Annotated in this window: 113 protein-coding genes and 2 tRNA genes (2 of these 115 only partly in view); 69 read left to right on the top strand and 46 right to left on the bottom strand. The window is 29.7% G+C overall.

Annotated elements, in window-relative coordinates:
• On the bottom strand, positions 1-365 hold the 5' portion of the coding sequence (gene truA / locus ETU08_RS03650; RefSeq protein ID WP_146261654.1) for a tRNA pseudouridine(38-40) synthase TruA. Its footprint begins 379 nt before the window's first position; 365 of the gene's 744 nt are visible here — the first part of the coding sequence; the start codon lies at positions 363-365; the stop codon falls past the left edge of the window.
• Between the two features lie 27 nt (positions 366-392).
• Between truA and ETU08_RS03645 the strand changes: the two genes are divergently transcribed.
• The gene (locus ETU08_RS03645) at positions 393-887 is read left to right on the top strand and encodes a metallophosphoesterase family protein (RefSeq protein ID WP_146261653.1); all 495 of its coding nucleotides are present in this window, start codon (positions 393-395) and stop codon (positions 885-887) included.
• A 4-nt stretch (positions 888-891) separates the two neighbouring features.
• On the opposite strand, the gene ETU08_RS03640 is transcribed toward ETU08_RS03645, so the two are convergent.
• Both ETU08_RS03640 and ETU08_RS03635 read right to left on the bottom strand, forming a co-directional pair.
• A complete protein-coding gene (locus ETU08_RS03640) occupies positions 892-1,662 on the bottom strand; it encodes a C40 family peptidase (protein ID WP_146261652.1) in 771 nt (256 codons plus the stop codon).
• A 9-nt stretch (positions 1,663-1,671) separates the two neighbouring features.
• Complete coding sequence (locus tag ETU08_RS03635) at positions 1,672-2,304, bottom strand: O-methyltransferase (protein ID WP_146261651.1); 633 nt, start codon at positions 2,302-2,304, stop codon at positions 1,672-1,674.
• 91 nt (positions 2,305-2,395) lie between these two features.
• Here ETU08_RS03635 and ETU08_RS03630 point away from each other — a divergent pair, with 91 nt between their 5' ends.
• The 5 genes from ETU08_RS03630 to ETU08_RS12090 all read left to right on the top strand — a co-directional run bounded on the left by ETU08_RS03630 (position 2,396) and on the right by ETU08_RS12090 (position 7,086).
• Complete coding sequence (locus ETU08_RS03630; protein ID WP_146261650.1) at positions 2,396-3,127, top strand: metallophosphoesterase; 732 nt, start codon at positions 2,396-2,398, stop codon at positions 3,125-3,127.
• Between the two features lie 601 nt (positions 3,128-3,728).
• Complete coding sequence (locus ETU08_RS03625) at positions 3,729-4,922, top strand: phosphoglycerate kinase (RefSeq protein WP_146261649.1); 1,194 nt, start codon at positions 3,729-3,731, stop codon at positions 4,920-4,922.
• Between the two features lie 76 nt (positions 4,923-4,998).
• Entirely contained in the window at positions 4,999-6,087 is a 1,089-nt protein-coding gene (locus ETU08_RS03620; RefSeq protein ID WP_146261648.1) for a hypothetical protein, read from the top strand.
• 58 nt (positions 6,088-6,145) lie between these two features.
• The gene (locus ETU08_RS03615; protein WP_146261647.1) at positions 6,146-6,883 is read left to right on the top strand and encodes a zinc-binding dehydrogenase; all 738 of its coding nucleotides are present in this window, start codon (positions 6,146-6,148) and stop codon (positions 6,881-6,883) included.
• Positions 6,859-7,086 (top strand): zinc-binding dehydrogenase, encoded by a 228-nt coding sequence (locus ETU08_RS12090; RefSeq protein ID WP_375762807.1) that lies wholly within the window; start codon positions 6,859-6,861, stop codon positions 7,084-7,086. Before ETU08_RS03615 ends, ETU08_RS12090 begins: the two co-directional genes overlap by 25 nt.
• Before the next feature lie 192 nt (positions 7,087-7,278).
• Here the strand turns inward: ETU08_RS12090 and ETU08_RS03610 are convergent, their stop codons facing one another.
• The 4 genes from ETU08_RS03610 to ETU08_RS03595 are packed head-to-tail and all read right to left on the bottom strand — an operon-like array spanning position 7,279 to position 12,696.
• Positions 7,279-8,097, bottom strand: coding sequence for a class I SAM-dependent methyltransferase (locus tag ETU08_RS03610; protein ID WP_146261646.1), 819 nt, complete (start codon positions 8,095-8,097; stop codon positions 7,279-7,281).
• Between the two features lie 52 nt (positions 8,098-8,149).
• A complete protein-coding gene (gene mnmG, locus ETU08_RS03605; protein WP_146261645.1) occupies positions 8,150-10,018 on the bottom strand; it encodes a tRNA uridine-5-carboxymethylaminomethyl(34) synthesis enzyme MnmG in 1,869 nt (622 codons plus the stop codon).
• 37 nt (positions 10,019-10,055) lie between these two features.
• Positions 10,056-10,469: an rRNA maturation RNase YbeY gene (gene ybeY / locus ETU08_RS03600; protein WP_146261644.1), complete on the bottom strand. Its 414-nt coding sequence runs from the start codon at positions 10,467-10,469 to the stop codon at positions 10,056-10,058.
• A gap of 10 nt (positions 10,470-10,479) precedes the next feature.
• Positions 10,480-12,696: a patatin-like phospholipase family protein gene (locus ETU08_RS03595; protein ID WP_146261643.1), complete on the bottom strand. Its 2,217-nt coding sequence runs from the start codon at positions 12,694-12,696 to the stop codon at positions 10,480-10,482.
• 171 nt (positions 12,697-12,867) lie between these two features.
• Here ETU08_RS03595 and ETU08_RS03590 point away from each other — a divergent pair, with 171 nt between their 5' ends.
• The 7 genes from ETU08_RS03590 to ETU08_RS03560 are packed head-to-tail and all read left to right on the top strand — an operon-like array spanning position 12,868 to position 18,873.
• Positions 12,868-14,013 (top strand): glycosyltransferase, encoded by a 1,146-nt coding sequence (locus tag ETU08_RS03590; protein WP_146261642.1) that lies wholly within the window; start codon positions 12,868-12,870, stop codon positions 14,011-14,013.
• A gap of 21 nt (positions 14,014-14,034) precedes the next feature.
• The gene (locus tag ETU08_RS03585) at positions 14,035-14,958 is read left to right on the top strand and encodes a glycosyltransferase family 2 protein (RefSeq protein ID WP_146261641.1); all 924 of its coding nucleotides are present in this window, start codon (positions 14,035-14,037) and stop codon (positions 14,956-14,958) included.
• A gap of 1 nt (position 14,959) precedes the next feature.
• Positions 14,960-15,496, top strand: coding sequence for an LbetaH domain-containing protein (locus tag ETU08_RS03580; RefSeq protein WP_146261640.1), 537 nt, complete (start codon positions 14,960-14,962; stop codon positions 15,494-15,496).
• Between the two features lie 2 nt (positions 15,497-15,498).
• The gene (locus tag ETU08_RS03575; protein WP_146261639.1) at positions 15,499-16,041 is read left to right on the top strand and encodes a DapH/DapD/GlmU-related protein; all 543 of its coding nucleotides are present in this window, start codon (positions 15,499-15,501) and stop codon (positions 16,039-16,041) included.
• Positions 16,038-17,189, top strand: coding sequence for a glycosyltransferase (locus tag ETU08_RS03570; RefSeq protein WP_185145271.1), 1,152 nt, complete (start codon positions 16,038-16,040; stop codon positions 17,187-17,189). The genes ETU08_RS03575 and ETU08_RS03570 overlap by 4 nt, the downstream gene beginning before the upstream one ends.
• 10 nt (positions 17,190-17,199) lie before the next feature.
• On the top strand, positions 17,200-17,748 hold the full coding sequence (locus ETU08_RS03565) for a serine O-acetyltransferase (RefSeq protein WP_146261638.1): 549 nt from the start codon (positions 17,200-17,202) through the stop codon (positions 17,746-17,748).
• Positions 17,749-17,763: 15 nt separating this feature from the next.
• Positions 17,764-18,873 (top strand): glycosyltransferase, encoded by a 1,110-nt coding sequence (locus ETU08_RS03560; RefSeq protein ID WP_146261637.1) that lies wholly within the window; start codon positions 17,764-17,766, stop codon positions 18,871-18,873.
• 104 nt (positions 18,874-18,977) lie between these two features.
• Here ETU08_RS03560 and ETU08_RS03555 read toward each other — a convergent pair whose 3' ends face one another.
• The 8 genes from ETU08_RS03555 to rnpA all read right to left on the bottom strand — a co-directional run bounded on the left by ETU08_RS03555 (position 18,978) and on the right by rnpA (position 29,640).
• Entirely contained in the window at positions 18,978-21,368 is a 2,391-nt protein-coding gene (locus ETU08_RS03555; RefSeq protein ID WP_146261636.1) for a peptidase associated/transthyretin-like domain-containing protein, read from the bottom strand.
• Between the two features lie 126 nt (positions 21,369-21,494).
• Positions 21,495-22,238, bottom strand: a complete 744-nt coding sequence (locus ETU08_RS03550; RefSeq protein ID WP_146261635.1) for a hypothetical protein — start codon at positions 22,236-22,238, stop codon at positions 21,495-21,497.
• A gap of 138 nt (positions 22,239-22,376) precedes the next feature.
• Positions 22,377-23,882, bottom strand: a complete 1,506-nt coding sequence (glpK, locus tag ETU08_RS03545) for a glycerol kinase GlpK (protein WP_146261634.1) — start codon at positions 23,880-23,882, stop codon at positions 22,377-22,379.
• Positions 23,883-24,013: 131 nt separating this feature from the next.
• Positions 24,014-25,318: a hypothetical protein gene (locus ETU08_RS03540; RefSeq protein ID WP_146261633.1), complete on the bottom strand. Its 1,305-nt coding sequence runs from the start codon at positions 25,316-25,318 to the stop codon at positions 24,014-24,016.
• A 112-nt stretch (positions 25,319-25,430) separates the two neighbouring features.
• On the bottom strand, positions 25,431-26,291 hold the full coding sequence (locus tag ETU08_RS03535; RefSeq protein ID WP_185145270.1) for a hypothetical protein: 861 nt from the start codon (positions 26,289-26,291) through the stop codon (positions 25,431-25,433).
• A 27-nt stretch (positions 26,292-26,318) separates the two neighbouring features.
• Positions 26,319-27,473, bottom strand: a complete 1,155-nt coding sequence (locus tag ETU08_RS03530) for a glycerophosphodiester phosphodiesterase family protein (RefSeq protein ID WP_146261632.1) — start codon at positions 27,471-27,473, stop codon at positions 26,319-26,321.
• Positions 27,474-27,678: 205 nt separating this feature from the next.
• The gene (pgtP, locus tag ETU08_RS03525) at positions 27,679-29,055 is read right to left on the bottom strand and encodes a phosphoglycerate transporter protein PgtP (protein ID WP_146261631.1); all 1,377 of its coding nucleotides are present in this window, start codon (positions 29,053-29,055) and stop codon (positions 27,679-27,681) included.
• A gap of 210 nt (positions 29,056-29,265) precedes the next feature.
• Positions 29,266-29,640, bottom strand: coding sequence for a ribonuclease P protein component (rnpA, locus tag ETU08_RS03520; protein WP_146261630.1), 375 nt, complete (start codon positions 29,638-29,640; stop codon positions 29,266-29,268).
• 119 nt (positions 29,641-29,759) lie between these two features.
• Between rnpA and ETU08_RS03515 the strand changes: the two genes are divergently transcribed.
• Together ETU08_RS03515 and ETU08_RS03510 are read left to right on the top strand one after the other, a co-directional pair.
• Positions 29,760-30,173 carry a BrxA/BrxB family bacilliredoxin gene (locus ETU08_RS03515; RefSeq protein ID WP_146261629.1) on the top strand — a complete coding sequence of 138 codons (414 nt, stop codon included), beginning with the start codon at positions 29,760-29,762 and terminating at the stop codon, positions 30,171-30,173.
• Position 30,174: 1 nt separating this feature from the next.
• On the top strand, positions 30,175-30,501 hold the full coding sequence (locus ETU08_RS03510; RefSeq protein ID WP_146261628.1) for an SUF system Fe-S cluster assembly protein: 327 nt from the start codon (positions 30,175-30,177) through the stop codon (positions 30,499-30,501).
• Positions 30,502-30,563: 62 nt separating this feature from the next.
• On the opposite strand, the gene tsaB is transcribed toward ETU08_RS03510, so the two are convergent.
• From tsaB to ETU08_RS03415, 19 genes are all read right to left on the bottom strand, one after another.
• Positions 30,564-31,235 (bottom strand): tRNA (adenosine(37)-N6)-threonylcarbamoyltransferase complex dimerization subunit type 1 TsaB, encoded by a 672-nt coding sequence (gene tsaB / locus ETU08_RS03505; protein WP_311388695.1) that lies wholly within the window; start codon positions 31,233-31,235, stop codon positions 30,564-30,566.
• A 2-nt stretch (positions 31,236-31,237) separates the two neighbouring features.
• Positions 31,238-31,441 (bottom strand): hypothetical protein, encoded by a 204-nt coding sequence (locus ETU08_RS03500; protein WP_146261627.1) that lies wholly within the window; start codon positions 31,439-31,441, stop codon positions 31,238-31,240.
• Positions 31,442-31,447: 6 nt separating this feature from the next.
• Positions 31,448-32,548, bottom strand: a complete 1,101-nt coding sequence (locus tag ETU08_RS03495; RefSeq protein ID WP_260391016.1) for an LptF/LptG family permease — start codon at positions 32,546-32,548, stop codon at positions 31,448-31,450.
• A complete protein-coding gene (gene tgt, locus ETU08_RS03490; RefSeq protein ID WP_146261626.1) occupies positions 32,545-33,675 on the bottom strand; it encodes a tRNA guanosine(34) transglycosylase Tgt in 1,131 nt (376 codons plus the stop codon). Before tgt ends, ETU08_RS03495 begins: the two co-directional genes overlap by 4 nt.
• 137 nt (positions 33,676-33,812) lie before the next feature.
• Positions 33,813-35,387 (bottom strand): glycerol-3-phosphate dehydrogenase/oxidase, encoded by a 1,575-nt coding sequence (locus ETU08_RS03485; protein WP_146261625.1) that lies wholly within the window; start codon positions 35,385-35,387, stop codon positions 33,813-33,815.
• A 481-nt stretch (positions 35,388-35,868) separates the two neighbouring features.
• The gene (locus tag ETU08_RS03480) at positions 35,869-36,504 is read right to left on the bottom strand and encodes a hypothetical protein (RefSeq protein WP_146261624.1); all 636 of its coding nucleotides are present in this window, start codon (positions 36,502-36,504) and stop codon (positions 35,869-35,871) included.
• A gap of 82 nt (positions 36,505-36,586) precedes the next feature.
• The gene (locus ETU08_RS03475; RefSeq protein ID WP_146261623.1) at positions 36,587-37,570 is read right to left on the bottom strand and encodes a hypothetical protein; all 984 of its coding nucleotides are present in this window, start codon (positions 37,568-37,570) and stop codon (positions 36,587-36,589) included.
• Between the two features lie 4 nt (positions 37,571-37,574).
• Positions 37,575-38,639, bottom strand: a complete 1,065-nt coding sequence (locus ETU08_RS03470) for an XAC2610-related protein (protein WP_146261622.1) — start codon at positions 38,637-38,639, stop codon at positions 37,575-37,577.
• Positions 38,640-38,657: 18 nt separating this feature from the next.
• A complete protein-coding gene (locus tag ETU08_RS03465; RefSeq protein WP_146261621.1) occupies positions 38,658-39,380 on the bottom strand; it encodes a hypothetical protein in 723 nt (240 codons plus the stop codon).
• Between the two features lie 5 nt (positions 39,381-39,385).
• Entirely contained in the window at positions 39,386-40,246 is an 861-nt protein-coding gene (locus tag ETU08_RS03460; RefSeq protein ID WP_146261620.1) for a hypothetical protein, read from the bottom strand.
• A 3-nt stretch (positions 40,247-40,249) separates the two neighbouring features.
• Complete coding sequence (locus ETU08_RS03455) at positions 40,250-40,957, bottom strand: glycoside hydrolase family 108 protein (protein ID WP_221410535.1); 708 nt, start codon at positions 40,955-40,957, stop codon at positions 40,250-40,252.
• A 195-nt stretch (positions 40,958-41,152) separates the two neighbouring features.
• Complete coding sequence (locus tag ETU08_RS03450) at positions 41,153-42,025, bottom strand: hypothetical protein (RefSeq protein ID WP_146261619.1); 873 nt, start codon at positions 42,023-42,025, stop codon at positions 41,153-41,155.
• Positions 42,026-42,032: 7 nt separating this feature from the next.
• Entirely contained in the window at positions 42,033-44,717 is a 2,685-nt protein-coding gene (locus ETU08_RS03445) for a LysM peptidoglycan-binding domain-containing protein (protein ID WP_146261618.1), read from the bottom strand.
• A gap of 43 nt (positions 44,718-44,760) precedes the next feature.
• Positions 44,761-45,234: a DUF4280 domain-containing protein gene (locus ETU08_RS03440; protein ID WP_146261617.1), complete on the bottom strand. Its 474-nt coding sequence runs from the start codon at positions 45,232-45,234 to the stop codon at positions 44,761-44,763.
• 4 nt (positions 45,235-45,238) lie between these two features.
• Positions 45,239-46,051 carry a hypothetical protein gene (locus tag ETU08_RS03435; RefSeq protein WP_146261616.1) on the bottom strand — a complete coding sequence of 271 codons (813 nt, stop codon included), beginning with the start codon at positions 46,049-46,051 and terminating at the stop codon, positions 45,239-45,241.
• Between the two features lie 181 nt (positions 46,052-46,232).
• Positions 46,233-46,306 (bottom strand) — tRNA-Ala (locus ETU08_RS03430).
• 5 nt (positions 46,307-46,311) lie between these two features.
• Positions 46,312-46,749 carry an RrF2 family transcriptional regulator gene (locus ETU08_RS03425; protein ID WP_146261615.1) on the bottom strand — a complete coding sequence of 146 codons (438 nt, stop codon included), beginning with the start codon at positions 46,747-46,749 and terminating at the stop codon, positions 46,312-46,314.
• Positions 46,750-46,760: 11 nt separating this feature from the next.
• Entirely contained in the window at positions 46,761-47,432 is a 672-nt protein-coding gene (rsmI, locus tag ETU08_RS03420; RefSeq protein ID WP_146261614.1) for a 16S rRNA (cytidine(1402)-2'-O)-methyltransferase, read from the bottom strand.
• Positions 47,433-47,434: 2 nt separating this feature from the next.
• A complete protein-coding gene (locus tag ETU08_RS03415; RefSeq protein ID WP_146261613.1) occupies positions 47,435-48,154 on the bottom strand; it encodes a DUF8457 domain-containing protein in 720 nt (239 codons plus the stop codon).
• A gap of 82 nt (positions 48,155-48,236) precedes the next feature.
• On the opposite strand from ETU08_RS03415, the gene ETU08_RS03410 reads away from it, so the two are divergent.
• The 3 genes from ETU08_RS03410 to ETU08_RS03400 all read left to right on the top strand — a co-directional run bounded on the left by ETU08_RS03410 (position 48,237) and on the right by ETU08_RS03400 (position 52,008).
• Positions 48,237-48,830: a thymidine kinase gene (locus tag ETU08_RS03410; protein WP_146261612.1), complete on the top strand. Its 594-nt coding sequence runs from the start codon at positions 48,237-48,239 to the stop codon at positions 48,828-48,830.
• Between the two features lie 22 nt (positions 48,831-48,852).
• Positions 48,853-51,303 (top strand): bifunctional UDP-N-acetylmuramoyl-tripeptide:D-alanyl-D-alanine ligase/alanine racemase, encoded by a 2,451-nt coding sequence (locus ETU08_RS03405; RefSeq protein WP_146261611.1) that lies wholly within the window; start codon positions 48,853-48,855, stop codon positions 51,301-51,303.
• A gap of 63 nt (positions 51,304-51,366) precedes the next feature.
• On the top strand, positions 51,367-52,008 hold the full coding sequence (locus ETU08_RS03400) for a hypothetical protein (protein WP_146261610.1): 642 nt from the start codon (positions 51,367-51,369) through the stop codon (positions 52,006-52,008).
• A 67-nt stretch (positions 52,009-52,075) separates the two neighbouring features.
• Here the strand turns inward: ETU08_RS03400 and hemC are convergent, their stop codons facing one another.
• Both hemC and hemA read right to left on the bottom strand, forming a co-directional pair.
• Entirely contained in the window at positions 52,076-52,990 is a 915-nt protein-coding gene (gene hemC, locus ETU08_RS03395; RefSeq protein WP_146261609.1) for a hydroxymethylbilane synthase, read from the bottom strand.
• Between the two features lie 9 nt (positions 52,991-52,999).
• A complete protein-coding gene (gene hemA, locus ETU08_RS03390) occupies positions 53,000-54,253 on the bottom strand; it encodes a glutamyl-tRNA reductase (protein WP_185145269.1) in 1,254 nt (417 codons plus the stop codon).
• A gap of 176 nt (positions 54,254-54,429) precedes the next feature.
• Between hemA and ETU08_RS03385 the strand changes: the two genes are divergently transcribed.
• A complete protein-coding gene (locus ETU08_RS03385) occupies positions 54,430-55,299 on the top strand; it encodes an AraC family transcriptional regulator (protein WP_146261607.1) in 870 nt (289 codons plus the stop codon).
• A gap of 100 nt (positions 55,300-55,399) precedes the next feature.
• Here ETU08_RS03385 and ETU08_RS03380 read toward each other — a convergent pair whose 3' ends face one another.
• A complete protein-coding gene (locus tag ETU08_RS03380; RefSeq protein ID WP_146261606.1) occupies positions 55,400-56,092 on the bottom strand; it encodes a hypothetical protein in 693 nt (230 codons plus the stop codon).
• A gap of 152 nt (positions 56,093-56,244) precedes the next feature.
• On the opposite strand from ETU08_RS03380, the gene ETU08_RS03375 reads away from it, so the two are divergent.
• The 23 genes from ETU08_RS03375 to ETU08_RS03265 all read left to right on the top strand — a co-directional run bounded on the left by ETU08_RS03375 (position 56,245) and on the right by ETU08_RS03265 (position 74,673).
• Positions 56,245-57,249, top strand: a complete 1,005-nt coding sequence (locus ETU08_RS03375; protein ID WP_146261605.1) for an AAA family ATPase — start codon at positions 56,245-56,247, stop codon at positions 57,247-57,249.
• A 41-nt stretch (positions 57,250-57,290) separates the two neighbouring features.
• Positions 57,291-58,157 (top strand): DUF58 domain-containing protein, encoded by an 867-nt coding sequence (locus tag ETU08_RS03370; RefSeq protein ID WP_146261604.1) that lies wholly within the window; start codon positions 57,291-57,293, stop codon positions 58,155-58,157.
• A gap of 3 nt (positions 58,158-58,160) precedes the next feature.
• Entirely contained in the window at positions 58,161-59,093 is a 933-nt protein-coding gene (locus ETU08_RS03365) for a hypothetical protein (protein WP_146261603.1), read from the top strand.
• Positions 59,083-60,084 (top strand): vWA domain-containing protein, encoded by a 1,002-nt coding sequence (locus ETU08_RS03360; protein ID WP_146261602.1) that lies wholly within the window; start codon positions 59,083-59,085, stop codon positions 60,082-60,084. The genes ETU08_RS03365 and ETU08_RS03360 overlap by 11 nt, the downstream gene beginning before the upstream one ends.
• 11 nt (positions 60,085-60,095) lie before the next feature.
• Positions 60,096-61,109 (top strand): VWA domain-containing protein, encoded by a 1,014-nt coding sequence (locus ETU08_RS03355; RefSeq protein WP_146261601.1) that lies wholly within the window; start codon positions 60,096-60,098, stop codon positions 61,107-61,109.
• 18 nt (positions 61,110-61,127) lie between these two features.
• The gene (locus ETU08_RS03350; RefSeq protein WP_146261600.1) at positions 61,128-61,955 is read left to right on the top strand and encodes a tetratricopeptide repeat protein; all 828 of its coding nucleotides are present in this window, start codon (positions 61,128-61,130) and stop codon (positions 61,953-61,955) included.
• Positions 61,949-63,721 (top strand): BatD family protein, encoded by a 1,773-nt coding sequence (locus ETU08_RS03345; RefSeq protein WP_146261599.1) that lies wholly within the window; start codon positions 61,949-61,951, stop codon positions 63,719-63,721. The genes ETU08_RS03350 and ETU08_RS03345 overlap by 7 nt, the downstream gene beginning before the upstream one ends.
• A gap of 65 nt (positions 63,722-63,786) precedes the next feature.
• Positions 63,787-63,987: a hypothetical protein gene (locus ETU08_RS03340; protein ID WP_146261598.1), complete on the top strand. Its 201-nt coding sequence runs from the start codon at positions 63,787-63,789 to the stop codon at positions 63,985-63,987.
• Between the two features lie 171 nt (positions 63,988-64,158).
• Positions 64,159-65,301: a LysM peptidoglycan-binding domain-containing protein gene (locus ETU08_RS03335; RefSeq protein WP_146261597.1), complete on the top strand. Its 1,143-nt coding sequence runs from the start codon at positions 64,159-64,161 to the stop codon at positions 65,299-65,301.
• Between the two features lie 12 nt (positions 65,302-65,313).
• Positions 65,314-65,670, top strand: coding sequence for a hypothetical protein (locus ETU08_RS03330; protein ID WP_146261596.1), 357 nt, complete (start codon positions 65,314-65,316; stop codon positions 65,668-65,670).
• 11 nt (positions 65,671-65,681) lie between these two features.
• A complete protein-coding gene (locus tag ETU08_RS03325) occupies positions 65,682-66,173 on the top strand; it encodes a DUF4280 domain-containing protein (RefSeq protein WP_146261595.1) in 492 nt (163 codons plus the stop codon).
• Positions 66,174-66,177: 4 nt separating this feature from the next.
• Entirely contained in the window at positions 66,178-66,924 is a 747-nt protein-coding gene (locus ETU08_RS03320) for a hypothetical protein (RefSeq protein ID WP_146261594.1), read from the top strand.
• A 66-nt stretch (positions 66,925-66,990) separates the two neighbouring features.
• On the top strand, positions 66,991-67,827 hold the full coding sequence (locus ETU08_RS03315) for an OmpA family protein (RefSeq protein ID WP_311388696.1): 837 nt from the start codon (positions 66,991-66,993) through the stop codon (positions 67,825-67,827).
• Between the two features lie 123 nt (positions 67,828-67,950).
• Complete coding sequence (locus ETU08_RS03310) at positions 67,951-68,775, top strand: hypothetical protein (RefSeq protein WP_146261592.1); 825 nt, start codon at positions 67,951-67,953, stop codon at positions 68,773-68,775.
• A gap of 18 nt (positions 68,776-68,793) precedes the next feature.
• Positions 68,794-69,159 carry a hypothetical protein gene (locus ETU08_RS03305; protein WP_146261591.1) on the top strand — a complete coding sequence of 122 codons (366 nt, stop codon included), beginning with the start codon at positions 68,794-68,796 and terminating at the stop codon, positions 69,157-69,159.
• Complete coding sequence (locus ETU08_RS03300; RefSeq protein ID WP_146261590.1) at positions 69,156-69,941, top strand: hypothetical protein; 786 nt, start codon at positions 69,156-69,158, stop codon at positions 69,939-69,941. Before ETU08_RS03305 ends, ETU08_RS03300 begins: the two co-directional genes overlap by 4 nt.
• A gap of 71 nt (positions 69,942-70,012) precedes the next feature.
• Positions 70,013-70,351: a hypothetical protein gene (locus tag ETU08_RS03295; protein ID WP_185145268.1), complete on the top strand. Its 339-nt coding sequence runs from the start codon at positions 70,013-70,015 to the stop codon at positions 70,349-70,351.
• Positions 70,352-70,358: 7 nt separating this feature from the next.
• Complete coding sequence (locus ETU08_RS03290) at positions 70,359-71,027, top strand: hypothetical protein (RefSeq protein ID WP_146261588.1); 669 nt, start codon at positions 70,359-70,361, stop codon at positions 71,025-71,027.
• 9 nt (positions 71,028-71,036) lie between these two features.
• Entirely contained in the window at positions 71,037-71,642 is a 606-nt protein-coding gene (locus ETU08_RS03285; RefSeq protein ID WP_146261587.1) for a hypothetical protein, read from the top strand.
• Positions 71,639-72,307, top strand: a complete 669-nt coding sequence (locus ETU08_RS03280; protein ID WP_146261586.1) for a hypothetical protein — start codon at positions 71,639-71,641, stop codon at positions 72,305-72,307. The genes ETU08_RS03285 and ETU08_RS03280 overlap by 4 nt, the downstream gene beginning before the upstream one ends.
• Before the next feature lie 198 nt (positions 72,308-72,505).
• The gene (locus tag ETU08_RS03275; protein ID WP_146261585.1) at positions 72,506-73,213 is read left to right on the top strand and encodes a hypothetical protein; all 708 of its coding nucleotides are present in this window, start codon (positions 72,506-72,508) and stop codon (positions 73,211-73,213) included.
• Positions 73,214-73,523: 310 nt separating this feature from the next.
• Positions 73,524-73,886, top strand: coding sequence for a hypothetical protein (locus ETU08_RS03270; RefSeq protein WP_146261584.1), 363 nt, complete (start codon positions 73,524-73,526; stop codon positions 73,884-73,886).
• A gap of 130 nt (positions 73,887-74,016) precedes the next feature.
• On the top strand, positions 74,017-74,673 hold the full coding sequence (locus ETU08_RS03265) for a hypothetical protein (protein ID WP_146261583.1): 657 nt from the start codon (positions 74,017-74,019) through the stop codon (positions 74,671-74,673).
• 232 nt (positions 74,674-74,905) lie between these two features.
• Here ETU08_RS03265 and ETU08_RS03260 read toward each other — a convergent pair whose 3' ends face one another.
• Together ETU08_RS03260 and ETU08_RS03255 are read right to left on the bottom strand one after the other, a co-directional pair.
• Entirely contained in the window at positions 74,906-77,098 is a 2,193-nt protein-coding gene (locus tag ETU08_RS03260; protein WP_146261582.1) for a glutamine synthetase III family protein, read from the bottom strand.
• Between the two features lie 443 nt (positions 77,099-77,541).
• Positions 77,542-79,305 (bottom strand): ABC transporter ATP-binding protein, encoded by a 1,764-nt coding sequence (locus tag ETU08_RS03255; RefSeq protein WP_146261581.1) that lies wholly within the window; start codon positions 79,303-79,305, stop codon positions 77,542-77,544.
• 240 nt (positions 79,306-79,545) lie between these two features.
• On the opposite strand from ETU08_RS03255, the gene ETU08_RS03250 reads away from it, so the two are divergent.
• From ETU08_RS03250 to ETU08_RS03235, 4 genes are all read left to right on the top strand, one after another.
• A complete protein-coding gene (locus ETU08_RS03250; RefSeq protein WP_146261580.1) occupies positions 79,546-79,824 on the top strand; it encodes a co-chaperone GroES in 279 nt (92 codons plus the stop codon).
• Positions 79,825-79,872: 48 nt separating this feature from the next.
• Complete coding sequence (gene groL / locus ETU08_RS03245; protein ID WP_146261579.1) at positions 79,873-81,504, top strand: chaperonin GroEL; 1,632 nt, start codon at positions 79,873-79,875, stop codon at positions 81,502-81,504.
• A gap of 84 nt (positions 81,505-81,588) precedes the next feature.
• The gene (locus tag ETU08_RS03240) at positions 81,589-82,059 is read left to right on the top strand and encodes an RDD family protein (protein WP_146261578.1); all 471 of its coding nucleotides are present in this window, start codon (positions 81,589-81,591) and stop codon (positions 82,057-82,059) included.
• Positions 82,060-82,073: 14 nt separating this feature from the next.
• Entirely contained in the window at positions 82,074-82,559 is a 486-nt protein-coding gene (locus ETU08_RS03235) for an RDD family protein (protein ID WP_146261577.1), read from the top strand.
• 37 nt (positions 82,560-82,596) lie between these two features.
• Here the strand turns inward: ETU08_RS03235 and ETU08_RS03230 are convergent, their stop codons facing one another.
• Positions 82,597-83,643: an HmuY family protein gene (locus tag ETU08_RS03230; protein ID WP_146261576.1), complete on the bottom strand. Its 1,047-nt coding sequence runs from the start codon at positions 83,641-83,643 to the stop codon at positions 82,597-82,599.
• Positions 83,644-83,650: 7 nt separating this feature from the next.
• Positions 83,651-85,825 (bottom strand): TonB-dependent receptor plug domain-containing protein, encoded by a 2,175-nt coding sequence (locus ETU08_RS03225; RefSeq protein ID WP_146261575.1) that lies wholly within the window; start codon positions 85,823-85,825, stop codon positions 83,651-83,653.
• A gap of 333 nt (positions 85,826-86,158) precedes the next feature.
• Between ETU08_RS03225 and sufC the strand changes: the two genes are divergently transcribed.
• The 5 genes from sufC to ETU08_RS03200 all read left to right on the top strand — a co-directional run bounded on the left by sufC (position 86,159) and on the right by ETU08_RS03200 (position 90,244).
• The gene (gene sufC, locus ETU08_RS03220; RefSeq protein WP_146261574.1) at positions 86,159-86,893 is read left to right on the top strand and encodes a Fe-S cluster assembly ATPase SufC; all 735 of its coding nucleotides are present in this window, start codon (positions 86,159-86,161) and stop codon (positions 86,891-86,893) included.
• Between the two features lie 38 nt (positions 86,894-86,931).
• Positions 86,932-88,194 carry a Fe-S cluster assembly protein SufD gene (gene sufD, locus ETU08_RS03215; RefSeq protein ID WP_146261573.1) on the top strand — a complete coding sequence of 421 codons (1,263 nt, stop codon included), beginning with the start codon at positions 86,932-86,934 and terminating at the stop codon, positions 88,192-88,194.
• 90 nt (positions 88,195-88,284) lie between these two features.
• Positions 88,285-89,043: a peroxide stress protein YaaA gene (yaaA, locus tag ETU08_RS03210; RefSeq protein WP_146261572.1), complete on the top strand. Its 759-nt coding sequence runs from the start codon at positions 88,285-88,287 to the stop codon at positions 89,041-89,043.
• 214 nt (positions 89,044-89,257) lie between these two features.
• Positions 89,258-89,455, top strand: coding sequence for a hypothetical protein (locus ETU08_RS03205; RefSeq protein ID WP_146261571.1), 198 nt, complete (start codon positions 89,258-89,260; stop codon positions 89,453-89,455).
• Between the two features lie 30 nt (positions 89,456-89,485).
• Complete coding sequence (locus ETU08_RS03200; RefSeq protein WP_146261570.1) at positions 89,486-90,244, top strand: glycosyltransferase family 4 protein; 759 nt, start codon at positions 89,486-89,488, stop codon at positions 90,242-90,244.
• A gap of 1 nt (position 90,245) precedes the next feature.
• On the opposite strand, the gene ETU08_RS03195 is transcribed toward ETU08_RS03200, so the two are convergent.
• A complete protein-coding gene (locus ETU08_RS03195; RefSeq protein ID WP_146261569.1) occupies positions 90,246-90,785 on the bottom strand; it encodes an RNA polymerase sigma factor in 540 nt (179 codons plus the stop codon).
• Between the two features lie 141 nt (positions 90,786-90,926).
• Here ETU08_RS03195 and ETU08_RS03190 point away from each other — a divergent pair, with 141 nt between their 5' ends.
• Complete coding sequence (locus ETU08_RS03190; RefSeq protein ID WP_146261568.1) at positions 90,927-91,478, top strand: HdeD family acid-resistance protein; 552 nt, start codon at positions 90,927-90,929, stop codon at positions 91,476-91,478.
• A gap of 78 nt (positions 91,479-91,556) precedes the next feature.
• On the opposite strand, the gene ETU08_RS03185 is transcribed toward ETU08_RS03190, so the two are convergent.
• The 3 genes from ETU08_RS03185 to ETU08_RS03175 all read right to left on the bottom strand — a co-directional run bounded on the left by ETU08_RS03185 (position 91,557) and on the right by ETU08_RS03175 (position 94,141).
• On the bottom strand, positions 91,557-92,579 hold the full coding sequence (locus ETU08_RS03185) for an aliphatic amidase (protein ID WP_146261567.1): 1,023 nt from the start codon (positions 92,577-92,579) through the stop codon (positions 91,557-91,559).
• A gap of 265 nt (positions 92,580-92,844) precedes the next feature.
• On the bottom strand, positions 92,845-93,381 hold the full coding sequence (locus ETU08_RS03180) for a threonine/serine exporter family protein (RefSeq protein WP_146261566.1): 537 nt from the start codon (positions 93,379-93,381) through the stop codon (positions 92,845-92,847).
• A complete protein-coding gene (locus ETU08_RS03175; RefSeq protein WP_146261565.1) occupies positions 93,368-94,141 on the bottom strand; it encodes a threonine/serine exporter family protein in 774 nt (257 codons plus the stop codon). The genes ETU08_RS03180 and ETU08_RS03175 overlap by 14 nt, the downstream gene beginning before the upstream one ends.
• Before the next feature lie 150 nt (positions 94,142-94,291).
• Here ETU08_RS03175 and ETU08_RS03170 point away from each other — a divergent pair, with 150 nt between their 5' ends.
• The 14 genes from ETU08_RS03170 (at position 94,292) to ETU08_RS03105 (ending at position 108,711) form a co-directional block, all read left to right on the top strand.
• Positions 94,292-94,861, top strand: coding sequence for a DUF4136 domain-containing protein (locus ETU08_RS03170; protein WP_146261564.1), 570 nt, complete (start codon positions 94,292-94,294; stop codon positions 94,859-94,861).
• A 148-nt stretch (positions 94,862-95,009) separates the two neighbouring features.
• Positions 95,010-96,359 carry a sugar porter family MFS transporter gene (locus ETU08_RS03165; protein ID WP_146261563.1) on the top strand — a complete coding sequence of 450 codons (1,350 nt, stop codon included), beginning with the start codon at positions 95,010-95,012 and terminating at the stop codon, positions 96,357-96,359.
• A gap of 6 nt (positions 96,360-96,365) precedes the next feature.
• Complete coding sequence (locus tag ETU08_RS03160) at positions 96,366-97,376, top strand: LacI family DNA-binding transcriptional regulator (RefSeq protein ID WP_146261562.1); 1,011 nt, start codon at positions 96,366-96,368, stop codon at positions 97,374-97,376.
• A gap of 15 nt (positions 97,377-97,391) precedes the next feature.
• Positions 97,392-98,303, top strand: coding sequence for a carbohydrate kinase family protein (locus ETU08_RS03155; RefSeq protein WP_146261561.1), 912 nt, complete (start codon positions 97,392-97,394; stop codon positions 98,301-98,303).
• 191 nt (positions 98,304-98,494) lie between these two features.
• A complete protein-coding gene (locus ETU08_RS03150; RefSeq protein ID WP_146261560.1) occupies positions 98,495-99,412 on the top strand; it encodes a dimethylarginine dimethylaminohydrolase family protein in 918 nt (305 codons plus the stop codon).
• Positions 99,409-100,377, top strand: coding sequence for a citrulline utilization hydrolase CtlX (gene ctlX, locus ETU08_RS03145; protein ID WP_146261559.1), 969 nt, complete (start codon positions 99,409-99,411; stop codon positions 100,375-100,377). The genes ETU08_RS03150 and ctlX overlap by 4 nt, the downstream gene beginning before the upstream one ends.
• A gap of 51 nt (positions 100,378-100,428) precedes the next feature.
• Positions 100,429-100,502 (top strand) — tRNA-Met (locus tag ETU08_RS03140).
• A gap of 82 nt (positions 100,503-100,584) precedes the next feature.
• Entirely contained in the window at positions 100,585-101,007 is a 423-nt protein-coding gene (locus ETU08_RS03135; protein WP_146261558.1) for a Fur family transcriptional regulator, read from the top strand.
• A gap of 47 nt (positions 101,008-101,054) precedes the next feature.
• Positions 101,055-102,962, top strand: coding sequence for a heavy metal translocating P-type ATPase (locus ETU08_RS03130; protein WP_146261557.1), 1,908 nt, complete (start codon positions 101,055-101,057; stop codon positions 102,960-102,962).
• 204 nt (positions 102,963-103,166) lie between these two features.
• On the top strand, positions 103,167-104,504 hold the full coding sequence (locus ETU08_RS03125; RefSeq protein WP_146261556.1) for a TolC family protein: 1,338 nt from the start codon (positions 103,167-103,169) through the stop codon (positions 104,502-104,504).
• Positions 104,501-105,589 carry an efflux RND transporter periplasmic adaptor subunit gene (locus ETU08_RS03120; RefSeq protein ID WP_146261555.1) on the top strand — a complete coding sequence of 363 codons (1,089 nt, stop codon included), beginning with the start codon at positions 104,501-104,503 and terminating at the stop codon, positions 105,587-105,589. The genes ETU08_RS03125 and ETU08_RS03120 overlap by 4 nt, the downstream gene beginning before the upstream one ends.
• A gap of 3 nt (positions 105,590-105,592) precedes the next feature.
• Positions 105,593-106,828 (top strand): ABC transporter permease, encoded by a 1,236-nt coding sequence (locus ETU08_RS03115; protein ID WP_146261554.1) that lies wholly within the window; start codon positions 105,593-105,595, stop codon positions 106,826-106,828.
• Between the two features lie 18 nt (positions 106,829-106,846).
• A complete protein-coding gene (locus ETU08_RS03110; protein WP_146261553.1) occupies positions 106,847-107,515 on the top strand; it encodes an ABC transporter ATP-binding protein in 669 nt (222 codons plus the stop codon).
• Positions 107,516-107,586: 71 nt separating this feature from the next.
• Positions 107,587-108,711: a GTP cyclohydrolase gene (locus ETU08_RS03105; RefSeq protein ID WP_185145267.1), complete on the top strand. Its 1,125-nt coding sequence runs from the start codon at positions 107,587-107,589 to the stop codon at positions 108,709-108,711.
• A 9-nt stretch (positions 108,712-108,720) separates the two neighbouring features.
• Here ETU08_RS03105 and ETU08_RS03100 read toward each other — a convergent pair whose 3' ends face one another.
• Positions 108,721-109,920, bottom strand: coding sequence for an endonuclease/exonuclease/phosphatase family protein (locus tag ETU08_RS03100; protein WP_146261551.1), 1,200 nt, complete (start codon positions 109,918-109,920; stop codon positions 108,721-108,723).
• Between the two features lie 212 nt (positions 109,921-110,132).
• Between ETU08_RS03100 and ETU08_RS03095 the strand changes: the two genes are divergently transcribed.
• The 3 genes from ETU08_RS03095 to ETU08_RS03085 all read left to right on the top strand — a co-directional run.
• Positions 110,133-112,982 (top strand): TonB-dependent receptor, encoded by a 2,850-nt coding sequence (locus ETU08_RS03095; protein ID WP_146261550.1) that lies wholly within the window; start codon positions 110,133-110,135, stop codon positions 112,980-112,982.
• Between the two features lie 69 nt (positions 112,983-113,051).
• Positions 113,052-114,806, top strand: coding sequence for a DUF5689 domain-containing protein (locus ETU08_RS03090; RefSeq protein WP_146261549.1), 1,755 nt, complete (start codon positions 113,052-113,054; stop codon positions 114,804-114,806).
• A gap of 68 nt (positions 114,807-114,874) precedes the next feature.
• Positions 114,875-115,343: the 5' portion of an SDR family NAD(P)-dependent oxidoreductase gene (locus ETU08_RS03085; RefSeq protein WP_185145266.1), read on the top strand. It continues 287 nt past the right edge of the window; the window shows 469 of its 756 coding nt (coding positions 1-469); it begins with the start codon at positions 114,875-114,877; the stop codon falls past the right edge of the window.

The following is a 115,343-nucleotide window of genomic DNA, read 5'->3' as shown; positions in this document are numbered from 1 at the left end:
TCTCTTTTAAATGGGTTTTTAGTTGTTGTAATTGAGTATTTATAAGTTCTTTTTACTGCGTCAAACCTTGCATGAGCATTTTCTGCAACTTTTATGAATTTTTTTATTAGTATATCCTGAGGTAAAAATGAATTCATTTTATCAATAAATTTCTCCGTTAAATCATCTGCATAATCAAAATGCGCAAACATTTTACTTGCATGAACTCCTGTATCTGTCCGACCTGCACCAACAGTTTTAATCTCAGTTCTCAAAATTTTACTTAATCTATCTTCTAAGACTTCTTGAACCGTAATTTGATTGGGCTGTTTTTGATATCCAAAATAATTCGTGCCGTCGTATGAAAATTCTATAAAATATCGCAATTCTATCGTATTTTTGAAACAAAAATAGTGAGAAAAATCTTATTACTTTCTGATACTCATTCTTACATTGATGATAAAATTTTAGATTACGCTTCACAAGCGGATGAGGTATGGCACGCTGGTGATATTGGAGACGTTAATGTTTCTGATGCTTTAAAAAAAGTTAGTTTGTCTTTTAAAGCAGTTTACGGAAATATAGATGGCTCTGAAATAAGAAAAGAATTTCCATTAAATCATAGATTTATGTGTGAATCTATAGATGTTTGGATGACTCATATTGGTGGATATCCAGGAAAATATGCACCTGTGGTAAAAGATCAGATTAAAGAGAACCCTCCTAAACTTTTTATTTGTGGACATTCTCACATTTTAAAAGTTATGAATGATAAAAAATTTAATCTTCTTCATATGAATCCTGGAGCCATAGGAATTTATGGTTTTCATAAAGTACGAACAATGCTTCGTTTTCTCATTGATGGTGAAGATGTTAGGGACTTAGAGGTTGTTGAATTTTCTCGTTAATTTTTTATATAATTCTTCTCATTAATCTTAATTGATGGGTATATCTATTTAAATCTAAATTAAAAATTCCGGTATAATCTAGGCTATCTATTCTAACTCTTCCATGTGCATGTAAAATTTTTTGACTTGGAAGAATAATTCCTACATGAACAATTTTTCCCTCCTCATTTTCAAAAAAAGCTAAATCTCCAGGTTCAGACTCTTCTATAAAACTTAGTACTTGACCAACTTCTGCTTGTTGATAAGCATCTCTTGGCAATTGATAACCTGCAATTTTGTAAACCATTTGGGTAAGACCACTACAATCAATTCCATAAGGTGATTTTCCTCCCCATAAATAGGGAGTATTTATATATTTAAAGGCAATTTCTAATAATTTATTTTTATCTAATTTTTGATTATTAAGATTTTCTTCAACTATAAATTTATGGTTAGGGGATAATTCGAAAATATTATTCTCGCTTAAATGATGTATTTCTGCTCCTATAGTTACAGGAAAAGGTTGATTTTTATAAATTAAAAGATTAAAGGGTTCTATTATATAGGATGTCTTTTGAGAAAAAAGTGAGAATTTATCTAATTCTAAATTTAAGATTTGTTTTGAGTCTACCCAACCTTCATAATTATCATATTCTACTTTAATTTTATTCCATTGCTTATTCGTATCTAGTACTTCACACAATTCACCAAACAAAAGTTGAGTAACCATTTCAGCAGCGTCTGAAGGTTCTTTTCTAACTGGTGCTACACTAACCTGTACTACAGATTTATTCATAAGTTTTTTCTATTTTTTTCTTATAATGCTTAAACCGTCCCTTATGGGTAAAATTACAACTTCTAATTCTTTATCAGTATTAACTTTATTATTAAAATCCTTTATTATTTCAGTTTTTTTATCTCCTTTATGGTCTATCACTTTTCCTTTCCATAAAATGTTATCAGCTAGTATAATTCCTCCTTTTTTAAGTTTTGGTTTAACTAGATCTAAATAATTGGAATAGTTTTCTTTATCAGCATCTAAAAACACTAAATCAATAGTTTCAATTATTTTTGGAATATATATAAGTGCATTTTCAATTTTAAATTCTATTTGATCTTTAAATTCAGAAATTTCAAAATATTTTTTAGGAATGTAAGCGGTTTCCAAATTTTTGTCCAGTGTTAATATTTTACCAGATGAAGATAAGCCTTCTGCTAAACAAAGAGTTGAATATCCTGTAAAAGTTCCTATTTCTAATATAAATTTAGGATTTATCATTTTTGAAATCATACTTAAAATTCTTCCTTGTAATACACCGGATAGCATATGTGGTTGGGTAGTTTTTAAATGTGTTTCCTTTCGTATTTGTCTTAATATAGAATTTTCTTGTTCACTATTTTCTTCTATATATTTTTCTAATAATGGATTCAATTCCATAACCTTTTAAAATTGTAAATTTAACAAAGGTACTAACATAGCATTATTTATTAATAATACATATAATAATTAATTTGTAACTTTAATATCTATGGAAAGAATTTTAGTAGTGGGAGATATACACGGTGGTTTTAAAGCATTAACTCAAGTTTTTAAAATAGCTAATGTATCTAACAATGATCAGCTAATTTTTTTAGGTGACTATGTGGATGGATGGAGTGAATCTCCTCAAGTTTTAGACTTTTTAATTAATCTAAAACATACAAATTCATGTATTTTTATTAGAGGAAATCATGATGTTTATTTATTGAACTATTTAAAGCATGGAGATTTAGACCCGACTTGGTTAATTCATGGTGGTTCAGCTACTGTTAATAGTTATGAAAAGATCTTAAAAAAAACTATTTTTAAGCATATACAGTTTTTAGAGGAACTTGAGTCCTATTATTTGGATCATGATAATCGTTTATTTTTACATGCTGGTTTTACACATATGAGAGGTGTTGATTTTGAGCGTTATAATGAATCGTTCTATTGGGATAGAACTTTATGGGAAACAGCAGTAGCTTTAAATACCAATATTAATAAAGATTCTGATCTTTATCCTAAAAGATTTAAGTTGTATAATGAAATATACATAGGACACACACCAACCACACATATTTGCTCAACTATTCCTACTCAAAAAGCTAACATTTGGAATATAGACACGGGCGCAGCTTTTAATGGAAAATTATCTATTTTAAATATAAATAATAAAGAATTTTGGCAAAGTAATTCTCTACCAAACTTATATCCTAATGAAAAGGGGAGAAACCATTAGTTATATGTGCTACTACAATCTTGTTAATAAATTGAAGCATAAGCAGCTCTTCTAATATATCCTATCATTAACAATATCAAGGAATTAATATTTAATTAAAATATTAATTCACTGATATAATGAATCTTAATAAGTAATTAACAATTATAATTTATCTTTGTTTAAAATTTTATAAAAATAAATTTTGTTATAACTAAAAGATTTTGAATTAAAATTTTTTTAAAACTGCACAAATTTTATTTTAGAAATTTACTCATCATTTATTTTTATAGATGTAACCCATTATTAACATAATTGTTTATCCATTTTAAGTTATTAATATTATATTTATATTTGTTAATAACCTTTTAATTTACTTAAAATCAAAATTTTAATTCAATTAGTAATTGTTAATAACAATAAAATAAATCTTTATAACTAATATTTTATAAGTTATCCACATATCAACAGCCCTATTATTACAACTATTATTATTTTCTCTATTTATTAATTAAAAAAGAAGAAGAATATATAATTAAATGTGGATAAAATTAAGATTGAAAAAATTTCAATTTTATTTTTAATGAAGGTATCTTTGTATTAAATAAACAAGCAATAAATTATGAAGACAGTTAATGATTTTAATTTCAATGGAAAAAAAGCATTGATAAGAGTTGATTTTAATGTCCCTCAAGATGATAATTTAAAAGTTACTGATAATACGAGAATAGTTTCTGCTAAAGATACGATTGATAAAGTTTTAAAAGATGGAGGATCCGCAATTTTAATGACACATTTGGGTAGACCTAAAGGGGAAGCTTCTGAAAAATATTCTTTGAAATTTATAGTTGATGAAGTATCTAATGTATTAGGTTGTTCGGTTAAATTTGTGGATGAATGTGTTGGCGATAAAGCTGAGAAAGCTGTTTCAGAATTAAAATCTGGAGAAGTACTTTTATTAGAGAATCTAAGATTTCATAAAGAAGAAGAACAAGGAGATGTTAACTTTGCAAAGCAGTTAGCAAAATTAGGAGATATTTATGTAAATGATGCCTTTGGTACTGCTCACAGAGCTCATGCATCAACAGCAGTGATAGCTCAATTTTTTCCTAATAATAAATGCTTTGGTCTTTTAATGGCTAAAGAACTTGAAGCTATACAAAAAGTACTTAAAACGGGAGAAAAACCTGTTACTGCAATCTTAGGTGGATCTAAAGTTTCTTCAAAAATTACGATTATTGAAAATATTCTTCCTGTAGTTGATAATCTTATTATTGGAGGTGGTATGACCTATACTTTTGTAAAAGCAAATGGTGGAAATATAGGAATATCTATCTGCGAGGATGATAAATTAGATTTGGCCTTAGAAATATTAAGAAAGGCAGCTGAAAACAATGTTAAAGTTTACATCCCTGAAGATTCAGTAGTAGCAGATAATTTTTCTAATGATGCTAATCGTAAAGTGGTTGATACAAAAGAAATCCCTGATGGATGGGAGGGATTAGATATTGGTCCTAAAACCATAAAGACTTTCTCTGAAGTTATATTAAATTCAAAAACTATTTTATGGAACGGTCCATTGGGAGTTTTCGAAATGCCTAATTTTGCTGTTGGAACTAAGGCAATGGGCGATGCTATTGGTGAAGCTACTAAAGGAGGTGCTTTTTCATTAGTTGGAGGTGGAGATAGTGTTGCCTTTGTTAAACAAAATAACTATACTAATAAAGTAAGTTATGTATCAACCGGTGGTGGAGCCATGCTAGAATCTTTAGAAGGTAAAGAATTACCTGGTGTAGCAGCTATTTTAGAAAATTAATTTCATATTTTTTTAAAATGATATAAAAGCTTATTATTTTAATATTAAGCTTTTATTTTTTTATTTATATTTAGAAATGAAAAATATATTTAAGATTAATAATCCGGAATATTTCTTGATACTTTTTTTTGGGTTATCTTATTACATATTCATTTTATATGATAATCATATTAGTTTAAAATTTAACTATCAGTACTTCTTATATGATTATAGTTTTGGCTTTATAAAAAGAGGTTTACTAGGGCAGATATTAAATATTTTGCCAATATCTATTACTGAACAAGTATTCGTAGGAATAGCGACATTACTCATTATTATACTGGGTATTCTTTTTGTTAAAATTATTGATGAAATAAATTTTAAAAATAAATTCTTAAGTTATTTCTTAATCTGTTTATTATTAATATCTCCTTCCTTATTGAAGAACTTATGGTATGATTTGGGTAGATTAGATATTTTAGGAATTTTATATTGCCTGTTATTCTTATTACCATTTAGCCAAAAAATAATTCATATACTTTTTATTTTATCTCCAATAGTTTTATTTATTCATGAAGGATTTTTATTATTATGGCTTCCTACATATTTTATATGTTGGTTTATAATAAATGATATGAAGATTAATAAAGTATTTTTATTTTTTTGTATTACATCTATTGCTTCTATTTTTTTTAATATATATTTTGGTAAATTAGAAGTTGATTTTGAAATATTTAAAAATTATCTTATTAATAAGTCTTCAGGTGAAGTTTATATTGAAAATACTGTAATTACAGATAGTTTATATAGTCAGATTTACAATTCAATGGTTTTAAATTTTACCCATGTAAAGTTTTGGTTTTTAGGTTTTATTAATTTATTTACTTTCATCTATATTATAAAAATTTTTTTTAAAATATTAAATATTAATAAGTTATATTATAAATTTATTTTTATTCCAATACCATTTACTTTTATAATGTTTTTCCTTGGATCTGATGCCTTACGTTGGTTTTCAAATATTTGTTTTTCATTGTATATCATACTTATAGCTATTTTAGCTAAGAATAAAAATGAAATTAGAGAATATAAATTTGAAGGTGAAGATTTTAATTATTTATGTTTTATGATATTCATACTATTAATTATGTTACCCTTTACTAAATTAGGTGTTCTTTGGTGGTAAAATAAGTATCTTTAAATAAAAATTATTATGAAATTTTGGTTAGCAGACAATAATTTACTTGAAAAAAGAGATCAAGATATACTTACGGAATCTATCTATTTTTATAGATAAGATATTAATCAAAATTAAAGCTTTTGGATTAAACAGAGCAGATTTAGGTCAAATATATGGGAATTATCCATCTCCTGAAGGTATTACATCTATTCTGGGAATGGAATTTTCGGGAGTAGTTATAAATTCTTTTAAAGGATGTATTTTCCAAAGTGGTGATCGAGTAATGAGACTAGTGTCTGGTGGGGCCTATGCGGAGTATATTTACGTAAGTGAGGATGAAATTATAAATATTCCAGATTCTTTGTCGTTTATACAAGCAGCTTCTCTTCCTGAGGCATGGTGTACAGTTTTATTAAACTTAAAACTCATTGGGAATATACAAAAAGGGCAGAGGGTTTTATTGCATTCAGCTAAAGGTTCTGTAGGTTCTGTAGCTATCCAATATGCTAAGTATTGTGGTTGTTATGTAGTTGCAACTACAAGAAGTGCTGAAAAATTAGATTATTTAAGAGATCAAGGTGCGGATATTACATTTTTATTATCTGAATTAGGAAATAGCTGTAAAAAAATAATAAATGAAAGAGGTATTGATCTTGTACTTGATCCAGTAGGTAAAAATACTTTTGAATTCGATCAGAAAGTACTAAATAAAGATGGCATAATTATAATAATAGGGATTATGAGCGGTAAAGAAATTAATCTTGATTTAGGTACCTTATTAATAAAAAGACAAAAATTGTAGGATCAACACTTAGATCTCAGCCTATATCGGTTAAAAAGAATTTATTAACTGATATAGAATTTTTATTACCTGAAATAATTACTAATCCAAGATTTAAAATTCCAATTTCTAAAATTTTTAAATGGAGAGAAACTCCTAAAGCATTAAAATTTATGGAGGAAAATAAAAATACAGGTAAAATTATTGTAGAGGTAGATGTGTAATTTCTTTTTTTTAATAATTTAGAAAATATGAAATAAAATTTTATATTTTATTTTGGGTTAAATATTATAATTAATACAGTGATATTCAATATATTAATTATAATATTTTTTATTTTTAACTTAGTTTCCTTAGAGTTTTATATATTCATTAATACATCATCATAAATATGTAATTCTCATGGCAATACAATTTTATTTTTTTTCGCTTAATATATAAATTACAGAAGAAAAATTTCCATTTATCATTCCTTTTAAATTTGATAATGATGCAATAAATGGAAATCTAAAAATACCAAAAGGATTTTTTGAATAACTTTCACTAATTAAAGATATGTAAAAACTGTCAAAGGGTAGGGGATATGTATGTAATACATTAAAATTGTTTATATTGAAAAATTGAATTGCACCTTCTTTTGAGTAATGAAAAATATGTCTAGGAACATCCCAAGCAGCCCATCTTTCTTTATAGAATTTTGCATCATAAGATTTATGATTAGGTAGAGCAATAATTAAATAACCATCTTTTTTTAATTTTGTTTTTAATTTACTAAGAATTTCTTCAGGATTTGATATATGTTCTAACACATGCCAGAGTGTAATTATATCTAATGAATTTTTTTCAATACTATCTAAAGAATTTATTATATTGTCTGTACCAATTTTTGATATAGCTATTTCTGAAGCTTTTGTATTGGGTTCTAAACCAAGAATTGAAAAGTCATTATTTTTCAAAAATTTTAGAAATGAACCATCTCCACAACCATAATCTAAAATTTTCCCTGATGACTTATATTTTGAAATAATTTTTAATTTATAATATTCATTTAACTTTTGTATGAATTGATATACTTTTGATTTTAATGTGTTGTTTTTTGTATGTGATAAATATTTTTCACTATTATAGTATTTATTCAGATCAATAGGAATATTATTAGTTTTTAAAACACCATCATAGTTAGTTTTAATCAGTTCAAAGGTTTCGTGAGTTAAAAAGTAATCAATAATTTTCATTGTAATAGTTATATATATAATACAAAATGTTCCACGTGGAACATTTTGCTTTTTATCTTCCTAGGTAAATTAATAAGATATTTATATCTGAAGGAGAAACTCCACTTATCCTGTTTGCTTGACCAATAGTTTCAGGTTTAAATTTTATAAATTTTTGTTTAGCTTCTGTAGATATACTATTTAGTTTGTTGTAATCAAAATTTGATGGAATTTTAATATTTTCTAAGCGATTTAATTTTTCTACATTTTCTAATTCTTTATCTATATAACCTTTATATTTTATTTTAATTTCGGTTTGTTCTAAAACATCTTCTGAATAATTGTTTTGCTTAATAAAATCTTCAATTTGAGGGATTTGTTCAAGATCTTTTAATCTTATATTCGGTCTTAATAAAATACTTTCTGCTTTCACAGTTTGATTAATTAAGGTAGAATTATTATATTCTAAAATAGGATTTGTTTGTTCTTTATGAATGGATGTAGTTTTAATAAATTGGATTAATTCATTAGTTTCTTTTAATTTTTTCTCTAAAGATATAATTCTTTCATTAGATGCTAATCCGATGGAGTGTCCCAATGGTGTTAATCTTTCGTCTGCATTGTCTTGTCTTAGGCTCATTCTATATTCAGCTCTTGAAGTAAACATTCTATATGGTTCTTCAGTGCCTTTAGTAATAAGGTCGTCAATAAGAACTCCTATATAAGCCTGATTTCTTCTTAAAATTAATGGATCTTTGTTTTGTACTTTTAATGATGCATTTATACCTGCTATTAGCCCTTGGGCAGCTGCTTCTTCATAACCTGTAGTTCCATTTATTTGTCCGGCAAAATATAATTGTTCAATAATTTTTGTTTCTAAAGTATTTTTAAGTTGAGTAGGAGGGAAGTAGTCGTATTCTATGGCGTAACCAGGTCTAAACAATTTAGCTTCTTCAAATCCAGGAATTAAACGAAGTGCTTTTATTTGTATATCATCTGGCAAGGAGGTACTAAAACCATTAATATAATATTCTATAGTTTTCCAACCTTCAGGTTCAGCAAATATTTGGTGTCTTTCTCTTTCTGCAAATCTATTAATTTTATCCTCTATGGATGGACAATATCTTGGTCCCGTGCTTTTTATAGTTCCATTAAAAAGAGGAGATCTTTCAAATCCCTCTTTAAGCGTTTCATGTACTTGAGTATTGGTGTATGTGATATAACAGCTTCTTTGATTTATTAGTTTTGAAGTTTTTGTATAGGAAAATTTTAATGGATTTTCATCGCCTTTTTGTTCTTCCATTTTAGAAAAATCTATGCTTCTTCCATCAACTCTTGGAGGTGTACCCGTTTTCATTCTTCCTGATTCAAAACCTAACTCAACAAGATTTTCAGTTATGCCAAATGCAGATTTTTCACCCATTCTGCCTCCACCAAATTGTTTATCACCTATATGTATTAATCCATTTAAAAATGTTCCATTAGTTAATATAAGTGATTTTGTATATATGGTTGCACCCATATAAGTTTTAACTCCTATTAATTTACTTTTTTCAGTAATAATATTGGTTACCATATCTTGGAAAAAATCGAGATTTGGAATAGATTCAAGTTGTAATCTCCATTCTTCTGAAAATCTCATTCGATCAGATTGTGCTCTTGGACTCCACATAGCAGGACCTTTAGAAAGATTCAGCATTTTAAATTGAATCATGGTCTTATCAGTTACTATTCCTGATAGACCTCCTAATGCATCTATTTCCCTTACAATTTGTCCTTTGGCAATACCACCCATGGCAGGATTGCAAGACATTTGCCCTATGGTTTGTAAATTCATAGTAATTAATAAGGTTTTAGACCCTAAATTAGCTGAAGCAGCAGCAGCTTCGGATCCTGCATGTCCACCGCCTACTACTATTACATCGTATTTATCTAATATCATATTTTTTTATATGTTCCACGTGAAACAATTTTTTAAATCAATTTTTATATAAATTAATATAGAAGTTTTCTTTTGCTCTCATTAATTTAGATTCATTGGGTGATTTATCATTATAACCAATGATATGAAGAATTCCATGAATTAGAACTCTAATTATTTCCTCATCAAATGATATATTATTTAATTTAGCATTATCAATTATTCTATCTGTGGATAAATAGAGGTCTCCTGAAACTCTATTGTTCTCTTTGTAATCAAAAGTAATAATATCTGTATAATAATCATGATCAAGGTATTTAATGTTAATTTCTAAAAGTTGTTCGTCCGAACAAAATATATAATTTATATTTCCTACCACATGATTTTCCATGGAAATAGCTTTATTAAGCCAATTTCTTATCTTTTGTTTATTTTTTAGTTTAAAGTTATTATTTGAAAAATAATTTATCATAATTAGGATTTTAAAACCAATAGCCTAAACCTACACTTAATACACCTTTATTTTGATTGGCTGAATATGAGTACATAAGATTTATAGGACCAAATGGACTGTCATACCCGTAGCCAATTCCAAAACTTGTATATTTATATTTAAAATAATTTATATTGTCAAAATCATTTTCTAAATTAGCTAAGTTTATATAAGTTTTTAAATAATGGTTTTTTAATAATCTATAGTTTAAAGAAGAATATAAGGTTAAAATTTGATCATTGAATACATAACCAAAGGGTAGTCCTAAAAAGCTTTTAAAATTATTAAAATCTTGTTTAAAATACCCACCTAAATAATATTTATATTGAAGTGATGGAGATTCAAATGAAACTCCTAAAAAAAGTTGGTTTTCAATAAATAATCTCTTAGTAATTGGAATTGTAAAATTCAAGTTGCCTTTCAGCATGGTAAATCTCTCTTTTTCAGCATTTGAAAATAAATTGAATCTAGCAGAAACGTCTAATTTAAAACCTCTTGATGGAAAATTTGCATTGTCTTGGGTATCTGCCTTTAAATATAAATATGTGTTAAAAAAATAATTTTCATCTTTTTTGTAATCAATATTATTTAAATAAAATGGCAAAGTATATATGTAATTGTATTCTAGCCCAGCACCTAATGCATACTTTTCCATTAGTGTTGATTGTATATAAATTTGCTGATTGAAGTTTCGAATGCGATCAAATGGATATTCATCGTTTTTTATATCGGAATAGTTAAAGTTGAAATTGGTGTAACTGGTATTTAAACCAAAACTAGGCATTATACCATTATCAATATAATAGTTCAAATTTGTTCTAAAATTATTACTAAAAATTATATCTAAGGATAAAGTTGAATTTTTTAAAAATAATTTATTTAAGGTTATGTTAGTTAAAAATGAAGCTTTGTAAACATCGTCGTAGTGTAAGCCTAATTTTATAAAATTATTACTTTTTTCATCTAAATGTAGAGTTATTTTCTGACTATTTTTGGTAGAGTCATATTTAATTTTATAATACACCTGATTATAATTTCCTGTAGAATATAAATTAGACACTCCTTGATTTAGTTTAGTTATTGATGAATTCATAGGTATGTGTAAACCAATTTTTCTTTTAATAAAAATAGAATCATCATCTGAATTACCCTCAATGGAAAAATTAGTTATAAATAAATATTTATCCTCAGGAAGTTCATTAATTCTAGGTCTTGATAAACTATCATAATTTTGTAATTCTGCAATTTTTTTTAGTTGAGGAAAGTATTTTTCAGCTACTATTTTACCTTTGGATAAAATAGAATCCTTTTTATCAAAATCTGTAACACTAAAATCATTTAAATCAGGTTTAATTAAAAGATCAACAAAATCTCTTTCATAATCTGTTTTTAAGTTTATTCTATAACTGACAATTTGATTAATTATATTTAAAATAGAGTTTATTTCTTTTGCACTTTGTAAGCCAGAACCTAAATCTACGCCAATAACAATATCCATACCTTTGTCTTTTAATGCTTTCGCAGGAAAATTGTTCACAATTCCACCATCAACCAAAGTTTTACCATTGATTTTAACAGGTTCAATTAGGGATGGATAAGCCCCACTCGCCAATACACTTAAGGGTAAAAAACCAGATTCCATTTGTATTTCTTCTCCAGTTTCTAAATCAGTTGCAATACATAAAAAAGGAATGGGTAAGCGAGAATAATCATGTACATCGTGTACATTGTATAATAATTTAGTTAACAAAAGTAAAGGGCCTTGGCCATCACTAATAGCAGAGGGAAAAGTAAGTTTAAAATTTTTTAAAGGTAAAGAAATAATATGTTTTTCGCCATAAGATTTATTAAACAAAGGTATATAATCTCTTTGTTTATTTTGAATAAATAATTCAGTAAAATCAACACTTTCAATGGCATTTTTAATTTCACTAGGAGAGTAGCCAGCAGCATATAATGATCCAATTATTGCTCCCATGCTTGTACCACTTATATAGTCAATTTTTATACCCGCTTTTTCGATGGCTTCTAACACTTCAATATGGGCAAAACCTTTAGCTCCTCCACCGCTTAAAACTAAACCTACTTTAGGCTTTCTATTTAGTGAATCTATATTAATATTTGATATACTTTCATTAACTTGAGCAAATGATAAATGGCTAATTATTAAAACTAAAAATATAATATATTTTTTAGAATATTCCATAATAACAAATATATAAAATTATAGTTGTTAGAATTTAAAATCTTAGGTATTCATATCTAATAAATTAATATTTTTGCTTTAAGAATTTGTATGTAATGTTTATCTATCATTAAGCACAGATAATAATACAAATAGTAGAAAATAAATTTTTGTTTTTATTATTATTAATATATGAAAAAAAAGGTACTTTTTTTTATACATACTATGAGGGGTGGTGGAGTTGAAAATGTATTGTTAAATATAGTTAATAATGAACAATTTAAGGATCTTAATATTACAATTTTATTAATTAGAAAAGAAGGTGATTTTTTAGAATTTATACCTAATGGAGTTAATTTAAAATTCCTAGCTTTAGGAAATGAATTTTTATCTAAAAATTCTATTATAAATTTTTTTCAAAAAAGTTTTAGATATTTAAAATTAAATTTTTTATTGAAATTTCCTTTTTTTATTAGAAAATTTTATATCCCAGAAGTATATGATGTAGAAAACGCCTTTTTAAGTGATTTAATTCCTATTTTAGATAAAATTAAGAGGAAAAACACTTATAATATAGGTTGGATTCATGGAGATATATATGCGAATAAAGCTGAAATTACTTTAAAAAATAAAGTTTTAAAGTCATCTCTAAATTTAGATAAAGTAATTTATGTATCAAAAAAATCTTTAAAGAGTGGTATTTTATGGAATCCAAACCTAAAAAAGAATGCACAGGTAATTTACAATCCAATTAATAAAGAAGAAATTTTAAAGAAATCATTGCAACCTATTGATTTTAATTTTAAAAATTTTGTATTTGTATGTATTGGTAGACTTTCTGGGGTAAAAGGTTATGAGGATTTAATTGAAGTACATAAAAAACTAATTTCTAATAATATTATACATGATATTGTTGTTGTAGGTAAAGGAGAAGATGAAAATATATTAAAAACAAAAATATTAAATTATAAAATTGAAAATACGTTTCACTTGTTGGGGCATAAACAAAATCCATATCCTTATTTAAAAAATGCAGATGCTTATTTATTAAATTCAAAAAGTGAGGGTTATCCTTTAGCTGTAAAAGAAGCATTGTTGTTAGGAAAACCTATGATTGTAACAAATGTAGGAGGAGTAAGTGAAATTGTAAATAATTCTAATGCTATTCTAATTGATTTTAATCAAGATCAACTGTATGAAGCAATTAAAAAAATGATTGTAGATAATGATTTTAGAAATCAATTAAGAATCAATAATGAAAAGCATTATGAAAATTACAATAAAAACATTATATACAATTCTTATAGAGAATTATTTTTTTATAAGAAAAATAAATAATTTTAGATATTATTAAATTTTATGACATCAGATTCTATCCATATATCCGTAATAACTCCTACTTATAATAGGTCACATACTTTACATAGAGTATTTAATTCTTTAAAACAACAAACTTTACAAAATTTTGAATGGATAATTATTGATGATGGGTCAACGGACAACACTAAAGTTGTAGTGGATGAATTTACCAAGGAAGAAAAATTCCCGATCGTTTATTATCAACAGAAAAATAAACATAAATTTTTATCCATATTTAAAGGTATTGATTTAGCTAAAGGTAAATATATTGCATTTGTGGATTCTGATGATAAAATCTTACCCAACGCTTTTGATACTTTTTATAGAGAAATAATAAAATTGCCAGAAAATAATAAATATTATGGAGTTATTGGACTATGTACCTATGAAGATGGCAATATTGCAGGAGATAAATTTCCTATATCCCCTTTAGATACATCTATATTTGATATGAGATACAAATATAAAGTGAAAGGAGATAAATGGGGATTGTCTATAAAAAAAGCTTATCAAGAAATAAATTTTGATATTTCAGCTTATGAAAATAAAGGTTTTATACCTGAAACTGTATTATTGTATTTATTTGATAAAGAAGGATATAAAACAAGATATATTAATGTAGCATCATTAATATACGTTTCTGATGCAGAAGATAATAAATCTTTAGCTAATAATTTTTATTCTTCTAAAAATTCCTTTGGTCTTTGTGAAAATTATAAAACTTTTATTACATGTTATAGAAATAGATTTTTAAATTATCCATTAGTATATTTTAAAAATTTTATAGCATATATTTTATTTGGAATTAAAAATCATAGATCTTTAAATGATTTATTAAAAATTGATGGTATTTTAATTAAAATTTTTATAATATTTTTTTATCCACTAGTTTATTTGTTTAAAGATAAAACTATAAGAGGTTAAAATGAAAACATCAATACAAAAAGATTATTACAGACATACTTCAAAATGGATTAATCATCCTTGGATTAAAACTATATTTAATATAGATTTTAGATATACCTATTTATTTAGAAAAATATCTGAAAAAAAAACACCTATAATATTTAATTTTTTTTTAAAAAGTTATTATAAATTTCTGTCTAAGCAGATAAATTACCATATAGATCTTAAAGCAACTATTGGAGATGGATTCTACATTATACATGCTCATAGACTTTATGTAGGACCTCGGGTCATTATAGGAAAAAACTGTAATTTTTCACATTGTACAACTATTGGACAAACAAAGGGTAGAGATAATATTATTATTGGTAATAAAGTATGGATTGGTACCTATTGTGTATTGGATGGAAATATTACGATAGGAAATAATGTATTAATTGCTCCACTTACTTATGTAAATTTTAATGTTCCTGATAATTCAATAGTAATAGGTAATCCAGCAAAAATTATTAAGAGAGAGAATGCCACAGAAGATTATATTAACAATACAATTTAATTATGACTAAGATACAGGCAGATTTGTATAGATATACGGGAAATAAAAACAGTTCAATATTTTGGAATTTTTTTAAAATAAGAGCTTTTAGGTATCAATACTATTATAGAATGTCTTGCAAAAAAAATAATTTTTTTATTAAAATAATTTTAAAAATATTAAGTCATAGAATAATAAGCAAGTATGGCTTTATCCTTGAAACAACAGATCAAATTGGGCCAGGTTTAATGGTATTAAGTACTTCTCTTTTAGGAGTAAATGCAGGTTCAAAAGTGGGTAAAAATTGCACCTTGTCTCAGGGAGTATATTTAGGAGTTGCAAATAGGGGAAAACTTAAAGGATGTCCAAAATTAGGAGATAATGTTTGGATAGGACCATACAGCATGATCGTTGGTAATATTAAAATTGGAAATAATGTATGGATAGGTCCCAATAGTTACATAAATATAGATATTCCTGATAATTCAAGGGTTTTTGGAAATCCGCCACAAATTATTCCTGACGAAAGTGCAGTCAAAGATTATATAATTAATCCTATAGAATGATTAAAAAGAAAAAAATTTTAATTAGAATAGGCTCGTTGAGACATGGAGGAGCTGAAAAAGTATTAGTAACTTTTCTAAAAAATATTCCAGAGAAGAAATATGAAATTGATTTATTGCTAAATCTAAAGTCAGGTAAATATCTACCAGAAGTTCCAAATTGGATAAATATTTATCACCTTCACGAAGGGGAGATGATCACAACAAATAAGCCTTGGGAAATACCTGTGAAAGTTTATAGAAGAAGTAAAGAAGAAATATTAAAAATTTTCCCAAATTTATTATATAAATATATTTTAAAAAAGAAGGATTATGACGTTGAGATAATAGCAAATCATACATTACTAGAAGAGGTTTTAAAAAGTCCTGTAAAAGAATCAAAAAAAATTGTCTGGGTTCATAGCGATTTATTCAATATTCCAAAATATTCAAAAGATAAGTTAAATAAATTTTTTAAAGCGGATCAAATACTTGCTATTTCAGATAATATTAAAAATGGGTTTGATAATTTAGCTTGCTCTAAAGAGGAAAAAGATAAAATTATAAAAATTTATAATCCTATTGATTCTAATGAAATTTTGCAAAAGGCTGATGATAAAAAAGATCTAGATTTTAAATTTGGTCAAGAAAAAATTTTTGTAGCCATTGGTACAGTATATCCAGCCAAAGGATTTGATAGATTAATTAATGTTCACATAAAACTATTAAATGAAGGTTTAAAACATAAAATTTGCATTGTCGGAGATGGTTATGATTTTAATAATTTAAATAATTTTGTTAAACTTCATAAGCTAGAAGATACAATTCATATGATAGGATATAGAAATAATCCCTATCCTTATTTAAAAAAATCTGATTTTTTTATACTTTCTTCTCGTTATGAAGGATATCCGACAGTATTATTTGAAGCACTTGCACTTAAAAAACCTATTATTGCGACAGATGTTTCCGGAGTTAGAGAAATGCTTCAAGAAGGAGAATTAGGAAAAATAGTTGAAAATTCAGAAGAAGGAATTTATGAAGGAATGAAAGAATTTTTAAGCGATATAAAGGTTCCTGATACCTATATTCAAAAATTAGAAAAAGAAGATTTACCATTTACATTAGAAAATTCTGTGAAAAAGATGATGGATGTTATTGATAAAAATTAAAATATAAACAATGTCTGATAGTAAAATAAAAAAAGACTATTTTAGAATATATGGGAGTTATCCAAAGAAATTTATTTTTAAATCATTATTAAATCCTAATTTCAGATATTTATATATTTTAAGAAAAGCTTCATATCACAAAAAGAAATCTATATTAGGAATATTTTATCGTTTATTACTTTACAGATATCAGATTAAATATGGTTTTCAAATTTACCCAGAAACTCTGATAGATGAAGGTTTTTATTTAGGACATTGGGGAACTGTTATAATTAACCCAAAAGTTAAAATAGGTAAAAATTGTAATATAGCTGCTGGTGTAACCATTGGACAGACAAATAGAGGTAAAAATAAAGGAACTCCAATTATAGGCAATGAGGTTTGGATAGGTACTAACGCAGTTATAGTAGGAAATATTACTGTAGGAACTAATGTTTTAATAGCACCTAATGCCTACGTTACAGAAGATATACCAGATCATTCTATTGTAATAGGAAATCCTGCTAAGTATAGTTATAATATAGATGCTACCAAAGGATATATAGAAAACAAAATTTAATCGTTTAAATAACTAATGATAAAATTATTATTTGTAAATACTGATCTTAGAGGAGGAGGAGCTGAAAAAGTTTTGGTTAATCTTTTAAATCGTTTAGATTTTACTAAATATGAAGTTACACTATTTACAGTTTTTAAAGAAGGAGTAAATAGAGAAAATTTAAGACCAGAAGTAAAGCAAAAATGGTTTTTTAACAATTTATTTAAAGGATATTCTAGAATAGCACTTATTTTTCCTCCAAGAATATTATTTAAATTTTTCATTAAAGAAAAATATGATATAATTATATCTTATTTAGAAGGATTTCCTTCAAGGATAGTTTCTGGTTGTGAAGATCCAAATACAAAAATTGTTAGCTGGATACATTTAGAATTATATAAAAATACTGTTTCGTATGAATTTAGAAATTTAAAAGAAGCAGAAAAAACCTATAATAAATTTGATAAAATTGTTTGTGTAGCAGAAAGTGTAAAAAAATGTTTACAAGAAAGTATTAATATTCGCCCAAATAAATTTAAAGTTATTTATAATTCCTTGGATATAGAAGATATTATTCATAAAAGTAAAGAGAATGTGCTTCCAATAAAAAATAAATTAAGGTTATGCACGGTGGGAAGGTTAAATCCACAAAAAGGGTATGACCGATTGTTAAGAATTGTTTCGAGATTAAAAAATGAAGATAATATAGACTTTGAATTACTTATTTTAGGAACAGGACCTCTGGAGAATGAATTAAAAAAATATGTAAAGGAAAATAAACTTATAGATACGGTGCAATTTTTAGGATATAATAAGAACCCATACGCATACATAAAATCTTCAGATTTATTTGTTTGTTCGTCTTATAAAGAAGGATATAGTACAGTTGTAACAGAATCAATAGTATTAGGTACACCAGTAATCTCAACAAATTGTTCTGGTATGTCAGAAATATTAGATGAAGGAAGATGTGGAGTAATTGTTAATAACGATGAAGAATCGCTATATTTAGGATTAAAAAATATTCTTTTAAATAATCAATTGATAGAGCATTATAAAGAAAAAGCAATTGAAAGATCGTTATTTTTAAAAGAAAGAAATGAATTGCAAAATTTTGATCATTTAATTTCTGAGCTTATTAATTAATATTATAAATTTGATTAATTTAGATTATAGGATATAAACTGAAAATTATGATTGAGTATATTAATATTTGAATATAACTGATATATATTGATTTTGATTTAAACTTATAGATCTAAAGTTAATTTTATATACAAATTTCTATCTAAATTGCCTACTTTATAAGCACCGATTCTGCTATAAACTCCAATACCTAAAAAACCTAATAAAAGTTTATTAGCCTCAATTCCAATTTCTTGATAATAATCTTTAGGTACTTCAAAAACAAAAAGTTGATGATCTTCTTTATGTGACATTCCACCAATAAGTCCTTTATAAACAAGTGTAAAATATAGTGATTTGGATTGATTCAATCTAATTGAAGGTAAATGATGTAAAAGCTGAAAGGAAGCAAACTTATCTGAAAAGAATGTTGAAGGTTCCATAGTTTCAAAACTTTGGTATCCCTTTACACTAAATCTCCCCCAAAGGCTTCTTCCTCCTTTGGCAACTCCAACACCCTCATAAGTATTCATTAATGGCGTTTCTCCAAAGGAAGCTCCCATATTTCCTAAAATTTCTGTAGATCCTAGTCTAGTATTTAATATATATAAGGTTGAGAGATATATCCGGTGTGTTGCAGTGCTATTATTAAATAGATTCCAAGATTTTGAGTAAGTAAGGTAATAGTAGGGTGGTATATCTTTAAGAGTCGTTCTTTTACCAGAAATAGATTCAATATATTTAACATTAGGAGCGTAGCGCATCATTACCGAAGTTGTTACAAAATTAAACCAAGTATCAACATTATAATTTTTAAATTTATAATCAAAATCTACTCTTTGTTTTTGATAGTTTAATAGAAAGGTAAAATCAATATTTTTAAAAAAGTTTTGTTTATAAGATAAATCAATAGTTCGGTAACTAAAATATTTATCATTATAAATGTTATTAGGTTTAGCTTCTAGTATATCTTTAGCTGTTTGATATTTAATTTTTGTTCTACCAACAGGCAATACGTCTGTTTCTAATTTTAATGTAAGTTCTCCTCCTTTTTTTTTATTAATATAAAAAGTTACCTCTCCACCGCCTTTTGTATCTTTGTCTTTAGTACCCTTAGCAATATAGCCTCCTATGCTAAAATTGTTGCTTAATTTCCAATTGGTTCTTCCGCCTACTTGATATCTAAATGATTCGTACATATTATTGCTAACCAAGTTAAATATGTCAAAATTAAAAAAACCAATAGGTAAAACTCCTGAGGATAAACTTCTTAGAAAACTAATTTTAGGTTCAACATTATATTTCTTAGAAAGTCTATTTAGTTCGTGGTAAGTATTAGATTCTTTATTTGAAAGGCTATCTGTTCTTAGGTTATATAAGGTGAGGTTTTTATCGGTATTTATTGTTTTTGATATAGCATACTCATATCCATTAAATTCCTTTGGATCAAATACAATAAGACTTTTAAAATTTAAGAAATTAGATTCTATAGTAGCAGTAGTTGATAATCTAGTGAAGAAAAATAAACTTTTAGGAAGTAATTTATTCATTTTTTCAATGAAATTTTTACTTAATAATTTTGTCTGAATATATTCATTCTCTGCATACCAAATACCATTATTTTCAGCATATGTAATTTCATAGTAAATGTCAGAGATTTTAGATGTATTACCTATGAGTTTTACTAGAGCATAACTCTTAGCATCAATAAATACCGTAAGACTTCTATAATTTTCTGATTGTGATTTCCCTTTGAATGTATAGATTATATAAGTTTTTCTACCATTTAAATCAATACTATCAACCAATAGTGAAGTATTGTGTTGTAGTTCCTTAGGAGTGAGTATTTTAGGTATTTCATTAACAAGTGATAGAGTAATGGTTGCATTAAATAGCTCAGGATCGCTAAAACCACCTGCTTTATAAGCAGTTACTATAGCTTTTCTTCCAAACTTTTTATCGTATTTATAAGTCATTGTTCTTTCTCCTAAAAAAAGCATACTTTTATCCAATAATGACTTAAATTTATTATTTAAAGAATCTAATTTTGTTTTAGGATTAGGAATGTAAGAGACAGAATCTGAAGGAGCTTCAATCGAAAATTTAACATAGGAATCAAATTCATAACTATCTAAATGATCAGGACTATTTAAATTTCTATTGTCCCACATTTTTTTAAGTATTTTTGTGGCTTTTAAATCATTTTTTAACTTTAATCCTTTCCTAAATAGATATACAGATTTATTTAGCTTTCCAATAGCCACTATTTTTTCTTCAAATCCTGGAATTTTTATTATTATTCTTTCATACTTTTTGGTGTCTAATACTTTAAAAATCCCGTCTTCGTTTGTAACTCCCAAAAAATTGTTTAATTTATCAAATACGGAAGCATTTATAATAGGTTGATTATTCTCAATATTGATAACTTTAATATCAATTTGTGCTTTTATAAACTCTGTAGATATTAAGAATATTAATAAAACAGTAATTAATTTATATTTTAGAGTTAAAATCACGTTATAATCTTACTATTTAATAATAAAAGTATGCAAATATAAAATATTTAAATATTTATTATATTTAAAATAAAACTACTCCTTAATATTTAAGAAGTAGTTTAATAATTTAAAAATTTTACTAATTTAAAATAACTGTGTAGATAAATGAATTATCCCTTCTTTTCTAGAAGGATTCCACATTGCTGTTGCTGATACAGGCAATTTATATCCTAAAACTGGAACATCTTTAGAAACGGTTAAACCAAAATTAACTACATCAAAATCTTTGGTACCATCCCCATAAAAGTTATATCCTTTTCCAAGGTTAAAAGCTGTACCAAAAAATACGTCTAGGTCAACTTTCTTATCTCTAAGCACAGAATAAGTGAGTCCAGTGTAAGTGGAAAATGTTTGATCACCTTTAGCATTTCTATCGTTACCATAAAAAGAGGTAACAACGTCTAACTTTAAAGGAAAATTTTCTGATAAAACATAGTACCCCCTTAAATCAAGTCTATGCCCAGTGGTTTTATTATCATAATTAAATATTTCATCAGCTTTTCCAGTAAGATCAGTATTGTTAAATACATCCCAAATTCCTAAACCCCATCGGGCGGTATTATATTTGAAATAATAATCAACTTCTTGGTAGTGTTTACCATTAGCATCGGATAAACCAACGCCTCCCCATACACCTAGTTTTAAATTATTTTTTTTATCGAAAGCATAATTGATATCAATTCCTGCTGCTGGAGCCTTAGAAACAATAATACCGTTCCATATATGGCTGGTTTCTAAATTCAAATTAAAGTCTAACTTATCAATTTCTTGACTGTATGAGAAATTTAGGAATGAAATAGAGGCAAGTAATAAAAGAAACTTTTTCATATTTGTGGTTTTATAAATTTATAATTAATACTTTAAAATTTTATGAATCTTTGTAAGTAAAACATATATTAATTAAGTTTAAAACATTAAACTTAATTAAAAATGATATTTTATTTTTAAGATTGTGATTTCTATAATTTATTTATCTTCTTCATCAACCCAATTGCGAACTCTTCCAACGGCCTTTCTCCAATCTTTAATATATTTTTCTGCTTGAACAAGATCCATTTTTGGCTGGAAAATTTGATCTATTGACCTTTGTTGCTGCAATTCTTCAATACTATTCCAATATCCAACAGCCAATCCGGCTAAATAAGCAGCTCCTAATGCGGTTGTTTCCAAAGTTTTTGGTCTAACAACATTAAATCTAAAGATATCGGATTGGAATTGCATCATTAAATCGTTGGCACAAGCACCACCGTCTACTCTTAATTCCAAATCTTTAACTCCTGAATCTGCTTCCATAGCTTTAACTAAATCGTAGACTTGATAGGCAATTCCTTCTAAAGTAGCTCTTGCAATATGTGCTTCAGTAGTTCCCCGTGTAATTCCTAAAATTCCTCCTCTAGCATAAGGATCCCAATAAGGTGCTCCTAAGCCAGTAAGTGCTGGAACAAAATATACTCCACCGTTATCAGGAACTGATTGAGCAAGTCTTTCGCTCTCAGGTGATGACTTCACGATTTTCACACCATCTCTAAGCCATTGCACAGCAGCTCCTCCAACAAATACACTTCCTTCTAAAGCATAATGAACTTTACCATTAATTTTCCATGCAATTGTTGTTAATAAATTATTTTTGGATAATACAGCTTGTTCACCGGTATTCATTAATAAAAAGCATCCGGTACCATAAGTGTTTTTTGCCATGCCCGGTTCGGTGCATAATTGTCCAAATAAAGCCGCTTGTTGGTCTCCCGCGATCCCTGATATAGGTATTTTGGTAGAAAATAAAGTTGTTGCCGTTTCTCCATATACTTCACTACTTTGTTTAACTTCTGGAAGTATAGCTTTAGGTATATTAAATAATTTTAATAAATCTTCGTCCCATTCTTGCTTATGAATATTATATAGAAGTGTTCTTGATGCATTTGAAACATCTGTAATATGCATTTTACCACGAGTAAGTTTCCAAATTAGCCAAGTATCCACAGTTCCAAAACAAAGTTTGCCTTGTTCTGCTTTTTCCCTTGCTCCGGGAACATTATCTAATATCCATTTTACCTTGGTTCCAGAAAAATAAGCATCCAAGATTAAACCTGTTTTTTCTCTTATGCTATCTGTTAATCCTTGAGCTTTTAATTCATCACAATATTTAGCAGTTCTTCGATCTTGCCATACAATTGCATTATAGATGGGCGTGCTTGTTTCTCTGTCCCAAACTATGGTAGTTTCTCTTTGGTTTGTAATTCCGATAGCTGCTATGTCTAAACCAGAGATGCCTTGTTTAGCAGTTACTTCTGCTGCAACAGAAATTTGTGATGACCATATTTCTTCTGGATCATGTTCTACCCAGCCTGGTTTAGGAAAGTATTGGGTATAATCTTTTTGCGAAACGGATACTATTTCACCATGGTGGTTAAATAGTATAGCTCTTGATGAGGTTGTCCCTTGATCTAAAGCTAAAATTAATTTTTTTTGCATTTTTTGTGTGTTTAATTAGTTTGATATTACAATTTTAAATCTTTAAAAAAACTCATATTATTTAAATAATATGAGTTTTTAATAAAAAAATCAATTGCTATGCAATTTATTAAAAAAAATTTATTAATTAATTAAAAATTCCCTTTAGTATTATTATACAATACAATTTGATAATTGATTCCAAACCAGTCGTTAGCAATGCTTGGTCCTCCAGATTCTGCTCTATGTTGATAAAATGCTGTTATTTTAGCCATTCTTGGACTGTTCGGATAAACGTAAAAATTAACACCGGCAGTGTATAAATACAGGTCGGTATAATTGAATCCAGAAAATTCTTTATTCCCTTGGTTGTAATATTCAAACCTTGCTACGGGCTCAAACCTTGGTGATACGTTAACCCCTACTAAGAAAGAATATCCTAATTTATTAACTGTTTTATAATCGTATTTAGAATAATCCATATTTCCTCCTGGCGATGCAGTTAAATTGTAATCTCCGGTTGAAGGATTAAGAAAACGTACTTGCTTGTTGGTTCCATAGTCAAATTTAAATTTGAATTTTTTAGGATTTACATAGTATGCATAACCAGAATAAGCCCAAGTTTGTTTATATCCCATTCCAGGTAAATTAACTGCGCCAATATGTCCACCAAATTCTATGTTTTTGATAGGATAAATTCTTAAAGAGGCATCCCAGCTTTTAAATTCTAAACCATGATTTCCTTGTCCTGCTGAAGGTCCGTCATTGGCTGCAGACCAATATCTATCTCTATTACTATCACTGTTATGCCAAAAAAAGCCGTACTTAACGTATTTGGTTATAAATCCAGATAAATTTATTCCATAATGCCTTAAATCTGGGGCGCCTTGGTCAATACTTTGATTTTCTGATGTATAGGTGAAATCTGCTAAATCCAAATCATAAGCAGAAGTTTCATTCGCTGCTCGGTTTCCAGAACCTTTAAATCTACCAATTTTTACACTTAATAAAGGATTAAAATCGTAATTTATAAACACGTCTGAAATTTTATTTGCGTGAAGGTTATAAGTAATACCTGCTCCCAATTTAGGAGTAATTTGCATATCCGTATGTAAAAAACCTATTTTAAAGGCTGCTGGTTGAAAGTTGTATCTAGAACTTCCTTCTCTATGTCCTCTTGCCTCTTTGGGGATTTCTTGATATAAGGTTTCTAATACGAAACCAATTCCATATTTTAAAGTGGGAACAAAGCTATTTTCATTTGCTCCGACTAAATCATTTATAAATTTTAATTTGATGCCTTGAGCCAAATGAGAACTATCACTTGTCATTCTTTCTACAAATGATATTTTTTTAATGGAGTCTTGAAGTTCAGGCTCTTTTTTAGAATTTTGTCCATATACTGAAGATAAAAATATGGAGGCAAACGTAATTAATAAGGTAGATTTTAAATTCATATTTATTTGGGTTAGTTAATTTTAATTTAAAATAGTATGCAGATTATAATAAAAAATTAAAATCTACATACTAGGTTAGAAACTAAAAAAATTTTATAGGGACTGTGTAGTTTTACTTAGATTTTTCAAAAATATATAATTCATGAATTTCCTTGTCATACCCAGGATAAAAGCCAGAAGGCATACCTTTTTTTATGATAGCTCCTCTATTGTTAAGTATGATTAAGTCATTATTTGTTGGATCTATTGATAAACCTTCAATTTCACCAGCTTTTTTAAATTCTGGAATTGATCTAAATTTTTCTACGTTTGTGGTAGTTTGTAAAGGATTACTAACATTAGCGATGTAAATATTATCCGGTTCATTTAAATCCGAGTCTCCATCATCAGAAGTAATTAATATCTTTCCATCAATATAATATACACCTTGTTGCCATTGAGGAGAAGGTTGTAAATGTACTTTACCTAAATATTTTTTATTTTTTAAATCATATTTATACAAATACCAGCCTTCAGTCCAATCAGACATCCAAGCAATGTTATTTTTCCTATCAATGGTAATTCCACTCACTTCTGGTTGTTCAATTTCTCCAAATTCAATGGAATATTTGTATTTTAAATCTTTTGCATCGTACACGGCAATTTGGATATTTTCAACATTACCAGAATTAAAATATTCAACACCGGTGTAGATTTCTCCATTATGAATATCAATATCACCAAAATGGTTAACCTTTTTTTCAAAATTTTCAAAAGGTTTTTCATTTTTTGTGATTAAGCTGCCTTGTTTATCATATTTATACAAAGCTGTACTACTGGAAACATAGTAATAATCTTTATCAACAGCTATTCCTTGTCTTCCTTCTACAGGTATAACTTTTTTTAATGTATAATCACTTCCTGAATGAGCTAATTTTTGAGCGTTCATCAAGGTACAGCCTGTAATAAATAAGGCAATAAAAATTTGTTTCATGTTTGTTATTATAGTTTTCAATTTATCTTAATATCCTAAGTTGTTCAAAATATTGTTAGGATCTTGATAGTCTGGACCATCATTTCTAACACCCTTTTTTTTGTAATATTGTATGGTTAAATCAGCTCTATTGGTAAACATTGCATCGCAATAGGGGGGAGATTTATAATCATTTAGATTTGTAAAGCCAATACCTTCGTAATATCTCATCATTTGTTCTTCTGTGTCAAACGTCCAAGGATGTATTTTCATTTCAGACCTTCTAATCATATGTGCTTGCCAAGGATTAAGTAGCTCGTCATAATTGTTAGGAGCTCCTGATATTGATGGACCGAAGAATTGAGCTCCATTGCTAACACCATCATTAATAAACTGAGCATATACTAAAGGTTCATCAGAACTTCCACTGGTTTGTGCCATTAATCCTTTAGATACTAAGTATGCCATAGGCAAGTTACCATGGTATATATTATTTAATTTTTTTAAACTGGATAATAAAAATGTTTGTAATACTACTTTACCATTGGTATTACCAACATTTACTTTTTCTAATTTAAATTGATTGGTATCCGTAGAAGGAGTGATAGAAATATCCCATTGATGTTCAGCCAATAATTTACCCATAGCTTCTTCTAATCCTGGATTTAATTCTAAATAGATTCCGGGTCTGTTTCCATTGTCGTAAGGATCATCTTCATACTCAAATTTATAGATACCTTCCTTACTTTTACTCCAAACTCTTTTGCCATTACTATCTCTCTTAATTCTTTTACCAATGGCAAAGTTCATCAAATCTTCAAGTGTAGAAATGTATTGATGTTGCGTATTAAATGAAGGTCTATCTCTGCCTGTACCTAGATTTTTTTCCATGAATGGGTAGGCAGCGTTTAATTGCATTAATTCTTCGTAAGTAAATTCAGAGGTAGGAGCATCTGCTTTGCCATAAAAGATTGATAAAGGGTCTTGACTTAAAATTTGAATGTCAGTTTTTTCTTTCATATGTGCATCATGCATAACTAAAACAACCCCATCTTTAGTTATTTGCAAATCGGCTTCTAAATAGTCTGCACCCATGTTTCGTACCCATCGATATGCTGATTCTGTTGATTCTGGTGCCCAATAGGTAGTTCCTCTATGTGCAATAACTGCATTTTCAGGGACATAGTTTTGAACTAGTTTCATTTCTGCTGTTATTTTTTTATAACTATGGAGTCTTGAGGTGGACTAGGGGTATAAACAGTATCATCTTGCTACAATGAGAAATTGAAATGAAACCAATAGCCATTAAAGATAGTTTCAATAAGGTTTGTAAATAATTTTTCATAATTTTATTTCTAAATATGAGATAAAATTAATTTTTTAACTATTTTAAATGATTACAATTCGTTTAAGATTGGGCTAGTTTTTTTCTATTTCTGTATTTTCTATTTTCGTCAGGTATTGTTAAAAGCATTAGTACTGAAGCAAGAATGCATGCAACGATTAGTAGTTCAAACCCAGCACCCCATCCGTAATGCTCTGCTATATATCCCATTAATAAATTTGATAAAATTGCAGTACCAACTAAATATCCGAAAAGTCCAGTTAATCCAGCAGAAGCTCCGGCTGCATTTTTGGGAGCTAAATCTAAAGCATGTACACCAATTAGCATAACAGGTCCGTAAATTAAAAAACCTATGGATATGAGTGCAATAATATCAATGGTCATACTTCCTTCATTCTTCCAGTATACTAGAACTGCAATCATTACTAATAGCATAAAAATAATGGTAGTAACCGCTCTTTTTCCTTTAAATATTTTGTCGCTAATCCATCCACAAATAATTGTACCTGGGATAGCTGCAAATTCGTATGCAAAATATGCCCATCCGACTTGTTTAATGTCGTAACCTTTAACTTCTTTTAAGTAAGTAGGAGCCCAGTCTAAAACTCCATATCTGACTAAATATACAAATGCATTGGCAATGGCAACTATCCATAGAATTTTATTGTTTAAAACATATTTAAAGAAAATTTCTTTAGCGGATAAAACTTCTTCTGCCTTTTTAGAATAATTGGCAGGATAATCATTTTTATACTCTTCAATAGGGGGTAATCCGCAGGCTTGAGGATTGTCTCTAATCAATATATAAGCAAATAGGGCCACTAAAATTGCAATAATAGCTGGTACTGTAAACATTCCTATTTGCCAAAAATTTTTAAAATTTAATAAAGCGAGATATCCTGTGGCAAAAGCTGTGATAGGACCAATTAACATTCCACCTAAATTATGGGCTGTATTCCAAATGGACATTTTAGTTCCTCGTTCAGTAGGGGAAAACCAATGTGCCATTACTCGTCCGCAAGGAGGCCAACCCATTCCGCCAAACCAGCCGATTAAGAATTGAAATATACCAATGGTTAAAACATTAGAAATTACCATGTTACTTCCTGCTATGATAATGGTTAAAGAAGCTAAAATAAGCCCTAAGGGTAAAAATTTTCGAGCATCACTTCTATCTGAAATTCCCCCCATTACAAACTTTGATATTCCATATCCTAAGCCATTACAGGCAAGTGCTGCTCCTAAACTTGCTTTAGTATATCCAAAATCTTTCTCTAAAAAAGGCATAGCTAGAGTTAAGTTTTTTCTTACTAGGTAATAAGCAGCATAACCAAAATAGATACCTATAAAAACTTGAAATCTTAATTTTTTATAATAAGAGTCAGTTTCTATATTATTTTTTTTATTAGTGGGTTTTGGCGGCGATAAAAAATTAAACATTTTGTTAGTTTTAAAAAAAATCATTAACGCAAATTGCTTTTATTACAATTTCTGTTAATGATTTAAGGTGTTTTTTAATATTTGGTGCTAAAATACAAAAAAAAGTAAGATTGAAAATTATTCTATTATATGCAACCCAATTATTAAGGGTAAGATTATAGTTATAAATTTTATATGGATGAATTTTCCTAAGGCAAGATTGATAATTTTTTATGCTTGTTCTTTAAAAGAGCATTTATTAAGCAAATTTTTATAAGTATCTTCTAAATCTTTGTATGTTATAATTTCTTTTCCAACATAAAGTAACATAAATAGATGAGGTTGTGAAAATGCAGAATATAATTGTTCTTTGTTTAAACGAAAACATTCTCTAAGCAAGCGTTTGATATAATTTCGATCTACTGCACGTTTGTAATTTCTTTTTGATACAGATACTCCGAATTTATGAAAGTTAGTTGCTTGATCTAAGTTTGGACAACAGATTAATTTTAGGGGATATTTATTTACCCAAATTCCATTTTCAAACAAATATTGAATTTGCTTATAATTTTTAAGATGTTCGTTTCGGGAGTATTTTTGATTCATGCGTTTAAATACTTCGAAAATAAAGTAATATGGTTACAAATTTTTTCAAATATACGCTAATTTGTTTGAGTCGTAAACATTAATTAACTTTGTATAAGTAACAAGATTAAAAGAATACAATGTATCCAGAAGAAATGGTTATGCCTATGAAGGCAGCCTTAACAGATAGAGGTTTTCAAGATTTAAATACTCCTGAAAAAGTGAAAGAAGCTTTACAACAATCAGGTACTACTTTATTAATAATTAATTCTGTATGTGGTTGTGCCGCGGGTTCGGCCAGACCATCGGTATTATTATCTATTGAAGGAGAGGGTAAAAAGCCTAATCATCTAACTACTACCTTTGCAGGATTTGATGTAGAGGCTGTGAAAACAGCTAGAGAATATTTAGTTCCATTTCCACCTTCATCGCCTTCCATAGCTTTGTTTAAAGACGGTGAGTTGGTTCATTTTTTAGAAAGACATCACATAGAAGGTAATTCTGCTGAAATAATTGCTGAAAATTTGAAGCAAGCATACGAAGAATATTGTTAATATGGCTTTTACAGACGAACAAGTACAAGATTTGGGTAACAAAATTGTTGAAAAATTAAAAACAGTTTATGATCCTGAAATCCCTGTGGATATTTATGAATTAGGTCTGATTTATGATGTGCAGGTGAGTACTGATGGAGAAGTTCATATTTTGATGACTCTAACTACACCCAACTGTCCCGTTGCTGAAACTTTACCTATGGAAGTTGAGGAAAAAATTAAATCTATTGATGGGGTGAGTAAAGCGGAAGTTCAAATAACTTTTGAACCTTCTTGGGAAAAGGATATGATGAGTGAAGAGGCTAAATTTGAGCTAGGTATGTTATAATTTTTATATAAATAAATAATTGTAAAGCCGGAAAATCCCGGCTTTACATATTTTATAAAGTATTATTTCCATTCTTTTAGGTAAAGAGGATCAAAATAAGCTATATCCTCAAAAGATTTGTTATTGAATTTTTTATGTGATAGAGGATTCATATTTTCAGCAGAAGGATAGGAGGTAATAAAAGAAAAAGAATCGGTGTAAGTGAGTGAATTTTCTTTAAGGAATTTTTCTGTTTTTTCTGAGGCATCTCCAACAAACAAAACCGTTTTATTTTTATATGCATAAAAAGAATCTTCTTGAAGAATATGTGGTTTAGTAATTTCTAATTTATTCCCCATTTTATCAAAAACAGTTGTGTAAACTTCCATTCTTCTAGCATCCATTACAGGTATAATATAATCATAATCAGACTCAAAGAATGGATATGCAAGTATTTCAAGAGAATCAATAGAAATAAGAGGTATATCTAATCCTACGCATAATCCTTTAGCAGCAGCCAATCCTATCCTAAGACCTGTATAAGATCCGGGACCTTTTCCAACTGCAATTGCATGCATATTATTCAATTCTAATTCTGCTCCCTCTAAAGCCCATTGAATGAAGGTATGTAAGTTTTCGCTGTGTTTAAAATCAGGAGATAGTTCTTCGCATAAGCAATTATTATCTCCATTGGTTCCAATGGAAACAGAACAGTTTTTTGTGGAACATTCCAGACTAAGAATATGAATAGACATGTTTATTTATCTTTTCGTTTAGTACTTCTATAATTTGCAAAAACTTGAACAAGAATGGCTAGTATGCCCAATCCCATATAAATGAATCCTATAAATTTATTGGGTTGATTTTCATCTGTGGTACTGTTATACCAAACAATTCCACGGTAGATAAAATATATTCCTATTCCTATGGCTATAAGGTTTATAAGTGTTTTCTTCTTCATATTTATTTAAGAATAAGCACGTTTGTAAAATAAAATGGTAGTTATAATTCCAAATATTAAATTGGGTAGCCACACAGCTAGCCAAGAGGGTAGTATTCCCGTGGATGAAAATATTTTTAAGGCTTCAAATGAAAATATATAGAGAAAAGCACATGTTATTCCAATGGCTAAATTTACACCTAATCCTCCTCTTTTTTTTGCAGAAGATAAAGACAGGGCTAAGAAAGTTAAAATTATAATCGCTATGGAAGAGCTTGTTCTCTGGTGATATTCATTTAAATAAATGTTTATATTTCCGGCTCCTTTCATTTTTTCTTTCTCAATGAACTTATTTAGCTCAAATGTATTCATAGTTTCTGCAACATAGGATTCGGGGAGTAGCTCATCAGGAGTAAAGTTAAATTTCTTTTTTAATTGAGGTCCATTGTTTAAGTAGATAACTCTACCTGTTGAGTCCATAATCTTTTCGTAGAAATTGCTTAGCATATATGAATTGTCACTCTCAGACCAGTAAATATTATTGGCTCTTAACTCATGAAGTAAGATTCTATCTTTATTAAATTTTTCATATTTAAAGCCAGCACCACTTTTCATTTGCCTATTATAGCTATATATAAATAAGTATTCGCCCGGAGATATTTGTGAAGCAATTGATTGATTGGCATTGTAAGTATCTTTTTTATTACCGGTTAAAATCTTAACACTAAATTCATTCTTCTTTATATTCGCCCAAGGTAGAAAAAAATGATTGGTAAGTAGTGAAACGGAAGCTATTGCAATACTTACAATTAAGTAAGGTCTAGAAAACCGAAAAAAACTTGCTCCTGAACTAATAATAGCCACAATTTCAGTGTTATTAGCCATTCGTGAGGTAAAGTAAATTACCGAGATAAATATTAGGATAGAAGCAAATATATTCACTGCCCAAATCACATAGTAGGGGTAATATAGTCTTAAAGCATCTGTAATGGTGAAACCATTTTCATTAAACTCCTGAAAGTGACTTTGTATGTCTATAATTACAAAGATTACTACTAAAAGGATTAGCATAAAAAAAAGAGTGCCAATAAAATTGCGTATAATATATCGGTCAATTATGTTAATCATAAACGAGTACGAAGTTTAGGAATCGTTGAATTTTTCCAAGAATTGAAATCTCCCTCTAAAATGTGTTTTCTTGCAACAGTCACTAAATCTAGGTAGAAGGCTAAATTATGTATAGAGGCAATTTGTTTACCTAAAAATTCATTTGCGGCAAAAAGATGTCTTAAATAAGCCTTACTATATTCTTTGTCTACAAAGGCAGTTCCATCTTCATCTAAAGGCGAAAAATCATCTTGCCATTTTTTATTTTTTATATTTATTACACCGTTCCAAGTAAATAGCATTCCGTTGCGAGCATTCCGAGTAGGCATTACGCAATCCATCATATCAATACCCAAGGAAATAGATTCTAAAATGTTCCAAGGAGTTCCAACTCCCATTAAGTATCTAGGTTTGTTTTTAGGTAGAATATCCGTTACTATATCCGTTATTCTATACATTTCCTCTTCAGGTTCTCCAACGCTTAGCCCTCCAATGGCATTTCCGTCAGCGTTTATGGATGAAATAAATTCTGCAGATTGTTTTCTTAAATCACCATATGTACTTCCCTGTACGATTGGGAAAAGGTGTTGCTTATATCCATATAATTCAGGGTTTTCATCGCACCATTTCACACATCTTTTCAACCATTTATGCGTTATTTCTAAAGAATTTTTTGCATACGAATAATCACATGGGTAGGGGGTACATTCATCAAAAGCCATAAAAATATCTCCCCCAATGTATCGTTGAATTTCCATAGATCTTTCTGGTGAAAAAAAATGGTAAGAGCCATCGATATGAGATTTAAACTTAACTCCGTCCTCTTGAATTTTTCTGGTTTGTGACAATGAGAATACTTGATACCCACCGCTATCTGTGAGTATAGGGCTGTCCCAATTGATAAATTTATGAAGCCCTCCAGCCTTGTGTAATATTTCAGTACCCGGACGAAGGTATAAGTGATAAGTATTGCCTAAAATAATTTGAGCCTTAATATCATCTTTTAATTCTCTTTGATGTACAGATTTTACAGTTCCTACAGTTCCTACGGGCATAAAAATGGGTGTTTGAATGTCTCCGTGGTCGGTTTTTAAAATTCCTGCTCTTGCTTTGCTGCTTTTATCTGTTTCTGAAATGGTAAAAAACATAGATACAAATATATTAAAAAACGCGTTCAAGTTTATTGATGACTTAGATATTAATGCTTATAATTCTTATCATTAATAATTAAGCCCGAAGAAATAACTTCTTCGGGCTTTGTTCAATATGTAAATGGTAGTTTGTTTTAGTAGTTTACTAATAGGTAACCTTTAGCTAAAGTTTTAAATTCTTCAGTTTCTTTTGCTACCCAGTCCGCATCATGACCCAATTCTTTAGCCATAATACGGGCTACTTCTTCAGCACAATCTATGGCAGCACGTGCATCAATAAATAATAAACGAACCCTTCTAGCTAAAATATCCTCAACTTTTTCAGCCATTTCTTCTCTTACCGCCCAAACAATTTCAGCTTTGGTATAATTATGATTTGGATGAATTTTTTGAGCTAAATCTGGATTTTCTTGTTCAAGTTTTTGAATGGCAGGTATATCTGATCCATATATATAATTATGTTTGGATCGGTCTACTTGAGAAGCAGGAACATTTCCATGAATGGAGAGGTTGACTGTTTTGCATTCTTTGCTTGGTAGTTTGCCTAACTCAATAGCTTTATCAATAAAATCTTCCGCCATTTGTCGGAAAGTTGTCCACTTTCCTCCAATGATACTCATAAGACCAGAGTCTGAAACCAAAATTTTGTGGCTTCTAGATACTTCTTTAGTGCTTCCGCCATCTTTGTCTGGAGCGGCTAAAGGACGTTGACCAGCGAAAATTGAAAGTACATCTTTTCTTGTAGGTTTTTTCGTAAGGTATTGACTTGCGGTGGCAAGAACAAATTCAATTTCTTTTTCTAATGCTCTTGGCTCTAAGCTAGGTTTTTCTACGAGTACATCCGTAGTACCAACTACCAAACGGTTATGCCATGGAACAGCGAATAAAACTCTTCCGTCGCTTGTTTTAGGAATCATTAAAGCATTATCCCCAGGTAAGAATGATTTGTCTAAAACTAAGTGAATTCCTTGGCTTGGAACTACAGTTTTTTTATGGTTAGGGTCATTCATATTTAAAATTTCATTGGTGAAAACACCTGTAGCATTAAATACTGCTTTCCCTTTTATTTCATATTCATTTCCATTTATAAGATCTTTAGCTTTTACTCCACAAATCTGCCCAGCATCATTTTTCAATAATCCTATAACTTTCATGTAGTTAATAACAGTACCCCCATTTTCAACAGCTGTTTGTGCTAGATTTACAGCTAAACGAGAATCGTCAAACTGACCGTCGTAATAAATAACTCCTCCACATAAGCTTTTAGGCTCTACGGTAGGGAGCATTTCCAAGGTTTTTTGTTTATTTATATGTTTGGATTTCCCTAAACTTAATTTCTTGGAAAGCATGTCATAAAATTTTAAACCTATGGTATAAAATGGTCCATCAATCCATTTATAATTAGGAATTACAAAAACTTGTTTTTTAGCTAAGTGACTAGCATTTCTCTCTAAAAGACCTCTTTCTCTTAAAGCTTCCTTAACAAGTGCAATATCCCCTTGAGCTAAATAGCGAACTCCTCCATGTAATAATTTGGTAGCTCGGCTAGAAGTTGCCTTGGCAAAGTCGTGTGCTTCCAGTAATAGTGTTTTGTACCCTCTTGTGGATGCATCAACCGCAGCTCCTAGGCCACTAGCTCCACCTCCAATTATAATCGCATCCCATTCGGTTGTTGTGTTAAGATTGGATAATTGTTCGTTTCGTTTCATTTCAATGGTTCTAAATGGAAATTATTATTGCTAAAATTTAATCTTTGAGTGTAAAGTTACAAAAAACGAAATTGAAAAATAAGAATTATTAAAAAAAATTGATCAAAATTCAATAAATTTTCATCTATATTGAAAGTTAACAAAACATATATGTGTAAAATTAGTTATGAAACATGTTGCTAAACGAAATAAAAATGATTATTTTCTTTGTTAATTATTTTTGTAATTTAAATCTCCACAACCTTCTTCCTAAACTCACAACTTACCTTAGCTCCCCATATCAGATCATATTGCTTATAAACACAATTATTTGTATTATTGCTTGCTTGTGGAGCTATAGTCATTGGTATAATTCCTTCGGGCAGTATGTATGAAACATATATATTTAGAATAAATTATTCTGCTTTTATTCTATCATATTAAATAAAACCTGTTCTCCTTCTTTACTTTTATTTCCTTTACAATTAATAGTTTTTGGAAATTATTTATTGTTAATTTCTTCAAATTTTCCTGAATTATTAATTTTATATTTTTGAATTATTGATTTTTCTTTTAATTTTTTGGTTACAACTGAAATAATATAATTCTTGTCAATTGAAAAACTTGTATTTTCTATTGTATTTTCTTCATTTGACCCTGGCTCATACCATTCTCCTTCAACATATAATTGATCCATTACAGTATTATTTTTTATTGTTAGCATATAATATCTATATTCAAAATCTCCACAATCCATTGGAACTAAAATTACTTCTATATTATCCTTTTTAGGAAAAGGAATATACCTTAAAGAAGACTCTCCACATAACCAATTTTCTACTCCCTTAATATTACAATTTAAAAGGCTATAGGTAATATTATCTAAATCAATAGTTTTATTATAAGGTAATTCCTCTTTTGATAAAGCTATACAAGAATTATCTAAATTTATCTGTTCTTTTCTCCATTTACTGAGTGCTTTAATATCACCAGTTATATTATCAAGGATTTTAATTGTATCTGAAGTTTCCTTTTTGGTAAAAAAATGCTCTCTTTCTTGACATTTATTTCCCTTACAATTTATAGTGAAAATCAGTAATAAAAACAGGATTATATTTTTTATTTTAAAATGTTTCATTAGTTTATTTTTGCTACTGATTCTTTATGTTATCGAATAATTTAAGTATTGTTTATAAATAATTAATAATAGTTTTTGCAAATTATTTATTGTTAATTTCTTCAAATTTCCCATTTTTATTTATTCTATAATATTTTATAATTTTTGTGTCGTTTTCAAGTATTCTTGTAATTTTTATTTTATAATATTTGTCAATATTAAAAGTATTATTTCCAATATTATTTCCTTGTTCAGTTTCCCCTTCAATGGAAAATAATACTAATTTATCTAATACTTTACCTTCTTCAGATAAATTATAGATATATAAATTTTGCTCTCCAGATTCTTGATATGCTGAAATTAAAATAGTTTTAATATTTTGATTTATTACCGGTAATTTTATTCCTTTATAATTACTTAGATGATCTAATTTTAAAAAGTATTTATATTTATCAGATATTGGGATAAATTTACTATCTTCTATAGAATCTATTAAGTCATAATCTATTGGTAAGGATATGTTAGATAATTTATTGTATTCACTAATGAAATTATCAGATGGTACTTCCTTACTAAAAAATACTAAATATCCTTCATATAAAACAATCAAAAAGTCATTTATTTTAATAATTTCGCCAAAAGGATAATCACACTCTTCATCTGGTAATGTAGATCGAATAATATTAATACTATCCGAAAACTTAATCCCCTTATTAGATAAAGCATTTGAATATCTTTCTAAATTATCTTGATTTGTAAAATAACTTAATGATTTTTCTCTAAGGTTTACATATTCAATATCAGAGCATGAGTTAGAAATAGTAATATGATTTTCTGTTAATTTAATAGTGTATTTTTCTATCTCTGTTTTTAGTTTCTCCCTATCTATTCCTTTTAAATCTAAAACAGGAGAATCAGAAATATCATAAAAATGCCATACTCCATTTTCCTGATTTCTATTTAGATTATTTGTAATAGAATCTTCTAAAACGATATTATTCTTTTTTTCTTCTATTGTTTTTTTCTTTTCTGCTTTACATGAACAAATTAAAAGAAAACAGCTAAAATAAATTAATAGATTTTTCATGGATTTAATTCATCTTCTCTGTTTTTGATTGAATAAGTTTCCAGTTTGTTTTTTCCTTTTGAAATATTCTTGTGCTTATATTACAGCATCCTATAGGATTTATTAAAGTAATAGTTTTATTGTTATTATTTATTTCGGTGGGAAAAAGACCAATTTTTTCAGTAAGAAATTCATTTATACTAAAATTACCTCTTTCATCTTGTAAAAAATAAGAATATTGTGTACCTACATTGTTTGCTTGGTCGTTGATAATAGCAAAATCTTCCTTTCCATCAAAATTAAAATCGGCAAAAATAATAGGAATGTTATCTTCTAAAGTATTATCAGAATCAATAATACCTTTTGAATTAGCTTTTAAGGCAACTGCTTTACTAGGTATACTAGAACAATATTCCGGGGAATAAGAAATAGTTTGTAGCTGATTATTTTTTTTGTTTTTTATATTAATAGTTAGGTTGGTTATAAGACTGTCTTCGTTATATTTTATATTATCAAAAGAAAGTTCATAGTTTGGAGAATAATTACCTGAAATTGGTATTGAAGATTTTTTCTCTGATGTGTTTAAATTCTTTTTAAAATTTAAATATTCATCATTAAGGATAGCATCAATTAAAAAATTACCCTTAGAATCTTTTTTTAGTAATAAATCTATTTCAGTTCTTTTTTCGTTTTTCTCTCCAAATAGTAAAAAACTTACTTTATATTCATTTTTATTCTTTAAGGGTTTTACTTCTATGGTTTTTCTAATTATATTTCCAAAATAATCTTGTGCTTGAATAAAAGGATCATAATCTAATGTAACTTCTTCCGGTCCGGATAAACTATCTATTCTTTTTAAAACTCTATCAGAAATATATTGTTCCTTTGATTTTTTATTTTTATAAGCATTATCATCTCCATAAAATGTTAAATAAAATTCTTTTAGTGTATTAATCCCCTGAATGGTATCACCTCCTAGAATATTCTTATCTTTTGTAATTACATTATTTTGAGAGACTTGTTTTATTTCTTCTCCTTTGCAGGAAAAAACTAAGAAAAAACAGATAAAACATATTAATTGATTTTTCATTTTTAATATTATAATGAATTAATAACAAAAATTAAATTTTATTAACTTACAATTATTAGATTTCCACTTAATCCATTTAGTTATATTTTTATATTTTTCTACATAATCACAAGCTGATTTGGGAACAGATTTAATAAGCATAGAATCTTCTTTTATCTTTATTGCTTTGTATAAGTATTCTTCTTCTGGTGCTCTGTTGTCAACTTGAGGAGTTAACTTGATAAATGATTTTTTTATATACTCATCCCAAGAAGAAAAACTATATTGAGTCTTATTTTTTTGTATTAGTTTAGGTTCTTTATTAAGGTAAATAATTAAAAAATCTTTGTTCTTATTTGGTTGTTCTGAATCAAAATTAAATATTTGGTATTCTGAATCAGGAATTATTTCTCTAGCTATTGTAACTTTTGGTAAATTAATGTTATAACTTTCCATTTCTTTATTTAGAGAGATACTACCAAAATAAGATTTATCCAAATTTAAAATTTCTATTTCTGAGTTGATTGATAATGCTATAACTCCTTCTCCTCTTAGGGTATTTTCAGAATAAAATTTAAAATTTCCATATTCTGAGGTTAGCATCTCTAAAGAATCTAAAGGGAAATCAGGAGATATGTTTTTGAGGTTTAAAACTTTATAATTAGAAGCTAAACTAGTATCTTTTGATAAAAAATTAAAATTATTATTTCTTGTGCAGGAGATAATAATTATACTTATTAATATAAAGGAAAATATTTTCATTAGAACTATTCTTTTATTTCTTCAAATTTCCCTGAATTATTGATTTTATATTTTTTTATTTTCTTTAATATTAATTTATTTTGTTTTAGTTGTTTGAAAAATAATGTAATTAAGAAATTTTTATCTATACTAAATTGGACTAATTCTCTAAAATTGCTTTCTGGATAATTATCTATAGCATACCCAATATCTTTAGAGTCAATTATATTATTATTTTTTATTGTAATCAATTTATATATTTCATCATCACCATTATCATTTAATAAAATAGCTATTTTAAAATCATTATAATTGGGTAATCTTAAAAATAAATCCATATTTTCAATTAATTTATAATTATTTTCATTCCATTGAAATTTATCTAATTCACTATAATTAATAGGTAAAATAATTGAAGGAGTATCATTTAATAAGGAATAAAAGTTTAATTCTTTTTTTTCTGATTTTGTTAAAGTGGATTCTTTAGGAGCATAAGATTCTCCCTCAGGATATTTAGTTATAACCCACCTTAATAAACTATCTGTAATAATAATTTTTGCTTTTCCATTTTTAGCATTAAAGAAGCTGGTAAAAGAAATTTTGATGATATTATCTTTTATAATCCCTTTTATATTGAATATTTCATCTGTATCACAATCTATTTTCCTTCCTTCTCTAGCAACTGCACAATATTGTCCAAATATGCTATCTCCCTTAATTTCTCCAAAGTTAATAGAGAATGTATTATTAAGATTTTCTTTAGATTCCCATTCTCCAAGTAATTCAGATTTATATCTAAATGAATTGTCTTTTTGGGCATTTATTTTTTTACAAGAACTAAAAAAAAGGATAATAAATAAACTGATATATACTTTTATTATTTTCATTGTTTATAAGTTATAATTTAAACATTTATCTACTCTAGTTAACCAACCATTTAAAAATATATAATTTTTTGTAGGCTTACCATTTTTATCATAAGCTAGGTTAGTGTAATATTGTTTGCGTATTTCTGCTATTCTATTTAATAATTTGTTTTGATCTTGTACATTATTCATTGCTTTTATTGTATTAGTTCCAATGACTCCATCAATAGTAATAGATTGTGAAAATTCATTTACTAATAATTTTTGAATTTCTTTTCCTGCACCACCTGAAGTTATTGTCCAATCATATACCATTAAACCTATTTTATCATTATTTATTTTGCAGAATCCTTTAGGTTCCCAGTATCGCTTTCTATATATTTTTGTAGCTTGTTCATTAGTGATTTTTTTAAGATTTTCAAGGGTAGGATCTATTCCTAAATCTATTTTGGCATAGGCTTCCCATGTACCAATTGTTATTCCTTTATTTGTTGGACCTCCTGAATCATTAGGGTGATCTACATACCCTCCCTCATGTTCTAAAATAATAGGAGCAATTTTCCTAAACTTTAAATCACAGTCATAGCATTCTTCTTCTGTTTTTTCTTGTTGTGCTATTTTAGTTGTTTCTAAACAATTGCAAGTATTGGTGTAGCCTAATTCTTTGGCTAAAATTACTATATCTTTTCCATCTAATCCACTTTCGGTTTTAGTAAAATATTTGTCCTCCAAATACTTGGAATTAAATTCTCTTACATCATAATGACCCCAACTGGTTGCTCCTACAGCTGTAGATTCTAAATTAAAAATATCTGTAGATTTCCAATCCCATTTGGCTCCTAAATATTTATTAAAAATTTTGAGTCTTATTTCTTCAATATCTTTATTAACCTTAGCCCTTGATTCATTTTATGAAAGTTTGATGACTTATTCTGCTTGTATATTTATTTTTGTTTTTTTTGAGGGACAACATCTGCTATCATACTCATTATATTCCAATTTTTCTATTTGTAATATATTATTTTGAATTCCTATAACATTAAATAAATAGTCAGGTTCTATTTGTTTTATCATTTTAGGATATCCATTATCGTTTTTATAAATGATTATTCCACGATTGAATTCATTATTTTCTTCTGTTCCGGGAACTAAAGAATAATAAATAACTAAATCATCTATATTATCATTAGTTAAATCGCCAGTATAGTTTTCAGTAATATCAATTCCTTCAGAATGATTTAATTTTAGAATTTCAGGTAAGCGCTTTTTAAAGTCTTTTTCGGCTAGATCTATAAAAGAATTTTTTAAATTTTGTATTTCTAAATTATTATCTTTTTGGTTATTACATTCATCTTCTTCCCAACATTCAATACATGGCTGTTCAATGGTTTTAAATTTTGAAATATCAGATTTAGTAAATAAATTTTTTGTTCCATTTATTATCCAAAATGCGGTTGTTTTATTATTTATAATACATTCTAATTTATTATTTGTTCCAGAAAGTTTAAATTCAATATGTTTATTATTATAGTTATTTTTTTCTAATATGAAATAAGCAAGTATTTCTTGTCCATAATCTATAATAACACTATCTCTAGTCACTTTTATGGAGGTATTATTAGCATCACAAGGTTGGTAGATTATAGTATCTTTTTTATTAATCGTTAATTTATTCCATATGCCAACTAAAGAATATTTGGTACTATCTGAATTTAAAGATTCTATTTTATCTACTTTTGTTTCATGTCCTTTACAGGAGTAGGTAAAGAGTATAATGGTTATGATTGATAGGTATTTCATGGATTTATTAATTTTTTATCGTATTTTTTCTTACTTGAGCAATAGTATAAGTTTTTGTTCCTCCAGGTGATTTTCCCTGAATAATTCCATTAGATTGTAAATAAAGTTTATTGTTTGAATTAGTTCCTTTATCTTTATGGGCTGTTCCAACATCAAAATATCTATAAAATATTTTTCCATTATCACAACCTTTACCTATAATTACTATAAAATGTTCAGTAGTTTTATCCGAATTATAAACTGCTGTTCGTCCATCATCTACACCTACTAGGACAACACGATTAGATTTTAGCTCCTTATCTAAATACGATTTTCCTTCTTTCACTTTTTTTAAAATTAAATCACTAGTACCATTTTGGGAAACCATTTGTATTGGATTTATATTATCACCTCCAGTAACACCATAATTTGATAAGATTACTTTGCAGGCTCTCCAACATGCAACATTTTGCTTTTGTTTATTTCCAAATATTGAATCAAACTGAGTTTGCCATTTACTACCATCTGCTAAATTATAGTGTTCTTCATTACATGTATTACAAATATTATTTTTATTTTCTATGATGGTAACATCTTTATTTTGACAATTACAAGTGTGATTAAAAGACTTTAAAAATCCTTTTTTTAAATGCAAATTGCTTATTTCATTTAATTCCTCTTTATAAAATTCTTCAAAGTGAGCTAGAACATCTTTCATTGGTGTTGCTGGTTGAGGTTTTCCTTTATAAGAATATTTACTATTATCTCCTTTATTGGGTAAACTCGCCCATTCTAAACTTCCATATTCCCTTGTAGCTCTTTCTATTTCTCCTTTTGTTATAAGATTTAATATACCAGATCTTTTATGTTTAAAAATAATTACACATATTTTATCTTGCGATTCAGGGTAATAATCTGTTATATTATACTTTTTTAAAAGATCATTTTTTTCAATATACTTACCTGTTTTAGCATAATTTTTATCTAATTCCCAGCCACTTAAGCTCCACCAAGTATAACGCATTATTTGATAAGCTCCAGCAGCTGTTGAACCTCCATAATTTTTTTCAGGATGTTTACTGAGATCTAATATCTTATTTCCTCCAAAAGCTGTAGTATATCCTTTTTGAGGATCTTTTTCTATATAAACTATTTTTTTTAGTTTTTGATCATATGATTTGATTAATTCACCTGTTCCTTCTCCTACTCTTAACATACGCATATAAGCCCTTACTCTTTCTTCGCAAACACATTTATTTTTATTTTCCTCTTTTTTTTGTGGGCTAGAAGCTACAGTGGTTGGAGTAATTCCTTCGGGGGGTAAGGCACTAAAATTAGTTTTATCTACATTTACCACTTCGCTTTTTACGGTTTGTTGGGTATCATACAAATAAACCTCTGCAAAAAGATTTTGGTAACTTATATCCCCTCCTTTCTCTTGCATAGCAGCAGTAAGATGTATGGTAGTAAAGTTAGTATTTGCTGTAATAGTTCTATCTTCTTCATGAAGCAAATCATTATAAACGACATCTTTATCGTAAATTTTAAGCTGTATTTTACGATTGATCATATTTTCGCTATCTATATATACGCGTATTTTTTCTCCGTATTTGGGGCGACGGTTCCATACCTTTCCTTGGGTATCTCGTATATATACCCGTATAATATTAGGTTCTTTCCAAGCAGGTGCAGGTAGTTTATCTCTGCCTTTTGCCGGTGCATCTACCGGTGCTTTATGGATAATTTTGGGTTTGGTAGTTTCTTTTTTAGGAGTAGCCTTGGGCTTCGGTTTCGGTTTAGGGGGTGGGGGTGTATAATCGGGATTCTTTACATCTATATTTTCACTTGCCTTTTCCCCCTCTGTTTTTTCGTAGCGGGTAGCGGTTACATAGTATTCGTGGTAAGCCCCTTCATTTTTTTGGCCGACCGGCACCTTTCTATTCGCGATAGGAGCCATAGTGGCATAAAGCAGGCGGAAGGCAACTTCTGCCTTACCATCCGTAACTATAGCCGTTTTAGTTTCAATAAAATTATCTTTATTTTCTTCACTGTGCCCGGCACCTTTCGCATCGTCTTCCCATAAAGAAAAATAGAGAGTTTCTCCCTCCATACCTGTACAAAGTGCACGAGCAAAAATAGTTTCCGAATAAGAAACCTTGCGTTTTATTTTATTTCGGTTGGCATCCAACAAAGTCAGCTCTTTTATTTCCGGTACATCTTGCCCATCCAGTGCCATAAAGAACTCTGCCAGCTTTTCCCTTTCTTTGCTCCATTGCACGTAGGCTTCCATCCTTATTTTTTTGGCTTTCAGCTTTTGGTTTTTAAAAACAATGGAAAATTCCTGTCCTGTTTTCTCTTTTTCCAAACGTAGCTGTCGCCAGTTTTCGGTACCTTCATCCACAAAAAACAGCCAAACTATTTTTGTAGAAGGATAATGCGGAGCAATACCCTCCGAGGTTACCAGCTTGTAGGTAGCCGTTTCGCCCATGCCTAGGGAGGTTTTCCCTTCTATGCGGTAGTTCTCCTTTCCTTCTCCTTGGGGAATACGCAAGGTATCTCCCTCATAAATAAGAGGAGTATAATTTTTCCCTTGTTTTCTAAGTTTTATTTCAGGGTTGGCTTGTACAATCTTATGTTCCTCCACCCCGTATTGGCGAGAAATACCCCAAACAGTATCTCCCTTTTTCACCTTATGTAAAATATATTCCGGCATTTTTTCAATTCAATAAAAACATTAATTTTCAATAGTTAGATCATTATTCTGCATCATAAATTTCTTCTTCCATTTCTTGTGTAGCCTCCATTTCTCCGGTAGGGTTCATAGCATTGCAAATAGATGAATCTACCTTATGAAAATTTGCTTTGCAAAGTTCAGCTTGTTGTCCATGGAAAATAATTTTTATACAGCCCTTTCCTCCCGTAGGGCAATCGGCCGTGCTATCCTCCAATAAAGCTTTACCCCCGTTTTCTTCCAGCGTTACCTTTTCATAAAATCCGTTCCAGCCGGTAACACTTACCGTACAAGGGTTTCGGTTTCGTAGAGAGCAACTGCCAAAGCTGTTGTTTTCAAAAGTAGTTCCCAGCTCCTTATGGGTGGCTACTAGTTTATAGTCCTTATTCTTATCGTTAATGTAGTGCTTGGTTTGCGTGTAAACTTTTAGCTTGTCCGTAGTGCTTCCATAAGTACATTGACAAATAGCCCCCTGGCAGGTTACATGTTTTTCTTCCATAGGTTTAGTGGTTTAGGTTTTCCGGTTTTTCATCCAGCCAAAACTGCATTCGTTCCTCTGTAGGTGTTTCCCCGGTAGAAAAGCTGGCAGTTTCCTCCAGTTTTTCTATTGTAAATAAAAAATCAATTTTTTCACTTTTAAAAAAGCTAAAAGAAGCCTCTTCAATACTTTTATGTTTATTTTCCAGCAAATACCGAAGCTCTATTCTTTCGTCACGCTCTTCCTGCAATCCTTCTCGGTAAAGCCCAAAACAATTATTTTCATTCGTTTCCATATCCACCCATTGCGAAAATAAAAAATCAACCCCTTTGTATCTTAGTGTATATTCCCGGTAAAAATCATCACCCAGCGTTTGGTTGTAAATTCCGCCAAAATAAAGGAAGAAAAAATAATTTTCTTCTAGCTTTTCCTTTAGTAAACTATGCAGTGTATAAGAACGGTGGGTTTGGTTTATGTAGTGAACCGAATAAGCATCTACATAATATTCTAAAAGTTTAGTATAAATTTTTTGCCACCGAGTTTTTATTTCTTCATAATTAGAAATATAACTTATATCTCCCTGTCGGTTTAAAGAAAGGCAAAGAGGATATAGAGCCTGCCCGGCTTTATGCGCTAGTTGCTCTGCCATTAAATCAGGAGGATTATTATTAATTAAAAAATTTTTTGCTTCTATTTGTACCGAGTTTCCTTTTTGTTCCAATTGCACCTCATAAGTAAGCAAGGAGTTTCCTCTTTGCAAACTTGCCCGGTAGCTGCTTTGGGAGGAAATAACCCCACGGAAAATTGAATTCCCGTTGCTAAAAATAACTTTGTTCATAACAAATAGAATAAATATTAATGTATATATATTTAAATAATATATAAAATAAACATAAAGTTAATTAAAAAAGGATTTAATAAATTTTTTATTTTAAAATAATTAACAAATAAAAAACTAGATTTTTAAAATAAAAAGAATAAAAAAGACTGTACATAAAAAATGTACAGTCTTTTTCTTGTGGAGCTGATGGGGCTCGAACCCACGACCTTTAGACTGCCAGTCTAACACTCTAGCCAACTGAGCTACAGCCCCAAATTTTAAATGACAAAATTAGTATTTTTTTCCTTTCTTGCCAAGCTGGCTAAGGTGGTTTTTTCATAAATTTTTAGGGTAGCATCCCTAACCTCTGCAAAAGTTTCTTTGATAGTGCAAAAATAGTCGTTTTTGCAAGTGTCGCAGGTTTGGTTGTACATAATTGAAACGCAAGGGATTAAAGCGATAGGGCCATCCATTAAACGAATAATATCAATTAAAGTGATTTCTTCAGCCCCCTTGTTTAGTTTATATCCACCTTTAGCCCCCCGTTTACTCGTTAAAAATTGTGCGTTTTTTAAATCTCGTAAAATATTCTCTAAAAATTTTTTGGGAATATGTTCGTCTTTAGCAATCTCTGAAGACAAAACGCTTTTCCCCATTTCTTGCCGGGCAATGTAAATAAGAGCTTTTAAGGCATATTTGCATCGGTTAGATATCATAATTTTTATACTTATAATCCTTCAATTAATAAAACGATTTCTCCTTTGATAGGTTTGTCCGAAATTTGTTTAAAAACCTCTTCCGCTGTTCCTCTTATAGTTTCTTCGTATAATTTAGAAATTTCTCGGCTAAGACTAACCTTTCTTTCAGCACCAAAAATTTTTATTATTTGTTCTAGGGTAGAAAGTATTTTGTGTGGACTTTCGTACATAATAACGGTTCTTTCTTCTTTAGAAAGTTTTTCTAATTTGGTTTGTCTTCCTTTTTTTTGAGGCAAAAAACCCACAAATAAAAATTCATGAGAAGGAAGCCCGGAAACGACCAAAGCAGGTACAAAAGCAGTTGCTCCCGGTAAACATTCTACAACAATTGAATTTTCAATGCAAGATTTGACTAAAAGATATCCCGGATCTGAAATTCCTGGGGTTCCCGCATCTGTAATTAAGGCTAAATTTTTGCCGTTTACAATCTCATTTATAAAATGCTCCGTTTTTTGGTGTTCGTTATGCAGATGAAAAGACTGCATAGGGGTTTCAATATTATAATGTTTACATAGTTTGCCCGAGGTACGGGTGTCCTCTGCTAAAATTAAATCCACCTCTTTTAAAATACGAAGCCCTCTAAATGTAAGGTCTTCCAAATTACCGATGGGGGTGGGGACTAAAAAAAGCTTTCCGCTCACGGTTAATTTTTTAAAGAGTTAAAACGTTCAACAATCAATTGAGAAAGACGCTCAACATGCAATCCCTTATTTTTCCAATCGTATTTTACAAACATCTGTTCTATCCATTTTTTAGCCTCTTCCAAAGATTGGGTTTGGTTTAAAAGTTTAAATTCAGTATCCATAGCAGCCTTGCTACCTTTAAACAGTTGGCTAATAAAAGTTATAGAATCACCAAAACTAGGCGATACAGGGGGAAGATTTATTTTAGAGGCAGATAAATTTTCGGAATACGTTTTTTCATCCTTATTTATAAGGGGTGCAATATCAGCAATCTCAATATCCAAAGGTTTCAATTTGTTTGTTTTAAACACAGATTCATCAGAAGAAGATACAAGCTCTTCAGTCGTAGGTGTTAAGTTCGGTTCAGTTTCCTCTACAACTACACTATCTTTGGGTGTTTCAGTAGTAGATATAACAGGTTCAATGGGTGGTTCATTAACTACATTTGAATAGAAATCTCTAGGTTCTTCAGTTTTAGGTGCAACTTCAGAGTGATTTTCTAATATTTGTTGGTACTTGGAGGTATTTAGTTGCTTTAAAAAAATAAATTTTTCGTATAAGTTTTGAATTTTTTGTTGGTACGTTAATAAACCGTATAAATTTTGTATGTTGCTTAACTCTTTAGCGATCAATTTAATTTCTTCTAGTATCTCTTTTTGAAATGACTCTCTTGCATTCATAAATTACTTTTTAATCTGTTGGTTATTGTTTATGTTTGTACAAACAAAGGATAATTTTTTTTTAAAGTTCCTAAAATTACAAATGTTTCTCGAAAATACAATAAATAGTAAATCACAAACAGGTTGGATAGAAATTATTTGCGGATCTATGTTTTCTGGCAAAACGGAAGAGTTAATTAGAAGACTGAGAAGAGCGCAATTGGCCAAGCAAAGAATAAAAGTTTTTAAGCCCACTTTAGATATAAGATATCAGGAAGATCAAATAAACACCCATAACCAATGGTTTCTGGAAGCAATATCCGTGGATTCGCCTAAAGAGATCCCAGTGAGGGTAGAAGATTGTGAAGTTGTAGGGATTGATGAAGCCCAATTTTTTGATGAAAGCATTGTAGAAATTTGTAATCTTTTAGCCAACCAAGGTAAGAGAGTCATTGTTGCAGGTTTAGATATGGATTTTAGAGGCAGACCCTTCGGGTCTATGCCGAATTTAATGGCAATTGCGGAATATGTAACTAAAGTACGCGCCATATGTGCTAAAACAGGTGCTTTAGCTAATTATTCGCATCGTATTACAACCAATCAGCATTTGATAGACTTGGGTGAAAAAGATAAGTACGAACCCTTAAGCCGTTCTGAATTTTGGAAAATTTTAGATTTAGAGAAACGTAAAAAATAAATGTTTTAATTTACACATAACCATGGAGATGTATACGGTTGGAGAACTAGCCTCACTTACTAATGGAAAGGTGATTGGGGATTCAAACAAAAAAATTTCTGAAATTTTCTACGATAGCAGGTCTATTGTTAGTCCTAAAGAAGGAATTTTTTTTGCTCTAACGGGAAATAGTAATGGACACGACTATATAGAGGAAGTCTTTACCAAGTCTATACGAATATTTGTTTGTTCATATATACCCGTTAAACATGAGCAAGCCACTTATATTTTAGTTGACAATCCTTTGGAAGCTTTGCAAAAATGGGCAAAAGAGCATTTAAAAAAATATCCGGTGAAGACTATTGGAATAACAGGGAGCAATGGGAAAACCATTGTTAAAGAATGGTTATTTCATGCTTTAAATTCTGAACTTAAAGTATATAGAAGCACTAAAAGTTATAACTCTCAGCTAGGATTAGCCATTTCCATATTGCAAATGAAACCCGGATATGACTTAGGAATTTTTGAGGTTGGAATTTCATACCCTGGAGAAATGGAAAAACAAGAAAAAGTCTTGTCACCAAAAATTGGGGTTTTAACCAATGTATTGGAAGCACATTCCGCAAACTTTAAGGATAAGGAAGATTTAATTGTTGAAAAAATTAAATTATTTAAACACTCCGAAGCTATCTTATGTAACGATCAACCCAAGATCAGGACAATAATTAAACAAGTGTATCCCGATAAGAAAATTATTTTTTTTGGTAAAGATGCTGATTCGGATATTCAATTATTAAACGTAGTTAAACAAAATAAAAGCACATGTTTAAACGTTAAAATAAATTCTAAAGAAGAATCGTTTACGATTCCTTTTTCAGATGAAGCATCCATACAAAATGCTTTGTGTTTGCTAGCAATCTTGTTTTATTTAAACATGGATGTTGCGCTTATAAAAAAGAAATTTCTTCAATTGTATGGAATTTCCATGCGGTTAGAATTGATCCATGGAGATAACGATAGCGTTGTTATTAATGACACTTTCAATTCAGATATAAAATCTTTAGAAATTGCCTTGCAGCAATTGTATCAACAAAATAAACCTAAAAAAATCTTAATCCTTTCAGATATTTTACAATCTTCTTCAAAAGAAGAAGAACTATGGAACCAAGTATCCACCTTAGTAAATGCCTATCCTCTAGATCAATTATTATTGATTGGAGAAAAAGGAGCAAAATATAAACAGTGGTTTAAACATGCTACTTATATATTTTCTACAACGCAAGAGGTAATAACATTTATAAAAAAATCTCCGCCTAAAGATTCAGCTATTTTGTTAAAAGGAGCCAGAGATTTTGGTTTAGAAAGAATTTCAAAATTTTTACAATCTCAGTCTCACGATACCATCTTAGAAGTCAACCTAAATGCATTAAGGTTTAACGTTAAATATTTTAAAAGTTTATTAAAACCTAAAACTAAAATGATTGCCATGGTTAAAGCTTCCTCTTATGGGATTGGCGGGTATGAAGTTGCGGAGACTTTACAGCTCCATCATATGGATTATTTAGCGGTTGCCTATTCCGATGAAGGGGTATTTCTGAGGAAAAAAGGTATATACCTTCCTATAATGGTAATGAATCCGGAACTAAATAGCTATCAGGCTATTATAGATAATGATTTGGAGCCTGAAGTTTATAGTTTCCGCGTACTTGAAAAATTTACTGAAAGATTAAAAGAATTATCAATAGCAAAAAAATATCCGATTCATATAAAAATTGACACCGGAATGTGTCGTTTAGGATTTAATCCTCAAGAGATTGAAAAATTAGCTTTTCAATTAAAAGAAAACCCTTGGATTGAGGTTAAATCTATATTTACACATTTAGCGGTTTCAGATGTACCGGAAGAAAAAGATTTCACCCAAAGACAGGCGAAACTACTTACATCTGCGTACGATCAGTTGGTTGAAACTTTAGGTTATAAACCTATGTTGCATTGTTGCAATTCCGCAGGGATTGTGAATTATCCAGAATTCCACTTTGATGCTGTTCGTTTAGGAATAGGAATGTATGGCTACATAGATCATAAAGAAACACTTAAAAATTTAGAAAATGTAGTTACCTTACAAACAGTTATATCCAACATACATACCATTCAAGAAGGAGGCACGGTAAGTTATGGAAGAAGATTTAGGGCAAAAAAAACGACTAGGATAGCTACATTGCCTATTGGCTATGCAGACGGAATTAAAAGATTAGCAGGAAATGGTAGGGGTTATGTGCGGGTAAATGGAGCAATTGCTCCTATTGTAGGTTCTATATGTATGGATATGATGATGGTAGATGTAACCGAAATTTTATGTCAAGAGGGAGATGAAGTTATTGTACTTGGAGAATCTCCAAGTTTGTTAGAATATGCCACTTGGTGTGAAACAATTCCCTATGAAATACTTACTTCCATATCTCCTAGGGTAAAAAGAATTTTTTATAAGGAATGAATAAAAATTTAGTGTATTTTATATTTTTATTCCTATATTTACCTACCTAAAGAAAATAAGCTTATGAAAAAAGATTTATCAATTAAAGACAAAAAAATATCCTTTCTATTTCTATTGATAAGCTCATCCATGGTTTTAAGTTGTAATTCTAAAAGTAAGAGGGAGCCTATCAATGTCAATGATACCATTTCTGAAACTATTTCATTAGACCCAATACCTCAAGATTCTATTGTTTTATCTCAGACAGATACATTGCAAAAGGATACTTTAGTTAACCCAACGGTACAAACAATAGTTGAAACACAGGTAATGCCGGAAACCAATTCTAACGTTGTCTCTAAAGAGGGAATATCTTCAAATAATACAAACGTGAATAAAAGTTCATCTTACAAAGTCGAGGAAAAATCAAGACCGGTAGCCAAGAATGACTTGGTTGAAGAAATGAATGATGTCGGAGAATATTTTTACATGAATAAGGAAGGTAATTTTGAGACTTTAAAAGAAAAAGTAATTACCAATAATCAACCCGTATCTTTAAAAAAGGAAAAAAAGGTAAGCACTTCCGCATCCGAAGAACCTAAAACAACTACTCTGGAGGTTCCGAAAGCTAAGGAAGTTGAAGTGGTTGAAGAAAGTACTTCAGTATCTACAGATAATAATAATTCTACCGTACAAGAGAAGATTATAGAAATAAAAGAAAACTAATATTCAAGAATATTCGTAAATATAAATTAGCCAGAAATTAGAACATTCATAACTTAAAATTATTAGTTTAGTTTTTAGTTTTAAATTCTTTTATAATTTCATTCCCTCCTTGTTCAAAGGCTTCTTTACCTAAGGTTTTACCCAAATCGGAGTATTTGTTTATTGGAACTTTCTTTTCAAGAATTAATTTTTTAGATCCATCCAACGATACAATTCCACCCTTAAAAATAATGGATTCATTTTCTATTTTTGCGTAGGCGGCAATGGGTGCAGTACACCCCCCTTCTAAAGAGTTTAAAAAGTCTCTTTCAATTTCTGTACAGATTTGAGTTTCCTTGTGGTTAATTGTATCCATTAAATTAGTAATCTCTTTATTACTTTCTAAGGAGGATATGGCTACAACGCCCTGACCTGGGGCAGGAATTATAAAATCTAGAACTTCGTAATCAATGTTTAAGTTTAAACGTTTAATCCCTGCTAGAGAGAAAATAGTTCCATCTAAATTTTCAGTTTCAAGTTTGGATAATCGAGTTTGTAAATTTCCTCTTAAATTGTGAAAGTTAACGTTTGGGTATTTAGCATTCCAAAAAGCCCTTCGTCTTAAACTTCCTGTGCCAATATGAAGCCCATCAAATTTTTTTAAAGTGGAATTTGTTTTTGGATTTCTCACAAGTATATCTGCTTCATAGTCTCTTTTAAGCACCGCTGATAATACAATACCTTTGGGTAATATAGTTGGAACATCCTTCAAACTGTGAACAGCTATGTCAATTTCATTGTTAAGTAATGCTAGATCTAAATCTCTAGTAAATACTCCTACAATATTCATTTCATACAAAGGTTGAATTAAGTTTTTATCACCTATGGAAGTAATAGGAATAATTTCTGTTGGAATATTTAGTTGATTGAGTTTTTTCTCCACTTCCTTGGCTTGCCATAGAGCCAAAGGACTTTTTCTAGTTCCAATTCTAAGGGGCTTCATTCAATGTAATTATCGGGTAATTTGTAACTTAAACATATCTTTAAACAAATCTGTAGCAATTTCAGACTTGTCAGGATTATTAATCAGATAGTCAGCCAAGCGATTGGTGATTTTCTGTATTAATTGGTTGGAAAGTTCATCTTCAATTTTTGAAGTAATAGAAAGATTTTTATCTAAAGATTTTTTCTGAATATTTTTAATCTTTTCTAAATCTGATTTAAAGGCTTGTATAAGAGGAACGTATCTTCTGTTGTTACACCATAAGATAAATTCTTGCATGATTTCTTGTATAATGCCTTCAGCTTTTGGAATTTCTTGAATTCTTTGTTTAAATGTTTGGTTAATAATACCAGATAAATCGTCCACATTTAAAAGTTTGACATTTTTAGATTCCTTTAACGAGGGACAAACATTATTAGGGACAGATAAATCTAGAAAAGTTATGGATTTAGAATTATTAGTCAAATCTTCTTTATTAAAAATCGTTTTATTTGCACCGGTGGCAACAATAACAATATCTGATTGATTGATTTCTGTATGAAGATCTTTATAATCTTTCACATTAAGGTGAAAGCTATCTGCCAAATCTTGAGCATTGGCTCGTGTACGGTTGATTAATGTTAGATTATTTGGGTACTTTAAATGTTTAATAAGATTTTCGCAGGTATTGCGACCTATCTTCCCTGTGCCAACAAGGATGATTTTTTTACTTGAAATTTCAGGAACATTATGAATCAAATAATAAACAGCAGCGTACGAGACAGAGGTAGCTCCACTGCTTAAAGCTGTAGAATTCTTTATTTTTTTGGAAATTTGGATTCCAGTATTTACCAATCTCTCCAGAAAGGCGTTAGTTAACTTAAATTTTTTAAATGAATTGAATGATTTCTTTATTTGAGAAATTATTTCAAAATCACCAATAATTTGACTTTCCAAGCCAGAGGCTACTCTAAAAAAATGTTTAATCGCTTTTTCTCCTTGATAGATGCAAGAATAGGATAAGAATTCATCGGAGGATGCATAAATATGCTTACAAAAAATTTTAATTAATTCCTGAATTTTTTCTGTTTGTACATAAATTTCAGTTCTATTGCAAGTGGAAAGTACAAAAACTCGGGTATAAGGATCAATTAATGATATTTTCTCACAGAATTGCTGGGTAGTGTTACTATCAAAACTAAATTTCCCGCGAACTTTTGAATTCGCTTTTTCATAGCTAAGACTTACAACAAAAAAATTATTTATGCAGTTAGATAAATACACCGTTAAAAATTTTTCATTGGCAAATCTAGGTTTTCTCCTACATGCAAAATACCTATAGATAAAAAAAAATACCTGTAAAAATTAAAAATTATTTGTTTGTAATTAATCTAAATTATATCTTTAATACATTGAATAATTATTAATCAAGGCTTAATAGCTTTTTTTTAATATATTTTATGGATTTAAAAAATACCTTTAAAAGTAGGATAAGAGAAAACAAGATTAGTGATAAATTATATTTAGCACAAATTGATAACTATACAGATGTAACAGATACTATTTCTAAACCTGTAGAAAAAGAGTTTGTACAAATGTATTTTTGCATAAAAGGAACAGCAACCTTTCATTTTGCAAGAAATGAAATATATTTCATGGAAAAAGAAAGCACCTTGTTAATTTTTCATCCCAAGCAAAATGTGCCAATTAACATAAGCTTAGCTAAAAAATCAAACTTAATTATTATAGTAATTAAGATCCAAGAATTAGAAAAAATTTTTAGTGAGTATACATATAAATTACCTTTCTATGAAAATGCGGAATATAAATGTTTATTTAGAGAAAAATTATTGGGTATTCGAGAAAGACAAATTTTGTCTCAACTGAAAGATTTTATTATAGACGAGGAATTTAAAAATATTTATTTAAAAACTAAAATAATAGAAATATTTCTTTTTTATTTTTCAGATAATGAAAATAATTTAATAAAAAATCAATCAATTAGTCAGGAAAACATTGTTTCAAAAATTCAGGAGATTAAAGAATGTATTTTAGAAAACATAGCAAGTCCTCCTACATTAAAAGAATTATCCAATCAGGTACATTTAAGTGAATACAAAATAAAAGAAGGTTTTAAAAAGATTATTGGGAAATCCTTTTCAACTTACATTCTGGATACTAAGTTGGAAATTGGAAAAGAAAAATTAGATCTAAAATTAAAAAGCGTTAAGGAAATAGCCTACGATTTAGGCTATACAAATCCTAGTCACTTTATAGAAGCTTTTAAAAAAAAATATGGAATAACTCCAAAACAATGGATGCTAAAGTAGATACATTAAAAAGTCTGAAAAAAGTAGATATTTTTATAAAATATACATTCAGACAAAGGTTCATGTTAAATGAATGATATTAAACAAATATCATAGATAACTATTTTTTTAAATTTGTTGGTATGTATTTAATTCTAGATACATTGGTGACAGTAAAAGTACCAGCATCAGGATAATAGACAGGCAAATCTAAATAAGTAACAGATAATTTTTTTACTCCATCAACAATAGTTGCAGATAATTTATGTCCATAATCATCGCCACATCCTGATGGTGGAGTAGGTAAATTTTCTAAAGAATTGGAATATAATTTACTTTCGTTAATTCCTTCAATGATAACAGATCCTCCATTAACAACAACTTCAGTTCCATCTCTATTTTCAGCTGAAAATCTATGTATATTAGCAGATAAAAGATCAATACCTTTATAGGTTAAGGTAAACTCAACAACATTTCCATGACAAGCCCCTACGGATACACCATAAATAGTTGTAATATATCCAGGAACTAAAGGAGTTGGGAGTTCCTCAGTGTGGTTACTTGCCATAGGATCAAATCCTAAATAATAGGAATAACTACTTGGTATAAAGTCATCTTTATATATTTTTCCTGTACTATCAGTCACAATATTGTAAAATCCTTTATCATGATAATCAATAGCATATTCTGCTTTTCTTATGATAAGATCTCCATTAATATCTAAGGTAGCTTCAGGTTTATCAGTTTCAATTCCCACTTGAGAAATTAATAATAATGGAATTGAAAAAAAGTATAAGAGTAAAGTATTTTTCATTTTTTAATAAAGATGATTAGTGCGTTTAGGGCTTTGCAAATATCTTGCCATCTAAAGGTGGTTGATCGTTAATTTAAGATAAATAAATTAACGATTCATTAGTAGTAAAATTCAATAAAATTCTGGACATTTGTTTGTCTTAATAATATAATATGAATTATTTAACAGCTTCTGAGGATATTAAAATTTTGATTGAAAAAGTTCAAGAAAAAAGTAAGGATTTCTCTTTCTTAATTAAAGAAGTGAATCAGGTAATTGTAGGGCAGAAATATATGATCACTCGCTTATTAATAGGACTTTTAGCCAATGGGCATATATTGTTAGAGGGAGTACCGGGCTTAGCAAAAACTTTGGCTATAAAAACGTTATCGGATGCTTTAGACGGAGAATTCTCTAGAATTCAATTTACTCCCGATTTACTTCCTGCGGATGTGATAGGGACTTTAATTTATAATATAAAAGACAACGATTTTAAGGTTAAAAAAGGACCAATATTTGCCAATTTTATATTGGCTGATGAAATTAATAGAGCACCAGCTAAAGTTCAATCAGCATTGCTAGAGGCTATGCAGGAGAAGCAGGTGACTATTGGTGATGAAACGTTCCAATTGCAAGATCCATTTTTAGTTTTAGCTACTCAAAATCCTATAGATCAAGAAGGGACATATGTTTTGCCTGAAGCTCAAGTTGATAGATTTATGTTAAAATGTGTAATTAATTATCCTGAATTTGAAGAAGAAAGAACGATTCTTAGACAAAACATGAGCAAAGATAAATATCAGGTGAGAGAGATATTAAATGTTGAAAAAATTTTTGAAGCACGAGAATTGGTGAAAAGCATTTATATGGATGAGAAAATTGAAAGTTATATTTTAGACCTAACATTTGCTACACGTTATCCTAAAAAATATGAATTAGAAAATCTTTCTCCCTATATCATGTATGGTGCTTCCCCCAGAGGGAGTATAAGTATGGCTATGGCGGCTAAAGCACATGCATTTTTAAATCAGAGAGGATTTGTAATTCCCGAGGATGTTAAAGCTGTTGCTAAGGATGTCCTAAGACATAGAGTGGGGGTAAGTTATGAGGCTGAAGCTGAAAATATAACTTCAGAAAATTTAATTGATGAGATATTAGCTGCAATAGTAGCGCCTTAAAGCTTTATTCAAATGTATTGTTGTAAATAAATACTATAAAAGTGACGGCTGAAGAGGTTTTAAAAAAAATTAAGTTAATTGAACTCAAATCCAAACGAAGGTTGAATTCCTCCTTTCTAGGAGAATACAATAGTTCATTTAAAGGAGTAGGAATGACATTCTCTGAACTGAGACCCTATCAATTTGGTGATGATGTAAGAAAAATTGATTGGAATAAAACTGCGCATTTTCATGAACCTCTAGTTAAAATTTTTGAAGAAGAAAGAGAAATGACATCGATTTTATTAATAGATGTTAGTGGCTCCATGAATTTTGGTACTCGTAAACAATTCAAAAATGAAACTGCTGCTGAAATAAGTGCAATACTTGCTTTTTCTGCAATTAAAAACAATGATAAAGTAGGATTAATTTTATTTTCTGATAAAATTGAAGCTTTTATACCCCCCAAAAAAGGGAATGCTCAAGTTATTCATATAATTAAGACAATACTTGATATAAAATCAATTAATAAATCAGCAAATCTAAACTTGTGTATAGATTTCTTATTAAAAACTATAAAAAGAAAGGCTTCTATATTTTTAATATCTGATTTTGATATAGGCGATTATGAAAAAAAACTTTGTATTTTATCAAAAAAACATCAAGTAACAGGAATTAGAATTTACGATAGAGTTGAACTAAATTTTCCAGATATTGGTTGGGCTCATCTAAAAGATTTGGAAACAGGAGATTTAAAATGGGTAAATACGTCTAACAAAAGTATACGAGAACAATATTCAAAGGAATATAAAAAATTATTATTACAAACGAAAAATGTATTTACTAAATGTGGATCTGGTTTTATAAATATAGCTACGGATCAAGATTATATAAAAGAATTATTTAACTATTTTAAAGAACGTCATTAAACTATGAGGTTAATCGTAGTCATATTCTGTTTTTCCCTTTTTTCAGTATTCGTGAATTCTCAAAATCCGCTAACATCTTCAATATCCTCGAAGAAAATTAAGTACGGGGAGGAAGTGGTTTTAAAATTAGAAGTTAAAGCAAGTAAAAACGAGGCTATAGTATTTCCTGAAATTAAAGATACACTTAGCTATCATTTAGAAATACTTGAAAATAAAAGGGATACCTTATTCAAAGAAGGAATTTACACTTACATAGATAGCATTAAATTCTCAGCATACGAACCAGGAATTTTTACTGTCCCCTCTCAGAAAGTTCAAATCAATTCTAAAGAATATTTTTCCCCTGAATATAAACTTATTATTGATTCTATGGTGGTGGATTCAACGAAGCAACCTTTGTATGATATTTACCCTATTGTTCAAGAACCTAAAATATTCCAAGATTATGTAAAACAATATTGGGTTTATATACTCATGGCTTTCATTATGATTGTTGTAATCTTAATAGTTATGGTTCTCTATTTTATTGAAATTAAGAAGAAAAAAATAAAAGGAGATAAAATTTTATATCCATATAAACTTGCACTAAATAAATTAAATAAGCTTGAAAAATCAGACTACTTAAGTAAAGGTTTAAGTAAAAAATATTATTCCGAAATGGTATTGATATTAAAAGAATATATAGAGCAAAGATGGAAGGTTGGAGCAACACAATTATTTTCGGAAGATTTGATTCTTTATTTAGAAAAGAATTTTAAAATTAAAGAGGAACAGAAAAATGATTTAAAAAATATTTTTCAAGCGGCAGATTTAGCAAAGTTTGCCAAATCAAAACCTACAATAAAAGAGACTGTACAGCATACCCAGATGGCTAAAAAATTTATAAGTGAGTCTAATACGGATTTTTTAATGGACAAAGATGATCATGCGTACTAATTTGGAATTTGCCAATTCTTGGGTTTTAATTTTATTGTTAATAGTTCCGTTATTTATTCTTCTTAAGTATAGGAAGAGGAAAAAGCAAAATTCTATTTTTATTCCTAATTTATCAAAATTCCGTAGCGAGAAAACTATCTTTGAAAGATTAAGACCCGTATGCTTTTGGTTAAGATTATGTACAATCTTTTTACTAATAGTTGCATTGGCAAGACCCAGAAAAGTTCATGTATCTGAAACTTTAAATAACAACAAAGGGATTGATATAATGTTAACGGTGGATGTCTCTTTAAGTATGCTAGCTAAAGATTTGGATCCAGATCGTCTAACGGCATTAAAAAAAGTAGCCAAAAATTTTGTAAAAAACCGACCGGTGGATAGAATAGGTTTAATAGCTTACGCCGGGGAAGCATTGAGCTTGGTTCCATTAACTATTGATAGAAATATTTTAATTCAGCAGATGGATGCATTGCAAACACAAACCTTGGAAGGAGATACTGCTATTGGGGTAGGTTTAGCAACAGCGGTCAGTCATTTAAAAGATAGTAAAACAAAATCTAAAGTAGTTATATTAATGACGGATGGAGTTGATAATGATGGATTTATAAAGCCTCTAATGGCTGCAGACATAGCAAAAAAATACGGAATTAAAGTATATACCATTGGAGTAGGATCGAATGGATTAGCATTATATCCAACTAGCATGAATCCTTATTCCGGTGAAATATTTTTTGAACAACAAAAAGTAGAAATAGACGAAGATTTATTAAAAGAAATAGCCCAAAAAACAGGAGGAAAATATTTTAGAGCTACAGATGCACAAAGTCTTCAAGACATTTACGATCAGATCAATCGATTGGAAAAATCAGAGATTAACAATAGGAAACATTATAACTACACTGAAAAGTATAGATTATTTTTAATACCCGCATTTATAATTTTATTAATCGAGTTATTATTAAGAGGGTTTGTTTATAAATCAATTGCTTAAAATAGATTAAGATGGGCTGGGAATTTGAGAAAACATCATATTTTTATTTATTATTGATAATCCCTGTTTTAATTGGGAGAATTCTTTATTTGCACCAATGGAAAACTAAATCTATCAATAGATGGGTAGAGCCTAAACTAAGGCAACGAATCTTAGGGAAAGTAAATTTAAAAAAATTTATCATTGATAATGTACTCATAATTTTTGCAGTGCTTTCACTTATGGTAGGATTAGTTAATGTTTTAGGAGGAATAGAAAAAAAAGAAATAAAAAGGGAAGGCATAGATGTAGTATTTGTGATTGATGTCTCTAAATCCATGGATGCCCAAGATATCATTCCTTCAAGAATTGAAAAAGCAAAAAAAATATTAGATGATATTTTAAACGGTTTGGACGGTGGAAGGGTAGGCATTGTCATTTTTGCGGGACATTCTTATTCAGTCATGCCATTGTCCAACGATTATGCAGCTGCTGAACTGTATTTAAACAGTGTAGATACTGGACTCATCACCCAACAAGGGACTAACATTGCAGATGCGATCTTGGAAACCTCTAAAATGCTATCAGATGTTTCTAATACATCTAAAGCCATTGTACTGGTATCCGACGGAGAAATTCATGAAGGAGAATTGAATTCATCCATACAGGCAGCAAAGAAAGAAAAAATTACCATTTTTTCAATAGGAATAGGTACTACCCAAGGAGCGCCTATCCCTATGCATACTACAGGTAACGATTTGGATTTTAAAAAAGATAGAAACGGAGAAATAGTACTAACGAAATTAGACGATAATTCTTTGAAAAAATTAGCCTCTGAAACGGGTGGAGCATACTTTCATGGGGACTATTCCTCCAGTGAAATTTCTAAAGAAGTTTTAAAGTCCATTGACTCGTTAAAGAAAAAAGAGCAATCGTCAAGTTATACCTATGATCATAAACAATATTTTCAAATATTTATTAGTATTGCACTAATTTTATTAATTATTGTTTCTTTAACAAATTATAAAAATGATTTTAACATATAATAAAGTACATTTGTTTTAATGTTTTCAAAAATAAAATTAATATTAGTTTTAATTATTATTTTTTCTTTGTCTTTTAGTTTGTTTTCTCAAAATAAATCAAGGAAATATAGGCTGGAGGGTAACCAAGCCTATGAAAAAAAATTTTATGACGAAGCAGCCGCTAATTATTTGCGAGCCATTCAAGAGGGCGATAATTCTTACAAGTCCAATTTTAATTTAGGCAATGCTCTTTTTAAATTACAAAAATATCAAGATGCGATACAGCAATACGAAAAATCAATTAAATTTACCGAGAATAAAATAGAAAAATCAAGAGCATATTTTAATATTGGAGATGCCTATTACCAAAAAAAGCAATACCAGAAGGCAGCAGATAGTTTTAAGCAGGCATTAAAATTAAACCCCGTGGATGAGAGTGCTAGGTACAACTATGCTTTAGCGAAACAAAAACTAAAGAAAGAGAAAGAAAAGCAAAAGGAAAAGAACACTGGAGAAGGTCAGAACAACCAAAATCAAAAAGACCCTAAAAGTTCTCCCAACCAACAAGAGAATCAAACACAAAATCCTTCTCAACCCCCAACGGCAGATAAGCGAAACCAGCAAGGGCAATCGGGAGGATTTCAGAATGATCAGAAAGTTCAGGGAAATGAAAAGCAAGACCAAGGAGAGAAAGAAAGAGATAACCATTCATCACCCGAAAAAGAAGAAATTTTAGAAACAGCGCAAAATCAAGAATTTTACAACGGTATATTAGGCGCTATGCAAGAGCAGGAAAAAAGAGCACAGCAAAAAATTATCAATAAAAGAGTATCTCAACCCACAAGTAAAAAAGAGAAAGATTGGTAACAAAAAAATTCATATTATTCTTTTCTATACTATGGTTAAGTATAGTAGGTACTCAAGCACAGATAACCTTTGAAGCGATTCCACAAAAAACGGTAGTCACTTATCAGGAGCCTGTTAAAATACAATATAGGCTTTCCATAACCCCAAGTAACAAAGAAGTAGGGAGAATGGATATACCCGCGTATACCAATGCACAAATAATTGAAAGAAAAGCCAGTTCCAATATTTTTATAGAAAATGGGAATTCCACCATGGAATATGTAGAAGAAATAACCCTACTCCCCATAAAAGTAGGAAGGCTAAATATAGAATCTGCTACAGTTTCCGTAGCAGGAAAAAAATACAAAACCAAATCTTTTCATATAAAGGTTAAAGAACAAACGGAAGACCAAGCCGATGATCATAAAGAACAGGAGAATCATTTACTTATTCTAAAAGTTTCTACCCTTTCTCCTTATGTAAATGAAGGCACAGTTGTTCAACTAAAATTTTATACCAAACAATTTGAATTTTTAAATAGTTTAACCCATCTTAGCCCACCAAATTTTAAAGGATGGTTTGTTCAACCCATAAAAGAAAAAAATAACAGCTATCAACAAGAAACCATCAATGGAGAAGCATACTTCTCCCGAGTAGTAGCCTCGTATGTAGTTTTTCCTTCACAGCCAGGGAATATAACCTTAGATCCATTTACACTAACCTTAGCACTCTCTAATAATTTTTTTGAGGAGTATGAAATAAATATAAAATCTAATCCTGTTCATTTATTCGTTAAAAGCCTACCTACAGGAGCTCCCAAGAATTTCTATGGATTGGTAGGTCAATTTACGATGAAAGCCACTACCGACAAAGTAAAACTAAATACACACCAAGTAGCGAACTTAAAAGTAAGTGTTGCCGGAACCGGAAATTTATCGTTAGTAAAAATTCCTTCGGTTGGCGTACCCGAAGCCATAGAAGAATATAAACCTGTAATTAAACAACAATTTACACCTACGCTTCAAGGATTAAAAGGAACTTTGGAAGCTTCTTATGTACTCGTACCTCAAGAAGGAGGGAACTATCAATTAAAGGTAGAGCCTTTCAGTTACTTCGATCCGGTTGAAAGAAGATATAAGACAATAACTCCCGATCCTATAGAACTTAAAATAAGTTCTGAAAGTAAAAGAGTAAATAAAAAAAATAAAGACTCTTTGGTAGTAGAAGATAAGCCAGAGAAAAAAATGGAATTTTTAGATTACTCCCAAAATTCCCAATCCAAGCCAGAGGAAAATTCTGTAGTAGTAAATAAATCCAACTTTCTTTATGGAGCTCTTTTTGTGGTTGTCCTTTTGGGGTTATTCCTATTTTTCATTTTAAGAAAGAAGAAGAATTCTAAGAAAAAAGTTCTTAATGAAGATCCTATAGATAAAGAAGATAAAAACCCTAAGACAGTTGAAAAAACGAAAGGAAAAAAGAATCTGGAACCGGCATTGTTTAAACTAAAAAAAATAGCCACCCGCGGGGAAGATAAAAATTCCTTTTATACCTGGGTGGAGGAAATATTGCTGGAAGTGGTTAATGCTAAGATAGATCAAGCAGACCAATATTTATCCCTTTTGGATTTAGAAGAAAAAGTAACTCAAATTTACGGAGAAGAATTGGCCGACGAATGGAAAGAACTATTATTGAAAAGTCAAATTGAAAGATATTCAAATCTCACGGATCAAGATTCCTTGTTAGAAATTTATGATAGAGTAGAAGAATTAATCCAAAAAATGACCTAGTTTTTAACTAGTTAGTTATTTCAAAAAGCTTTTTGTATCTTTGTAGAAATTAAAATCATCTTAAAATGAAGTATTTTTTGAACATTATGTTTGTGCTGTTTATTGCAGTAATTATCTTCAACGCTTCTAAAATTAATTACAGTGTTTCACTTACTTCAGATCCCAATGATCAATTTTTTTACTCCGGTTTAGTTGCAGTGATTGGTATTCTGGTAGTTTTTATTGTTAGACAACTAAGAACTATTTTTCATAATCATAAAGCGTAAAAACAATTATAAAATATTAATAAATAAAAAAAGGCTATTATTATAGCCCTTTTTTAATTGATAATAAAAATTTGGTTTAATTTTTTATTCCATATAGAAAACAATCAGTAATTTTGTAGATAAAATAAAAAGTAATTCTTTTATTCAATTGATTATGATACTATATCTACTATGGAATATGAAAAATACAAAGTTTCTCGAGGAGATACCTTAGAAAGCATTGCGAAAGAATTGAACCTTTCCGTAGCTCAACTCCGAGAGTTTCATAATCGGCATTGTGAGTTGCCATATCTCTTAGGTTCGGGGAAAATACCTTCTTCCGTAAAAGAAATCTTGTATCTACCCCTTCAGGAAATTGAAGAACAAGCCCAGCATAAAATTACCAATCAATCATTTTACCAATTAAGACTTAGACATCCAACCGCAGAACAAATCTATCAAGTAAAAATAAAATTTTTTGAGGAAGGAAAAGAAAATAGCCTTTCATATATAATTAAAATTCTATGGTTGGAAAAAAACACAATAAAAATACATAGAGAAGAATTGTTTATAGATGGAAAAGAACCTAATTTTTTAGTAGATGAATTAGCGACTCAAATCTCTTCTGTATTATATCCCATGGAATTTTATTTAGATGCTCAAGGATGTTTTTACAAAGTAAAAAATCTTTCCCAAATTAAGGAGAGATGGAATCAATTAAAACCTCAGATAGAAAAATTATACAAAGGCAATTGTGTAACAAAGTACTTGTACAACTTTCAAAAAATACTGTTTCAGCCCTATTTATTTAATAAAGCGATGAAACAAGAGGTTTTCTTGACAGCCTATTTTACCCATTTGTATGGTCAATACAACACCCGGGGCGAGGTAGAGGAAATGCTTATCCGTTTTCCTGTTATACCTACCCTAGCTCCGGTACAATATGTAATAAAAAATAGAATAGAATGGTTAGAAGAGGCTAAACAAAAATTGATTAAAATTGAAAGAAAAGGAGAACTTGCAGATCCCAGAAGCTTAAATAATTTTCTTAATGCAATGGATATTCCTTTAAAAAAGGATACCACCAATGAGCATGAGGAAGAAAAAGCTAAAGGTGCTTATAGGTCTAATTATTTTTTACACCCCGGCACTGGCATTATAGATAGTCTTTATTTGGAATGTAATTTGGAAACAGAACGGAATAAAAAAATTTACCTAACCGCTTCCCGATTAAACCAAGATCCTCCCCTAAACAAAACTATAAAAGAAGAGGGGATAATAGAAATAGGAGGACCTAGAGCCCAAAGCCCACAAAGACAAAATTTTTTTGAATAAAAAAAATAATTTATGAATAGGGAAGAAAAAGAATACAAGGTAACTGAAAATGCAAAATTAGATTGCTCTTCGGAAGCCTGTTACGGAAGATTTTTAGAAAATCCCGAGGATGAATTCGGCTTTTGGGTAGATAATTATCCAGCTGTTACCGAAATCCATACCCTGCTTTCCGGTTTTAGCTTTTGTGCCTATACTCGAGAGACTTGCAATTTTAGCCCAGTGGGAACTTGGAAAACTTCTTTGATAGGAATTATTATGCATACCAAAACCATACTTTCGACCGGGGCCTGTTTACTATGTAAGCAGAGAGATACCATGATCATAAAGGAGTTCGAACAGAAGGGAGAAGGAAGCTATATTAAATTTTAAATTAACTAACAATGAGTGAAAAATTTGCGGTTGTACAAGGAGCTATATGTAGTTGTCAATTTGGCTCTGCCTCCGATCAGCTAAAAGTAAACAGCCACCAAAAAGAATATGCGAACGATCCTGAAGGAGCAGAAAAGCTTATTGCAACCACAAAGGAGTTAGGAACTGCTACTTTTGAAAATAATAGTTTCGGGAGCTGTTCCCAAATGGGAAACCCGCCACCACCCTGCAAAGTAAATGTGACTCAATGGCAAGGCTTTTATGAAAAAGTTACCCTGAGCAACGGGGGGAAAGTCTTATTGGAAGATAGCAAAGCCATTTGTGCTATTGCCGGTACTCCCTGCATATCCATAGAATGGCATGGACAAATTATGGAATTGGCTGAACAAAATTTTAAAAATGTAAACACAGATATACACAGCCAACTGAATCCTTTGGTAGATTTAAATGAATTGATGCAGGACGAAGAAGAAAGTTGGATAGATAACGATAATAATAAATAAAATTATGCCTAGAGGAGTTGCCAAAATAAGTTACATAGATCCCTCAAAAACTGGTAATGTATCTAATATACAAAAAGTAATACCCTATTCCAACAGAATAGAAGTAAAAATAAGCACATTTCAATCCGTTGAGATTCCTTTTTTTGTTGTACAATGGTTAAACGATACAAAAAATAGTGATAAGTTAAAACCAGTTACTTGGTTGGAGCAAACCGAAAATCGAAAAAATATTATATCCACAACAAAAATACGTAGTGGCTTTCACTTTTTTTTTACTATAAAAAGGAAATATTGCGGGCTTAAATCGCATTATATAGAAGCCTCTTTATCAGGATATCAGGATTTTAATAGAGAAACAGGTATTTATGTACGAGGAATTTGTGATTTTAAAATCACCGATTGTACTTGGAGTTTATTTAAATACGGGCCCGATATTCGGGCAGAACATAAGTGCTTTTACGGAGAAAAAATATGGCTTCGGTTACAAACTGAAGGAATGAACGGGTATAAAAATGTAAAAATTGAAGTATACCGTGCCTTAAAAAAATTAGAAAATACCCCTAAAGATCCTTTAGTAGCTACTTTTACAGCATCCGTTATAAATGGAGAAATAAATACCGAAGTAAAAACTACAGCTTGGTACAATATAATAGATCGGCAACCCGAAGAATATTTTTATCTACGGGTAAGAAATCCCGAGAATAAGATTAGCCATGTAGTAGACATCAATGGAAAATATTTTACCGGATGATTTTTAGTTTTTGTAAATCGATTAAATGTAGCTCCTTCTGTATCTAACAATACTACCCCAACCAAGCTGGGAGAGCCTTCTGTTTCTTCCGCACAGGCAGAAAGTTGTCGTTTTGAAGAAATTGTAATAACAGAGACCCATGGAAAAGAAAAAAATATCTATAGTATATTTAACAGCCATACCCCCCATCAAATACCTGGATTTAAAATATACGATGCCAAAACCATTGTTTATTTCTTAAAAAATACCACTTCCTTTTCCAACGAGCATATGCCCGAACTTACAGCTGTTCTTCAATATGCCATACAGTATAAATCCCAATTAAAAATTACCGGCTTTGCCTCCTCCGAGGAGAACCTCGAATATAACAATAAAATAGCATTACAAAGGGCAGAGGCGATTCGCGATTTTTTTGTGGCTAATGGAATAAATAAAAACCAAATAACCCTCTTTTATAAAATACAAAAAACTGAATGGAAAGAACAAGCACGCAAAGCAGAAATTACTTTTAAACTCTTTAATTTTTCTAATACAACCCTTACCTATGCAACGGTTGCCCCTTCTACTACGCCTAATAATCTTACTATAAAGGTAAATGACTTTAATACCCTTACCTGTTTTATAGAAAAAAATAATGTACAAACTCCGCATAGCCGAAAAATTTGGACCAAATACAATTTGGAAAAATCAGCGGAAGGAGATAGCATTGTTCTACCGCTTACCTCCAAGTTAAGTACTTACAATGTAGCACCCTTATTTCAGTATATTTGGCCCGGAAGCACCCATTGCTATAAATATACCGAAGTACATATACATTCCTGTGCCTTTTATTCGGATACTACCCAACCTACCTTAGCTCTCCATGTATACCCGGATATTAAATGGACATTGGAATTTAAATAGTGCCATAAATATCCTTTTGCTTATACTTATGGAAGTAAACTTCATCCATATGATGTAAAAGATGGGAAAGAAAAAGTAATTGGTACTTTAATAGATCAAAGTTGGTCTGAAAATTATGGTGAGATGGCTCAATATTTTGGACTATCATTAAACGCTGAATGGAATAGAGGAACCAATCTACCGCAAAAAATAGAAATAGGACAAGAATTTGGATTAAGAATAGCAAAAACACTAGGTATTATTAATAAAATAAAACAAACAGTTCAAGGGATTTCTAATTCCCCTTTAGCTAAGGGAAAGGTAATGTTTGAAATTAAATCTCCAGTTATTGCTTTTTCTGCACAATGGTATTTGGCTAAAGCTAAAAAAGAGTCTTCAAAAGTAGCTACTATAGTAGTAATAGGGGTTGATGCAAAGCCTTTTGTTGAAGCTGAATTTACAATTAATGTTTTTAAATTATTTATAGAAAGTGTTGGTAATGCTGTTTGCCCTGGGGCAGGGAATGTAATTAGTTGGGTATTAGATAAATTAAAAAAGAATGCTGGAATTCATTTTTTAATTATTTTTTCGGGAGGAATCTATGCCAATGGAAGGGTGAATATTAATACTTTATATCCTGAGGAAACTAGTGGAGAAGTAAAAGTGACTGGAAAGATTCAAATAACGGTTGAATTTAAAGCTTGGGCAGGAGCAGAAATAGGCTATATTGGAGTAGACGGTGTGATAAAAGCTAATGTTGAGACATCTGTAACAGGAGGAATAAAAGTAGGGGCAGATAATCAAGGGATTTACGCAAGTCCCATAGCAGAATTTGCAGGAATAAAAGCGAATTTTGTAGCTATTGGAACTATAAAATTTGGAATTTTTAAAAAGACATACTCATATGAAGAAGAAGCTATATTTGTAGAACCAGATCAAATACCATTTGATAAATCATATATTAACTAGATTTAAAATATAAGAATTATGAAAAATATATTTTATTACATCATTATTATGTTGATTTTAGCAACTATTACATGTAATTGTAATTCAAATAATACTAATAATAAAATAATTGGAACATGGAAAGGATATGTCATTGATTATCAGACAAAAAAACCTATTGATAGTTTAAAAATGGAATTTAAAAAAGATAATCTGCTAAACTATAAAATTGGTTTTGGAAAAAATGAACAGACTATAAATTTGAGATTTAGAATAGATGAACAGTTTATTTATACCCGAGAACTTAATTCTAATGAGGAAGATAAAGCAAAATATTCTATTGAAAATGATTCCTTAATTTTAGATTTTGAAGGACTAAGTATAAAACTCTTAAAAATACAATGAATAATATATTACAACCTTTTTATTTAGTAGATTTTACTTCTTCTATATGCAATTTTGAAATTTATATAAATGATATGCCTGTCTTTTTGCATTATGATGAAGGAAGCCTCTCTACGCACTATCCTATTAATCATTTCATTTTAGAAAGCGGAATACAAAATATAAGAATAAGAGTAATTCCTTTAAAAGAAGAAAATTTTTTAAGAAAAGAAGCTTCTCTAAGAATAAAAATTTATTTTTATGATAACTATGATAACTCTTATCAAAATTTAATTCAAGTATTTGAATTCATTACACCGGATTTATCAGAGCAAGAAATGCCCTTATTAGAGTTTAAAGGAAATTTTCAAGCCGAAGTACCTTATGAACTAATAGGTTGGAAAAAATCAATAATCTTAGCAGAAGATAAATTACAAATAAAACAGGCAATGAATTTTTATAAAAAAATTTATTCTTTATTTGAAAACAAGAACTATCAGGAAATTAATGCACTACAAAATAAAAAATATAAAGAAATAGATACTGCATTATATATTAAAAATGCAGATAACTTATTAGAATGGATGCAAGTGATAGAAGAAATAAATATAAGTAAAATGTTGTTGCAAGAATTCCCTCTTAGTTTGGTACCTATTTTTTATGCAGAAGGAAAGGTAATTAATCTAACAAGAAAAGATGGTAGCCCAATCTTACATTTTAAAAATGAAAATAATGAAGAATTTAGTTTTCCTACATTAATACATAAAAAGAGTATGGATTCAGAATTTGAAATTATAAGATAATTCTTTCTTCCAAAAAAGAAAAAGCAACAGTATTACACAATATATATCTAGATATTAAATCGGAATTTGTGGTGGTTACCGTAAAAGCCGATGTCTATTTTGAAGCCTCTGGCAGTGGAGAATCCTCCATTACCTTTGGGCATACCATCAATTACGATGACAAAGGTCTGTACTATCGCCCTCAGTTGGGGTTTGATGGATTAAATGCCAAATACATTATTTATGTAAGTGTAGGCTTAGCCATGAAAATAGCCAAGGACAAAAACAAGGTAGAAACCGAACGCAAAGGTAATCAATGGGAAATTGCCCGGGGAAATTATGATGATGTTATTCCTAAATTTGATGTTATAGAAGAATTAGAAACATTATTGAATATAGATGCGAACATACCATTAATTAAAAATAAATAAATAAAAAATGAAAAAGTTATGTACCCTACTATTAAGTTGTTTACTAATGGTTTCCTGTCAATCTCAAACTGATTTGGAAGCTTTAAAATTTGGAACAGATATAAGCACATTATTGAATAAACTGGAAGATCAACATAAAGATTCCAATTATAATATACCCCGTTACGGTTATTCTACCCAACAGTTAGACCACTTTATGATAGGTAACATAGCCTTGAACACCTATTCTTTTGATAATTATTATAATACCCTGGATAATGAACTTTATTTGGCAGTGGATAGCTATAAGAATAATCAATATGTAGGTTTCTCCGCTCTGATCCAAGATCCAGAAAAGGAACAGGAACTTACCGATTATTTTCTTTCCCAAATGGGAGAACCCATAAAAAAATATATAAATGAAAAAAAAGAAAAAGGTTACTTAGATGCCAAATATTTATGGGATGATCTTAAGAAGAATAGACTAGTATACATTTACCGACATCATACCAGAGATAAAAGAGGAAATACAGAAGAAGAAATGAAATTTGTTTACACCTATTTTTTAATTGTAAAAAGAGATTTAGAAGGCAAGCCAGATAAAAACAACAATCCGGAAAATGTAAAAAAATTATTGGAAGAAAATCCCAGAGCATTTGCAGTACTAGAAATATTAAAAAGCAGATTTCCCAATTAAAAAGAAGAAATGAAAAAACTACTCAGCTTTCTGTTTTGCATTTTCCTGATGGTTTCCTGCCAGTCCCAGATTGATTTGGAAGGTTTAACCCCGGGAGAGGATATTTCTACCCTTGCGAAAAATTTAAAAGAAACAAGAGAAGACAGAGAACCTAATTATGGTTTATTGGGTTACCGAACCGAGAATTTAGACCAATATAAATTTGGAGAAGTTTCCTTTTCTAAATATGAATTACCTGAGGGTCATCTTCTTGATTATAGTCGTTCCTATCTTTTTGTAGATAATTTTAAAAAGAATCGGTATTTAGGATTTAGATTAACTTTAGTTAATGAAAAAGAAGGAAATCAATTATTGGATTATTTACGTAAGCAATATGGAGAACCGGAGGTTCATGAAGCTTCCAATAACGGACAAGCCTATGTATGGTATGTTAAAGACCAATGGATATTGTTTAGCCAGGATCATATAAGTATTGATAAAAAGGGTAATCCTTTTTTAACTACCAATCTTATAGTTGTGAAACAAGGAACAAGGGTAGTTAATTCAACAGATCCTAAGGTATTTACCATTTTAGAGAGCTTTAATATGGCTTATCCTAAGAAAGAGAAAGAATGAAAAAAATACTTACTTTACTACTTAGTAGCCTATTCTTTATTTCCTGCCAATCCCAAACTGATTTGGAAGCTTTAAAATTTGGAACTGATATAAGCACACTATTGAATAAACTGGAAGATCAACATAAAGATTCCAATTATAATATTCCTCGCTATGGCTATTCCACTAAACAGTTAGACCACTTTACGATAGGTAGCATAGCCTTGAATACTTATTCTTTTGATAATTATTATAATACCCGGGATAATGAACTTTATTTGGCAGTGGATAGCTATAAGAATAATCAATACGTAGGTTTCTCCGCTTTGATCCAAGATCCAGAAAAAGAACAGGAGCTTACCGATTATTTTCTGTCCCAAATGGGAGAACCCATAAAAAAATATATAAATGAAAAAAAAGAAAAAGGCTACTTAGATGCTAAATATTTATGGGATGATCCAAAAAATGATCGTTTGGTTTATATAGATAGGCACCATACTCGGAATAAAAAAGGCAATACAGAAGAAGAAATCAGATTTGTAGAGACAATATTTCTAATAGTAGAGAGAGGTTTAATTTTTGTGCCTAATAAAGGTACTAATCCTGAAACAATAAAAAAATACTTAGAAGAAAATCCTAAAGGATTTGAAATGATTGAAGTACTAAAAAGCAGATTTCCCAATTAAAAAGAAGAAATGAAAAAGCTACTCAGTTTACTATTTTGCATTTTCCTGATGGTTTCCTGCCAGTCTCAAAATGATTGTAAGGTTTGAAATTTAGAATTTTTAAAAAGACATACCATACACTTATGAAGAAGAAGCAATATTTGTAGAACCAGATCAAATAATATTTGAAGAATTATATATATAATAAAAAAATAAGTTATGGGAAGAATAATTATTTATTTGATTCTAATTAGTTTAATGATAAGTTGCAAAGGTCAAAATTTAGATTTAGCTACAATAGATTTTAATGAATCTGCTGATAGATATTCTTTAGAAACATTTAATTTTTTTGAAAAAGAAGAACAAAAAGGACATTGGAAAATAAATCATATAAAAGACAGTATCTCTTTAAAGTTAGAAGATAATGGGGAAAGAGTGATAAGCTATAGTTTTATAGGAGATGATAATGCAGCTAAAAATATTAATTATGAAAAATTATTAATTGATCCAATTTTAGGGGTATCAATATCAGTTTATGATAATAGAGTGGTATATATGGGTGTAAATATACAACATGAAGAAACATTTAAGCTATTAACATATCTATTAGAAAAATTAGGTAACCCTACAGAAATTATTGAAAATACTACAACTGCTATTTCAGCAGAAGGTTGGAATTTATTAGAAAAAAATATACCTCAGTATGTAAAACAAGGAAAATCAGATTGGGGAAGCGATATTGTTTATTATCCGCAATATTTTATTTGGGTAAAAGATGGGATAATTTATCAATTAACCTTAATGCCTGTTGCTCAATTTGTAAGTAATAATTTAGTTATCATAAGTAAAAAAGCAATAAAAGATAGGATTATCTTAGGCTACCATGTGGGAGACAGAGATATCTTATTAGGTAAATATTTAAAATAAAAAAGGGATAATATATTGCAAACTTTTTATCTAGTAGATTTTACTTATTCTATATGAAATTTTGAAATTACTATTCTAGGGAGCTTTATTATGCTTATTCTAAGAAAGAGAAAGAATGAAAAAATACTCAGTTTACTATTTTGCATTTTCCTGATGGTTTCCTGCCAATCTCAAAATGATTGTAAGGTTTGAAATTTAGAATTTTTAAAAAGACATACCATACACTTATGAAGAAGAAGCAATATTTGTAGAACCAGATCAAATACCATTTGAAGAATTATATATTAACTAGATTTAAAATATAAGAATTATGAAAAATATATTTTATTACATCATTTTTATGTTGATTTTAGCAGTTATTACATGTAATTGTTATTCAAATAATACTAATATAATTGGAATATGGAAAGGATGTATCATTGATTATCATACAAAAAAACCTATTGATAGTTTAAAAATGGAATTTAAGAAAGATAATCTGCTAAACTATAAAATTGGTTTTGGAAAAAATGAACAGACTATAAATTTGAGATTTAGAATAGATAAACAGTTTATTTATACCCGAGAACTTAATTCTAATGAAGAAGATAAAGCAAAATATTCTATTGAAAATGATTCCCTGATTTTAAATTTTGAAGGACTAAGTATAAAACTCTTAAAATACAATGAATAATATATTACAACCTTTCTATTTAATAGATTATACTTTTTCAATATACAATTTTGAAATTACCATTTTAGAGAGCTTTAATATGGCTTATCCTAAGAAAGAGAAAAAATGAAAAAGATAAAAAACAAATAAGATGAAAAAATTATATTATATGCTTGATTTTAGCGCGTTTCAATGCTTTTTTCAAATCCGTGTAAATGATGTAGAAATCTTTTCTTTTAATGTAGAAGGACAAACCTCTATAGATATACCTATAAATCAGGGTATTTTAGAAAGTGGAGAATGTACGGTAGAAGTTAAAGTATTTCCTCTGCAAGGAAAAACCGAATTGCATGAAAAGGCATATGCTAAATATAAAGTAACAGTATTTGATTTGAGTTCCGGAGACTTTGTTTTTGTAGAACAATTTGAAGAACAAAGAACTCCACCGGCACAAAAAGCAATTCCTTTCACTCAGGTTTCCAGTTTATTTTATGCAGAAGTTCTCTATAAAATAGACGCTTGGCAAAATGGAATAAACCTAAAAGACGTTAACTTTAACCTGAAAGAAAAACTACTACAAGAATATCAAAAAATTTTAAATAGAATAGCAGAGAAACAATATTCTGAAATTGAAGAACTATATAGGAAAAAGGAAGAAAATACAGCCACGGTTATGTATTTGAATGAAGAAGAAAAGAAAGAAAGAATGTCAAAGCTTTTCAATGATTTTTCCTCCGGGTTTGAGCCCGTTCCTTTATCAAAAGATTCTTTTGTTGAATATTCAGCCTATGGAAAAGAGTATGTTTAAAAAATTTAGATGGGCTTTCCGCACTTAGGCTGGAAAATAAAGAAACTGAAGAAGACTTGGTTTTAGATATTGCTTTCTACATACCTAAAGGAAAAACAGAATTTGAGGTTATATGAACGATATTGAGCGAGCTAACCTAGCAATCGATTTACAAGGTTTTAGAATATAAAAAAAACCCGAAAATTTTCGGGTTTTTTCAGTAGTTAGGTAGATAAGCAAACCTCACGGTTGTTTATCGTATAGTAAATAATAACTCTCTATACTTAGTCAAAGGCCACATTTCATTATCAATTAGCATTTCTAAAGCATCGGAATGTTCCCGAATTACAGAAAAAATAGGTTTCACTCGGTTGCAGAAAGCTTCGGCTTGTTTCTGTGGGTTTTCAATTTCAATGGCTTTGTCTCTTTCTGTGAAAAGTTGATCTACATGACTTTTAATTTCAGTAATATGCAAAGATATTTCTTTGATTAAATTCAGTTGTTCCGAGCACATATTCTTCATCTCACTTTCTCCAAAGATCTCCTTAATTCCTTTGGCATTTTCAATTAATTTAGACTGGTAATCAACAGCCACAGGGACCACATGGTTTCTAGCAATATCTCCTAATACTTTAGCTTCAATAGAAATCATTTTAGAATATTTTTCTAATTTGATGTCATTTCTTGCCTCAATTTCTTTAGAACTTAAAACGCCAAGAGCTTCAAAAGGTTCCATTAAATTTTTTTCAAGTTCTAACTTTAAAGCCTCGGGCGTGGTCTTTTTATTTTTTAACCCTCTTTTTTCCGCTTCTTTTACCCAATCGTCGCTGTATCCATCTCCTTCAAATAAAATGTTACGGGAAGCTTTAATATAATCTCTTAAAATATTGAAGATTGCTTCATCTTTTTTTAACCCTTTTCCAACCAAGGCATCCACTTCTTTTTTAAACTTTATAAGCTGGTAAGCCATAATGGTGTTTAAAACGGTCATAGGTTCCCCGCAATTGGCTTGGGAACCCACAGCGCGGAATTCGAACTTATTTCCTGTAAAGGCAAAAGGAGAAGTTCTGTTTCTATCAGTATTGTCCAGTAATAGTTCTGGAATTTTCCCAACAATGTTTAACTTTAAATCGGTTTTTTCATCCGGAGATAATTTCCCTTGTGTCACTTTCTCCAATTCGTCCAATACGGCAGTTAATTGGCTACCAATAAAAATGGAGATGATGGCAGGCGGTGCTTCGTTGGCTCCCAAGCGGTGATCGTTTCCAGCTGTAGCAATGGAAGTTCTTAGTAAGTCTGCATAATCATGTACCGCTTTAATGGTATTGATAAAGAAAGTAAGGAATTGTAAATTTTTCTTTGGATTTTTACCCGGACTTAGCAAATTTTCTCCGGTGTCGGTAGACAATGACCAGTTGTTATGTTTCCCGCTACCGTTCACCCCTTCAAAAGGTTTTTCATGGAATAAAATATTTAAGCCGTGTCTTCTGCTTACTTTTTTCATTACATCCATAAGTAATGAATTATGATCTACGGCTAGGTTAGCTTCTTCAAACAAAGGAGCCAATTCAAACTGATTAGGAGCCACCTCGTTGTGTCGAGTGGTGGTGGGTATGCCTAATTTTATACAGTCTATTTCCAATTCCTTCATAAAATTACGAACTCGGGTAGGAATGGATCCAAAATAATGATCCTCTAGTTGCTGTCCTTTGGCAGGGGCATGTCCCAAGAGAGTTCTACCGGTAAGCACCAAGTCTGGACGTGTTTGATATAAAGAAGAATCTACTAAAAAATATTCTTGCTCCCAACCCAGAGTAGAAGAAACTTTGGTTACATTTTTATCAAAATAAGATTGGCAAACGGCTGTTGCTGCTTCATCAACGGCTTGTAAAGCTCTTAATAAAGGGGTTTTATAATCCAGTGTTTCGCCTGTGTACGAAACAAAGACGGAAGGAATACACAAAGTTGTATCTATAACAAAAGCAGGTGAGGTAGGATCCCAAGCGGTATATCCTCTAGCTTCAAAAGTATTTCTAATTCCACCATTAGGGAAGCTTGACGCGTCTGGTTCTTGTTGGATCAACAAAGAACCACTAAAGCGTTCAATGGCTCTACCTTCTCCAATAGGGCTAAAAAACGAATCGTGTTTTTCAGCGGTTTCTCCCGTTAACGGTTGAAACCAATGTGTATAATGTGTAGCACCCTTAGACATAGCCCAATCCTTCATAGCGACAGCTACTTGATCGGCAATTTCTCGGGTAATTTTTTTCCCATATTTCATCGCATCAGAAATGCTTTGATATGCTTCTTTAGTTAAATATTCTCTCATTGTAGATTCGGAGAAAACATGTTCACAATACAATTCAGAAAGCTTTTTAGGGATTTCAATACGTCTAGGTTGTAAATAAGGGAGTTTTTTTAGTGCGTAAAATCTTAATTTTGACATTTCAGTGTATTTGTATAGGCAAATATAAAAAATATATATAAAATAATCGGTAGTCCCCTAGATTTTTAGGGGGGTAAGAAAATAATTATATAAATTTTAAGGATATCAATAGAATTGTTGATAGCGATAAGTTTAAATTTTTATTGTTATAATACCTAGTAAAACTTACTATTATAATTTCTAAGAAAAAATTAAATGTTGCTAAGAAATTCTTGTGTATAATACATGTGTAGGATAGGTTAATGTAGGGTTCTAAAATTTTAAATAATACAAGAAAATTTATACTTCTTAATTTTTTATGAGTGTTTCTAATGCTTAAAAATTTTTTGAAACCTATACTTATTATTAGGAAAAAGTGAAATAACTTTGTACATTGTTTTATTGGCTTTATTGAGTAATGGTACAGAAAACGGTAAGTTCTTACTTCAAATAACATTTAAACATTACTTTTTAGAAAACTGAGCTTCATAAAGTTTTCTATAATGTCCATCTTTGTCCATTAGTTCATTATGGGAGCCTATTTCTTTGATTTGTCCATGGTCTAAAACTAAAATTTTATCAGCGTTATGAATCGTACTCAAACGATGTGCAATAATAATTGAAGTTCTGTTTTGAGTGATCTGTTCTGTAGCTACTTGTATCAACCCCTCGGATTTAGAATCTATAGAAGAAGTCGCTTCATCCAATACAAGTATAGAAGGGTTGTATACATAAGCTCGAAGAAATGAAATCAATTGTCTTTGACCTTGTGAAATGGAAGAACCTCTCTCACTTACTTCATAGAAATAGCCGTTAGGCAGACTCATAATAAAATCATCAATTTGTATTTTTTTTGCGGCTTCACGTATCTGCTCATACGTAATTTTTGGATTTCCTAAGGTTATATTTTGGAATATTGTTTGGTTAAAAAGGAATACATCTTGTAGTACAACTGCAATATGTGAACGAAGATTATTTAGTTCATAGTCTTGTAGGTTTATACCGTCAATATATATATGTCCGCTAGAAATATCATAGAATCGACTTAACAAATTTATAATTGTAGATTTCCCTGCTCCGGTAGCTCCAACAATAGCTATTTTTTCTCCGGGTTGAACACTAAAAGATAAATTTTTTAAAATAGGTTGATCTTCAGTATATGAAAAGTTTACTCGATCAAAAACAATACTCCCTTGAAGGTGATCTTTCTTTGTAGTTCCAGTATTAGGCATTTCTTCCTTGGAATCTAATATGGTAAATACTCTTTCAGCACCTACAATTCCTCTTTGTATAGAATTGAATCGGTCCGCAATTTGTCTCATAGGACGAACAAGCATATTGATATAAGAAGTGGTAAAAGCAATGACTATTCCTGGAGAAATCCCTTGCTGAGATAAGGCTTCGTGTCCTGAAAACCAGATCATCACTCCTATAGCAATCCCAGTGATAATATCTACAACAGGAAAAAAAAGTGAAAAATAAAATACTGTTTTTAAATATGCTTTTTCTAATTCTTGATTGATTTTAAAGAAATTCTTGTACTCTTTACTTCTCTGATTGAAGACCTGAACTATCATCATTCCTGAGAGGCGTTCTTGTAAAAAGCTATTCTGAATTGATGTTTGGGTACGTTCTTGTGAGAAAGCTTTCTTAATCGCTTTTTGGAATATTCTTGTAATCAATATCATAATCGGAAAAATGAATAACGCAACTGTTGCTAATTTCCAATTAATACTGTACATCATAATAATAACAAAGACAATCCGTAGAATATCTCCTAAAACCATTAGGATCCCGTCCGTATAAATGGTTGAAATGGTTTCAATATCAGAGATTACACGAGTCACTAATGCACCCAAAGGAGTTTGATCAAAGAAAGCTGTTTTAAAGTAGATTAATTTTTTATAAAGTTTTATTCTTAAATTATATATTACATTTTGTGCCAAAAAGCTTGAGATGTAAGACAATAAAAATTGAAGACTTACTTCTAAAACTAACAATATAAATATATAAAGCAATGAAAGGTACAGTCCGGAGAAATTTTTATTTTGTAATATATCTATATCAATAGCTTGACTAATGAGTACAGGTCGATACGAAGAAATAAATGCAAGAAATAAAGCCGTTAGTATAGTGGAATAGAACCATAAGGTATGCTTTCTGCCTAGTTTTAATAAACGAGTAATCGCTCCTTTTGATTGTATGGACTTTTCTTGGTCTCTTTTCATATTCAAGTTGCAAAATTAACATATTATAATTATAAATATTTAATAGATTTATCTATTTATAGCATATAAAGTTTTAGTGCTTTAAACTTAAATATATGTTCAAAGTGACGGATTGTCAGAAATTAGTATATTTTGACATAAATTATTTTATTGGCATATTTTTAGAAAGCTATAAGGTACATCGCCCATGAGGGTGAAATAAAATAGTAATAAAAATAAATATTAAAAAAATTAAAGAATATGTCACAATTATCAATTAAACCATTAGCGGATCGTGTAGTTATTGAGCCTGCAGTTGCAGAAACAAAAACGGCATCAGGAATCATTATTCCAGACAGTGCTAAAGAAAAGCCACAAGAGGGAATAGTGGTTGCAGCTGGTGCAGGTAAAAAAGATGAACCTTTAACGGTTAAAGTAGGAGATAAAGTGTTATATGGAAAGTACTCAGGTACTGAATTAAAATTAGAAGGGAAGGATTATCTAATTATGAGAGAATCTGATATTTTAGCAATTATTTAATTAATTCAATCAAGTAAATATTTAAAAGCAAATTAAAAAAGAAAAATCATGGCAAAAGATATAAAATTCAATTTAGAATCAAGAGATGCTCTTAAAAAAGGAGTAGACGCATTGGCTAACGCTGTTAAAGTAACTCTAGGTCCAAAAGGTAGAAATGTAGTTATTCAAAAATCTTTTGGTGCACCGCATGTAACCAAAGATGGGGTTACTGTAGCAAAAGAAGTTGAATTAGAAGATCCTGTTGAAAATTTAGGAGCACAAATGGTGAAAGAAGTAGCTTCTAAAACCAATGACATTGCAGGAGACGGGACTACAACAGCAACTGTTCTTGCGCAAGCAATTGTAAGAGAGGGGTTAAAAAATGTAGCAGCGGGTGCTAATCCTATGGATTTAAAGAGAGGAATTGATAAAGCTGTTGATGCAGTGGTTGAAGAATTAAAAAAACAATCTCAGGTTGTAGGTTCAGATTCTGAAAAAATTAAACAAGTAGCATCTATTTCTGCTAACAACGATGAAACTATCGGTTCATTGATAGCTGAAGCTTTTGGCAAAGTGGGTAAAGAAGGAGTTATTACTGTAGAAGAAGCTAAAGGGACAGATACTTATGTAGATGTTGTAGAAGGTATGCAGTTTGATAGAGGATACCAATCTCCTTACTTCGTTACGAATACTGAAAAAATGATTACAGATTTAGAAAATCCTTACATATTGTTATGTGATAAAAAAATCTCTAGCATGAAGGATTTGTTACCTGTATTGGAGCCAGTAGCACAACAAGGTAAATCTTTATTAATCATTTCTGAGGAAGTAGATGGCGAAGCTTTAGCTACCTTAGTAGTAAATAAATTACGTGGTTCTTTAAAAATTGCTGCAGTAAAAGCTCCGGGATTTGGAGATAGAAGAAAAGCAATGTTAGAAGACATAGCAATTTTAACTGGAGGTACTGTAATTTCTGAAGAAGCAGGTTTAACTTTAGAGGGAGCAACGGTTGAAATGTTAGGTACTGCTGAAAAAGTTACTATTGATAAAGATAATACTACCATTGTGAATGGTGCAGGAAGCGAGGAGAACATTAAATTAAGAGTTCAACAAATTAAAGCTCAGATTGAAAATACAACTTCTGACTATGACAAAGAAAAATTACAAGAAAGATTAGCTAAATTAGCTGGTGGTGTAGCTGTACTTTATGTAGGTGCTGCTTCTGAAGTAGAAATGAAAGAGAAAAAAGACCGTGTGGATGATGCCTTACATGCAACTCGTGCTGCTGTAGAAGAAGGTATTGTTTCAGGAGGAGGTGTAGCTTTGGTTAGAGCTATTGATGGAGCTTCTAAAGTTAAAGGTATTAATCAAGATGAAGAAACCGGTATTAAAATAGTTACTCGTGCTATTGAAGAACCGCTTCGTCAGATTGTTGCAAATGCTGGAGGGGAAGGTTCTGTAGTTGTGAACAAGGTAAAAGAAGGTAAAGATGATTTTGGTTACAATGCTAAAACGGAACAATATGAAAACATGTTGAGTGCTGGAATTATTGATCCTACAAAAGTAACTCGTGTAGCTTTAGAAAATGCAGCTTCTGTGGCTGGTATGTTGTTAACTACAGAATGTGTAATTACAGACATTAAAAAAGATGAACCTGCAGGAATGCCACCAATGGGAGGAGGAATGCCAGGAATGATGTAATAAAAAATAAACAATTAAATATTTAAAACTGCTAAGATTTCTTAGCAGTTTTTTTATTTTTGTAAAAACTAATAATAACATTCTATGAAAAATCAACAAATAGTTGCTAATCATCTAGCACCTAGAACTCTTAGGTTTCTAAGTTATGCCATTGATATTATTGTATTCTATATCTTGATATTTTCTACAGGTATTCTATCACCAATTTTAAATGCAAGGGGTTGGATTTACTTATTAGGTTCTAATCCTTTAATTGATAGATTATTTGCAATGGTTTTATTTGTCATTTATTTCTTTTTGTTAGAAAGTTTACTGAAAGGTAAAACCATTGGAAAATTAATAACTGGAACTAGGGTAGTTACAGAGGAAGGAGAAAAACCAAGTATAATAACTTCTTTAAAGAGGAATTTAATACGAATCGTTCCTTTTGATACTTTATCTTTTTTTGGAGAAATTGGATGGCACGATCGATGGTCTAAAACCCGAGTAGTTAAAGCGAAAAATTTCGATAGAGAATTCTACGATCAGACATCTATTGACGATTTGGGTAAATAATTCTTAAAACTTTTATGGATAAATTTGAAATTATAAAAAAGAATAAGGCTCCTAAAGATTTAAGATTTGCGAATTATTTAATTGATAATTTTATTTTTCTATTATTATATATTTTTATTGGAGTTTTATTTTTCATTAAGGATGAAATGTATATGAATTCCATATTCTATAATAATGAAATCGTAATTGGTTTTTATTATGTATTATATATGTTTCTTTTAGAGGTACTATTTAAAGGAAGAAGTTTAGGTAAATTTATTACCCGAACAAAAGTGATTACTTTACATGGAGGAGTACCAACAAAAAGGCAATATCTTGCAAGAAGTTTAATAAGAATTATACCTTTTGAACCTTTCTCTTTTTTTAGAGAAGTTGGTGGATCTCATGATCTATGGACTAATACCCGTGTAGTTAAAGCCCAATCATTTGATCAAGATATAGAATATTTCATTTCCATTGATAGCATTGGAGAGAAAAAACACCAAAGAGATTCTTTATAAAAGAATCTCTTTGGTTTTAAGAGAGAATTACGAACAACTAATTTAAAACATCATATTCAAATTGAGGATAACCTCTTAAATTTTCACTATTCGTAAGTTTTAAGAATCGTATTTTATATAAGGTTCCTAAATGATCTTTAAGAATGTAGAACCGATCGGTATAGGTTTTAGCTCCTCCAAATGTAGTCCTCCAATTGGCTCCGATCACTCGTTGATCATCGTAGATAAATTTAGATGGATCTACATTTGCTTTGGTAAAGGCTTCATAGTTTATTTCTGATGTTAAAACTTGATAAGCACCTACATGATCCATAGTATTTGTTATTACAAAATCTGAATATATGTAAGTACCACTACCATTAATTTCATTTACAAAAACAGTAAAACATAAATCCCAATTATTTTTAGTGGGTTGTATAGAAACGGGTCCATTGTCCAGACTTAAAAAATTGAAGTTATATGCAGTATCTTTATTTACAGTATATTCCTTAAAGGTTGTATCAGAAATATTGGCATATTGTATTCGATAGCCGTTAGTGCCATTTCTTAGTATACGTATTTTTTTCCAGCCTCTGGAATCTCCTGAAATTTTTAAATCTGTGCTATTCCCTGTATACATATAGTTGCCCATATTTATTAAATATACCTTATTATCCTTGTCATTGGCACTTATTTCATCTATAGCCGTACGCTCAAGATAATTACCTTTTATATCATCTACATATTGTATATTACTAGGTTGAAAAGTGGCAACAGCAACCAACGGTTTCATGGAAGCTACATGAGCTTCTGTCACTGCATTAATATCGGTCGTCTCCAATTTGCCTGCTGCCATTGATATAGAGGTATTAAGAATTACTCGGAATTCCTTCCCACTGTAAAAGCCAAAATCCCAGGCTATTCTTGGAGTAACAGTCATTTTTTGCATATCTAAATCTATCCATACCTGATTAGGCTCTGTAGTGCCTCCAACCCAAGGATCTAATATTGCTCCCATAGGCTGGGGCACCTCTATAGGTGAATTATCTTCGTTACAGCCAATGAGTATTAAAAAAGTAATAAATAATAGAAAAATATTTTTCATAATAATATTATAGATTTAAATTGAATCCTAGTTTTACAAAATAGGATCTTCCATAGAATAGATTTATGGAAGAAATATTGCTATTCCCATGAGCATTGGAAGCATTAGAGTTGATACTATTGGTATTAATTGTTTTTACATTAAAAAGGTTTCGTGCACCAACCGTTAGTTCTACATTTCTTTTCAAAATATATTTTCGAACGGATGCATCTAATAAATGATAATCCTCTTGTTTTCCTAAATAATATGAATTAGTATTAGCATCTAAAAAATATTGAGATTGTTGTCCTGTATATTTATAATATAAAGATAGAGTAGTGTCCCACTTTTTTATGCTATAACTAATATTGGAGTTTAACTGAAAAGTATATAGATACTTATTATCAGGAGTAGATATTATAGTACCATTAATGTTGTTATCCATTTTTTGATAGACTCCAAATAGAGATAAACCTAAATGAAAATCAAAATTCTCATATCTCAGATTATTTCCTGATTGAATTCCCCAGCTCTGGTATTTATCAATGTTCATATATTTATATTCAAGAGGTAAGGAACTAACGGTTGCTAGTGCTATTTTATCGTTTAGATGTAGATACATAGAACTCACCTCAAATTTAGCTCTAAGACCAGAATTTGTATTAATTTTTGTGTCCCAATAGATAGCCGTGGAATATCCTTTTTCAGGTGTTAGATTGGGATTTCCTTGTATGTTATGATTGGTATTTACATAATAAGTATACAATTCATCAAAATTAGGAGTTCTGCTACTGGTAGCAATTTCTCCACGGATGGTAGAATTTTTTGATAAATTATATTTTGCAAGAAAAGAATAAGAGTATAAATTTTCAAATTTTGTATTAAAACTAGCCCGAAAACCACCGCGTAAAGACAGATTCTGACTAACTTTAAGTTCTCCGGAGGTAAATGCATCATAGTTATTTAAATGCTTTTTTACATCCTCATTATAACCTGAAATATTTATACCCTGAACGGATGTAGAATTTGCTGCACGGTAACCTTCCATAATATTAAACTCATAACCTACCTGAAAATTAAAGATTGAATTAGTGATAAAATCATTAAAAGTACCTCGGATATACCAGGCCTTAGTTTTGGAATAACTTTGATAATTCCCTTTTTTTTCAAATATTTCTCTATTACCAATATTGTAAATATAATCTCTAGATTCCCTGTTCTGCTTTTGGTAAGATAAATCTCCTTTAAAATTTATTTGATTAAATATTCGTGCATTTACAAATAGATGATTGATGAATCGAGTGGTTTTAAAATCTTTCTCTGTAGCGGAATAAGTATATAATCCATTTTCTTGAAGAGGAGCATATCTCGTAGTAGGGCTATAATAATTAATTAGCTCATTTAAATATTCCAATTTGTAAAAAGCACTAAAGTTATTGGATTTATAATTAATCAAAGCACTCGTATTCCATTGGTCTTTTGGCAACCATTCATACCCTCTTTTATTATCATTTTCATAATATTTTTTCCCCTTCATATCACCAAAATAGCCTTTAAAGTCATTTCTATACATATTCATTGAAAACATCCAATGATCAGAAATATTATGAGCTAAATCTATGGCTTGTATATGTCGTCCTTTATTTTTTAAATTATATTCAGTGCCAACCGATTCTTCCTGTACATATCCGGAAATTTTCCAATCGGAGAGTACCTTTTTCTTCGTTATAATATTGATTACTCCGGTAAAAGAATTAGAACCATAGTCTACCCCCATACTTCCTTTTACAATCTCTATACGTTCCACATTATCCAAATTAATCTTAGTTAAATCAACACTTCCCCCCATACCATGATCACTAACCAAAGGTATATTATCAACAAGAACTTTAAAATATTGATTGTCCAGTCCAAAAAGGGTTGCTTCAGAATCTCCGGTTTTAGAATTAGAAGAAGTAGAAAAATTTAAATGATAGTTTAAAATATCAGCAATAGTATTTGCCGCTCTATTTTTTATTTCTTCTTGAGAAATTACCTCCACCTGATAAATAGATTTATCTATAGATTGTTGAGAATACTGTCCAGTAACCACAACTGTTTCCATATTAGTAGAGTCTATATATAAACTATCTGTTATTTGAGAATAATAAAGGGTGAAAAATAGCATGGATAAAAAGAAGGTAAGTAAAGTTTTAATTCTCATATAACATAAATAATTTATACAAATATAATATTATTTGTAATTAATCTAAATAACATTCGAGGTTATTATAAATAGATATTTAATTAGCAATACAATTAATATACTGTTAAAATAATTTAATAATCATATTGTATAAGTATAAAATTGTAAAACTTGTCTCAATGAAACATTGGAATTGCCTACGAATTAGAAAATGGAGAAATTATTTACATTGCTGAAACTGATTAATGGTATCTGATATAAAAATAAATAAAATCTATGGAGGATTATTTTTAGCTTGCTTAAAGATCTTATCTTTGTAAAAAGAATAAAATTAAAGAAATATTACATAGAATGTTATCAATAAAAAATTTACACGCAGGAATTGAAGGAAAAGAAATACTGAAAGGTATTAACCTAGAAATAAAAGCTGGAGAAGTGCATGCGATTATGGGACCTAATGGAGGTGGGAAAAGTACTCTATCTAATGTTATTACTGGGAGAGAAGATTATGAAGTAACTGGTGGATCTATTCTTTTTGAAGGTAAAGAATTATTAGATTTAGCTCCAGAAGAAAGAGCAAACGATGGAATATTTATGTCCTTTCAATATCCGGTTGAAATTCCAGGTGTAAGTGTATCAAATTTTTTAAAAGCTTCAATTAATGCAAATAGAAAAGCTAAGGGTTTAGAAGATATTTCTGCTAGAGAATTTTTAGATAAAGTAAAAGAAAAATCCGAATTACTAGAAATAAAAAAAGATTTTCTTTCACGATCTTTAAACGAAGGTTTTTCCGGAGGAGAAAAAAAAAGAAATGAGATTTTCCAAATGGCAATGTTAGAACCTAAGTTAGCCATCTTAGACGAAACAGATTCTGGATTAGATATTGATGCTTTAAGAATAGTATCTAACGGGGTTAATAAATTAAAAAGTAAAGATAATGCTGTGTTAGTAATTACTCACTACCAAAGATTATTAGATTATATTATTCCTGATTTTGTGCATGTATTAATGGATGGTAAAATAGTAAAATCAGGAACCAAAGAGTTAGCGTTAGAATTAGAAGAAAAAGGGTACGACTGGATTTAATTATCTAAAAAACTTTTCTTAAACGTTAAATAATTGCAATGAATATTTTGAATAACACAGAAATAAAAAATAAAGCTAGTCTGGCACAAGCCGAATTAAAAAATTTAAAATTTCCTTCAAAAAAAGAAGAGGATTGGAAATATACCAAAATTTCTCCTTTAAATCCTGAATTATATGTTCAAGCGGAAAAGCATGAGGTAGATCAAGAAATTATAAATAGAAATAAAATAGAGGGATTAGATTCCTTTAAAATTGTTTATATTGATGGGGTTTTTGTTCCTGAATTTTCCAACTATCCTAAAGATAAATTTATAGTTTTACCATTTTCAGAAGCTTTACAAAACGAGTTTTATACAAATGTTATTGAAGATAAGTACGGTAAACTTGTACCTAATGAATATTTTTCCGTTTTAAATACTGCTAATGTAAAAGAAGGCACCTTTATTTATATGCCTAAGAACACGGTAGAAGAACGACCCGTAGAAATTTTATATATAAACACAGAACAAAATAAGAAAGCTTCTCAATATTTAAGGAATCTTTTTGTGGTTGACGATAACTCACAAATTCTAATTACTACAAAAATTCAAACCTTTTCAAACTTAGATTTTTTAACCAACCTAGTTACAGAAGTTTTTGTAGGTAAGAATTCAAATTTTAGCTTGTATAAAATTCAAAACGATTCCTATACTACTCATCTATTAGATTCAACTTATATAGAACAAGAAAGAGATAGTCAGGCATCTATTTATACATTTTCTCTAGGAGGGAAAGTAACAAGGAATGAATTAATTTTTGATCAAAGAGGAGAAAATATAAATTCTATTTTAAAGGGTATTAGTTTAATAGGAGAGGGTCAAGAAGTAGGTAATCACACTTTGGTCAATCATAATCAACCCAATTGTGAAAGTCATGAACTTTATAGAGGAATCTATACGGAAAATGCACATGGTATTTTTAATGGAAAAATTAAAGTGGATCAAATTGCCCAAAAAACGAATGCTTTCCAGCAAAATAATAATGTATTATTATCTAATAAAGCGAGTATAGATACTAAACCTCAATTAGAAATTTTTGCTGATGATGTAAAATGTTCACATGGATGTACAGTTGGACAACTGGACAACGATGCACTTTTTTATATGAAACAAAGAGGAATCCATGAAAATGAGGCTAAAGCATTGCTAATGTTTGCTTTTTGTGCAGATGTTATGGAAACGGTTGCAATACCTCAATTGAAAGATATAGTAAATAAAATTGTTGCTAAAAAGTTACATGCTGATATTGATTTTGATTTTTAATTGATTTATAAGTATATATAAATAAAAAAGTTGGAGTTTTTTACTCCAACTTTTTTATAAATTTATCTATTATTCTATAAAAAGAAAATAATGAAAATATTACTTTCTCCAGCAAAAATGATGAGCGTAGATGCTTCTTCGCAATGGAAGAAAAGATCCCAACCTAACTTTTTAGATAAAAGTGTAGAATTACAAAATATTTTAAAAGAATATAGTCCTTCAGATTTAGAAAATTTATTAGATATTTCGCCTAAATTATCAAAAGAAAACTGGGAAAGGAATCAAGAATGGAAATCTAATCCCACTAAAGAAGAAAGTTTACAAGCTATATTTGCTTTTAAAGGAGAAGTATACAGAGGTTTAAAAGCAGAAACTTTAAATGAAAAAGAACTTGAATATCTACAGAATAATCTATTAATAATTTCAGGTCTATACGGCTTACTACAGCCTTCAGATGAGGTAATGCTATACCGGTTGGAAATGGGAAAGAAATTAAAAACGGAAAAAGCGAACAATTTATATATGTTTTGGAAAGAAATACTAACAAGCTATCTTTCCAAACAATTAAAAAAAGAAGAACCCATATTAAATTTAGCAAGTAAAGAATATTTTAAGGTAATTAATACAAAAAATCTTCAAAATCGAATTATTGAAGTCGATTTTAAAGATTACAAAAATGGATCATTAAAAAGTATCATGATGTATTTTAAAAATGCTAGAGGAAAAATGACTCGTTGGTGTGCAGAAAATAACATTCAAGATATAGAGAAACTAAAAGTTTACAATGAAGATGGTTATGAATTCTCTGAGGATTTATCCAAAGAAAACAATCTCGTTTTTATTAGGTAAAAATTTATAAATAAAGGAATTAATTAATTTGGTATCGAGAGTATAATAAATATCTGATTTTAAAGTAAAAATTGGATTTCTAACCCAAGAAAATCCTTGTGATAAAAAGGCTTGGTCAGGGACAATTTATCAGTTATATAAAAACATATAAACAATTCATAACGTTGAAATCTCGTGGATTCCAATAGGGAGGAAAAAAATTCATGGAAAATTCATGAAAATATTTATGGGGATATTATCTAAGATATTTTTTAAAAATAAATCAGAACATTTAATATTTTATTCTAAAATTTTAGCAAAAGATATAAATCATCATTTAATAAATGAGGTTGATATCATATTTGCTCCTTCAGGAGCTGTAAATATAGCTTATTTAAAAATCAAAAAGCCTATTATTTATTTAACAGATTAAACCTTTTATCTTCTTTATAACTATTATCCAATTTTCAGTAATTTCTTTTCATTTAATGTTAAACAAGGCAATGTTATAGAAAAAAGAGCGGCAGATAATTCCACTACGATAATAGTATCCTCAGATTGGGCAAAAAACCCTTTTATTAATGACTATAAAATACCTGAAAAAAAAATAAAAGTAATTGAATTTGGAGCAAATATTGATAATATAATAGTAAATCCAAAATTTAATTATCAAAAGACAGGGCAAATAAATCTTTTATTTTTAGGGGTTGATTGGGAAAGAAAAGGAGGGGAAATAGCAATTGAATGCCTCAACTATTTAAATGATAATAATATAAAATCTGTATTACATGTTGTTGGAACCAAACCTCCCATAAAGTATAATAATTATAATATTAAATCTTATGGCTATTTAAATAAAAATTTAGATAAGGATTATAGTTTACTTAAGGAGATAATTTATAATTCAGATCTTCTACTCTTGCCAACTAAGGCAGAATGTTCAGCTATAGTATTTTCAGAAGCTTCTGCTTATGGCTTGCCTATACTTACCTATGATACTGGAGGAATTCCGAATTATGTTATTAATGGTCAAAATGGTTACAGATTAAACCTAAAGTGTGGGGGGAAAGAATTTGCTGAAAAAATATTAGAAATCATTCATTTAAAGGAGCTAAATAAATTAAGAGAAGGATCTTTTGCTATCTATAAACAAAAATTAAATTGGGAGTGTTGGAAAGCTAAATTTATGAATGTAATAAATGAAATAAAAGAGAGTAATTAATTCATAAATTTTCATCTTTCATTTCAAATAATAATTTTTTTGCTCTCATAAGACTTACTTTTACATTGGCTAATGTAAGTCCTGTGTCATTGACTATTTCATTCAATTTTTTTTCATCTAAATATCTGAGCTGAATTAAAATACTGTATTTCTCAGGAAGTTTGTTCAACATCTTTTGTACAGTTTCGATATTTTGTTTATTTATAAAAAGCTGTTCAGGAGAGGGATCACTGTCTTTAATATCATGATAGTTATCTGTAGAAAAATTAGATAGGATTTTGTTATTTTTTCGTAAAAAATCAATACAAGTATTATGTGCAATTGAAAGAATCCAAGTTTTAAAATCAAAATCAATATTATATAAATTTAACTTTTGTAAAACTTTTGTAAATGTTTCAATGGTAAGTTCTTCCGCATTATTTTCATCCTTAACAAGAGAATAAATGTATCTTTTTACGTCATCCCAAAAAAGATTGACTAAACGACTTTGGGCTTGTTGTTTAGATGTTTTTGCTTTTTCAATTAGATCGTATAATTCCAAATTTCACCAATTTTTGACTTATAATATTATCAATAATAGTACCCAAAGGTAGATGATTTTAAGTATTTCTTAATTTAATAATATTAAATAATAATTTTTCACTGGCATTATTTTTGGAATGATATAAAAAAAATATAAATTATGAATACATTTGTAGAACCTAGAAAATCAATAACTAATCATTGGTGGGTTTTATTGCTTTTAGGAATAATATTTTTATTAGGAGGAATTATAGTATTGTCAAAACCAGCTCCTACGCTGATTTTTATAAGTACATTTTTTGCAATATCTTTTTTACTTACAGGGATTTTTGAAATATTCTTTTCACTCTCTAATACTAAAAATAGTTCATGGGGATGGTATTTGGCAGGTGGAATATTTGATTTATTAATAGGGATAGTACTTTTAAGGTCAAGTATAATAACTCGTTTAGATATATTAGCTTTTTTTATAGGTTTTTGGATACTTTTTAAAGGTGTATCTTTAACAGGTTATTCTTTAGATATTAAAAAACTAGGATCAAATAACTGGGGGTGGTTATTATTTTTTGGAATACTTGAAATTATTTTTTCACTTATTATTTTAGTAGTCCCTTCTATAGGTTTAGCAACTCTATTGGTTTGGATTAGTGTTTCAATCATTTTCATTGGAATATATTATATCTTTTTATCATTAACTTTAAAATCAATATAAGAAAAAATTAATATTTTAAAATAAATTAAAAGCTACCAAATGGTAGCTTTTAATGTTTTAAGTACTAAATTTAATTTATTATTCAAAAGGTATTCCATCTATCGGAGCACTTTTCACGCCTGGTTTACTGCGAGTCATATCCTCCACACGTTTCTGAACAGCTTCAGGGTTATTTATCCAATCTTGATAGAATGAATATTGACATTTAGGTTCACCAAAACGTTCTTCACCAGAGTTGATGGTTCCTGTATAGCCTCTGTGTAATAGTTTATAAAGGTGATTTTCAGATTGATCATTGGCTCTGGAATCACGGATTTCTGAAACAGATAATTGCGCATATTGTATACCCATTTCTTCTGTTTCACATTCACCTAGGGTTCTACCATCAAAACCAATAATAGAGCTATGTCCGAAATAGGTATAGACACCATCGAAACCTGTAGCATTTGCTACGGCAACATATACATTGTTGCACCATGCCATGCATTGTGCAATATTAACCTCAGCGCGTTTAGCTGGGTACATATAACCTTGGCTTCTGATAATAAGTTCAGCGCCCTTCATCGCACAATCTCTCCAGATTTCAGGGTAGTTACCATCATCACAAATAATTAAACTAATTTTCATTCCTTTAGGTCCTTCACTAACATAAGTTTGATTTCCTGGATACCATCCTTCAATAGGAGTCCATGGCATCATTTTTCTATATTTTTGAACAATCTCCCCCTTGTTATTTATTAATATAAGCGTATTGTATGGAACTTTTTTAGGGTGTTCTTCATGACGTTCGCCGGTTAAAGAAAATACTCCCCAAACGTTATTGTCTTTACAAGCCTTGGAAAAAATTTCAGTTTCAAAACCAGGAACTGTTGTTGCATTGTTCATCATTTCATCACGATCATACATGATTCCATGTGTGCTATACTCAGGGAAAACAATAATGTCTAATCCTGGTATTCCTTGTTTTACTCCTGCAATAAATTGAGAGATAAATTCACAATTTTGTTTAATTTCTTCCTTGTCGTGTAATCTAGGCATTTTATAATTAACTACTGCGATACCTACTGTGTCTGGACTTGATGAAATGTCTCCGTGTCTCATGATATTATTTTTTAGTGATTTTGTTTATTTAATGCAACCATGATGCCAATTTATAATTAAAATAATTTTACATTTTGTTAAAATATGTTTAATAAAATTATAAAATATTGTATTGATTAACAATATTTTATGAAATAAATGTTTTTTAAAATAAAATTAATGTATATTTTATAATTAGTTTAAAAAAAATAAACGTGGGTCAGTTTTTGTATTGTTATCTGTTTCTAATCCATAGATAAAAGTAAATAGAATACTAACCATTACACTATTTTTTACTTTTGGCCAATAAAGAATGCAATGTAGTTTTCTTTACAGATCTAGCTTTAAAAATTAAAATAGGGAATACCACCCCAAACGCTAATGAGAGTAAAGTGAATCCAGTTTTTATCCCTTTATCTAGTATTCCCATTAAAAAATTAATTTGCAAAACTTCTCCTTCCTTCAGTGTAATAGCTTGAATTAAAGAAACCATAAATTCATAACCTGATTTTCCAGGGATAATATTTATGATCGCTGGAATTGTAAATACAATAGGAGGAGTGTGTACTTTATGCGCACAGTATATACCTAATATACCAACTAAACAGGCGGATATAAAACTTGCAAATACAATCTGATTTTCCCAAATATATAAAAGAAAGGTTCTGCAACTAAAGCCTAACCCTCCTAGAATTGCAACCACCAACATCGATCTTTTAGGAGTTGTGAAAAGCACAGCAAAACCTATAGAAACCCACATCGACCAAAAAATTTTTTCAGCTGTAGATATATCTGCAGCTGTGAATAAACTAATTAAATCCATAACCAAAAATAAATAATGATAAAAACAAACCTATTGCGATAGAAAGTATAAGCATAGTGCCCAAAATTCCCCTTGCAATCCCTTGGGAAATATATCCTTCTAAAATGTCTATAAATGAGTTAATAAGGGGAACTCCTGGGATTAAAAAAAGTACGCAGGAAGCTAGCGCACTGTTTAAACTGTCATTAAAAATTAAGCGAAAAGCACAGATGGTAGAGACTGCGGCAAAGGAGGAAGCGCTAAATACAATGAATATATTAAATCCTTTTTTAGTTAATAGTATTCTTGTTAACAGCCCTATAACAGTAGCAAAAAAGCAGAAAATAAATTCCAACCATGAACCTCCCAATATTCGGCATAATCCTGCTCCTGCAAGTCCAACAAAAATACAGATATAAATTTTAGAATATTGTTTGATTTCTTTTATTTCTCTTAAACTTTTTTCAATATCATAAACACTTAAATTTTCATCAACCACTCGCCAAGAAAGTAGGCTTATTTCTGAGATTATATCAAAATTCACACTTATGTGAGGAATGGAACGAACAATGGTGTGAGACTCATTCCCTTTAATATCAGAAACAGTTAAGATAACACTTGAGAGAGAAAAGAAAAAATCAGTTTTAAAACCCAATTGGTTTGATATTCTTAGAGTGTTTTTTAAAGTCCTAGAGGTATTTGCTCCATTCATAATTAGAGTAATCGCTAGGTCAGAAAGCAATAAACTTACAGACTTTATATGATTGGGAGAATCTGGCATAAAAATGGAACTAGTGTTACACAAAAATAGTGAACAACAATTAATACTCTGTAAACAAATGCTTTATATATGACATCAATCAGTAAATTAGAAATTAGCTATAAAAAGCTTTCATCAATTATTAATATATTTGTAAATTAAAAAAGACACATGAAAAAATATATCATCCCATTTTTAATGTTTATATTGTTAACTTCCTGCCAAACGCAAAATGGAGCAATAGATTATGATACCCAGTATAATTTTTCTAAAATAAAAACTTACGATTATTACATAGATAACGTGGTTCAGTCTAATTCTATAGACAGTGCCAGCATCATGAAAAATTTGAATTATGTATTAGAAACTAAAGGTTTAACTAGAAATACTCAAAATCCAGATGTCTATATAGCATTGCAAGTTAGCAAGAGAGATGAGACTCAAGTAAGTAATGTCGTGAATTTAGGTGTTGGAGGGGGAGGTCCTTGGTTTGGTTTAGGAACCAACATAGGTATCCCTATCAGAAATAAGGTAACTGCATACTTTATACAAGTCTCCATGGATGATGCAAATACGAATAATTTAATTTGGACAGGACAAACCATTGAAAACCTTCCCTACGGATCAAAACCAGAAACAAAATCTAGATTTTTTAAATCGTCAATAGAATCTTTATTTAAAAAATTTCCTCCAAAAGTAAGGAAGACGAAAAAGCAGATGAAAAAGAATTATTATAATTAATAAAATTCAAGTATAAAAAGGCAACTATTTAGTTGCCTTTTTACTTTAAAAACCATAGATGATAAATAACATATGGAAAAAATCCTACACAATTATCGTTTAAACGATTAAATTTTTTATTTTTGAAAAACCGCAAAAATCAAAATTTATGAGTCAAGGGAATAACAAATATTTGTATTGGATAACATTCGTAGCAGTAAATGGAGGCTTACTATTTGGTCTTAACATGGCAGGTATTGCCGGAGCTAACGAATTAATAAAAAAAGATTTTAACCTCAGCGATAGTGGTTTAGGTACTATTGCTAGTTTCTTGATGTTAGGCTGTCTAATTGGAGCATTATTTACAGGAAAATTTACAGACACCTATGGTAGACGAAAAGTAATGATCGGTACAGCCCTACTTTTTATCATTTCATCTCTAGGGTGTGCATTTTCTACAGGTTTTTATAGTTTAACCTTTTTTAGAGTTCTTTCAGGATTTGCCGTTGGAGCTACCTCAGTAGTAGGACCCATGTATATTGCAGAAATATCTCCGGCAAAAAAAAGAGGTACTTTAGTTTCTTTTAATCAATTTGCAATAACAATAGGTATTTTCTTAGCCTATGTATTTGATTATTTTTTAATTAATTTAGGAGACAATAGCTGGAGATATATGCTAGCTATCCCTGCATTATTTGGAGTAATTTATTTTATATATTTATTAGGTAACTTTCCTGAAAGTCCCCGTTGGTTATTAGCAAATAACTACAAAGACAAGGCTATTAAAATTTTAAGAAAGACTAGTGAGAGTAGTGATTTAGAGAACGAATTAAGAGAAATTGAAGAATCCATTAAGCAAGAGACATCTAAAGAGAAGATTAAGTTTAGTGAATTGTTTAAGGGTAAGACAGGTAAAGTAGTATTGATAGGAACCTTAATTGCCGCTTTTCAACAAATTACAGGAATTAATGCAGTTTTAGTTTTTGCTCCGGATATCTTTAAATCAGCAGGAGTTGGGGCAGATCAAGCACTATTACAATCGATGATTGTAGGATTAGTAAATGTTTTAATGACTATAGTAGCACTTAAATTGGTAGATAGTAAAGGGAGAAAAACACTTCTTTTGTGGGGTGCACTAGGGATGACGGTATGTTTAGCATATCTAACCTATGCTTTTTCTAAAGAAGAAAAAAGTGCAATTGCAGTTTTACTTGCCTTATTAGGTTATATCTCCTTTTTTGCAGCTTCCTTTGCTCCTGTAATGTGGGTAATTATATCTGAAATTTATTCCAATAGAATTAAAGGAGTAGCCATGTCTTTTTCAACGGCAGTAAGTTGGGGATGTACATTTTTAACCGTATACTTTACACCTATCATAAGGCAGAATTTTGGTAACAGCTTTCTATTTGCAATTTTTGGCTTTTTCTCAATAGTAGCCTATATATTTGTTAAATTCTATATACCTGAGACTAAAGGTAAATCATTAGAACAAATAGAAAAAGAGCTAGGATTAAAATAATCTATCATGAAAAAAGCATCTATAAAGGATGTAGCTTTAAAAGCAGAGGTTTCAACAGCTTTGGTGTCCTATGTAATGAATAATAAACACATAAATAGGATAAGTAAAGAAACTGCAGAAAGAGTTAGACAAGCAGCTAAAGAACTTAACTATAGACCTAATAAAATAGCTCAAAGTCTTAAATCTAATAAAACTAATACCATAGCTTTATTAGTTGCAGATATATCTAACCCATTTGCCTCTCAAATTGCTAGAATTATTGAAGATGAAACCAGTAAAAGAGGATATGCAGTATTAATTGGTAGTTCAGATGAAAATCCTGAAAAGTTGCAACAATTAATAGAAGTTTTTTTAAATAGACAAGTAGATGGTTTTATTATTATACCAGTTATAAATTCTGAGAATTCAATAAAAGAACTTATTAAAACTAAAATACCTGTTGTATTAATTGATCGATATTTTAATGATGTACAAGTTCCAGTAATAACCACGAATAATTATGGAATCTCTTATCAATCCATCGAGTATTTAATTAAGACAGGAAAAAAAAATATAGGAATATTAGTTTACGATGTTGAATTGGCACATCTAAAAGAAAGAATTAAAGGATATAGAAGAGCTTTAGAGGATCGCGGATTACCCTTTAGGGATGAGAATATAAAGTTTATTAATGAAAAAAACATTCAAGCTGAAGTTGAAAAAGCAATGGATGAATTACTTAAGAGTAATAATAATTCGATAGATGCAATTTTTTTTACAACTAATAAGCTCGCTATAGCAGGTTTAAAAAATATTGTAAAAAGAGATATAAAAATCCCTCAAGAAATAGCAATTCTTACTTTTGATGAATCAGAAGCATTTGAAGTATTTAATCCGCCATTAACCTATATAAAACAACCCTTGCAGGAGATATCCAAAGAGTCAGTAGAAATATTAATGCAAATCATAGAAAATAAAAATCTTAATCATAAACCAAGAGTTTTCAATTCTAAATTAATGATTAGACAATCAACGTAAAAGAAATTACAATTTATGGAAAGAGAAATAGATACAAGACCCATTGTTAGCTTTGGGGAGATACTATGGGATATATTTGAATCCGGAAAAAAAATAGGAGGAGCTCCTTTTAATGTAGCTTATCATATTAATAAAATGGGAGCTACGGGTAAAATGATTAGTTGTGTTGGTAAAGATGAACTAGGGGCTGAGTTGTTAGGAAAAGTAAAAGAAGCAAATATATCAACAGATTATTGCCAAGTTACACAAGAACAAGAAACAGGAACAGTTTTAGCTGAGATTGACGAAAACAATGAAGCTCATTATACAATTAAAGAGCCGGTTGCTTGGGACTTTATTCAGTGGCAAGATAGTTATAAAGAATTATTAAGAAACTCTCAAGCTTTAGTGTTTGGTAGTTTAGGCTCAAGAAATTCAACTTCTAAGGAAACACTTCATAAATTAATAGAGATTGCACCTTATAAGGTTTTTGATGTAAACTTGCGCCCGCCATTCATATTCCAAGATAATATCTTAAAACTTTTAGAAAAATCAGATTTAGTAAAAATGAATAAATCTGAGTTGAGACAAGTTTTACAATGGTTAGGCGAAGAATATACTTCAGAAGAATCAGCAATAAAATACATTAGAAATCACTTTAATTTAGATGGATTAATTGTTACTAAAGGAAGTAAAGGAGCTGTTTATTGCGATCATAAAGAATACTTATTTTTAAAAGCTGTGGAAGTTGAAATCAAAGACACCGTAGGTAGTGGAGACTCTTTTTTAGCAGGATTCCTATCTAAAAGAGCCAAAGGAGCAACGGTAGAAGAAGCTATGAAGGAAGCCGTTTACTTAGGAGCTTTTATAACGAACCATCAAGGAGCTTGTCCAGAATATAGTATTGAAGAATTTGAGAAATTCAAACAAGATAGAGAGATAGGCTAATTGTAATAAATAATATATCAGAAAAATTTAAAACAATATTTTAAATTCATCATTAAGCCCTGTACTTAGTACAGGGCTTAGTTATATTAAACAATACATTTAAATGAAAAATCTTTTGTGTTCAAATTCATTGAATAAAACAAATAGCAGAATATAATTTTCAATTAACTTTGAAAAGTAATTTCACATTTATGCAACTTAATATAACGAATGAAACTTCATTGTTACAAACAGTAGTAATAGGTCAGCCTTATTCTATAGGTAAGCAACCGAAATTAGACGAAGCATACGATGCTAAATCTTACCAAAGCATAAAAGATAAGATTTATCCTAGTGAAAGTAAAATTGTTAATGAAATGCTATGCTTGGAAAAAATTTTAAAAAAATACGGAGTTGAGGTCTTACAGCCTAAAATATTAAAAGAATATAATCAAGTATTTGCAAGAGATGTAGCCTTTGTCATCGATGATAAAATTGTAATTTCCAATATGATTGCAGACCGAGAAGAAGAACAAGAAGCCTACGAAGAAATTTTTAAGTCGATAAATTTTAAAAACATATACAATTTACCTAAAAAAGCCAATGTAGAAGGAGGAGACATAGTCCTAACTGATGAGGTTGTTTTTTGCGGGGTTTATAAAGGTTCTGATTTTTCACAGATAAAAACTGCCAGAACAAATCCATACGCTATTGAATACCTCAAAGAATTATATCCAAATAAAATTTTTAAAGAACTACAACTTAAGAAAAATGATAAAGATCCCAGAAAAGGTGTTCTTCATCTAGATTGTACCTTTATGCCTATAGGGAAAAATAAAGCAATTTTATATAAAGAAAGTTTTGCTAATGAAGAAGATTACCATTTTTTAGTTGATTATTTTGGAATTGAAAATATTTTTGAATTAACAGAAAGCGAAGTATTCTATATAAACAGTAATGTTTTTTCCATATCCCCGGAAGTAGTAATTTCAGAAGAGAAATTTATACGTTTAAATCAATTTTTAGAAAATGAATGGAACTTTAAAGTTGAAAAAATCCCATACTACGAAATATCTAAAATGGGAGGATTACTAAGATGTTCCACATTGCCATTAGTTAGAAAAAAATGAAAGAAAATATAATTACAGATACCGTTTTAATGATTGAGCCCATGGCATTCGGGTTTAATAAACAAACAGCAATAGATAACCTTTTTCAAAAAAATGATTCAGTTTCTCCAAAAATAATCCAAGAGCATGCAAGTAAAGAATTTAATGGCATGGTAAACGAACTCATTAAATCAGGAATAGAAGTAATTCAAATTAAGGATACTCATGAGCCACATACGCCAGATTCCATATTTCCTAATAACTGGGTAAGTTTCCATTCTGATGGTACTATTGTATTGTATCCTATGTATGCTGAAAATAGAAGAGATGAAAGAAGAGAAGATATTTTGAAATCCATTGAAAATAAAGGATTCTATATCAATCAAATTATTGATTATACCCAAGCAGAGAAAGAAAACTTATATTTGGAAGGTACAGGAAGCATGGTTCTTGATAGAGAAAATAAAATTGCTTATGCCTCCCTATCCGAGAGAACCAATGAATTTCTATTTCTAGAATTTTGTGAAGAAATGCGTTATACTCCTATTACCTTCCATGCACTTCAAGAAATTGGAGACAAAAAATTCCCTATTTATCATACCAACGTAATGATGGGGGTATGTAAAGGCTTTTGCTTAATTTGTTTAGAAACCATACATAATGAAGAAGAAAAACGAAAAGTGGTTAATTCTTTAAAATCAACAGGAAAAGAAATTATTCCAATATCGATCCATCAGATGAAACAATTTTTAGGGAATCATTTACAATTAAAATCTAAAATTGATGGAACTAGATATTTAGTAGTATCTCAAACTGCATATCAATCAATTACCCAAGAACAGTTAAAAAAAATAAAAAATTATACTGAAATTATAGTCTGTAATATTCCAACTATTGAAAAATATGGAGGGGGTGGCGTTCGTTGTATGTTGGCAGAAATATTTTTACCTAAAGCTATAGATAAAGATTGTAAGTTTTTTGCTTAAAATAATTTTGGAGATTCATAAAATCTCCGTTATATTTGCACCTCTAAATATGGCGAGGTAGCTCAGCTGGTTAGAGCACTGGATTCATAACCCAGAGGTCGGCAGTTCAAGTCTGCTCCTCGCTACTTTTTAAGCTTAATTGGTATAACATACTAGTTAAGCTTTTTTATTTATTGCAAAACATAAATAAAATTGTAATTTCAGCATATGGATAAGGCAAAAATAGAAGATAAGCTTAATTATAAAAATGTGAAACCCACCAATATGCGAATTTTGGTTTATAATTTTTTAAAAAATAAAAAAGTAGCCTTATCTCTAACTGAAATTGAAAATTACTTTGAATATGCAGATCGTATTACCATTTATAGAACCCTAAAGACCTTTGAAGAAAAAGGACTAGTACATAGTATACAAGAAAACAATACTTCTAAATATATTCTTTGTAAAGAAGATTGTGACGAACAACTTCACAACGATTGGCACCTACATTTAAGTTGTAAAATATGTGGAGAGACAACTTGTAGAGAAGAAGTTGTAATTCCTGAAATTTTAAATGTAAAGTTTAGAATTGAAGAAATTCATTTCTCAGCGAAGGGAATCTGCGAAAGGTGCTTACAAGAATTGCAATAGTATTGCATAGGATCTTCATATACATTTGCATCATATAAATTAATATTATGTCTAAAGCATGTTGCAACACTCAGATATATTCCCATAAAACACAATTAAAATTCTTAAAAAGTTTTCTTCCGGCTATTGTCTCATTATTAATACTAATAGTAGGTAGTATTCTAAATAGTTCAGATCAATCATGGTTCAAAGGTTGGATTAAATTCGCCTACTATATAGTAGCCTATATACCGGTTGGATTTCCAGTAATTAAAGAAGCTTGGGAGAGTATTAAAAAAGGTCAATTTTTCTCAGAATTTTTGTTAATGTCTATAGCTACTCTTGGAGCATTTGCTATAGGTGAATACCCAGAAGGAGTAACCGTAATGTTGTTTTATTCCGTTGGAGAGGCTCTTCAGGATTTAGCAGTTTCAAAGGCTAAAAATAACATTAAAAGCTTATTAGATCAAAGACCGGACAGCGTTACGGTTGTAGAAAAAGAAAACTTACATGTAATACCTGCAAAAGAAGTTAAAGCAGGATCTATCATTCAGTTAAAACCGGGAGAGAAATTAGCTTTGGACGGACAATTGCTTTCAGAGAAAGCCTTATTGGATACCTCCTCTTTAACTGGAGAAAGTGCCCCTCAAATAAAATATAAATTAGATTCAGTTTTTGCAGGTATGATAAATTTAAACACTGTAATCCAAGTTTGTGTCACTTCTACTTACGATCATACGAAACTCAGCAAGATATTAGAATTAGTGCAAAGTGCTACTTCTAAAAAAGCTCCAACAGAATTATTTATAAGAAAATTTGCTAAGATTTATACTCCTATGGTAGTTTTCCTAGCAATCAGTATTTGTTTTCTGCCTATTTTTTTTACTAGCGATTATCAATTTAAAGAATGGTTGTACAAAGCCCTTATTTTTTTAGTGATCTCTTGTCCATGTGCTTTAGTAATCTCTATACCATTAGGATATTTTGGGGGGATTGGTGCGGCTAGTCGACATGGAATTTTGTTTAAAGGAAGCAGTTATTTAGATAAAATTGCAGGAATTCAAAATATTGTTTTAGACAAAACAGGAACTATAACAGAAGGTTCATTTAAAGTACAGGAAGTAAATATAAATCCCAAATTTAATTTGTCTAAGATTATTCAATACGTAAATGCAATTGAAAATTTAAGTACCCACCCTATAGCAACTGCAATTAAAGAATACGCAGGAGAAGTAAATATGGGAATTTCTGTGCAAAAGGTTGAAGAATTTCCAGGGATGGGCATTAAAGCAGAAATTGAGGAAGCAGAAATATTAGTAGGAAATTTCAAATTGTTAGATAAATTTAATATTTACTACGATGCTGAAAATTTAAATTTGAGAAATACCATTATTGCCATTGCCTATAAAAATGAATTTGTAGGATATATAAGCATCTCAGACCAAATAAAAGCAGATGCTGCACAGACGATTAAAGAGTTAATACATTTGGGGATTAAAGTCACCATGTTAAGTGGAGATAAATCTTCAGTAGTAAAAGAAGTTGCAAATGCATTAAATATAGAAGAAGCTTATGGTAACTTATATCCCGAAGAAAAAGTAAAGAAATTAGAAGAAATTATAAACTTTAAAGAAAGTGTTGCTTTTGTAGGTGATGGAGTAAATGATGCTCCAGCATTAGCACTAAGTGATGTTGGAATAGCTATGGGAGGTTTAGGAAGTGATGCAGCCATTGAAATTGCAGATGTTGTAATCCAAGACGATAAGCCTAGTAAAATACCAGTAGCTATAAAAATAGGAAAAAAAACCAAGCAAATCGTTTGGCAAAATATAATTTTAGCATTTACAATTAAAATAGCGGTCTTAATATTAGGAGCTGGAGGATTTGCCAATATGTGGGAAGCTATTTTTGCAGATGTTGGCGTTGCTCTTCTTGCAATAGCTAATGCAATTAGAATTCAAAGAATGAATTTTTAGGAAAAATCTTTAAGAGAATAAAAGAATACAAAGATTATAATATTACTTATGGTTCAATAAGAATATTAAATTAACAATAAGGTTTCAAAAAGAGTAATTTAACTAATTTCGCAAAGAATACATATTTAAAAACTATGTGAGCTTATTTTTTCACAATTTAATTAAATCGATAAAGATTTTTAAATTTAAAATTATTTCTAAATAATGAAAAAGCGAATATTTTTCCTTCCTATATGCATATTTTTAGGAATACATACCATAGGCCAAGTACAATTTAAATCACTTAAAGAAGTTTTTAATTATGCAGATGCTAATGCCTATGAAATTAAAGATGCAGAAATCCAACAAAATATAACTAAATCTAAAAAAATACAATCTCAATCTTCTTTATATCCAAATATTTCTTTCGGATCTGGTTACAATGACAACCTCACTTTAATGTCAACTCTTATACCCGCTAAAATATTTAACCCCAATGCTTCAGAAGGCACCTTTGAGAAAATGACTTTCGGAAAGCAGCATACCTATAACATAGGGCTTCAAGCACAATGGGATATTTTAAATTTTCAAAAAATATTTGCGGCCAAAGCAGCGGGCATACAAGAAGAATCTAGTTTAATTCAAACAGAAAAAATTCGATATAATTTGTATAATCAATTAGCTTCCACATATTATTCCATACTATTGGCGCAAAAATCAATTGATATTTATAATAAGAATGTTGAGGTTTCAACAAAACTTTTAGGCAATGCAAAAGAAAAGTTTAATAAAGGATTGATAAGTGAATTGGAATTAAACAAGGCAAAAATTCAACAATTGCAAAATTTTAAAAATTTACAAAATGCTAAAGATAATTTACAGCAGCTGCAAGTTCAACTTCAAAGTCAACTGAATTTAGGTGAGGATATAGATATTAACGGAGATATTGAAGAAGCATTAATCAATAATACGGATATCACCACGGAAAATCCAGAAATCCTTTGGCAAAAAACTCAGATTAAAGCTTTTGAATATAATGTAAAACAGGGGAAAGCCTTGTACTACCCCTTGTTGAGTTTACAATATCAATATACATATAACTGGGCAACAGATGGGTTTTTAAATTTTTCTAATGTCAGCCACTTACCTTCTCAAGTATTAGGATTCAAATTAAGTGTGCCACTTTTTACAGGTTTTAACAACAAACAAAGTTTAAATGAAATGAAGTTGCAACTGCAGCAACAAAAAATGAAATTGGATAATCTACAATTGGTAAAAAGTAAAGAAGATGAAAACTTTAAGCTTCAATATGAACAAGCTTTAAATAATCTTAATAGGGATAAAGAAATTTTAGATTTACAAGAAAAAAATGACTTGCATTACGAAAGAAGATATGAAAATGGAATTATTAGTTTAGACGACCGATTAGATAAATATAACGATCTACTAACAGCTCAATTCAATTATCTTAACAGTTTAGCGGATTATTCAATCGCACAATACCAAGTGTTTATACGCCAAATGAATTACCAACTCTTAGATTTTAATAATATAGAACCATGAAGTTTATAATTAATTACAAAATCGTAGTAATTTCTTGCTTATTATTTTTAGCTTGTTCCAAGAGAGAAACTACAGCTCCGGAACGAAAAAACCTTCAAGAAGCGGTGTTTGGGAATGGATACATTAAACAAGAGGATGAATATACAATATCATCCACAATTAACGGATTAATTACAGAAGTTAATATAAAGGAAGGAGACTTAATAACTCCACAGAATTTATTAGTGAGAATAAAGAGTGATGTTCCTAATGTTCAATTGCAAGATGCTTATGTGGTAAATAACGATGCTATTAGAAATACAGCCAATAATTCCCCACAAATTTTACAAATTCAGGCACAAATCAATCAGGCTAGACAACAACTTATTTTAGATCAGAACAATTATGACAGATATAAAAAATTAAAGCAAACCAATTCGGTTTCACAATTAGATTTAGAAAAAGCAGAATCTCAGTATATAGCTTCCAAGGAAAATTTGAGAGCACTTGAAGAAAGTTTAGCTCAAATTAAGAATCAGTTAAATCTTGCCGCACAAAGAAGCAAGATCCAAATTGAAAATCATAAAGCACAATTAGAAGATTATAATGTAATTGGAGAGAAAGAAGGGCAGGTGATTGAAGTATATAAAAAGAAAGGAGAACTAGTCAAAATAGGGGATCCAATAGCGAAAATTGGAAGTGGAAAATATCTTATAAGACTGTATATTTCTGAAGATGACATTACTCAAATTGAAGTAGGGCAAAAACTAGTTGTGAATTTAAATACCTATCCGAATCATGGATTTTCAGCAAGTATTAGTAAAATATATCCAGGATTTAATAAAGATGAGCAATCGTATATTGTAGAAGCAGAATTTGATAAATTGCCTGAAAAATTATTTTCAGGAACCCAATTGCAAGCAAACATTAAAGTTGGAGAACGCAAAAATGTATTGGTGATTCCTACTGATTATTTAGTTAAAGGTCGATTTGTGACTTTAAAAGATGGAACAGAAAAAGCAGTGTTGATAGGGAAGCAGAATAAAGATTGGACTGAAATCCTTTCAGGGATAACAGAAAAAGACATTATTACCAAAAAGAAATAAAAAATGGGTGTTAATAAAAAAATCTCATGGGTACATTTAACTTCCAAAATTAGGCAGTTGTTAGTGGCTACCCTAAGTGTTACTTTTGGAATATCTGTTTATATTTTTATGAATGGTTTTATGACGGGGGTTAATGATTCTCAATCCGAAATAACATTTTCTTCTATACCTCATATACGTGTTTATAACGATATTTCACCAGATTTGCCCGTATTACTTCCTGAGAAAGAGGATCACCAGATTGTAATGGTTAGTAATAACAAGAATATTAGTTATACCGAAGGTATAAAAAATGCTGTGCCAATAATTGAAAATATCTCAAAGATTCAAGAAGTAGCGGGAGTGACCCAACAAATCAATGAGAATGTTTTCATAAAAAATGGAGTAACACAGAATAATGCAAATCTTTCCGGAGTTGAAGTTCAGAATGAAGATCTTCTTTTTAAAACCTCTCATTATATGATTTCAGGAGATTTCTATGATTTAAATAAACGCTCCGATGGAATAATCTTAGGAAGTAAGCTTGCACAAAATTTAGGAGTTAGAACCGGAAATAATGTAACTGTTATAACTTCAGGGGGTGTTTCTAAGGCTTTTAAAGTAATTGGAATTATAGAGACAGGTTCTTCGAATGCCGACAAAACAAGAGCAATAGTTTCAATCAATCAAACAAGGCAGTTGTTCTCAAAAAATAAGAATTATGCCACAGATGTTTATATTAACCTTAAAGATTATAATCAGGCAACCAAACTTTCTGAAAAAATAAAAAACTATACACAGTACAAAGTAGAATCTTGGCAAGAAAGCAATCCGCAACTAGAATCTGCGAACAAAGTAAGAGGTTCTATAGGAACAGCTATGTCTTTAACCATTTTAATTGTAGCAGGTTTTGGTATTTATAATATTATGAATATGACTGTTAACGAAAAGATTAAAGAAATAGCTATACTAAAAGCAATAGGATTTAATGGGAAAGATATAGTACAAATATTTTTAACTCAGTCTATAGCTATAGGTATGATAGGAGGTATTTTAGGAATGATTTTAGGGTATACAATCTCCATAATTGTACATAGCATTCCATTTAAAATCGCGACTTACGATACACTACCGGTAGATTTTAGTCTCATAACTTATATCAAAGGATTTGTCTTTGGATTATTGGTAAGCGCCATTGCAGGATATATGCCGGCTCGTAAAGCGGCGAAGGTAGATCCGGTTTCAATTTTGAGAAGTTAAGTTTTTAAATAGAATAAGATGAAAGCATTGTTGGTTAAAAATATAAATAAATACTTCTATGAACCTAAAAAATTTCAGGTATTAAAAAATGTAAATCTTGAAGTTGAAAAGGGAGAATTTTTATCGATTATAGGAAAGTCAGGATCTGGAAAATCTACCTTGCTGTATCTATTATCCACGATGGATACGGAATATGAAGGAGAAATTTATATTAATGAAACTAAAGTTACAGGGCTTAGCCAAAATAAACTTTCTGATTTTAGAAATAAGCACATAGGTTTTGTTTTTCAATTTCATTATCTATTGCCTGAATTTTCAGTGTTAGATAATGTTATGATACCAGCATTAAAGTTAAACCTAAAATCTAAAGAAGAAATAAAGGAAAGAGCTATAGAGTTGCTACAAATGTTAGACATCAAAGAAAATGAAACAAAGTTAGCCTCAAAATTATCAGGAGGTCAACAACAGAGAGTAGCTATTGCTAGAGCACTTATTAATGAGCCAACAATTATTATGGGGGATGAGCCCACAGGGAATTTAGATTCTAAAAATACAGAAATTGTATTTGATATTTTTCAAAAATTAGCGAATAAAGGACAAACGATAATTACAGTTACTCATGACGATGAGTTTGCGGCCAAATGCAATAGAATAATTGAATTTTCCGATGGAGAAATTATAAATTGATATTGTTAATTTATAAAAACTAGTACGAAATAATAGCTAACATAGCAATTAGCTCTTATCTTTGCCGTATTATGAAAATTCAGATTAAAGAAGTAACTAATATAAAAGACTTAAAAAAATTCATCAGTTTCCCATTACATCTTTATAAAAATTGCCCAAATTATGTTCCATCCTTAATAAAGGAAGAATTAGAAGTTTTAGATAAAAATAAAAATCCAGTTTTTGAGCATGCTCAGGCAACTTACTATTTAGCTTATAAGGAAGGAAAAATTGTTGGGAGAATTGCTGCAATTATTAATACCTACGAAGTTGAAAAGTTGCATAAGAAAAAGGTTAGATTCGGCTGGTTTGATGTTATTGATGACATAGCAGTAACCCAGGCACTTATAGAAAAAGTTAAAGCTGTTGGGCTAGAAAATAATTTGCATTACATGGAAGGTCCGGTAGGTTTTTCCAATATGGAAAAAGCGGGTTTATTAACGGAAGGATTTGATAGATTGTCCACCATGATAACATTATACAATCATTCCTATTATAAAAATCATTTAGAATCTTTAGGTTTTAAAGAAGAGAAAGTATGGGTTGAGAATTTTTTTAAAGTTCCAGAAGAATTGCCTGAAAAAGTTACACGTTTTTCTAAACTTCTTCAAGAAAATAAAAATTTCAAACCGTTAAGGTTTTCAAATAAAAAGGAAATGGAGCCTTTTGTAAGACCAATGTTTAATCTTTTAATAGAGACCTATAGTGCCTTAGAATCCTTTGTACCTTTCTCAGAAAAACAAATCAATTTCTATACTCAAAAATACTTACAAATACTTAACCCAAATTTTGTAACATGCATATTAGATGAAAACCAAGAAATATGTGCTTTTGCTGTCACTTCTCCCTCTTATGCTAAAGGATTGCAAAAATCTAGGGGTAAGCTATTTCCATGGGGCTGGTATCATTTATTAAAAGCATCTAAAAATTTTGATACGGCAGAATATATATTAATAGGAGTGCATCCTAAATATCAAAAGAAAGGAATTACAGCCATTATCTTTACAGAAATATTTCATACATTAAAAAAATATAACATTCGGTTTGTAGAAACAAATCCTCAATTGGTAGATAATTTAAATGTTCAATTGCTTTGGAGTGATTATAACCCAATTACTCATAAGAAAAGAAAAACTTATATCAAGACTATTTGTTAAGTATAAGTATTAATCATTAGTTTTAATTTTCTTTACAAGAATGGTATAAATTGGGAAGTGATCGCTGTATCCTCCAGTATAGTTATCACCAGAAAAGGATCGAAAAGGATATCCTTTCCATGTTCCTTCCTGTGATATTAAATAGAAAGGTGAAAATACCATTGTTTTGTAATAAGTATACCCCTCCGAAGTATTATTTATAAATCCGGGAGACATTATTTGTTGATCAAAAAAGTTAAAAGAGTCATTATAGGCTAAGGTACCCATTCCTTTTTTAAATAGCTTTTCAGCAGGATTAAAAAAAGTGCCAGATTTTACTTGATCTTTTTTATATACTGTATTTAGTATTTTTTTTATACTAGGGCTTGTAGGATCATCATTAAAATCACCCATAGCTAAGATTTTAGCATTTGGGTGAATATTTAGTATGCTATCCATAGCCGTTTTCATTATTTCTGCGGCGCGTATTCTTTTAGGTAAGCTTTTTTGTTCTCCACCTCTGCGTGAAGGCCAATGATTAACTAAAAAATAAACTTTTTCTCCATCCAATAAACCCTCAACTAATAAAATATCTCTTGTATAATTTTTATAGCCATTTTCAGGAGGGAGATCAATAACTATCCTTTTTTTATGAATCAAGGTAAATCTTTTTTCATTGTACAATAGTCCCACATCAACTCCACGAGCATCAAAAGAGTTAAAATGAGCGTAATTGTATTTTGTCCCCTTTTTTCCTAAACTTTCACATAAGTCTTGAAGAACATGTTCATTTTCAATTTCAGCTAGCCCAATAATAGATGGCATTGATTTAGTCTCTTCCCTTCCGGTTTCTGATATTACTTTTGTTAAGTTTCCAATTTTTTCGTTGTACTTTTTGGAATTCCATACTTTAGTTCCTTTATAATAAAATTCATTTGTTAGTATTTGCTTTCTAATCACATGTTTCCCTTTAAGCTTATCAAAAGATAATTCGCCACGGTATATTTTTAACCCAGAAGCTAATGCACTATCTTCGGGTATACTAATTTGGTAAAGAGAATCTTCTGGAGATAACTTGCCATTTATAACATCTGCAGACTTAATGGTGTCGTACAAATTTTCAACGTTATAAAACATGATAGTTGCGCTTTTATAATTGTTTTGAGCATTTATTCTTTTAGGAATAAATACCAATAGTATTATAAAAATATAGAAAGTATGAAATTTCATATTATGAATTTTTTTATTTACAAAAATAATTATTAGTCTGATTTATTTTAATTTAATACTGTATTTTTAATTATATGTTGGAAAATAGTTTAATTTTTAAATAAATTTACATATATCATATAATTGATGGTGTTTAATATTAATCAATTGTATAAATATAAACTTTAGTAAATGTTAAAATTCTATTTTCAAAAATTGAAAAAATTCTTGTAATGAAACTAACTTTAAAATTCTTATTTACAGTAATTATAGGACAACATCTGCTTTCTCAAACTACAGTTTCTGGTTATATTAAAGATACCAATCAAAATCCAATTGGTTGGGCTATAGTAAGTTTAGAGAAAGATTTAAATAATACGATAACCACAGATCCAAAAGGATATTTTGAGTTTCAAAACGTTACACAGGGGGAATTTACTATTGTTATAAGTAAAGAAGGTTTTATGCCTCAAGTAATCAATCTTTCAATAATACCATCAGAGGATATTAAAAATTTAGGAGATATAACTTTGGAATACCAACCTTTAGAAGCTGAAAATTTAATTTCATTGACGGATGAAGAACTAACAACAGATGATGGTGGGTCTTTAGGGCAAGTTGGAATTGGGCTTTTACAATCTTCAAGAGATGTGTTTTCAAGAGTTGCTGCTTATGAGCTGGGAGCTTATTGGTTTAACATTAGAGGTACAGATAATCGTTATAATAATATAATGATAGATGGGGTACCTATGGCTAAAAACCATAGTGGAAGACCAGATTTCAGTAATTGGGGAGGCTTAAATAATTCTTTTAGATATACCCATGAATTAGCAGAAACTAACAACGTTTCTGACTATTCCTTTAGTAATTTAGGAGGAACAGCCTACTATGACACTAGAGCCTCCAGCTACAGAAAGGGATTAAATCTTTCATATTCACTAACTAATAAAACTTATCAACACCGATTGATGGTCAGTTATGCTACAGGAATGTTGCCATCAGGATGGGCTTTTGCTTTTAATGCATCTCGAAGATGGATAGAGGAAGGTGTGATAGACGGAACTTTTAACGACTCCTATGCCTATTTTGTTTCGGTTGAAAAAAAAATATCAGAAAATCACAGGTTAAATTTCACAACATTTGGTACACCTACAAGAAGATCAGGAGCTAGCCCAAACACTCAGGAAGTTTATGATTTAAGAGGTAAAAACTATAATTCTTACTGGGGTTGGCAAGAGGGGCAAAGAAGAAATGAACGCATAAAAAAAATGTTTGAACCTGTATTTATGCTCACACATGATTGGAATATAAACAAGAATACAAAAATCACAACGACAGCTTCTTACCAAACAGGTTACCAAAAAAGCTCACGTTTAAATTGGTATAATTCTACCAATCCATCACCCACCTACTACAGAAATTTACCTAGTTATATTCAATATTTAATAGCAAAAGCCAATGGCTCTCCTACAGAGTCTTTAGAAGCAGCATATCAAGAAATTTTAAACCGTTGGCAGGAAATTGATACCTCAATAACTCAAATAAATTGGGGGAGTTTATACGAGGCAAACTACAACGCACCCTTTGTAACATATTTATACTCTGGTGAACAAGGAAGGAGAGCTTCTTACTTTTTGGTAAATGATGTAATTAAAGATCGAACCTTTAATGCATCCGCACATTTACAAACTCAGTTTGCAGATCATTGGAAATTTTATATAAACTTAAATTATCAAAATTTAGTGTCCGACAATTACAGAGAAGTAGAAGATTTGTTAGGGGCTGATTTTGCTTTGAATAGAAGTTCTTTTTTACAAGGAGATGCAGGGGATTATAATATCCTAAAACCTAATAGTATTGCGAAAGAAGGAGATAAGTTAGAATACAATTATAAACTACACAAGCAGGCGGTTACAGCAAATGCAACTACAAGATTATATGTGGACCATTGGAATTTGGCTGCATCACTTTTATTGGGATGGAATGAATCTTATAGAAATGGAATATTTCAAAATGGATTATATGCTGATAATTCCTATGGAAGAAGTAGCAAGGAAAATTTTATTGATGTAGGTTTAAGGGGCGGAATAACATATAAAATTGATGGTAGAAATTTTATAATTTTAAATTCAGGGTACTTTTTAGTTTCACCAACATTAAATGAAATTTTTGCAAATCCAAGATTGAATAATATGGTTACTCCAGATTTAACCAATCAAAAAGTAGGGACTAGCGATATTACGTATACCCTTCGATCACCCAAAATAAAGTTAAGAGCGACTGCTTATTATACAAGAATAAAAGATGCGGTTGAAATCTCACGTTTTTATGCACAAGGTTTAGATTTATCGCAATACTTACCTTCTCAAGGAAGTGTTTCCCAAGATGCAACTTCTTCCAATGTTTTTTTATCTGAAATATTAACTGGAGTTGATAAGGAGTATATGGGAACCGAATTAGGTTTAGAGCTGAAAATATCGCCAACAATTACAACATTTGCTGTAGCTTCAGTAGGTCAATACGTTTATAAAAATAATCCCAATTTAAAGATTCTAACAGATAATTATGAAGGGATGCCAGATTTAGGAAGTGCTAACATTAAGAACTATAAAATTGTAGGATCACCACAGAAAGGATATTCACTAGGATTTAGATATAATTCACCCAAATATTGGTGGATAGGAGTATCGGGCAATTTATTACAGGATATATATTCAGACATATCAGCACTATCTAGAACAGAGAATTTTATTATTAATCCAGAATCTCAGCAACCTTACGCAAATGCTACCAATCAAAGTGTAAAATCTCTTTTAAAACAAAAAAAATATGAGGACGCATGGGTATTTAATGCTAACATCGGAAAATCCTTTAGAATTGGTAAATGCTATATGGAGGTTAGTTTATCTGTAAATAATATATTTAATGAGAGAGGATTAGTATCGGGTTCATTTGAGCAGGGTAGATATGCCAACTATGAACAACTAAGCTTTGATCATTCACTAACTACTCCATTGTTTGGAGATAAACTATTCTATGATAGAGGAAGATCTTATTTTGTAAACATCTCTTTTAAATTATAAATACATTTTTAAATATTTAACTTTTAAAATTTTAGTATGAGCCAAATTTATAAAATAAAAAAGTTTATAATGATAATTGTAACTTTTGCCCTGTTTTTTGTCCCATTGAGCTGTGTTCATGATGATGATTATCAATCGCCGATTATAAATTATCCTAACCTTACAGCCAATTATACCATTCCACAGTTAAAAGCTGAGGCGACAGAAACTTCAACTTTATTGCATAAAGATTCCATAATAGAAGGTTTTGTAGTATCAAGTGATGAAGGAGGGAATATTTATAAAAATCTTTATATAACAACATCAGATGGGAAAAGTGGAATCCAACTCAATATAAATCAATCCAACATATATAATTACTATCCCGCAGGTAGAAAAGTTTATGTTAAACTGAAAGGATTATATTTAGCCAAGCAATATGATATAGCTCAGTTAGGTGGTGAAAAATATGGATCTTCAATCGTAGGTCAGGCAGAATGGAATTCAGCCAAAAGTTTGATTCTTTTAGCAGAGGATAAAGTAGATGAAGAAACGTTGGTACAACATTACACTAATATTGAAAATGCAATTAAAAATGAAAACTTAGCGACCTTGATAGAGCTTGATTCTGTGCAATTTCAAGAAAAATATTTAAATAAAACGTATTATGATTCAGATAATACATCTGGAAGTTACATAGAAGATAAACAGGGTAATATTTTAAATGTAAGGGTTAGTTCTTATGCAAAATTCGCAAATAATATATTGCCTTCTGGAAGTGGTAGAATAAAAGGTATTTTAACTAAATATAAATCAACTTGGCAACTCATGTTAAGAACCATCCAAGATGTAAATTTGGATCAAAGCAGATGGAATAAAGAAGAAGAAAAAGGAGATACGGAAGGAACAAAAGAAAATCCATTTACTATATCTCAGGCAATGAATAACCAAGGTCAAACTGGAAAATGGGTAAAAGGGTATATAGTGGGTTCTGTAACAGGACAATCAATTGTAGAAGGAGCTCAATTCAATGCTCCATTTACAACACAATCAAATATATTAATAGCAGCTTCTCCAAACGAAACAGATTATACCAAGTGTATCCCGGTTCAATTGCCTTATGATGCAACGGGAGTTAATACCGTAAGACCCAATTTAAATTTGGCGACAAATCCTGTTAATTTTAAACGAGAGGTTATGGTTTATGGAGACTTAACTACTTATTTTAATCAAGCTGGTATTAAAAACACCTCAGATTATGTATTAGGAAAAGAAGATAATTCTTCTAACACACTGCCTGAGGATGGAGAAGAAAACTCTCAGACTTCAAATATACTTGTTTTTCCAGGAGGGGATTTTGAAGATTATAACGCTTTTATAAGATCATTAAATAGTTTTGGTATAAAACCGTATGCAAACCTAAGTAACCAAACAGGAATAAACAACTCAAATTCTTTACATTTAAAAACCGATGGGACATCAGCCAACGAATATGTATTTACTGTTCTTGCACAAAAGAAATTACTGCAACAACCAAAAAAAATACAATTTTATATAAAAGGTAAATCTGATAAAACTATATCGATATCCCTTTTTAAAACAGATCAAATTTCTTACTATGCATTCAATCTAGGAGATGTTTCAGAAGATAAAGTTATAACAGCTTCATCCAATAATTCTTATTCTGGAATTATTGATACTAATGGACAATGGGCATTAATTACTCTAGACATTTCAGGATTATCAGATTTGAATTTAAATCAGCTATCCAATAATTTCTTTGGATTGAAGGTAGGAAAATTAGCCTCTTATAATATTTTTATGGATGAATTTAGGATTTACTAAATGTTAAATTATATTAATTGGATTTTTAATAAGATGAAAAATGCCTAAATTTAAAAATAAAAATACTTATGATTCAAACAGTTTTAATTACGGGAGCATCTTCAGGGATAGGTTTAGCAACAGCTAGAAAATTTGCTGAATGTGGAATTAATCTGGTTCTATGCGGAAGGAGGAAAGAAAAGTTAGAAGAGTTAAAAAAAGAATTAAAGGAAAAAGTTGAGGTAACTTTACTTTCTTTTGACGTTAGCAATAGAAAAGAAGTTTTTACTGCCATTGAAAGTCTTACAGAAGAATGTAAACAAAATATAAATATATTGGTAAATAATGCGGGGAATGCACATGGTTTGGATACTTTTCAAGATGCATCTTTAGATGATTTCGATTCTATGATTAATTCAAATATTAAAGGAATTTTAAATGTAACAAAAGCTCTTCTTCCATATTTAATAAAAAATAAATCTGGTCATATTGTAAATTTAAGTTCTATAGCAGGTAAAGAAACTTATCCAAAAGGATCGGTATATTGCGCGACTAAAC

Source organism: Apibacter muscae, from assembly GCF_007845635.1.
In the GTDB taxonomy this organism is placed as follows: domain Bacteria; phylum Bacteroidota; class Bacteroidia; order Flavobacteriales; family Weeksellaceae; genus Apibacter; species Apibacter muscae.
Note: the sequence above shows the minus strand (reverse complement) of the source record. Positions and strands in the feature narration are given on the sequence as shown.

Excerpts from the sequence above, each read along its gene's own strand:
- ETU08_RS03640 (WP_146261652.1), bottom strand. The coding sequence starts at position 1,662 with ATGAATAAATCTGTAGTACAGGTTAGTGTAGCACCAGTTAGAAAAGAA.
- ETU08_RS03635 (WP_146261651.1), bottom strand. The coding sequence starts at position 2,304 with ATGGAATTGAATCCATTATTAGAAAAATATATAGAAGAAAATAGTGAA.
- ETU08_RS03630 (WP_146261650.1), top strand. The coding sequence starts at position 2,396 with ATGGAAAGAATTTTAGTAGTGGGAGATATACACGGTGGTTTTAAAGCA.
- ETU08_RS03625 (WP_146261649.1), top strand. The coding sequence starts at position 3,729 with ATGAAGACAGTTAATGATTTTAATTTCAATGGAAAAAAAGCATTGATA.
- ETU08_RS03620 (WP_146261648.1), top strand. The coding sequence starts at position 4,999 with ATGAAAAATATATTTAAGATTAATAATCCGGAATATTTCTTGATACTT.
- ETU08_RS03610 (WP_146261646.1), bottom strand. The coding sequence starts at position 8,097 with ATGAAAATTATTGATTACTTTTTAACTCACGAAACCTTTGAACTGATT.
- mnmG (WP_146261645.1), bottom strand. The coding sequence starts at position 10,018 with ATGATATTAGATAAATACGATGTAATAGTAGTAGGCGGTGGACATGCA.
- ybeY (WP_146261644.1), bottom strand. The coding sequence starts at position 10,469 with ATGATAAATTATTTTTCAAATAATAACTTTAAACTAAAAAATAAACAA.
- ETU08_RS03595 (WP_146261643.1), bottom strand. The coding sequence starts at position 12,696 with ATGGAATATTCTAAAAAATATATTATATTTTTAGTTTTAATAATTAGC.
- ETU08_RS03590 (WP_146261642.1), top strand. The coding sequence starts at position 12,868 with ATGAAAAAAAAGGTACTTTTTTTTATACATACTATGAGGGGTGGTGGA.
- ETU08_RS03585 (WP_146261641.1), top strand. The coding sequence starts at position 14,035 with ATGACATCAGATTCTATCCATATATCCGTAATAACTCCTACTTATAAT.
- ETU08_RS03580 (WP_146261640.1), top strand. The coding sequence starts at position 14,960 with ATGAAAACATCAATACAAAAAGATTATTACAGACATACTTCAAAATGG.
- ETU08_RS03575 (WP_146261639.1), top strand. The coding sequence starts at position 15,499 with ATGACTAAGATACAGGCAGATTTGTATAGATATACGGGAAATAAAAAC.
- ETU08_RS03570 (WP_185145271.1), top strand. The coding sequence starts at position 16,038 with ATGATTAAAAAGAAAAAAATTTTAATTAGAATAGGCTCGTTGAGACAT.
- ETU08_RS03565 (WP_146261638.1), top strand. The coding sequence starts at position 17,200 with ATGTCTGATAGTAAAATAAAAAAAGACTATTTTAGAATATATGGGAGT.
- ETU08_RS03560 (WP_146261637.1), top strand. The coding sequence starts at position 17,764 with ATGATAAAATTATTATTTGTAAATACTGATCTTAGAGGAGGAGGAGCT.
- ETU08_RS03550 (WP_146261635.1), bottom strand. The coding sequence starts at position 22,238 with ATGAAAAAGTTTCTTTTATTACTTGCCTCTATTTCATTCCTAAATTTC.
- glpK (WP_146261634.1), bottom strand. The coding sequence starts at position 23,882 with ATGCAAAAAAAATTAATTTTAGCTTTAGATCAAGGGACAACCTCATCA.
- ETU08_RS03540 (WP_146261633.1), bottom strand. The coding sequence starts at position 25,318 with ATGAATTTAAAATCTACCTTATTAATTACGTTTGCCTCCATATTTTTA.
- ETU08_RS03535 (WP_185145270.1), bottom strand. The coding sequence starts at position 26,291 with ATGAAACAAATTTTTATTGCCTTATTTATTACAGGCTGTACCTTGATG.
- ETU08_RS03530 (WP_146261632.1), bottom strand. The coding sequence starts at position 27,473 with ATGAAACTAGTTCAAAACTATGTCCCTGAAAATGCAGTTATTGCACAT.
- pgtP (WP_146261631.1), bottom strand. The coding sequence starts at position 29,055 with ATGTTTAATTTTTTATCGCCGCCAAAACCCACTAATAAAAAAAATAAT.
- rnpA (WP_146261630.1), bottom strand. The coding sequence starts at position 29,640 with ATGAATCAAAAATACTCCCGAAACGAACATCTTAAAAATTATAAGCAA.
- ETU08_RS03515 (WP_146261629.1), top strand. The coding sequence starts at position 29,760 with ATGTATCCAGAAGAAATGGTTATGCCTATGAAGGCAGCCTTAACAGAT.
- ETU08_RS03510 (WP_146261628.1), top strand. The coding sequence starts at position 30,175 with ATGGCTTTTACAGACGAACAAGTACAAGATTTGGGTAACAAAATTGTT.
- tsaB (WP_311388695.1), bottom strand. The coding sequence starts at position 31,235 with ATGTCTATTCATATTCTTAGTCTGGAATGTTCCACAAAAAACTGTTCT.
- ETU08_RS03500 (WP_146261627.1), bottom strand. The coding sequence starts at position 31,441 with ATGAAGAAGAAAACACTTATAAACCTTATAGCCATAGGAATAGGAATA.
- ETU08_RS03495 (WP_260391016.1), bottom strand. The coding sequence starts at position 32,548 with ATGATTAACATAATTGACCGATATATTATACGCAATTTTATTGGCACT.
- tgt (WP_146261626.1), bottom strand. The coding sequence starts at position 33,675 with ATGTTTTTTACCATTTCAGAAACAGATAAAAGCAGCAAAGCAAGAGCA.
- ETU08_RS03485 (WP_146261625.1), bottom strand. The coding sequence starts at position 35,387 with ATGAAACGAAACGAACAATTATCCAATCTTAACACAACAACCGAATGG.
- ETU08_RS03480 (WP_146261624.1), bottom strand. The coding sequence starts at position 36,504 with ATGAAACATTTTAAAATAAAAAATATAATCCTGTTTTTATTACTGATT.
- ETU08_RS03475 (WP_146261623.1), bottom strand. The coding sequence starts at position 37,570 with ATGAAAAATCTATTAATTTATTTTAGCTGTTTTCTTTTAATTTGTTCA.
- ETU08_RS03470 (WP_146261622.1), bottom strand. The coding sequence starts at position 38,639 with ATGAAAAATCAATTAATATGTTTTATCTGTTTTTTCTTAGTTTTTTCC.
- ETU08_RS03465 (WP_146261621.1), bottom strand. The coding sequence starts at position 39,380 with ATGAAAATATTTTCCTTTATATTAATAAGTATAATTATTATCTCCTGC.
- ETU08_RS03460 (WP_146261620.1), bottom strand. The coding sequence starts at position 40,246 with ATGAAAATAATAAAAGTATATATCAGTTTATTTATTATCCTTTTTTTT.
- ETU08_RS03450 (WP_146261619.1), bottom strand. The coding sequence starts at position 42,025 with ATGAAATACCTATCAATCATAACCATTATACTCTTTACCTACTCCTGT.
- ETU08_RS03445 (WP_146261618.1), bottom strand. The coding sequence starts at position 44,717 with ATGCCGGAATATATTTTACATAAGGTGAAAAAGGGAGATACTGTTTGG.
- ETU08_RS03440 (WP_146261617.1), bottom strand. The coding sequence starts at position 45,234 with ATGGAAGAAAAACATGTAACCTGCCAGGGGGCTATTTGTCAATGTACT.
- ETU08_RS03435 (WP_146261616.1), bottom strand. The coding sequence starts at position 46,051 with ATGAACAAAGTTATTTTTAGCAACGGGAATTCAATTTTCCGTGGGGTT.
- ETU08_RS03425 (WP_146261615.1), bottom strand. The coding sequence starts at position 46,749 with ATGATATCTAACCGATGCAAATATGCCTTAAAAGCTCTTATTTACATT.
- ETU08_RS03415 (WP_146261613.1), bottom strand. The coding sequence starts at position 48,154 with ATGAATGCAAGAGAGTCATTTCAAAAAGAGATACTAGAAGAAATTAAA.
- ETU08_RS03410 (WP_146261612.1), top strand. The coding sequence starts at position 48,237 with ATGTTTCTCGAAAATACAATAAATAGTAAATCACAAACAGGTTGGATA.
- ETU08_RS03405 (WP_146261611.1), top strand. The coding sequence starts at position 48,853 with ATGGAGATGTATACGGTTGGAGAACTAGCCTCACTTACTAATGGAAAG.
- ETU08_RS03400 (WP_146261610.1), top strand. The coding sequence starts at position 51,367 with ATGAAAAAAGATTTATCAATTAAAGACAAAAAAATATCCTTTCTATTT.
- hemC (WP_146261609.1), bottom strand. The coding sequence starts at position 52,990 with ATGAAGCCCCTTAGAATTGGAACTAGAAAAAGTCCTTTGGCTCTATGG.
- ETU08_RS03385 (WP_146261607.1), top strand. The coding sequence starts at position 54,430 with ATGGATTTAAAAAATACCTTTAAAAGTAGGATAAGAGAAAACAAGATT.
- ETU08_RS03380 (WP_146261606.1), bottom strand. The coding sequence starts at position 56,092 with ATGAAAAATACTTTACTCTTATACTTTTTTTCAATTCCATTATTATTA.
- ETU08_RS03375 (WP_146261605.1), top strand. The coding sequence starts at position 56,245 with ATGAATTATTTAACAGCTTCTGAGGATATTAAAATTTTGATTGAAAAA.
- ETU08_RS03365 (WP_146261603.1), top strand. The coding sequence starts at position 58,161 with ATGAGGTTAATCGTAGTCATATTCTGTTTTTCCCTTTTTTCAGTATTC.
- ETU08_RS03360 (WP_146261602.1), top strand. The coding sequence starts at position 59,083 with ATGCGTACTAATTTGGAATTTGCCAATTCTTGGGTTTTAATTTTATTG.
- ETU08_RS03355 (WP_146261601.1), top strand. The coding sequence starts at position 60,096 with ATGGGCTGGGAATTTGAGAAAACATCATATTTTTATTTATTATTGATA.
- ETU08_RS03350 (WP_146261600.1), top strand. The coding sequence starts at position 61,128 with ATGTTTTCAAAAATAAAATTAATATTAGTTTTAATTATTATTTTTTCT.
- ETU08_RS03340 (WP_146261598.1), top strand. The coding sequence starts at position 63,787 with ATGAAGTATTTTTTGAACATTATGTTTGTGCTGTTTATTGCAGTAATT.
- ETU08_RS03335 (WP_146261597.1), top strand. The coding sequence starts at position 64,159 with ATGGAATATGAAAAATACAAAGTTTCTCGAGGAGATACCTTAGAAAGC.
- ETU08_RS03330 (WP_146261596.1), top strand. The coding sequence starts at position 65,314 with ATGAATAGGGAAGAAAAAGAATACAAGGTAACTGAAAATGCAAAATTA.
- ETU08_RS03325 (WP_146261595.1), top strand. The coding sequence starts at position 65,682 with ATGAGTGAAAAATTTGCGGTTGTACAAGGAGCTATATGTAGTTGTCAA.
- ETU08_RS03320 (WP_146261594.1), top strand. The coding sequence starts at position 66,178 with ATGCCTAGAGGAGTTGCCAAAATAAGTTACATAGATCCCTCAAAAACT.
- ETU08_RS03310 (WP_146261592.1), top strand. The coding sequence starts at position 67,951 with ATGGCTCAATATTTTGGACTATCATTAAACGCTGAATGGAATAGAGGA.
- ETU08_RS03305 (WP_146261591.1), top strand. The coding sequence starts at position 68,794 with ATGAAAAATATATTTTATTACATCATTATTATGTTGATTTTAGCAACT.
- ETU08_RS03300 (WP_146261590.1), top strand. The coding sequence starts at position 69,156 with ATGAATAATATATTACAACCTTTTTATTTAGTAGATTTTACTTCTTCT.
- ETU08_RS03290 (WP_146261588.1), top strand. The coding sequence starts at position 70,359 with ATGAAAAAGTTATGTACCCTACTATTAAGTTGTTTACTAATGGTTTCC.
- ETU08_RS03285 (WP_146261587.1), top strand. The coding sequence starts at position 71,037 with ATGAAAAAACTACTCAGCTTTCTGTTTTGCATTTTCCTGATGGTTTCC.
- ETU08_RS03280 (WP_146261586.1), top strand. The coding sequence starts at position 71,639 with ATGAAAAAAATACTTACTTTACTACTTAGTAGCCTATTCTTTATTTCC.
- ETU08_RS03275 (WP_146261585.1), top strand. The coding sequence starts at position 72,506 with ATGGGAAGAATAATTATTTATTTGATTCTAATTAGTTTAATGATAAGT.
- ETU08_RS03270 (WP_146261584.1), top strand. The coding sequence starts at position 73,524 with ATGAAAAATATATTTTATTACATCATTTTTATGTTGATTTTAGCAGTT.
- ETU08_RS03265 (WP_146261583.1), top strand. The coding sequence starts at position 74,017 with ATGAAAAAATTATATTATATGCTTGATTTTAGCGCGTTTCAATGCTTT.
- ETU08_RS03260 (WP_146261582.1), bottom strand. The coding sequence starts at position 77,098 with ATGTCAAAATTAAGATTTTACGCACTAAAAAAACTCCCTTATTTACAA.
- ETU08_RS03255 (WP_146261581.1), bottom strand. The coding sequence starts at position 79,305 with ATGAAAAGAGACCAAGAAAAGTCCATACAATCAAAAGGAGCGATTACT.
- ETU08_RS03250 (WP_146261580.1), top strand. The coding sequence starts at position 79,546 with ATGTCACAATTATCAATTAAACCATTAGCGGATCGTGTAGTTATTGAG.
- groL (WP_146261579.1), top strand. The coding sequence starts at position 79,873 with ATGGCAAAAGATATAAAATTCAATTTAGAATCAAGAGATGCTCTTAAA.
- ETU08_RS03240 (WP_146261578.1), top strand. The coding sequence starts at position 81,589 with ATGAAAAATCAACAAATAGTTGCTAATCATCTAGCACCTAGAACTCTT.
- ETU08_RS03235 (WP_146261577.1), top strand. The coding sequence starts at position 82,074 with ATGGATAAATTTGAAATTATAAAAAAGAATAAGGCTCCTAAAGATTTA.
- ETU08_RS03230 (WP_146261576.1), bottom strand. The coding sequence starts at position 83,643 with ATGAAAAATATTTTTCTATTATTTATTACTTTTTTAATACTCATTGGC.
- ETU08_RS03225 (WP_146261575.1), bottom strand. The coding sequence starts at position 85,825 with ATGAGAATTAAAACTTTACTTACCTTCTTTTTATCCATGCTATTTTTC.
- sufC (WP_146261574.1), top strand. The coding sequence starts at position 86,159 with ATGTTATCAATAAAAAATTTACACGCAGGAATTGAAGGAAAAGAAATA.
- sufD (WP_146261573.1), top strand. The coding sequence starts at position 86,932 with ATGAATATTTTGAATAACACAGAAATAAAAAATAAAGCTAGTCTGGCA.
- yaaA (WP_146261572.1), top strand. The coding sequence starts at position 88,285 with ATGAAAATATTACTTTCTCCAGCAAAAATGATGAGCGTAGATGCTTCT.
- ETU08_RS03205 (WP_146261571.1), top strand. The coding sequence starts at position 89,258 with ATGAAAATATTTATGGGGATATTATCTAAGATATTTTTTAAAAATAAA.
- ETU08_RS03190 (WP_146261568.1), top strand. The coding sequence starts at position 90,927 with ATGAATACATTTGTAGAACCTAGAAAATCAATAACTAATCATTGGTGG.
- ETU08_RS03185 (WP_146261567.1), bottom strand. The coding sequence starts at position 92,579 with ATGAGACACGGAGACATTTCATCAAGTCCAGACACAGTAGGTATCGCA.
- ETU08_RS03180 (WP_146261566.1), bottom strand. The coding sequence starts at position 93,381 with ATGGATTTAATTAGTTTATTCACAGCTGCAGATATATCTACAGCTGAA.
- ETU08_RS03175 (WP_146261565.1), bottom strand. The coding sequence starts at position 94,141 with ATGCCAGATTCTCCCAATCATATAAAGTCTGTAAGTTTATTGCTTTCT.
- ETU08_RS03170 (WP_146261564.1), top strand. The coding sequence starts at position 94,292 with ATGAAAAAATATATCATCCCATTTTTAATGTTTATATTGTTAACTTCC.
- ETU08_RS03165 (WP_146261563.1), top strand. The coding sequence starts at position 95,010 with ATGAGTCAAGGGAATAACAAATATTTGTATTGGATAACATTCGTAGCA.
- ETU08_RS03160 (WP_146261562.1), top strand. The coding sequence starts at position 96,366 with ATGAAAAAAGCATCTATAAAGGATGTAGCTTTAAAAGCAGAGGTTTCA.
- ETU08_RS03155 (WP_146261561.1), top strand. The coding sequence starts at position 97,392 with ATGGAAAGAGAAATAGATACAAGACCCATTGTTAGCTTTGGGGAGATA.
- ETU08_RS03150 (WP_146261560.1), top strand. The coding sequence starts at position 98,495 with ATGCAACTTAATATAACGAATGAAACTTCATTGTTACAAACAGTAGTA.
- ctlX (WP_146261559.1), top strand. The coding sequence starts at position 99,409 with ATGAAAGAAAATATAATTACAGATACCGTTTTAATGATTGAGCCCATG.
- ETU08_RS03135 (WP_146261558.1), top strand. The coding sequence starts at position 100,585 with ATGGATAAGGCAAAAATAGAAGATAAGCTTAATTATAAAAATGTGAAA.
- ETU08_RS03130 (WP_146261557.1), top strand. The coding sequence starts at position 101,055 with ATGTCTAAAGCATGTTGCAACACTCAGATATATTCCCATAAAACACAA.
- ETU08_RS03125 (WP_146261556.1), top strand. The coding sequence starts at position 103,167 with ATGAAAAAGCGAATATTTTTCCTTCCTATATGCATATTTTTAGGAATA.
- ETU08_RS03120 (WP_146261555.1), top strand. The coding sequence starts at position 104,501 with ATGAAGTTTATAATTAATTACAAAATCGTAGTAATTTCTTGCTTATTA.
- ETU08_RS03115 (WP_146261554.1), top strand. The coding sequence starts at position 105,593 with ATGGGTGTTAATAAAAAAATCTCATGGGTACATTTAACTTCCAAAATT.
- ETU08_RS03110 (WP_146261553.1), top strand. The coding sequence starts at position 106,847 with ATGAAAGCATTGTTGGTTAAAAATATAAATAAATACTTCTATGAACCT.
- ETU08_RS03105 (WP_185145267.1), top strand. The coding sequence starts at position 107,587 with ATGAAAATTCAGATTAAAGAAGTAACTAATATAAAAGACTTAAAAAAA.
- ETU08_RS03100 (WP_146261551.1), bottom strand. The coding sequence starts at position 109,920 with ATGAAATTTCATACTTTCTATATTTTTATAATACTATTGGTATTTATT.
- ETU08_RS03095 (WP_146261550.1), top strand. The coding sequence starts at position 110,133 with ATGAAACTAACTTTAAAATTCTTATTTACAGTAATTATAGGACAACAT.
- ETU08_RS03090 (WP_146261549.1), top strand. The coding sequence starts at position 113,052 with ATGATAATTGTAACTTTTGCCCTGTTTTTTGTCCCATTGAGCTGTGTT.